The following is a 115,343-nucleotide window of genomic DNA, read 5'->3' as shown; positions in this document are numbered from 1 at the left end:
TAATGCCTTTGAGGAGCTCGTTGAAGTCCTCTTCGTCGTCTTCTTCAATGGATTCACGGTAGGTTTCCACAGTGTCTGAGAGGGACGATACAACGGCTCCCTTAAGGTAGTCCTTAGTTGGGAGTGTGTACCACAGATGAACCCTTGTCATGCTCACACCTCCAGCGAGCAAATAATGAGTCACTATACTGATAAGGCTTCCTCAAGCTCCCTCGTGAGCATGGAGACGGCATCCTCCTTCCTTATGGGGCCGAAGAGCTCCCCATCCCATTCCCTCAACCCCCTTATTATCTCCCTAACAGCATTTGCTGTGGCAGTCTCCGCTTCTTTTTTCTTGACCCCAATGACCGAGCCCGTTTTAGTGTTCACAAAAGCAAGCTCGTTACCTTCATTGAATACAAACACTGTTCCCTGCCACCGGCCCCAAACCAGAGCATGAGGTAATCGGAAACCTTCTCATCGGCAAATAGCAACATTGCCCTTTCAACGATGTCACTATACGGCGTCATGTCGACCTCGCACCTGAGTTCCATCCCCTTAGCGAACTTCAGGAGGTCTATCAGGTCCCCGGCAAAGGCCACGGGCTCGACGAGCCCGCTGAATATCTCCCTCCCGTGGCTTACAACGGCGTAAACCATTGGGAACTTCTCTTTCCCACATTTAACTTCCCCAAGCCACTCAACCTTAATTTCAAACTTTCCCCCAGCAGGAAGCAGACCCTTTCTCCTCGCCATTTCCCCCACAATCTCAAGCTTCCTCATTAATCCCTCATCCGGAAACGCCTCAAGGAAGGAACGGACAAAGTTTAGGGCGGAGCGGATGAAGTCTACACGAAGAACCTCCATAGCCTCCACGTCTTTTCTGTCCTCCCAGCATATTTCAAGCCTGAGGAAGTCACCTCTGATTTTAAAATAGACGTGGGATGTTGTCTCATAAGTACCAAACCCCAGGACAATATTATTGTCCGCACAGTACCTGCCCGGAAATAGCAAAACATCGCATCGCCCGCTCCGGAGGTACAGCTCTTTAACGCCTTCACAAGAACTGGCTGCAAAGGCGATGGCGTCAATAGCATCTCTCACCGCATCTCTGGCGAAGCACAAACCCAGTGGAATGACTTTCTCCCCATGTTTAAGGGCAACCGTCAAGTCATCAACGGAAACCTCACCCTGGAGCACCTCCTCCCAGCCGAGGAAAAAGATGGAAAAGGACACGGTTCACCTCCCGGGCAGCTTTACCCTTTCGAGTTCCCTTTCCGCGTCTCTGATGGCCTCATCAACGGCCTTTAAGAGGACGTCCCTCCGAACTTTAATGACCACGCCGGAATACAGGACGAATGCCAACAAAAATTCATCCTCCCCAGATTTTGCCGCATAGAGAACCTCAAAGGGATCGTAGGTTGAAAGGGTAAAGCGAACGAAGGGGGGAACAGCCCCTGCCGAGAGCTTTTTGAGCCTCCTCAGTTCACGGAGAAGACCCCTATCCTCCGGCTTTTTTAGCCCGCGGGAGGACAGCCTTTTGATTTCACCATTGACATCCCACTTTACCCGCCACCCCTCCGGCGGCAGTTTGCCGTCCGCCACGAAAGCCTTGAGAAGTTTAAGCTCCTCAACGTACCCCTCGAGATTAACGAACGCCTCCAGTATGTACGTGCTCCCGTAAACTTGAACTTCGTACTCGTCCATAACGCCCTCAGGTTCACCGAACATCTCAAGCACTTCAGGTGAAGGCGGCTTTAGCTTGAACCTGAGCCACTCCATCTGCACCGGTTCGCTATTGAGAACCGCCTTCATATTTTGGAGGGAGGTCCGGATTGTCTCGACGAGTTTTTTATGGGTGACCTGTATTTCCCTACCACCCCGAAGGGTCAGGCAAACCCATTCACCTTCAGCCCTTATCTTCAGGCCCCAGAGCTTTTTCGGGAGAACATCCATTGATTGGAGCGCCTTTAGGGAGCTCATGAATTCATCCAGCGCCACCGGGTCTTCACTGATGAAAACCGGCCCATCTCCGAGCACCAGCACGGGGAATCCCCTGTCCCCATCCTGGGGGAAGAAAGAGAAGGTAATCACGCCTCACACCTCAAGCATTCGACGTAGTTCCCTCTTCTATCTGAGGTATTCGTTCCTTAAGCTGTCCGGAACTTCAGTATCAAGCATTCTACGGTCTTAACCCCCGAGCACGTCCTTATACTTGCTCTTCCGCACGAGCTCTTTAACCCTCTCAAGCCCCGTCAGGTAAGCCCTATCTTTAGTCCCTCTCAGGTACTCCTCAAGGAATCCTAAGGCGGCTTTCAAGTACTCCCTGACTTCGACCCTCTCCCTGCCAACCGGCCGGTCGTTTTCGAAGGCTTCAATAAGCAGGTAATCGCCCTCCTTCCTGAACACCACGGGAGAAATCGGCTCGTAAGTGCCGAAACCCACCCTGAGTTTCCCGCCCCTGCAGTTCCTTCTTATCACCCTCCTCTCGTCCTCCTCGAACTTTTCAAGCACGTAGGGGATTTCATCGCATGACGAGACTGCAAAGGTTACTGTGGCGAGGATTGCCGCCAGCGCCTGCACAATGTAGCAGAGCGCTAATACAAACTCTTTTCCGTTAACCTCCACCTCGATCTCAGCCCCAAATCCTTCGGATTCCTCCAGTTCTTCGAGAGTGGAATCAACCGAGAACCTAACCGGCATTAAGACCACCTCCTGACTTTTCTCTTTAAAAAATTTAAAGGTGGCGGGTCAGTCCAAGTACGCTGTGAGGAATTTGTAAATTCCCCGTGCTCTGTCGTACGATAGGATGACTCTAACCTTCCTGCCTACCCACTTGCCCTTGAAATATCCGAACCTCTTTTCGACCACGAACTTGCGGGGAGTGTGCTCGGGGTCACTGCAGTCAATTCTTCCTTTCTTGATTGTTTCTCCGATTAAGGAAAGAATGAAGTCTGCGCTCCAGTCAGAGGGGAAGACTGTCAGTTTTCCTTTTTTGCCCAGCCTCTGTCTTAGAATGTGCCGTTTAATAAAATGAACTGCCCCATATTTATCGTTACCTTTTTCAATGATGACGTCTCCTTCCGGGAAGTAGCTGCCGCAGGCATGCCTCTCTCTGAACTTTACATTAAAGCTCTTGTATTTCTTGTCGAAATCCTTTGCAAGCTTCTTCGCCTTGTTAGCGTCCCAGCCGTTGAGGTATGCTTGGCCTAAGAGTTGTCCGAATTATTTTGGAGTGAAGAGGTCGCTGATCTGATCGAGCTCACTTGTTGTAACGCTGACGATCAGCTTTGACCCGTCATAAATCCTGACACCCTCAAGCTTGGGCAGAGGAATCTTCCATAAGGTCTTCGTCTTCACTTGATACCTAACACGCGGATTCCTTAAGTCGTCTTTCGTGACCTTTATGAAGCCCTCGGCAAACTCTGAAAGCTGTTTCAAGCTAATGGCCCTCAATATTGGATCCGCAATTTTGCCCAGGTACTTCTCAATGGTGTCCTGATGATCCTTGACAACATTATAAAGCCCAACTGCAAATACAGTCCCCACTGAAACCAGGAACTTTAGAAGGAGGGCATCCCCCGCCGCGAACTCAATGACAAGGAACCCCAGCGGAAGTCCCTGAGGCTGAACCTCATCCTCCTGGCCTCTTTTCCGGACTGAACTCTTGAGGAACCGTTACGGTGCCATTCACCGTCGCGTTAACAAAGCTTGCCGTGGCGCTGGCACCACTAACCGTCATTCCCAAAAAGAGCAACACCAGACCAATGGCAAGAAACCGCTTCCACACCATGCAGTCACCTCCAACACTGTTCATACGGACAATAAATCCAAATCTTAAAAAACTTACTGTTTTTAGTATTAACATAGCAGCGGCAATTAAAATCAAATTACTGCATTATGAAGCTCCAAATTACAACCGCCAAAATAGGACAACTAAAGAACCGCCAGAAGCCCGGCGGAACCATAAACACCGGGAAAGTCCCATAGAGGGTATCATGACTGCAAAAACAGTAGAAAAGCCAAGAGAAGTGAAATTAAAAACATTCTCAACCAGTCGCCTTCACCTTCCACCGACTTCCCCCACTATAAAGGGTGAGATTTTCAAAAGAAAAATGTAATCCTCTGCAATCACCAACCACTGCCTCATTCTGACCTCCTCCCAAGGAGGCTCTTAAAAGAAAACGCAGGGCTCACTCAACCTCGCGTCATCATGAAATCAGAAAGGAGAACGCCGATCATCGCCCCAAGGCTTCACAGTTCCTCCTTAACCGTAACGAAGGACACCATGGTCACGGTCTGTCCGACGCCCTTTATCTCTCTAAGCCGGTCCACGACTATCTTCCCAACCTCCTCGGAGCTAGGAGCGCGGACCTTTATGAGGAGGTCCCACTCACCGGCTATTATGTGGACTTCATAGACTCCCTCAAGGGCCGCTATCCTCTCAGCCACTTCCCTCTGGCTTAAACCGGAATCCGGCTCATATCGAGCAAGTATGAACGCGGTGGTTCCAAGGTTGAGCTTCTTGTAGTTGGGTTTAACCGTGAACTTCTCTATCACGCCCTCCTCCACCAGCTTCTTGATGCGGTAGTGGACGGTCGTCCTGGGTATCCCCAGCTTTTTGCTCAGGCTCGCTATGTTCTCCCTGGCGTTCTCTTTGAGCTCCCTCAACAACCTCAAATCTGTGCCATCCAATGAAGCTACCATCGCGACCCCCTTCGTCATTCATCCAATTATAACTATTAACTTTGGAACGATAGCCTTATTTAAGGTTTTCCTTTAGCCACTCAGAGAAAGCCTTAAGGGCGAGTCCCCTATGTGATATGCAGTTCTTCTTCTCCGTTGTCATTTCGGCAAAAGTCTCATCGAATCCAAGAGGTTTGAAGATTGGGTCGAAGCCAAAGCCGCCACTTCCCCTCGGAGAGGCGGTTATCTCACCGTCAACCCTGCCGGTGAAGAGATGGGCCTCGCCGTCCCAGTAGGCGATAACGCTTTTGAAGTGGGCACGCCTGTTCTCGATGCCGTCCATCAGCTTGAGGATTCCGTCTATCCCGAGCGTCCGGTAAACGTAGGCGGAGTAGACACCGGGGAAGCCATCAAAAGCGTCTATGAAGAGGCCGGAGTCGTCCAAGAAGAAGGGCCCTTCAACCTTCCGGCCCAGCCATTCAACGCCGAAGAGGGCCACTTCCTCAAGCGTATCCGCCTGTATCTCGGGGTACTCCACCCTGAGCTGATAAACCTCCACGCCGAGAGGTTCGAAGTACTTCCTCGCCTCCTCAACCTTCCCGGAATTAGAAGTGATAAAAGCCAGCCTCATGGAATCACCGAGGGGAAGTGGAACGGGGAAATAAAAAGGTTTCAGTCAAACAGGTAGCCTATCTTTTCAACGAGTTCCCTGCGCTCCCTCTTGAGTTCCTCATCCTCGATCCTGTTGGCGGCCTTTCCATCAACGACTCCGAGGACGCTCCTCCCCAGTTCGGTCTCGGCCACTATAACCTGGAAGGGGTTTTCGCTGGCTCCGTAGACCATTGCAACGGCCGGATGGTTCTTGACGGCGTTGAGAACGTTTATCGGGAAGGCGTTCTTCATGAGTATCACGAAGACGTGACCGGCACCAATCTTGAGGGCGTTCTTGGCGGCCAGCCTCTCAAGCTCCTCATCGTTGCCCGTGAAGCGCGTCAGCTGCGGTTTGGCCTCGTTCATCGCCACCCCGAACTTTATGCCCGGAACAGTCGTCAGAAGGGTCTTGGCGAGGTCGTCCACGGTGAAGATGGAGAAGTTCCCCTGACCGATTATCACTTCGACTCCCTGCGGCTTTTCGATATCGACAACCTCAATTTTCACCATTCCCACCACCGGAAGAGTTTAATACGTATTGGTGATATAACCTTTTCGTGCGGAGGCATGGTGAGGTGAAATGGACGAACCCCCCAGGGAGGATCTCGAATTCCTCGTTGAAATCCTTGAGAAATACCCCCTCGACAGCCTCAAAAAAATTGCCGAGAAAGAGGGTATAGACTACTATAGACTCAAAAGGCTGTACGATAAGTATTACGGGAAATACCTCACCGTTAACGCGTTCTTCAGCCTCAAACGCCTTGGTTTACACACATACGTCGCATTTCTAACGGTTCCTTCAGACAGACTCATCGAAGTGGGTGTCCGAATGAGTCAGAATCCCTTCGTTGGGTACATGAATCCCGCCTACGGGTTCAAAAATGGCCTTTCTGTCATATTTTATATCCCCGACGACCAGAGGGACAGGATTGAGGACCTCCTCTCACAGTACTCGGATGATTACGAGTACTACGAAGCCAGAGCATACCCCTACGACGGTGATGACGACTTCGGGAACTGGGACCTGAGCTACGACTACGCCATTCTTCTCGACATACTCAAATGGGATTCCCGAACACCGATAACAAGAATAGCACGACAACTGGGGAAGAGCCGGCCCACCATACGATATATGATAAACCGCCTTAGGGAGGAGGGGATAATCATAGGATTTGTGCCCACGATAGACATGAACGTCCACGACAGGGCCGTCATAGGACTCACAAGAGAGCTGGATGAGAAGGTTCTGGAGCGGTTCAACGAGTACGAAATAATGGCGGGCGTCCTTCCAGGATACGGATACATCCTGGAGTGGTTCTTCTCCTCCAAGGACGACCTGGGGAGCAAAGTCCTTGAGTTCAGCGCCCACGTCGAGAAGCTCCTGATAGAGTACTTTGAACCGACCTTCAAGGAGCTTAATGATAGAAACGCCAAGAATAGGTACGCCAGGATGGTTAAAAAGGATGGGAGCGGCTATCGCTCCATGCTTGAATTCTAAAAGGCTATCTGACAGTATTCCAAACCATCTATCTCTCCACTTGCCTGATACTCCAGCGCCCTGCAGTCGTGGCATATGTACTTGAACGGACAGGCCCTACAGGCGCCGACATCGTCCTTTGTCATCTTCCAGAAAGCCTTGAGTTTCTTCCTCCTGAGCACCTTTTTGAGCCCCAGTTCCTTCACGTCCCCAATGACGTAGTTCCTCAGCAGAGGGCACGGAAGGGCATAGCCGTCGGCGGTTATCGCCAGCGTACCCGCGAGACAGTCGTGATACTTCTCAACACTCGGGTTGAGTATCCTCTTAACTTCGATAACGTTGAAGTCCAGCTTTCTCGCCGAGCCCGGGAAGAGCACATCAATGTAAATTTCCCCCGGAAAAGTGGTTTTGATGCTCTTGAATTCATCCAAGTGCGTGCCCTGCACCATCACCAGCGCCCCGTGGAGCCAACTGTAAGCCTCAAGCCGGTGAAAGTTTTCGGGCGAGTACTCAAACTCGGCTATGAACCGAACATCCTCAAACGGTTCGATTGAATCCACGTCTTCGAGCCTAACGACGGCGTAAACCTCGGGAACGCCTATCTCCACCGCGTATGAGGCAACGCTGGTCAGGTATTCAATCCGGTCGTAGTTGGTTAGCCACAGTTCCTTTCCACTCATGCCCTTGAACTCCCTTATCAACTCCTTAACCCGCTCCGGACTCAGGGGCTCGCGGTGAAGCAGAAAGAAGTTGTTCCCTATGCAGCCTATCGAGCGCGGGATTCCGCTCACTTCAGAGAACCTTCCCTTCCCGGCACCGAGCTGAACGATAATGCGTTCAAGCTTACCGCGGTGAACCTGATTACTCCATGGAGGTTTTCCGATGGAAACTATGTTGGGGACGGTTCCCACCTCAACGGTATGAGATGCATCGTAAGCCACCTTCTCCATAAGCCCTCACCGTAGGGAGAAACGCCGGAATCGTATATATACTTTTTCTATTCCGATTTTGCATACCACTACAAGTAGTCTGCAAAAAATGGAAAATCCACTGGGCTTATTTCTCGGGCACCACCTTGTTTCCCTCGATCCAGAAGGTACCCTCTTCGGTGACCTCCCTCTTCCAGACGGGGACACGACGCTTTACCTGATCTATGGCCCAAATACAAGCCTCAAAAGCCTCCTTTCTGTGCTTTCCACTGGCAATAATGAGTATCGTGTCGTCGCCGACCTCAAGCTCACCGTACCGGTGCCATATCAGCATGTCCAAAATGGGAAACTTCTCAAGAGCCTCCTTCCGTATTCGTTCCATCTCCTCCTCGGCCATCTCCTCATAGGCCTCATAGATTAGTTTTCTGACCCGTCTCCCGTGGCTCTCGCTCCTCACCTTTCCCAGGAAAAAGACGTAGCCTCCGGCCTCCGGAACGGCGATGTGCCCCAGCGCCCCGTTCAGGTCAAATGCATTCCTAGTCATCCTAACCTTCATCCCCATCCCCCAAAGAACTACGCCCAACCAAATTAAAACCTGCCGGGTTAACGAAAAGGTTTAAGTGAACTTGATTCCAGGAACTCCGGGTGGTCAAAATGAAAAAATATGGCCTCGTTCTCCTTCTGATTTTGGTCATCGGATTCACGGCGGGCTGCCTCGGGGGCAACGGCTCAACGACAACGTCAAGTCCAACGGCATCACCTCAAATGGAGCACACTTCATCCACAACCACTACCACAAGCGTTCCAGGAACCACAACGACCCATCCACCGACGGAGGGCCCCAGGGGAACTACGACTGAGACTCTCCTCGCGGAGGTTTCGGGGATAAAGCAGTTTACATACACCAGCAGTGCCGAGGTGTCCATGCTTGTAACAGTGAAGCAGGCCAATCTGACGCAGAGGGATAACGTGACGCTCGCGATAACGGAAACCGGTTACATAGACTTTGAATCATGGAGCGCAGGGATGAATATCACCACAAAGATTGCTCCCCATCGACCGCCGGCGGCCTCATCCAGGGTTATCATTAGAAACGTCACGTATATCCGGACGCCAATGGGATGGACAAAAGCCACAGATCCGGCGGCGGCCGGCTTCGTGTGGAGGTACAACCTGGTGAGCCTCGCAAGGAAGTACTTACAGAGAACTCCCAACGAGAGGGAAAACGGCGAAAAACTCGTGCTCAGGTACAGACTCGACGACGGCGATGTGAGGGCACTGGCCACGATGTACCTTACAACGACGGGGAATACCGTGGTCACGGTAAAGGGAGGAATTCTTGAGCTGTACTTTGAGGCTGGGAGGCTCGTCGGCGGACGGTTGAGCTTCTCAGCGACCATCAAAACATCGATAGATGACCCAACGATAGGAAAGATGACGATAACCCAAGACGGCTCGTGGAGCGAGACGGTAACCATAACGTCGGTGAACGAAAAGAGAAAGGTCGAAGAACCCTCTACCTGAGCGCAACGACGTCGAAGGTGTTAAAGGCCAAATCAACTATGAGCAACCTGTTGAGGAGCGGCTCGCCGATTCCGGTGAGCAGCTTCACGACCTCCATCGCCTGAATCGTTCCGATGACTCCAGCGGTTGCTCCGAGTATCGGGAACTTTCCGCCCTTTTCCCTCACATTTGGGAATATCTCCCTCAAACTCTTCGTGAATCCCGGCACCACGGTAGTGACCTGCCCGAAGGTTCCCTCAACCGCACCGTGAACAAGGGGGATTCTGGCCTTTTGGGCGTAATCGTCGAGCAGGAATCTCGTTTCAAAGTTGTCGAGGCAGTCAACGATGACGTCAACGCCGTCAAGAACCTCCCCGATGTTCTCCGCCGTCAACCGGCCAACAAAGGTCTCGATTTTTACGTCACGGTTGAAGTGCTCCAGCTTCCACTTCGCGGAGATGGGCTTCGGATTCTTTCCGATGTCGTCCTCCCAGTGGAGTATCTGCCTGTTGAGGTTGCTCAGCTCAGGCGTTTGCTCGTCCACTAGGAGGATGGTGCCTATCCCCGCCGCGGCTAGATAGTAAGCGACGGGGCTTCCAAGGCCGCCGACACCAACAACGGCCACCTTCGAGGCCTTAAGCTTTTCCTGACCCTCCTTCCCGAAAATCATTATCTGCCTGTCGTAGCGCTCAAGCTCCCTATCGCTCAGCATATCAACCACCACTCACGGGGGGAAACAGGGCCACCACGTCCCCCTCCTGCAGCACATCATCAAAGCCCACGTAGCGGCCGTTTCTGGAGACGTTGACGTCCGCCAGGTCGTCGTCCTCAGCAAAGACCTCCGTCCTGAGCACCGGGTGTCTCTCCTTCAGCAACTCTATGAGCTCCCGGACGGTCGTGCCCCCAGGAACCTCCAGCTCCTCCTCCCCAGTGCCAACGATGGAGCGGAATCTGGCGAAATATCGAACCTTAACCCTCATGCACACCACCGAAAAGAATTGGAGGGGAAGTTAAAAAGGATTGCTGGATAGATTTATCCCGTTCTGGTTATCCGCTACGTTTGGAACTGGATAACCTTCCTCCTTCAGTCTTCATTGGAGGGCTTTCGGGGGGAACGGTTACTCCCCACATCTTCAAAGCTCTCAAACGAATATTCCAACTCCCAACCACATTCCTGTCAGCCTCAAAACCGCAGTTTGAGCACTTCAAAACCCTGCCCCCATTCGGGCTTAACTCACCCCCACATACCGGGCACCACAGGGAAGAAGTATGAGCCGGATTGACAAAAACAACACTAACGCCCCTTAACTTCGCCTTGTATTCGATGATTGACTGAAGCTTCCTAAGACTCCAGCGGTGAAGCCTGCCATTCAGCTCGGCAGAATACCTGATTGACTCCCTGATTTCCGTCAAATCCTCCAAGGCAAAACCACCGTATTTCTGCGCCAACTCGATGATTTTGTTAGCAAGCTTATGATACAAGTCGTTTAGCCTGTTCCCCTCCCTCCACCCCATACTTTTCGAGGAGTTCCTTCCTCTTCTTCCAACCCTGATTTTCTAATGTATTCCCCTCCTCTTCACGAAGTAGCCCGTCCTGACCTCCCGCTCGTGAGTAATAATCTGGACGACCCCCCGTTTGGCTGGATTCCCTAAACTCCGGAAGAACGGCATAAACGACGTAAATTGCCATCAGGGCAATCACCTGCAGTCCAAAAACTACATGGTACACGCCACAATAAGCAATGGTGGAACTAGAATAAGTTTAGCTGAAGCAGTGAATAGGCAGTCGTCGAATAGCAACCCTGTGAAAAATTAAAAAGATTAAAGAAATCAGCCTATGATAGCCGGGACATGTCGGAATGCTCTCTTCATCCCACCACTGCGTTGTTATCGTACTCTTCGGGAAATCCACTGACATCCCATCCAAATATCCACTGGATTTCTGAAATAACTTCCCCTAAGTTAAGAAGATTTGACAGTATTAACACATCCGCCCTACTGGATTGCTACTTTCAGCAACTGTCAAAGCCACTCCTAGATATTGCCTCCAATAGATGCATAATCCACGGCCTTTTCCGCCCCATCGCTCGTGTCCCTGTACGCCACTCTTATCACGTCCGAAACTGGGTAATTCAGCCTAATCAACTTTGCTTCAATTAGGTATGAATGATCAGCGAACTTGTCAATGTACATCCTGTAAATGGGCTTCCCAAAGTAATAGTTCGCCAGCTCATCGTTTATTGTGATCGTTATTGTCAGGTCTTCTTGCATGTCCTCCGCGAGGGGCCACGTCTCGACGTAAATTGTTGGGGTTTAGGATTACAGTCTGCTTGTTAACTTTAACACTACTCGGACTGTTGGCCACACATTCCTACCTCCGAAGCTCCATTCCTTTAAGCTAGATTTTTACTGTGTATGTATTATGTGATGTTTTTTGATGATAGCCCATGCGACACCACAGAATCTCCATGAAATCGATGAATGTAACCTAATTAATTCGCATGTGGTCACCGCAAACAGTCCATAATTATTGCCTCCCATTGGATACTGAGTTTTGTTGTCACTATATGCATTACAATAACATCACTTAACAACAATATAGCAACTTCCAAACGCACACTTAAGGCTAACGTCACAAGATTGCAATATAATATCCCTCCCTATAACTTGTTTCATGTCCAAGTTCATACGTAAAAACGTTGACTAACAAAGAGGCAGTTACAATTATTCCAAAAGATTCCTGAAGTCAAAGTTATCAAAAGGCTTGCAAAAGGAATGAAAAGTAATGCAGTAATAAATGGATAGGGGTCTTTTCTTTCAAGCAATGGACCACCAATTGCAAGGAAAGGTACCGGAAGAAAATCAAATAGTAAAACGACTGGCAAATCAAGTTTTGTATCTGATATCATCAATAATAATACCAAAATGGGAAACAAAGAGAGACAACGCCAAAAAGCCAGTCCTGCTCATTTTGGCCCACATTGTATCATCCCCCATTCACCGAATTTCCAGCATTTTTGGAGAAAACCTCCCAATCCACTTAATATCGTTGAAGTTCATAAAATGCAGTCATAGAATATATCACTTGTTGAAACAAAATTAGTGCCACCACTATCGAAGTGTTTGGAGAGGACAGTGAATGATTTGATGTCTGAATTAAATTGAGGTCCAAAACCGAAACAACTCCCACAACTGCAGAAAGAGCATTAAAACCTACAATCTCGTGCACTAAACCCCGCTTGGATAGTAATACCATTAACGGAAAACCCCCCATAGCCAGCGCTAAAAGTTTCCCATTTTCAGCAAGTGCAGCCACTATCAAGATAGCCAAGAAATACAAAAAGACGCGGTAGTATTGGGTCTTTTTATTTTTATCCTCTCCTAAGACTAGCAAGAGTCCAACTGCCATTGCCAAATACGCCAGATAGACTATATACAACGCTCCCCTCAGAGTAACACTATTCCTAAGTACTGCTAAATAAATTCCCATAGACGGTACCAAGGAGTATACCAGCAGATACCCCCTACCCATCATTCCTCTAAAAGGTGTTAAAACAACAGTAATCACAACAAGGTTAACCAAGGCCGCTGATACCTCCACCGCAAGTGTCATGTCTCGGGGATATGCTAACATAATAAAAAATGTAAAGAAACACCAAGAGAGCACACCAATGACGAGGAGTTTAAGATTACCTCTGCTCATTTTTCACCCTCCCACCACTGCGTTGTTGTCCCCATCACCGGAAATGCCAGTGACGCCTTCATAGAGGGCATATATTTTCCACGAGAGTGAAACAATTGTCCAAGTAGCTGCTGTTCCTATTGCCCATCCTACAACAGCCCCCTTTAACGTCACTTCGGGGTTTCTCGTGATGACTCCTGAAATGACACCACCAAGGATGCCACCTACAATTCCCCCAGCTTTAACAATCAACGGCGCGTTTTGATTTTCAGATGTATCCTTGATAGTTAATATATCGCTAACAACAACGCCGTTGTCAAAGTGGACTGTTATCATGTAAGATTTATGCTCTGCAAATTTGTAAGCAAAGTGGTCATTTCCCCAGAAGTCCTGAGCAAGCACTCTTAGGTCAATCTTCACGTCAATTTCCTTGTCGTCATTGGGAGGCAGAGTTACCTTTATAGGATCGACCTCTATTCCCCTCTGGTAACTTTTTGCCCAAGCGTTATGGACCGTTCCGAGGTCCACTGAGGAAACGGAGACAGAGACAGTTCGAGGTTGAGGGGATGGACTTCCTCTTCCAGCGTTTAGCAACATGACTTTACAAGTTGTCGAACCATCATATGGAATGGCCGAATCCATACACGTCATGTTTGCAATAACATTACTCACAGGCTTCACCCCCACCCTCACCTCGTCCCAGTGCTCATCCCCTTTTCCGTTCGGTTTTTCATTGCGATTATCAACACATCCTCTTATTGCGCACGCTCCAGAGTTTTTCCACATCCTTGTAGAGCCACCAGAGCAGGATCCCATAGGACACTGCGAGAAATGAACGAAAGATAACTGCCACCAATAGTACGGGAAAGCACATGAGGACGATCCTCGTTTTTTCTTGATGACACATCTCGCGAAAACCGTACCACAGGCCAAACCACAGGAGAATTCCAACGGAGGCTATTGCCCCGTACTTTAAGAATAACACTGCAAATACTGGTAAATAGCCAAGGGACATGAAAGAACAAGCCGATTCAACTTCTTTCGCCTTTATTCCCCTGAGAGTCCATGCAAAGCTCAGCAGTGAAAGGGACAGCCAAAGCAGGAATACTGCAATAAATGCCATAATATCGTTGTTTCCGTGACTAACCTTGGCAAGGTACACAAAGGAAGCCAGTAACGCGCCAGTCCCCACCCAGGCATTATGCTTTGAGACAAGAGCCCCTACTCCAATAACAGCCCAGATGAAAATAGAAATAAGGAGGAAAATGTCCACCTTTCATCCCACCACTGCATTGTTATCGTTCTCTTGTGAGGGGCATAATTCCAGTATCCCTAACGATGTATTCATTGGAACTCACCCTTTTACCTTGCTCCACTGCTATTCCCCGATGCTGGCGAAATTGCCTGCTTTTCTGCTTTTTGTTCTTTAAACTCCAATAGCAGTACAGTACAAGCCAAAAATCCCAACAATGCCGCTGTTCCCCCTAGATTCGTGAAAATTAAAAAAGATATTCCCCCAACCACAGCAGGTATCGCTACCATTGCACTCTGCCCCTTACTGGATAGCCCCGTTAGGTGTTGACGAATCAAGTCATAAAAACGACTGACTATTACTATCATGAGAGCGACGATAATAAGCCCTAAAAAGAACACTTTTTCAGAAGAGCTAAAAAAGAAAGTATAGATGAGGATAAAGGACAATAAAGCGGTTGTTAAAATATCAATAAAAATTTCTTCAAAGGTTTTTGGAGTACTTCCAGTCTTTTTTGAAATATCTTTAGTTACTGGGTCGAACCAAGATGCCCAAAATGAAAGGGTAAACAAACCTAACCCCGCCAAGATTTTGTCATGGTTTCTAAATCCAAGATATATAGAAATAAAAGAAAAGAACATTGATAAAATCATTAGAGTGTTTCTTAGAGACTTCAGATAACTGTACTCCCTCATATGATCATCCTCCTACAATGTTGTTCCCGTCATCTCCGGTGTTCGGCGCCGGTGCAAAAAACCAGTCATGGATATCTGCTCCCAAAAGGAGGATGTTTACTATCAACCACCCCCGGGAAACTAGTTTTGGAGCGTTTTTACCAAGTATAATCAAACCCTTTTTGGCAACTCTGGAAGTTCTTGCTGCTTCTGAAACAATAGCCTTAGCATTTTTCCCACCTTCAACAATTTTGTCAAATTCTGCCTGTTTCCTCACACTGAACACGTCGCTGACTGTTATCCCGCCGCTGAAGTCAGCCTTAACCAGGTAGGAATACCCCGCAAACCTGCTCTTGTATGTCTCATGGAACATATACCTATCAACCGGGTCCCAAGGCCTCTCTCCAAAGTAATAGTTCGCCAGCTCATCGTTTATTGTGATCGTTATTGTCAGGTCATCCTTCATGTTCGTCGGAGTTAAGGTTACCGCCTGCTTATTTACCATAACACTGCTCGGACCGTTGGGCCACACATTCTTACCCCCAAAATCCACTCCTATCAAATTAAGCTTTACAGTGTCGGCACTCTCCAACTCAAAGTTCACAGTACAAGTAGTAGAGCCATCAAGGGCAACTACCGCCGGCTCGCATTCCATGCTCGCAATCACGTTGCTCGTCGGCTTCACCTCCACCCTCACCTCGTCCCAGTGCTCATCCCCTTTTCCGTTCGGCTTGCCGTCGTAGTTATCCAGGAAGAGCCTGTAAGTTTAGTTCCCTCTTAGAGTATTCCTCACCTCCCCAAACATTAGGTACCCTCCGAATATCAGTATCACTGAGGCACTCACCTCAATCCAATTGGAGGTGGAAACACCTTCTATGAGTGGGTTTAAGGAAAAGAATCCTAAAAGAAGGATTCCAAAGTATTTAAGCCTTAAATCTGCGTCCTGAGCAACCGGACCTCTGCTTAGACCGTAACGGACTAACAGCACAAAGCCATGAAGAACCAGGAGAACCACTAACAGCAGGGCCGCCCCAACGGCCCCGATGAAGAAAACACTGACAAGTATTACTGCCAAATTAACCAAGAGAAGAATTTTAGCTGGAGTGGGAAGGCCTCCGGCGTTCTTGCGACGTATCATCCACAATATGACAACCCAAACGTAAAGCACTGAAAGGCTCACGCTGGCGAGAGTAAGCGCTACTTTTATGTCAGTAGAAACATAGAGGAGAAAAAGGGAAATAAGGTAAATGACTATACCTGCCCATTTCATCATTCATCCCCCCTAAGGTCTACCCAGGACGCCATGCCATATGACACCATATATAAACCCTAAAGTACCTCCAATTACTGCTCCTGCAACGGCACCTGCTCCAGTTCCAGCGCCGGGCAAGATACTACCAACGATTGCTCCGACAGTAGCTCCTATCACAACCCCTGCCACGGTGTCCGCAACAATGTGTTGGACAATGCTGTTTAATTCCACTGATATTCTAACATATTGAGTTGCACTATAAGCCAATGGCCACGTGTTGCCCCGAGAGTCCACTACGTAGGGTTTGCCATTAGTATACACAGTGAAGTTCACCTGTACGGGGACAACGGTTCCAGCCAAGTCTTTTAGTTCAACCCCAATACCCAAGACTCCACTCTCAGGAAGCGTGTCATGAAAGTTTAGTTCGAATTCTCCAGTACCTTGGGGTGGAATAGTGTGAGTAATTATGTCTTTGGTGTAAGATGGAGTTAAATCTTTCGTATATTTTGTTCTAAGAACATGGGCTTCAACATCAATACGGGTAACCTTCCAGCTAACGTCGGTGGGGTTTGTGAAGTACACCTCACACGTCATGTCCAGCACCAGATTTCCCTTCTTTGCGGAAAGCACCATATTACTGCAATCCATAGACGCTTTTTGAACCTTGAAGGACTTCACCCCCACCCTCACCTCGTCCCAGTGTTCTTTTACTAGTCTATCATTCACTTAAATGGTTCGATATTTTGAGCTCTGCAGTTCCTGAGAAGACTAAGTACCCTCCAAGGAGCACTGGGATCAGTAGGGGTACTATGTTCTTGCCTACTTGAACAATAACATAGTAGTTGAGAGCCCACTGGATTAGCCAGAATACCTTCATGTCCCTGGAGTCATATTTTACCCGCTTCCCACTTCTCTCTATGGTGATTTTTAGATATATCAATATCAAAGCAAACATTACGAGAGTTATGAATAGGAATATAAAACCCATGGCTAAATTCCAGTTTTCGTATATTATCCCCAGGAAGAGTGCAGAGAGTAGAGGTAACACTAGGGTCACACCTATTAATAGGCCAGCAGCTCTCTTAGGGAGCTTGCCGTACCCATTAAGGGTAAGAACCAGCCACGGAAAAAGTACTGTTGAGTTTAATGCAAGGACATATAAACCTCTAACTGAGGAATAAGTAATGGACACTAAGAGGAATGTTATTAAAAAAAGCAAAAATCCAATTGAAATTTTCAATCTACCATCCACTATACTCACCTCCCAGTCAGGGTATCCCCAACCGTTCATGGAGGATATAACTAAGTATTATTCCTGTCACCGCTCCAGCAACAGCCCCAACTACAGCACCAACAGGCCCTCCTACCAAACCTCCGATTACGGCACCAACTGCAGTAGTTGCAGCGACTATTGCTAACTCACTAGAGAGATCCATGGCAATTTTATTCCCCTCAATAGAAATCTCTACCATTTTAATTGCCCTGTACTTTAGGCTCCATATGTTTCCTTGGGAGTCTACAACGTATGTCTTACCGTTGACTTCAAGCGTTAGGTCAACTTCAACTGGAACTGAAACTCCAGCCAAATCTCCTATCTTAACGCTTTTTCCAAGGAATCCACTTGCTGAAAGAGTATCATGGAAGTTTACCTGTAATCTTCCTGTCCCCTTCGCAGGGACTGTGGGAGTAAGTAGAGCGTCACTAAATTCTGGCGTGATTTCCTGAGTGTGCTGACTCTTAAGTATGCGCGCTTCAGTAACCACATCAGTAACCTTCCAGCTAACGTCGGTGGGGTTTGTGAAGTACACCTCACACGTCATGTCCAGCACCAGATTTCCCTTCTTTGCGGAAAGCACCATATTACTGCAATCCATAGACGCTTTTTGAACCTTGAAGGACTTCACCCCCACCCTCACCTCGTCCCAGTGCTCATCCCCTTTTCCGTTCGGCTTGCCGTCGTAGTTATCCAGGAAGAGCCTGTACGTGTGGTTTCCAACCCCGTGAACAACAAGACTGAACGCCGTTACCGTGTAGTTCTGAGCCTTAGCCGGAATGCACCTGTCAATCGTCTTCACGACAGCCCCTTCATCATCCTTAACAAACCCCCTAAGGCAGAGACGCGAACTGTCAAAGTTCCAAGCCTTCACCGTGAAGTACACCGTCCCACCACCATCAAGCTCCACAGGGGAGGCCTTAAGCCTAACAGCAAAACTCCGGGAGGAACTGACCACATTCAAATCTCCGTTCCATGAATCCTCAATGGACTCCCTCCCATCCACAAGCCGGTAAACTTTCACAGTGTAAGAATGCTCACTACCCCGTGCTGTCCACGTTAGCGTAAAGGGCTTCTTCGAATTGCCCTCAATCACCCCATCCGAAGTATCCACCAGATTGCCGTCAACGAACAGCTTAAGCTCAATATTCTGACCCGTCGAGTAGCTGTTCTTAACCATGACACTGAACTCCACAGCCTCACCGTCCTTTGGGGGATCCGGCTTAGGGACGATGCCAACAATCTTGATGCTTCCCTTGCTGGGAGTGGGAGGGGGCTGTGGAGTCCTATGGACGACTATCCTACCACTATCCCTATTTTTATATATCCCATTCGGCCCAAAGGTAAAAGCACCCCAGTATGCGTATGTCCCGGGTTTTATATAGTTGAATGCGGCAACCTCAAAGGTACTGGTTCCCCCAGCAGGAACAGTAACTACACCCCTCTCAGAATTCAATATCGGATTCCCCTCATCATCAGGAACTCCCGCATTGAACGTCCATTTACCTGTTACTGGTTTGGAGTTGCGGTTCGTTATAGAAACTCTGAAGATAACACTGGAGCCCTCCTCAATAGACGTGTCGGAGGGCTCTATTGAAAACGCAACTTTTGCCGGGTCAATGTCGGCTTTTTTTGCCTTTATTGTTTTACTGTACGACGCCGAAACAGTCATCTCCCTTATCTTCCCGTTGAGGGAAGGAACCTCCTCGGGGGATTTGGGAGGGGGTGTTGGATGCGATTTATAGGTTATAACCACATTTCCACGGACAACAGCAGAGTCAGCCCCATCGAAATTAACCGTGAACTGTTCGCTGTCCCAGGTGTAGCTGTCTCCAGGATAGAGCACATTAAGATAGTATGAATCGAGGCCGTTGGAATCGCGAAGCTTTAAATTGATATCCGAGACAAAGTTCTTAACTGCAGTAAATGTAACCGAGACATGATACGTAGCCTCCGTCGACATCACGTGATCAACGATGACGTCCACGCTGGTTATTTTGATATAGCCATAGTTGCTGTCCACGTCCAGGGCAAACTTCTTCAGGAGGTCCCCACCGTTGTTGAAGTTCCTGTTGGAGGCATTTAATGAACCGGACAGCTTGGAAGAGGTGCCACTCAACAGGCACCTTCTACCGATGCAGGGATGAGGCGGGTTGGGATTTGGATTCGGGTTGATACTAGTTTCATCGTGGTAATACACCACGAGTGCATCCTTGAGCTCCGCGACCTTCTGGTTCAAAATTCCATTAAGCTCTGGATTTGTGTTCCCCATGCTCATGGCCTCGACGAGGACGTAAACCTGGCGGGTAAGGTTGTAAGCCTTCAAAGCAGAGGGCCAGTAGTAGGAGTATCCAAGAAGAGAATTTCCAACCCTGTGAACATTTTGTACCATAACCCCACCATCGCTAACAAAAGTAGTGCCTGAGGAATACAGCAAAGGCATTAAAGTATCCTCCATGAGCTCAATAATATCCTCAAGACTCAATTTCATCCCTGAGACGTTGTCCTTGAGGTACGCGGTGTAAAAAGATACCCAATCCCTGGAGATTCCGGGGACGATTTCCCGTGGGTAACCACCATACGATTCCAACGCCTGTTCCTTCGTCTCCTCCGGATGACTCCACTTCCACTTTTCCAGTGCCCAGGTCTCATAACCGGCGTACTTAAACCCAACCCCTACTAACGCCGTGGAGAGGTTCTCAAGGAAAGACTCCATGTCAAAGCCGGTTGTTATGTTGTCAGCATTCCTAACGATGTACTCTTCAAGGGCCCTAATCTCCTCATCTGTCCAGCCCTGAGACTTAAGTTCATTAACAGTGTCTGCAGGAAAACCGTTCTTTTTTATTTCCTCTGCCATCTGCCGGAGTTCCTCAGGGGAGTATTGGAGTTTCACTCCGGACTTCTTGAGCTCCTGGAGGGCAAGCCATATCCGCGCAGATATCTCGGCCGCATTTTCCTCACCAGAGCGCGAGTTGCCGATGAGTTCCTTGGCGGCAGTTACGTTAATGCGGCCGGAATTTATGCTCTTATTAAGCACGTCCGCAAGATAAGCTTCTCGATACAGTATTTCCCAGAACTGCGTGTACACATCCCCTTCCTTCTGGGCGGATGCGGCCGAAACCGTTCCAAGGGATACCGCACCACTTAGTACCATTCCAAGTATCATGCTGACTAATAGTAACGACGCAATACGTCGCACGTGGAATCACCACATACCAATGTTAAAGTACACTATAAAACTCTTTTCTATTCAGATTTTAATAACCACTATAAATAGTTAGCAAAAAATGGAAAGTCACCACGGCACGCTCTTCCAGCCCATCCTGTAGGCGAAGTAGTTGGCCCCCCAGTGGACAAAGGGTGAGACGACCAGGAGGAAGATTATCTGGCCGGAATCGAGGGTTTTAACAGGATACGCGAGGGCCAGGGCCGCTATAAGAAAGCCGAGCTGGTCGAGGCCTATGGCCGGGGCGCCGCGTGGGAGGTTCGCGCGCCTCTTGAAGAAGCTACCGATTAAGTCCCCCAAGAGGGCACCGAACGAGAGCAGAAAAGCGAGCACGAGGGAGGTTTTAAGGGTCCCGTAGAATCCGGGAGTGATGAAGTACTGAATGAGCCCTGTGAGGGTCCCAATAGAAACCCCACCGATGAAGCCGCGCCAGGTCTTTCCATCCCCGAAAATCCTTCGACCGTCCCTCCAGTGCCTGCCGCCGTCTATGGGCCGCCCTCCCCCAACGAGCACGGGAGAGGCATTGGCAACGTAGGCAGGCAGTATGTACCAGAACGCCCACAGGAGAGATGAGAGTGACACCGCCATAATTTCACCCGATTTGATTATCGAAGGCTCGTTTTAAAGCTACCGCTTCCCATCGGATTCGAGGCAGTTAATCAGACTCTCCAGAACCTTTTCATCCTCGTGCTCGATAAGGAACTTCAGAATTCTCTCGGCGAGCGCGTTTCTCCCCATTGCGAAGGTAATGCTCTCGCGTATTGACTCAGCCTCTTCCCCTTCCTCACCTTCGAGCTCCTTCAAGGCCCTCTCAAGGTTGGCCCGGGTCTGCCGTATGTCCTCCATTATCTTCATGTAGTAAGCGGCCTGGCGCCAGTCCTTTAGGAGCTTGGTCGCCCGGTAGTAGGCCTTCTTATCTCCGGGCTTTTTAATCCTCACCACGAGTCCTATGCGCTCCATGAACTTGAGGGCGGTGCTCACGTGGGAGAGCGAATAGCCGGTCGCCTCGGCGATCTCACCCAGGCTCATCGGCTCCCTGGCCAGAAAGAGAACCCCGTATATATAACCGTAAAGCTCGTTGAAGCCGAAGCGTCTCGCAGCCTGTGCAAAATGATTCACGATTATTCTCTTAGCTTCATCCACACCCATGAGCAACACCCCGATTTATACCATCGCTGATCGCCGAAACGGGCTGGACGGATCAGCTGACAAAAGGTTTTTAAAGTTTCGCATATTTAAAACTTTCGGAAGTTTCCGAAAGTTGGGGGAGAAAGCATGAAGCTGCTGAGGGGCGCCGCGAGAGTCATCGTGAGGTACAGGGTAGCCTTTGCGTTGATAGCCCTATTTCTGATGGTCGTTTCGGTGTACGGCATCCAGAATCTCCGTTTTGAGAGCGACCTCCGAACCATGCTGCCCGAGAACCATCCGGCCATAGCGGACTACACGGCCTTGCAGAACGAGTTCCAGAGCGGCGACAGCACGCTGATAGTCGTCAAGGTGGACTCGATAGAGCCCGGCGGCGTCTACGACATCCGCGACCCCAAGGTCATAGAGGCGGTTTACGAGCTTGAGCAGAGGCTCCGGCAAAGGGAGTACGTAACGGACACGGTGAGCATCGCGGATATCTACATGAAGGTCCTCGGGAGGCTCCCGAAGAACGAGGAGGAGGCAAGGTTCGTCCTCGACATGCTCCCGCCGGAGGAGAGGTACGGGCTCGTCAGCAGGGACTACACGACGACGATAATAGCCGTGACGATAAGCAGGGAGAAGAAAACGGAGACCCTGGTGAGGGTGTATCGAGGCATAGAGGAGGACATAAACGACGTCAAGTTCCCGAAGAACGTCGAAGTCATCCAGACGGGGAACATCGGCATAACCTACCGCATACTCGAACTCCTCCAGAGCGACCTCAACAAGACGATGGCCATCTCCTTCATCCTCGTCATAGCCCTGCTCCTGTACTTCTACCGCTCTCCCGTCAAGGCCGCCATTCCGCTCATCCCTCTCATCTTCGGCGTCACGATGACGCTCGGCTTCATGGGGCTGATGGGCATCCCCCTCGACCTTGCCACGACCACAATAGGCGCGATGCTCATTGGAATGGGAATAGACTACGGAATCCACGTGACCAACCGCTATTACGAGGAGAGAAAAAAGGGAAAGAGCATAGAGGAAGCGGCCGAGGAGGCGGTCGCAGAGACCGGAAAAGCCCTCCTTGGCGCGGCGCTTACCACCATAGCGGGCTTCGCCGCGATGTACCTTTCCAGCCTTCCGATGCTCCACCACCTGGCTACCGCGCTGATCCTCGGTTTAAGTTTAGCCGCACTCAACGCCGTCGTGATAACCCCTGCGGTCATAATCCTTGAGGAGGACGTCATGAAGAAACTGAAGGGGCACTACGTGGTTCCGGAGGTTCGCTCGCACTCCGGTCTCGTGGGGCGGGTATTTCACGGGCTCGGTGAGGCCATCAGGAGAAAGCCGGTCGGGTTTCTTGCGGCGGTGTTTCTGATAACCCTCTTTTTCGGCTACGGACTAACCCAGGTGAGCACGGAGGTCAGACTTGAGAAGTTCGTCCCCAAGGGAATGCCCGAAATAGAGGCCCTCATGGACATCAGGAGCGATTTCGGCGGCCAGGATGAGCTGTACGTCCTGGTCAAGGCCAACGACGTCAGAAACCCCGCCATCGTCAGGAGCATCTACCGCTTCGAGAATCAGATAAAGGCGGACTCCTACTACAACGGCGTTTTCGACTCGGAGAGCATAGCCGACGTCGTCCACAGGGAGTACGGGTACATACCAGACGACGAGGGGAAGATAAAAGATGCGCTGGACGAATACCAGGGCGCAAACCTAGTCTCCAGCGACTACTCGATGACCCTCGTCAAGTTCAAGGGGGACTTCGGGGGAGAGAGCATGGACGACTTCAGGAGAATAATGCGCTATTTTGAGGAGGAAACCGCGAGGGCGCAGGAGACTGAGTTTCCGCCGGGTACGAGGCTCTCCCTCACCGGGGACATATACCTGAACTACGTCCTCGACCAGCTCACGAAGATCGAGATAAACCGCATCTCAGCCTACGGAACCGTCTTTGTCGTGTTAATAGTGCTCCTCCTCTTCAGGCGACCCAAGGTTTCTCTGGCGATGATAACCCCGATGTTTCTGGGTGCGCTCTGGACGGTTGGCTTCATGGGGCTCGCGGGCATCCCGTTCACCCAGAGTCTGGCCGGAGTTATCTCAATGATAGTCGGCCTGGGCGTTGACTACGGCATGCACCTCACCCACCGCTTCCTTGAAGAGATGGACGAAGGCAACCCCAGGCCGATAGTCACATCGGTTGAGAGCGTCGGACCGGGAATACTGGCCGGCGCCCTGACGACTGCCGGCGGCTTCCTGGCTTTGCTCGCCGGCGAGCTACCGACTATACACGACTTTGGAACGACGCTCGCCTTTGGAATATTCGCATCCATGCTTGCCGCTTACCTCGTAACCCCCGCGCTGCTGCAGGTCTTTTACGGAAGGAAGATAGGAGGTGATGGAAAATGAAGAGGACCGCGTTCATGATTATCCTGATGCTCATTCTCCCGCTGGGGGGAAGGTTCGCCCTCGCAACGTACGACGCCCTTCTCTTCGATGGGTACATGAACAAGGGGGAGTCGATCCTGGTTGGACCCCTAGTGATAACCCTGATGGACACAACCGTCAACTACACAACGGGGGACGAATACGCGCTGTTCATAGTAACGAAGGACGGCCAGCTGATAGGGGGGAGGTACGTTACCGTATACGTTCCCGACCCGGAAAAGATGAAGCTTCTTTTGGCGGATCCAAAGTTCGTGGTGGCTCTGGCCGAGACGGAAGGCTACGACATAGAGGAGTGCATGGGGTACGTGAACGACACGGCGGCGTTCAACACCTGCCTGCTGGCCAACGCCTACGGGTTCTACCAGTGGCTCAACCACGCACCCCCGGAGGAGATAGCGAAGGCGGTTATGCAGACCATCGACGAACATCCGGAGCTTGGAATAACGAAAGAGGACGTTACAAGGCCGATAACGTACCCAGAATCGATGCCGGTCAAAGAGGGCGATACCGTGGAGTTCATGGTGGACGACAAAACGGTCAAGCTGAGCGTTCCCGAGGTCTACCCCAACGTCGCCAGAGTAATCGTAAACGGACCGTCCGGATGGAAGGGAGCAACTGCCCCCGGAAACATCGTATCGACGGTCAGGGTAACGGAATACGTGTATCCAGGAGACACCGCGACGGTGGAGGTAACGCTGAAGAATGAGGGAGCCACGAAGGCCAGATACGTTAACGTCTTCGTATCCCCCGAGCCGATAGCGTTCAACAACACGCCCTCCCTCGCCAGCGGTCTCTCCGCGATCCTCGCCCAGAGCAAGTTCTCCCAGGAGGTCTTCTATCCAAAGTGGAGCTCGGTTCAGTACGTGGAGTACATCGAACCCAAGGGAAGCACCACGCTGACCTTCAAAATCAGGGTAAACCCCAACGCGGACGTCGGGATATATCCAGTGTACGTGGGCATCATCTACTTCACGGGGGTAGGAGAAAACATGCGCATGGTCCAGTCATACAACGTGGTCGCGCTGAGGATATACCAGAGGCGCAGTGCGTTCGTTGAGATAACCAAGGTTGAGACCGAACCGATGGAGATAAGCCCGGGGGACACCTTCACCGTGCGCTTCACGCTGGAGAACACCGGGGCCGAGCCGGTTAAGGCCCTCAGCCTTAAGATAAGCTCCTACAAGGTGCCGGTCCAGGGGGAGATAAAGAACGTCGACCTCTCGGCTCTCTCTCAGCTTCCTGTTCAGGGGAGCGAGCAACTGAGTCAGAACCTGCAGGATGCCCTCAACCGGATAATGGCCGGGCTCGCCAAGCAGAACGTAGAGGCTTTCCTGCCCATCGGGGAGGACAACGTAAAGTACGTGGCCCAACTTCAGCCGGGGGAGAAGGCCACCCTTGAGTTCAGAATCAAAGCCAACGAGAGGCTGGAGAACGGCATATACCCGCTCAGAATAGAACTGAAGTACCTGACGGAGCCGAACGAGAAGGAGATAACCGACGAGAGGCTGGTCGGGATAGACGTGACAGGAAGGGCGCAACTGATACTCTCAAAGGTCTCAACGTCGCCCGGCAAGATAATCCCCGGAACGGACAACGTGGAGGTTGACTTCCAGGTGGACAACGTCGGAACCGGAACGGCCAGGACGATAATAGTCAAGCCCATGCCCCAGTGGCCCTTCTCGCTCAGCGAGAGCAGCGAGCAGGTCATCGGTCTGGGAAGCCTGGGAAAGGGCGATTCAGCGCAGTCATCCTTCAAGGTAAACGTCGCGGAGAACGCCAGCTCCGGAACCTACGAGATACCCCTGCTCGTGACCTACACCAGCGACATCGGCATAACGAAGAACGTCACGCTTAAGGTTCCAATCATAGTTGGCGCCAAACCGAACGTCGAGGTCGTCGGGGTGCGCTTTGACCCGGAGCCGCTCCAGGGAGAGACCGTCAACGTCTACGTCAAGCTGAAGAACACCGGCGGCGAGAAGGCCACGAGCGTTCTCATCGAGGGCGTCGTGAAGGCTGACCAGCCGTTCACACTGGACAAGAGGACCGACTACGTCGGAGACCTTGCCCCCGGGGCAACCGGTGAGGGCGTAATCGTCCTGAGGATAGACGGGAACGCGATTCCAAAGGACTATAACATCCAGCTGCGCATAAGGGCCGTGGGCGACCCGACCCAGGGTGACGACAACGTCTACGTCTTCGAGAGAACCGTGACCGTTACCGTGGAGAGGAACACAAAGACGAGGACGAACCTCCGGAACCTCGCGGTGGTCATCGGGGCGCTGGTCGTCGTAGCGGTGGTCTACACGTACAGAAAGAGGTCGGGATGAAACCTTTAAACGCACTTCGAAGAATGAAACGTTATGGTGAAAAGAATGAACTGGAAGTCGGTGATACTCGGGGTCGTGCTGATACTCATCGTCTGGATTGGATACGTGGTCTACGCCGCGGTGACGGCCAACCCCACGGTTCACGCCAGCTGGGGCTACGTGGACGAGAAAACGACCGAGGTATGGGTAGAGGCAAGTCTCAGCAAACCCCTGCTCGTTCCAGCGGAGGTAGAGAACCTGAGCCTGAGCTTCATGGGGATACCCGTTGCCAGGGTCGCGAGGTTCGACTACGGGGCAACGAGAACCGACGTAAAGATGGCGATAGTCATAGACAACGGAAATCTGGTGCGCTCCCTCGTGGCCTACCTGGACAACGGACAGACCGGCGATGTCGAACTCAAACTCAAGGGGAGCCTCCTGAAGGTTATTCCAATCAACGCGGACATAAAGCAGGCCATCAGCGAGGACATCCTCGCGTACCTCAACTTCACCGCCGAGAGCAAGGAACTCGCGGGGGGACTCGTCAAGAGCCCGGCACTGGTCGAGACGACCTTCGACTGGGCCGGCGAACGGGACGGAAAGGCCGTCCTGATAGCCCACATGAAGTTCTACAACCCTAACTCATACAGGATTCCGATAGGGAAAGTCAGCTTCGACATGTACGCCAACGATGTGAAAATCGGCCACGGAAAAACCGTCGAGACGGCCCTTCTTCCGCCCAGGGGCTACGCGACGCTGGACGTAGAGACCCTCATAGAGGAGGACGCCCTCCCCGGGGTCTGGGCGATCCACGTAAAGAACGGTGAGGTCAGCAAGGTCAGGGCGGACGTATACCTAGAGGTAACCGTCCTCGGCAGGGAGTACAGCATCAAGCTGGCCAGCTACGAGGAGACCGTGCAGACCGATATCATGGGCGGCATCAACGACATGCTGGAGAACCTCCTCTCCGGATGAAGGTTTTTAAGGCCCCCCTCATTTCCATTTCTGGTGAGAGAAATGAACCTGAGAGAGATTCACGAGTTCCTCAACGAGATGTGGGAGAGCATGTTCACCCTCAACGAGGAGCTTAAGCTTGAGCTCCCAAAGGAGGGCTTCAGGGTAGAGGACGTTGAGGAGGCCTTCGGTGCCTACATCTTCCTGGACGGCGAGTGGAAGCTAATGAAGTACCCGCACCCGGCCTTCGAGATAAAGCCCCAGATAGAGGTTGGGGCCACGCCGGAGAGCTACTACTTCGTGGTTGCGGTTCCAAAGGATAGGATAAGCGAGAACTTCGTAGGCCTGTTCATCGAGCTCTTTCCCAGGAGCTTCATATACGGCGCCCAGGACTTCCTCAGCGATGTGTACAACTGGAGGCGCGACGGAAGGGTCTCTCCAAAGGAGATACTTGAGAAAATCGAAGGCAGCAGTGAAAACCTCTTCCAGTTCGAGGCAAACTTTGGAAGCGTCGAGGCGCTGAAGCGCGGGCTCATGAGGCTCATAGAGACCGGCAAGCGCTTCGAAATCTTTGACCTCTGAGGTGTCCCCATGTACACCGAGGCTTTCCCCGAGGAGCTGAGGGAGTACTACCGGAGGCTCTTCGGGAGTGAGGCTGAGGAGATAATGTCCTCCCTCAGAACGCCGGTGGAGAAGTACTACATCCGCGTGAACACGCTGAAGACAAGCAGGAGGAAGCTCATGGGCATGCTCAGGAGGGAGGGCCTCAGGCCGAAGCGAAGCCCATACCTCAAGGAGGGCATATACTTTGAGCGCGAGGGCCCGAACTTCCCCGACGACTACGAGCCCGGCCTTCCGGTCGTTCGCGCCAACAAGTTCGCGAGCGAGAGCGTCTACCAGGGTGCGATGCTCTACGCCCCCGGCGTCCTCCAGGCGGACAAGAAAATCAAGCCCGGCGACGAGGTGGAGATACGCGACCCGAGGGGGCTTCTCGTCGGAATAGGCGTCGCCAGAATGAGCGCCAAGGAGATGATAGTCTCGACGCGCGGACTGGCGGTTGAGGTGACTTTACCGAAGTTCAAGCTGCCGAGTTTGAGTGAGCTCCAGAGCTTCAGGGAGGGCCTCTTCTACGCCCAGAGCCTGCCCTCAATGGTTGTGGCTCACGTTCTTGAGCCGAGCGAGGAGGAGCTGATAATCGACATGGCCGCCGCCCCCGGCGGAAAGACGAGCCACATAGCCCAGCTGATGGGGAACAGGGGCGAGATAATAGCGATGGACAAGTCCAGAAACAGACTCAAAAAGATGGAGGAGGAACTGAAAAGGCTCGGTGTGAAGAACGTTAAGCCCATTCACATGGACTCGCGGAAGCTTCCCGAGCTGGGAATCGAGGCGGACAAAATTCTCCTCGACGCACCGTGCACCGCCTTAGGAATAAGACCGAAGCTGTGGGAGAGCAGAACGCCGAAGGACATCGAGGCCACCGCGCGCTACCAGAGGCACTTTATCAATGCCGCCATAAAATCCCTCAGAAGGGGCGGCGTTCTCGTCTACTCGACCTGCACGCTGAGTTATGAAGAGAACGAGGCCAACGTGAAGTACATCCTCGATAAAGGCTTAAAGCTGGAGGAGCAGAGCATCTTTATAGGTTCGAGCGGTATGGGCATAGACGAGGTTCAGAGGTTCTACCCCAACAGGCACCTGACCCAGGGCTTCTTCATAGCCAGGTTCAGGAAGGTGTAACCATGGACTGGAAAAGGTACTCCCTCCTGGGCCTCGGTCTGCTCATAATAATCCTCCTGGTCTGGTGGGCCGGCCTAGAGGACGTTATCGAGATACTGAAGGGTGCAAGGCTGGAGTACTTCGCCCTAGCGGTTCTGGCCTACGTCGCGGCCATCATCATGTGGGCGCTGCGCTGGCGCGTTCTTCTCAAGAGCCTCGGCATAGACGCCCCCTTCCGGACCATAGTGGCAGGTCTCTTCGTGGGGGTCTTCATAAACAACGTAACCCCGGGCGCCAGGGGCGGCGGCGAGCCCGTCAGGATGTACTACATCTCCAAGCACACGAAGCAGCCCTACGGCCACGTCTTTGCCACGATAATGATGGACAGGATAATGGACGTCATTCCGGTCGTCGTCATGCTTCTCCTCGCGACAATCTACGTCTACAACCTCGGTTCGTTCTCGCTCACGCTGACGCTCTTCCTCCTCGATATATTCTTCGCCATAATAACCCTCGCCACGGTCGGAATTCTTCTGAGCGAGAAGAAGACGAAGAAAATCCTCTACTGGTTCTACCGCCTCTTCGGGAGGATAATGCCCAAAAAAGCAGCCAAGTACGAGGAGAAGTTCGTCCACGCCGTCGAGGTGAGCGTTCCCCAGTTCCAGGAGAACTTCAAGCTCCTGATGAAGCACAAGGTGGCCTTCACGCTGTCGCTGATTTACTCCTCCGCCTCATGGTTCCTGGTCCTGCTCCGCTCATATTTCATATTCATCAGCATAAACAGCCCCATAAAGCTCCTCGACGTCATGGTCGTCCAGATGATAGGCATCGTCGTTGGAATGTTCATGATAATCCCCGGCGGGGCAGGAATAATCGAGGCCATAAACTCCGCCGTCTACGTGCTCCTGGGCATAGACAGGGAGATAGCCGTGACCGCGACGCTTCTGGAGAGGCTTATCTCATACTGGGCGCCGACGGCGATAGGAGGCAGTATAATGACCCACTTCGGCATCAAGGTGAGCCAGGAGGGAAAGAGGCTGGAAGGGGAGGACGACAAGGATATAAACGATGAGCCCCAACAACGGGTTTGACGGTGTACATCATGGACTGGAAAAAAGGTGTTTTTTTCATCGGGGCGCTCATAGTCATAGGCGCCCTCATCAACTGGGCCGGGGCCCAGGGAATAGCCGAAATCCTCCGGGATTCGGACGTTAAGTACTTTCTCCTCGCCATCCTCGTTTATCTTCTAACCCTCGTCGCCTGGGCGCTACGCTGGAAGGTTCTCCTCAGGGGGCTCGGAATAAAAGCCCCCTTCAGGGCGGTTTTCTCGGCCATATTCGTCGGAATGTTCTTCAACAACATCAGTCCCGGCGCCAAGGGGCTGGGGGAGTTCATAAGGGTCTACTACCTCGCGAAGAGGGTGAAGAGTCCCTACGGGCCGATGACCGCGAGCGTCATGATGGACAGGATTCTTGACCTGACCCCCATCGCCGTGATGATGGTCGCCGCGACCCTCCACGTCTACCGGCTCGGCGAGACCGGTCTTACAATCCTCATAATAGTCCTCGATGCGGTTCTCATAGCCTTTTCTGCCCTCGTAATATGGCTTCTCATGAGCGAGACCAGGGCCCCCGGGGCCGTCTGGTGGATTTACAGGCTCTACCACAGGATATCCGCGGGAAGGGCCGAGAAACGCGAGGACTCCTTCCGGAACACCGCAGAGGTGACCATCCCGAGGCTCCAGTCGGACTTCAAGAGCCTCTCAAAGGATAAGGTATCAACCGCCGTGGCGCTCTTTCACTCCTTCGTTTACTGGGGGCTGACGATACTCCGCTACTACCTCGTTTTCCTCGCAATACGCTATCCGATAGCCCCGATGGACATAACCGTCGTTCTGGTGGTGTCCATGGTCGTCGGGATGTTCGCAATAGTGCCTGGAGGGGCCGGAATAATCGAGGCTGTCAACTCCGCGGTGTTCATCGCCCTGGGGATAAACCCTGAGTACGCGGTCACGGGTGTTCTTCTGGAGAGGCTTATCTCATACTGGGGCCCGACGGTTGTGGGATCCTTCGTGACAGCCGGCTATGAGGCCGAGGTTCCAGAGGAGGAGCTTCCGCTCCCCGCCCCCAACGAGGAAACTCTAAAAAAAGAAATGAAGATGGAGAAAGAGGAAAGGGATGAGTCATGAAGTTCGGGATAGTGGCCAGGCGGGACAGGAAAGCGGCACTCAAGCTCGCCTACCGCGTCTACGATTTCCTCAAGGTCAGCGGATACGACGTATGCGTGGACAGCGAGACCCACAGACATCTGCCCGAGTTTCAGGAGGAGGACGTCCGTCCGCTTGAGGACTTCGATGTTGACTTCATTATCGTCATAGGCGGCGACGGAACCATACTGCGGGTGGAGCACAGAACCAAGAAGGACATACCGATACTGGGAATCAACATGGGCACACTGGGATTTCTCACGGAGGTCGAGCCTCATGAGGCCTTCTTCGCCCTCAGCAAGCTCATAGAGGGGGATTATCACATAGACGAGCGCATAAAGCTGAGGACCTACCTGAACGGCAGAAACGTCGTCCCCGATGCCCTGAACGAGGTTGCGGTTCTGACAGGAATCCCGGGCAAGATAATCCACCTCAAGTACTACATAGACGGCGGCCTAGCCGACGAGATAAGGGCCGACGGGCTGATAGTGTCAACGCCAACGGGCTCCACAGGCTACGCCATGAGTGCGGGCGGGCCCTTCGTTGACCCCAGGCTGGACGTGGTGGTCATAGCCCCCATAGCACCGATAGCCCTCAGTTCGCGGCCGATGATAGTACCGTCGTACAGCAGGATAGACATCAAGAACATCGCCCTCACGAGGGAGATAATCCTCGCCATAGACGGACAGTTCTACACCTTCCTGGAACCTGAGACGGATATCACCATAACCATCTCCCCAAGAAGGACGAAGCTCGTCCGGTTCACCCGCGAGATTTATCCCAAGTACACGATGCGGATAAAGAAACGGTTCTAAAGGGGCTCGAACTCCTTAAGGAGAAGGGAGCGCTCCTGAGGCGAGAGAACGGTGTCGTCCACAAAAACAATGAAGGCGTTCCCAGAGGCCATGATGTAATCCTTGAGAGCCAGCAGGAACTTAACGACGGTTTTAAAATCGTTGTAGAGCAGAAGGTACTCCACACAATCAACCACCACAACTGCGCCCCGCCTCTCCTCAAGGAACTCAACCACCTTTCCCTGAATCACATGCAGTGAGGTCGGCGAAATCCCCGCAGGGAGCTGGGTAATCCAGACCACCTCTGAACTCTCCCCGAAGCTTGAGTAGACATCGGGAAACCTAGTCAGGGCTATAACCGGCAGTTGGGTTGTCTTCAGTATCTCAAGTATGTCCGCCAGCCGGTACTTGGAAAAAATTATGTACGCACCAGAGAGCAGGGAGTTATTCCCCTCCGGCTTCTGCTTCTTTCTAATATCCAGCTTAACGGTAGGAACGTACCTCTTTTCAAAAATAGAGATGTAATGAACTATCGAGTATATTATCCCAACTATGGAAACGAAGTATGCCGTCCATTGAAAGAACCGGAACACATCGAAGCAGCAAAAATCGTCTATGATGTCCGTAATCCGTCCAGCCTCACCAACCACCAAGAAAACGATGGAATACCGTATGAGAACATCAAGTTCGGGGTCGTACTTCCCCAAGCGCCGATACATAAAAAATATGGCATAGGCAATCGCCAGCGCCAGCACCGTATCGCCCAAGAAAACATACCAATCCACAGCTAGCCCCATACAACTTCAACCTCATCGGTGCGGAATTTTTGTCTCACTATCGTGTCCTCCAATTTAAACCTTACGCCGCCGAGGTACATCCTCAGCCCGGTGTAGGCTATCATCGCGCCGTTGTCCCTGCAGAGGTCATAGGGTGGAACGAAGAAGTCTATACCCCTATCCTCGGTCATTATCTGGAGCATCTCCCTGAGTCTGTTATTGGCGGCGACGCCGCCGACGAGAACTACCTCATCCTTGCCCGTGTGAGCCACGGCCCTCTCCGTCACCTCGACCAGGGCGGCAAAGGCGGTCTCCTGGAAGGAATAAGCTAAGTCCTCAACGCGGTACTTCCCGGTTCTGTACTTCCGAACCGCCTCGGTCAGTATTCCGGAGAAGCTCAGATCCATGCCCTTCACTGCATAGGGGAGCTCTATGTAGCGTTCGCCCTTAAGCGCGAGCTTCTCGATCTTCGGACCACCCGGAAAGCCTATGCCGAGTTCCCTCGCGAAGGTGTCTATCGCGTTCCCTATACCTATATCGAGGGTCTCGCCGAAGACGCGGTAGCGGCCGCCTTCAAGTGCCAGAACCTGCGTGTTCCCGCCGCTGACGTATAAACCAACGGGATCCTTAACACCAAACATCTTGGTTATCTCAACGTGGGCGATGCAGTGGTTGACGCCGACTATTGGCTTCCGGTACTTTATCGCGAGAGCTCTTGCCGCCGTTGCCACGACGCGGAGACACGGGCCCAACCCCGGTCCCTGGGAGAACGCTATAACGTCAACATCCCCCATGCCTATTCCAGCCTCACCAAGGGCCTTTCTGAGGAGGGACTTGAGGAGTTTAGAATGATGTTCAGCCGCCTCCTTGGGGTGTATTCCCCCCTTCTCCGTCGTGAGAGTATGGAATACATTGGCCAGAACCTCTCTCTCGGTAACGATGCCTATGCCGAGAGTGTGAGCCGTACCTTCCAGGCCTAGGGCTATCATCGTGATACGCTCAGGGAAGGTGTATAAAAAGTTGCCGGGCTACTTCCCCGGGCGGTGAATCCTTCCCTCGAAGGTCACGAAGTCAGTCCACGATGCGTGGGCGAGGAAGCCGGCCCCGAGCCTGGGACTGTCCCCGCTGAAGGCGTCCTCCCTGCAAGAACTGCCCACGACCTCTCCAACGAACCAAGTGTGGTCCCCGTAGGTTCTCTCATCCACCAGCCTGCACTCAAGGTTGGCCAGGGCGTTTCCTATGCTCGGCGTTTCAATGGCCGTTGAAGGAACCAGTTCTATGGAAGTTTCCCTCAGCTTCGCGGGCCCATGCTTCGTCCCGGCTATCCAGACGTCATCGAGCATATCCAGGCCGGGGACGCTTATCACGAACTCGCGGTACCTCTTGACGAGCTTCCAGGTGTATCTCTGAGGCGCTATGGCAACACCGACCATGAATGGCTCGGCGGAAACTATCGTGACCCAGTCCGCGGCCATGACGTTTGCTTCCTCTCCCCTGCCGGCCACTACGAGATAAGTCCTCATAGGATAGAGGAGCCTGTACGGCCTCATGGCATCACCAAAAATGAATCAGACTTCAGGTTATAAAAAGGGTGAGGCTCAGCGCCTCGCGAGCCAGGCGAGGGCTTTGGCGGCCCTCTCGGGCGTTGAGAAGTTCTTGATTCCATGCATCTCCAGAAGCTTAACCCCCTCACTCACCAGCTCCCCCGCCATGAAGTTGACAATAACGGGTTTGTCGCAGTCGGCCTCGATTATGGCTCTGGCTATCTCCTCGCTGGGCAGGAAGATGGGCGGCACGCAGATGACTAGGAGCGAATCCACGTTTTCATCGCGGCAAACGACTTCAATCGTTTTCTTGTAGCGCTCGTAGTCCGCATCGGCTATCAGGTCAATCGGGTTCCGCACCGAGCACTGGGGCGGAAGGAATGAGCGGAGTTCATCGACCGTTTCATCGCTCAGCTTCGCAATCTCAAGGCCGAGCCTTTCGAGCTTATCCGTCGCGAGAACACCGGGGCCGCCGGAGTTTGTGATTACCGCAACGCGCCTTCCGGCTTTCGGATACATCTCGAAGGCCTTGGCCGCATCGAAGAGCTCCTCCATCTCCTCGACCTCAATCGCGCCGGCCTGTTTGAATGCCGCGCGGTAAATCTCGTAGCTTCCAGCGAGCGAACCGGTGTGGGAAGCGGCCGCTTTAGCACCGCTCGCGCTCTTGCCTGCCTTGAGGATGATGACCGGTTTTCTTCCAGCGGCGTAGCGGAGGGCCTTCAGGAAGCGCCTGCCGTCCTTAACCCCTTCGATGTAGAGCGCTATCGCCCTGGTGTTCTCGTCGTCCGCGAAGTACTCAAGGAAATCGCTCTCGTTCAGGTCGGATGCGTTTCCATAGGAAACGAAGGCCGAGAAGCCTATCCCCTCATCGTTGCCCATAGCCAACGCCGCACCGCCGAAGGCACCGCTCTGGCTGATTAATGCCAGCCCGCCGGGCTTAACGCGAACCTCGAAGGAGCCGAAGAACTTCCCGTGGACGCCGAAGATGCCGGCGCAGTTGGGGCCTATAACGCGAACGCCGTGCTTTTTAGCTTTTTCAACCAGCTCGCGCTCAAGCTCCTCGTTCCCAACCTCGGAGAAGCCGGCGCTTATCACGACCGCACCCCTGATACGGGGGCCGATTTCGTCGATGAGAGCGGGAACGAACTTCGCGGGGATGGCGATTATGGCGCTGTCCACGGGTTCATCGAGCCGCTCACGGATTTCAAAGGTTCTCCCCGCGACCTCAACGCTTCCGCCCTTCGGGTTAACGGAAATTATCTTGCCTTCAAAGCCCCCCTCAACGATGTTCCTTAGGATTTCGTAGGCTATAGCCCCCTTTTTGAACGAGCCGAACACCGCGACGCTTGAAGGGTAAAAGAAGTAATCCACATCACCACCTCCGAAAGAATCTCCGCGGGCAATAAAAAAGCTTATTGGTTCGGTCGCCCAAGGTATCCCCATGAGGAAGAGGTACAGAAAGGTCGTCGTCGGCGGAACCTTCGACAGGCTTCACTTGGGGCACAAGGCCCTGCTGAGGAAGGCCTTCGAGGTGGGGGAGTACGTCTACATCGGCCTCACCTCAGACGAGATGATACGTGAAAAGCCGTACGCGGAAAAGATACTCCCATACGAACTGCGCCTCAGGGATTTAATCAAGTTCTTCGAGGTCAACGGCTACTCCAACTACCGCGTGATTAAGATACACACCGCGATAGGCTTTGCAGACGAGATGAAGGGGCTCGAAGCCATAGTAGTGAGTGAGGAGACCTACAAGGGTGCGCTCATCGTGAACAGAGCTAGGAAGGAGAAAGGCCTGAAGCCCCTCGAAATAGTCACCATCAACCTCGTAAGGAGCCCCCTCGGACCCAAAATCAGCTCATCCCTCATAAGGGCGGGCCTCATAGACCCCTTCGGGAGGCCGCTCTCCAGTGGAAACGAAACCCCCGAGGGAAAGGCGTTTAAGGGAAAAAGGCATAACACCTACGGTGATACCAATGTCGAAGCTGAAGGAGCCGGTTATAGCGATTAATTTCAAGACCTACATTGAGGCGACCGGGAAGAGGGCGCTGGAGATAGCCAAGGCCGCAGAAAAAGTCTGGAAGGAAACCGGCATAACCATAGTCGTCGCACCCCAGCTAGCCGACCTCTACAGAATAGCCCAAGAAGTCGAGATTCCCGTCTTCGCCCAACACATCGACCCAATAACGCCAGGAAGCCACACGGGACACGTTCTCCCAGAAGCCGTCAAGGAGGCCGGAGCGGTAGGAACCCTCCTCAACCACTCCGAGAACAGGATGATTCTTGCAGATCTTGAGGCCAGCATAAGGCGCGCTGAAGAAGTTGGACTCATGACAATGGTCTGCTCAAACAACCCGGCCGTCAGCGCGGCTGTGGCGGCACTCGGGCCGGACTACGTTGCCGTTGAACCGCCCGAACTCATAGGCACCGGCATCCCCGTCAGCAAGGCCAAACCCGAAGTCATCACTAACACGGTTGAACTCGTTAAGAGGGTTAATCCCGAGGTTAAGGTTTTGACTGGTGCGGGAATTTCCACTGGAGAAGACGTGAAGAAGGCTTTGGAACTCGGAAGCGTTGGCGTCCTCCTCGCAAGCGGAGTAACCAAAGCCAAAGACCCGGAGAAGGCGATAAGGGACCTGGTGTCGCTGATCCTCTGAGCCTTTCCCTTTAGTTCTTAAGTACTCCATTGAAACACTCAGTTGATATTTCATTGTTTAGATGTCCTCTAACTATGTGTAAGAACCAAGCGTTATTGCTTGGATTTTAAGATAATAAGGCTCTCAGTTTCGATTCCATTAGGAACTAAGTTATTACGGTTCTTAAAGAGCTTTCTGGCTTTAATAGTATCCACATAAGTTATTTCATGTCTGAAACCAAGATTCTCAAGATGTTCAATGAATATTTCATCATAAGGAGGTTTTATTCCAGCAAAGCTTGCATTACCAACAAAAATTCCCATGTAATCACTTACGTTATCCCCAAGTCTCTCAAAAACACCAAGAACTGATGCAAAATACTTGTCATATACCTTAACAAGATCGGGCCTTATTCTTTCGATATGTTCCCGATATAGTTCATACGTCTCGGATTGGATATCGATAGGGGGAATAGTATTTTCAGGCCGATATGGTATTTCAAGTTTACTAAGCTGTCTAATCTGCTCGTCATCATACCCTAACCATGCAAGCTCTAGCTTAAATGAGCGAATATATTCATGAGCCATCCCATAGGGAGGTGATGTTAATATCGAGCTAACTTGCTCTTTAAGCTTATAATTTACAACATCCACATAGTCGCGTCCATCATTTATCTTACACTGTCCCCCCCTATAAAGACCCATAAAATCAACGCTTGCTTTGTGAATATTCATGAGGGTTTTCTTAAAGAAGTCCAGAATAAACTGCTCGTAATTCGTAGTTCTTTCGAGAATTTTGTTAATCCAAGCTCTTTTTATCTTTGAGCGGAAAGTCTTTGGAATTTGATCATCGGTTAAAGAGAACTTCCTCGATGTCTTAAAAAGCGCGATAAGAACTAATGGATGTGGATTCTCATTATATATCCACCACATTTTCCGGAGTATCCCAAGAAATTCTTGGGGGTACCACTCATCTATACGACTCCACCGTGGCTGAAATTCTTCTGCATTATCCAACTCCTCGTAGATACGTATATTAGGGAATTCATCCTCGAAACGTTCTTTAGGGAGATAAATCTTTGCCTTTATTATATGGGGGGATACTGGGTTTATATCAAGGCATATCGCATTCCTGTTTGTCATAAGAGCTTCGACACATACAGTCCCAGATCCTCCAAAAGGATCTAATATCCAATCACCCTCTTTTGTATATTTGTCGATAAAAAATCGAACAACATGAGGAATAAATCTTGACGGGTAATAGTATATGCCATGTGAAGCATAAGTTGTTTTCCACGGATACTTGTCTCTAAAGCTAATCGGGACTTTTTTGATAGTATGGATTCGAGCTAGAGTTTCTTTTAGGGTCTGAACGATAGTACTCCCCCCCTAATTTAGGTTCGATTGTTGAGGTTTTAAATCTTTTAGTCGGGAGTTGCCCTTAAGAGCTTAGAGAGGCAGTAACTCTTTAATAGCCATTAGTAAGTAACATATCAAAGGTGATAAAAGATGACCGATACTCACTCACAACTAAGAACAGTTTATCACAAAATTATAAAGGCCGAAGTCGATAAGTACAACAACATCAAGAACCTCAAGAACCTCTTCCTTGAAAGAGAGGAAATCGAAAATGTCGCTGGCAATCAGGATATTCTAAATGAGCTTATAAAAAGAGGTTATATCCTGGAGTTCACAGTCGATGGCCGGAAACTCTATCGCTCACTCCACATGGACATAGCATCAAGGGCAGCCTATGGTGTTAAGCCCTACCGGGGTGCAAGTGGAAGGGTAATGGAAAAAGACATTATGTACAAAGAAGAACCTATACTACCGAGAGACTACGTGAAGTTTTTGGACAATGCTAATGAACAATACAAAGAGTTAAGGAAGAAAGTTAAGGATATCCTGAAGGAAGAGAAGCTCGTTGAAGCCTTTTTCAAAGGACTCCACGATTCTGGCATAAGAGGTCTCACCGCCTACCAGTTCGAGAGCATAATGAAGATACTAACGTCGGATAAAAGGTTCTTTCTCGTCTCAGCGCCGACTGGTTTCGGCAAGACCTACGTCTACCTCCTTGTCGTCCTAATAGACGTACTAAAACAGGTCTCAGAGAATAAGAACGGTGTCAAGGCAGTTCTCTTTTATCCTAGAAAGTCCCTAGAAGCAGACCAGATGTCAGACATTATCAAAGTTCTTAACAACGTGAACAAATATCTCGACAAGAGGATAAGGGTCGGGATATATGACGGGAGTACACCAAAAGAAACAAAAGAGGTCACTGAGAGACAGGGATTCCGAGGAATCGCTCTTAACGTCTCTGGAAAACTCGAAAGGCTCTACCTCGGCCCAGAGAACGGAAAAGTCATCGTTGAGTCTGATTCAGGTAGAAAGTTTGATTGGATAATACCCACAAAAAGGGATATGCAGAAGAATCCACCAGATGTACTTATTACCAACCTCTGGAGCTATGCTCATGCCCTCACAAACCCAAAAAGGTGGGAAAAGAAGTACATAAACCCTGAAACCGCTTGGTTCGTCTTCGATGAGGTTCACATTTACCGGGAGAACATGGCTGGCGTCCTGCGCTACCTGCTCAAGATGCTCTCGACCGACGTGAGCCAAAGCGCAAAGTTCATACTTTCCTCGGCCACCATACCAAAGAGCAGGGAGTTCCTAAGAGATCTTGGGGTAAAAGATTATTTGGACTTAACTTTCAGGAAGGAAGAATACAGTAAGTACGCAAACGGCACTAAGCTCAACATCTACCTCATGCTAGCCCTGAGACCAGACTCCTCTTGGGAAACCTTTGCTCACGAGCTAGGCCTCTTCCTCGGAGCGATAGGGACACTGAGAGGCAACTCACCTCAGTCGATAATCTTCGTTGATTCGATCAGAGAGATAGAGCGCATAAGGAACCAGCTCGAAGTCGCAGCGAGAAGAGGGAAAATAAGGAGTCACTTCTTTAACAAGGATGGTATGCAGGTTGAAGAGATTGACCCATACAGCCTAGTTCACTATGCAAAGAGCGCTTTATCACCTTCGAACATCAACATCTTCGAGGATAAAGTCCTTGAAAACATTGACTACCACTATGCAGACAGAGCTGACAGACACAGGGTAGAAGAAAGGCTCAAGAATGGGAATGTTAGTGTCGTCTATGCGACTTCAACGCTCGAGCTCGGTGTTAACTACAATAAGGTCTCAGTTGTCGTTAACCTCGGAATCCCCCGCTCTGTGGAGAGCATCATCCAGAGGATGGGTAGAGCAGGGAGAGATTTGGAGAGCACTCTCAATACTGCCCTTGGCATAGTGATTGTCCGGCCAACACCTATGGAGTACTATTACGCCTATAAAGGGCTTGACTATATCATAAACTTCGAAAATAGCAGAGGCATCCCCATCTCCTATAACAATCATTTCGCCATCCTCTTTTCAGCCCTGCTGCGCACCATGCTCCTTGGAGCCAAAGACGGCAGGGGATACTATGTGAGGCACATGAAATTCGAGGAAGTTCTTGAGCTAGCAAAAAGGATATGGAGAGAATATCTCCAAAACAAAGACGAGATACTTAGAGGACTTGAGCTGCCGGTTGACTCCAAAATGCAGATAGAGGAACTTATAGAAGACCTTATGGAAACTCTCAACAAACTCCCAGTCAAGAGTGTGGAGTCAAGGTGCCTAACCAGCAAGAGACTCTCAGAGCTCTTAGAGGGAATTTCCCGTACCCATGAAAAGGTTGAAAACTTAGAAGAGCTCCTTGACGAGTTAGGAGGGCTCATTGAGAAGATACTAGAAGAAAACCCAGAGCTAGATAATAGTAAGGCTTACAAAGAAACTATCGATGAGTTCCGGAGAACCCTCAAAGAAGCGAGAAAAACCATCGATGAGTGGAAGAAACTCCAAAAGGAAATAGACGAAGAGAGGGTTGACCTCATAAGTGCGTCGGAAAAGGCAAACGAGCTGTTGACGGAACGTCTTGAACCTGTCCTCACCAATCTAAGAAACTATGCCAATAGATTACGCAAAGCTGCAGAGAATCTAAAAGGAAGAAACTATGAGAGAGCTAAGAAACTTAAAGAGCAGAGATCCGAATTGGACGAACTAAAGGAGTATCTCAACAAGCTCAGACGAGAAAGGATAGAAAAGGTTCTCGATGAGCTGAGCGGAACTCAAGAGGAGCCCATAGCACCATTTGTCTGCGAGGCAATGAAGTATCTACGAGATCTTGCCACAGATTCAAACGTCGTTACTGGTCTCAATGTTGTAGAGGTTCTTCTGGGCATAAAGTTCCTCGGAAATGAGTTCCTTGATAAGAAGATCAATACCGGAATCTGGATTCCAGGAGAGCCTACAATGGGCCACGATGGAAGGCTTAAGTACAAGTACAAAAACTTGAAGGAGTACTCGTTTTCTTCGGTGGTCTATAGAGTACCGCCCTTCGAGCTAGGTACAATACCCTGGGAACCACCAGAACAGAAGGAAATAACTGACATTATCGGCGGGAGATATGTGTGGCTACTTTACCCTGAGGACGGAATAACAATAATCAGTAAAATGGGCAAACACATTAGGGATCTAATGAAAACATATCGCTTGGGGGTAGGAACCTCAGAGCACTTCGGCAGCTTCTACGACGTGAGCCGGATAGACTTCATAGACTTGCTCACTTTAAGTTCTCCATTACTCATCAAGATTCCTATTCCAGATGAGAGAAAGGAGCTATACATAAAGTACGGCTCGTGGAAAGTAGGAGATGTCAGGGGAAGTAACACATCCATAAACAAGCTCGTTAGATCGCTCTACGAGGAAAATAACGCCAAGAAGCAAGGCACCAAAAATGCAGTGATGGCCAGGCTAAACAGCCTCAAGACATTTTATTCTCAGAAACAACCAAACGATGGTGCCGGAATAAAGTTCAACTATATTCGCTACTGCGAATTAGGAAGAGTTATTTCGACTGATCCCTTCGACTTTGACTGTCCTGTAAGAAGGCTAAGCGGGCAGACGTGTCCATACGAGAGAGTAGACAATAACGGCAAGTGCCGCTACTGGATAACCAACAAGAGGAGAACTTTCCCGAAGGTCTATCTTAAAAGGCACGTAAAGCTTCCAAAGACACTTGAGAATCAGGTTGGTTCAATGCTAAATGGAATCGTCTCAATGATTCCAGTAGCATACTATGAGCTCTCGGAGACCCCAGCACACTTTGTCTATGATACTGTCTCCATCTACGTACCGATCAGTCCAATTGAGTCCGTAGAGAGAAGTTTTAGGGTGTATCCAATAGGCTACGACGCTATCACATCAATGATAGTCCTCGGATTTAACCCCAAGTTCTTAGAGACTATAATTCGCTGGATCTATGCGAACGACCAAGAGACACTGGAAGTTATGGCCTACAAGTACTATCTCCATAGGGTCGTCAAGCAAAAAGGCATATTTGGCATCGACGTATCATCTCTTGGAGACATCAAAGATATGAAGGATAAACTTAAAAAGGTTAAGTGGTGGGACTTCAATGAAAACGGGGAAGAAATCAGAAAGTTCCTCCAGTTCTCACTTAAAGTCCTACTCCACTCGCTTGCCCACAGGTTCATCATTTATCTCACCAACACATACGGCTTCGACGAGAGTAAACTTACCTACTCAGTAAACGAGAATGAGGGAAGAGTCTACATCGTCGAGAACTCAAAAAATGATGGTATCGGCATAGTAGAGACCTTCTCAAGCGAAATAAGGACACGTGGCGAAGCCATAGTCTTCGTTGAATTCCTAAGGGACATGGTCAAGTTCTTCAAGAGACACAACGAGAGAGTTAGGAGAGAGATGCTGACTTTCTCAATCGAGGCAGAGAAAGAGATACTCAGTAGCCCAGAGAGTCAGGAGCTCTTGAGAAAAGTCGAAGAAAAGCTCAACAAGGGACTAAAAGATAACGAGATAGACCCCAAGCGGATGGACTACATAACATATAGGTTCCTGCTCAAGGATGTCCTCAACGAGCGAGAAGGAGAGCTCATAGGGAACGTGCTCGATTACACTCAAACGCCCCACATATGCTACGATGGATGCAACCTCTGTCTCTACTTCGGCAGGGACTGTACTGAGGCGACCACGCAACAGTATACCCTCTCCAAGCGCCTCCTCGTTAGGTTTGCCGAGGCTATCCTCGGGGGATGCATAACGTTTGACACCATAAGGGGATTCGAACATCTCCTGAAGGGTTTCACCGAAGGGGCGAAAACTGTATACATGAACGTCGCCTTTGTGGATGAGGAAGGAATCAGGCTCCTGAAGGGAATCCAGTCAAGCGGCGCCAATGTTAGGATAAACACCAGAGGTAATGACAGAAAACCACAAATAATCAAGGAGCTGAAGAAAGAGCTTGGGAATGAGAACGTGAATAAAATCAAAGTGCCCGACCACAAGAAAGTTTACCAGATTGAATATAAAGGAGGCATAATACAGAGCCTCATAATATCCGGCTCACCAAACCTCCTACGGAGTAGCCTCAGGGAGAACCGGGAGAACGTGACAATAGTATTCCACTTAGGGGATGAAAAGGAATGAAATTGCCAAAGGCCCAGCTCTTGACTGTTCCGCTTGTTTTTCCATTTACACTCTTTGAGAAGCTTAAGACAGTGGTTTTAAGGAAAGGTAAGATTCCAAAGCCAATAGTTACTGGACTGAACTCCTACTTCGTCTATCTGCCAGAAATAGGCGTCGGACTCGCCCTTGACGTCAAGTCAGAGAATCTAAACAGAAAACTGTTCAATTATTTTGTCAACTACTCTGGACTAAGGTACGCTAGAGATTCCGAAAACATCCCCCTTATGAAGATGGTTCCTCACCATTATAACCAGAACGAACACAGGATAGTCAGCTACGGTGTGCTTGACTTCGTTAACATCCCAAGAAAGGAGTATATTCGCTTCTTCAATGTTCTCTACGAAGATATGACAATGTCCCCATCACACATAGTAGGGGATAGAATCGACCATCCCACGAGGTGGGCAAGGTTCGAGATCAATGTTCCCGGAATGCAGCTTGAATACAAATTTGTTATGAACTCTGGGATTGTGTACATCGATGATATCAACGAAGAACTCCAGTATGAGCCATTGACAAGAAGAGAGTTATACAGGTTCAAGGCTACGTTTGTAAGTCCTATACCAACTGGAAGGGTCTGGGTGAATGAAATCATCCTGTACACCAAAAACGAGCCGGAGAAGGTCATCGGCGATATGATTCCAGGCTACCTGAACGCAGTAATCCCCAGTTTTACTGAGATAAACTACAAGGGAAAAAAGAGACACAACGTCAATCTCTTAGACGAATCTATGGTGACTCCCTTAGAGACCTCGGATGTTTTACGGCAACTCGTACATTATTATACCGAGAATGTCAGGGCACCTATAATGAGAGCCAAAATACCTAATCAAGTCGTAGAAAGGATTCTCGAAAAGTTCAGCCGATACATGGGTAGAAGGTTTACCGTTGAGACTCCGGCTTTTTCGGAGCTCGGAATGAGGGTAACAAAGACAAGTCGGGATGTTCTTGTGGAGCTGCTGAACCCAACCTATTACTATCTCCTTATCAAAGAGATCCCCGAGACTGTGATAAGTCTCGATGACCTCTATCTCACAGTTGAGGAAGTGGCCTCAAACCCATCCCATCATGTTGAGATAACGCAGGCCATTGGGAAGAACAGCACTGTGACTCATGCCAAAGAAGTCAACGTCAAATGGGCCCTCAAAGCACACAAGCCACAAAAATTGTAGGCCTTAAAGCATCTCAAAGGTGAGACCCACAGTTGGACACTCCCCTTTCTTCACCTACCATTAGTAATCAACTTTCCCATCAAAAAAGACTTCCAAGGGGCCTGTAAAGTGTCCTTGTCACCACGCTGCCCTTGATGTAGCATGAGAACGTTCCATTAAACTGGTCGAAGAGGCTATCGCTCAAGGAATCCATGCAACATTGACTTTGTTCAGCAAAGTTTCACTAAACTTTATAAGCCTCTTCTCGGCTTTTTCTATCGGGCAGCCCCGTGGTGTAGCGGCCAAGCATGCGGGACTTTGGATCCCGCGACCCGGGTTCGAATCCCGGCGGGGCTACCACAACGAAAGACAAGGGGGCTCTGCCCCCTTATCTCTCTGTACTCTCAAACCCCCGGAGTGGGGCTTCGCCCCACAACCCCGTTCTTCTCTAAACCTCCGGGGGGGCTACGCCCCCACACCCCCAAACAGCCTTGATTTTGGGGTTTACGCTCAGACGTGCTCTTCTGTGAGTGTTTCACTCTACAAACGGCGTCCGAAGGACGCCAATAACAAAGTTGAAACTACTTGAAGGCTTCATTTAGTGTTAAACCCCCAGTCAAAGTTGCACTTGACTAGTGCACGACTGATTTTTCTGCCAGTTTGATGAGAAGGGCAATCTTTTCGCCAGCCTTTCTTAAAGGCTGTTGGTGAAGCTTTTTCCAAAAGCTTCAAAACGCAAACTCCTCCACGCTGAACTCCTCGACAACCCTCTCGAAATCCGTCTCCGGAGCGTAGGTGAAGCCGCACGTGGTGCACTTCAAAACTCCCTTCTCCTCAGCGAGCGGGGAAAAGCAGACTGGACAGCGGTACTCCTCGCGGCTCAGAGCGTCGTAAACCTCGTCCTTCATGACGAGCAGGTTGAGCTCGACTTCCCAGTCCTCGTGGAGCATTCCCCAGTAGGGGGTCTCGACGGGGTAGAAGTCCTCAATGATCAGGGCGTTTATTCCGATGCCCCTGATCCCGTGCGGGAGCTTGCCGGTCGGCTCTATGCTCACCACGTACTGGTCGTAGAACTCTATATGCTCCGCCCTGACGGTTAAGCCCCGGGACAGGCGGGAGCGAAGGGGGATTACCTGAAGAAAGAGGCTTTCCCTCTCAACGTCCCAGCTCGCGCTTATTGAAACGCTCCCCTTCGTGAAGAACTGGGTGATGTAACTGTCATCCATCTCCTCTCCGGCGAGGTGAAAACCCAGCTTACCCATGGCCCTCCCAAGGAAGTTCGGCCTCGGAAGCCGCCGATAGTTCACCAGATACTCACCTATCCAGCCTGCCAGGGGCATAGAATAGCCTATGAAAGCCTGCTTTTGAACCCGCAGGTAGGCCACGCTGGGGAGCAATTTGAACCCTGAGTTCATTCCCATCAAAGAAAGAGCGGCATAATGGTATATATGATTAACGGAAAAACTAAGAGCCGAAGAACTCGTCGAGGCTTATGCCCTTCTTTTTCTTCTTCATGGCCGCCTTTTCCTTCTTGACCGCCTTCTCCAGCCCCTGCGATGGCTTTATCTTCTTCTCAGAGCGCTTGGAGGCCTTTTTGGATTCCTTCTTTTTCTCCCCTTTGGACTTCTGCTTGAGCCTTCCGTTCGCCCTCAGCTCATCGAGGTAGCCGTTTTTGCCGTTGGATTTGCCAGTCCTCGCCTTTATCATCTTCTCACAGACATCAGCGGAAAAGCCCATCAGCGTCCTCTGCCTCTCCGGGAAGACATTCTCGAAGAGCGATTTTATGTCCTTCTCGGTTATGCATATCCTCTGCCTCGTGTAGTCGAGCACGTTGTACTTCGTGACCAGCATCTTGGCCGTCGGGAGGTACTTCTCTATGGCGCCCTTGCTGACGGTAAGAACGATTTTCCCGCCGCATTTCGGACATTTCCCGGTCAGCGGCGGCCTTCTGTACTTGGTGTTGCACTTCACACAGCGGAACTCCTGGCGGGTGAAGCTCCTCAGGTTGCCCCTCAGGTCAGGAACGAGGTGGGAGTTGATTATCGTCTCGGCCACGTGGTGCTCGTCAACCGCGCGGATGCGCTCCGCAAGGGCGAGCTGTCTTTCGACCTTCTCGACCATATCGCCGAGCTGTTTGTACAGACTCATCTTCGGGCCGAGGCCGATGTCATCTGTATCGTGGGTGAACTTAAGGCCCTCGTACATCTCGGGCTTGCCAAGCCTGTCCTCGACGCGCTCAATGAACTTAATCTCCTTCGGGGACTTCATCTCGTAGGTGGCGCCGTAGAATTCCAGGGGATAATACCTAACGACGTCCATGTTGTGGACCTCGCTGTCAACCTCACGGGGGTCAAGCCTTGTCGTAACGACCAGCGGAGCGTCCATCTTGCCGCCGCGCTTCTCGGGGAGGTAGTACTTGCTGAAGTTGAGCAGGGCGTCGAGGAGGAGCATCACAGCGTCTTCGTCGCCGTCGCATTGGTGTGTCACGATATTTTCATTTATCAAAACGTTATGGTAGTTTTTGGCGTTTAATGAGAACACAAAGTCATCATTGGGCTTGAGATATTCGACGCGCTTAACTTTGACAATCCAGCCCATCTCGTGTGAGTACCTGTCCCTGTTGTTAGTTTTGACCGAATGAAGCGGATAGATAGAATTCTTGCGCTTACTGATGAATCCTATTTCTCTAAAGAACGCGTGGTAGTGCTCACCTGCAATGTTCAACGCATAGACCGTGGAGACAGGAGCTTCGTTTCCACGTTCGACGTGATAGAGCCTGCCGCGAGCGTTCCCTCTGTTGGCGTTCTTATCGACGGTGTAGTAACCTCTGATTCCGAACTTTGAGAGCAGTAGTGTTTCAATATCCTCAAGGAGAGCCTTGTTAACGCTGTAGGCCACCACCCTCGGGACTGTACTGAGTGCACTTCCATCGCCCTCAAAGTACGCTCTAATCATCTCAGCAACGACGTCTTTCGGCAGTGTGTAAACCAGATGGGGAACGCGCTTTGTGTGGGCGTTCTTCCCTGCGCCGAGAACCTCAGTAAAGAGCAGATAGAGAACGCGAGAACCAACGGTCACCTTTTCTCCGCGCTCGTAGATTCCAAAGCCATCGCCAAAGGCCTCTCTCAGTGCTCTCTTGAGGTCCCCGCGTACTTCTTCATCGGCTATCGAGAAGCTTATCTGATAAACGCTGTCGCTCTTCCTCGCGTAGCCTTCAGAGAGGTAATAGCCAAGGACGCGCATCAGCGGTTTTATAGGAGCGAATCTCTGTATCTTGACCTTGTCTCGCTTGAAAGCCAGCCAGCAGTCAGGAACGTCTTCGAACGAAAGTCCATTATCGTCCATGATTCTCAAAAGCTCCCTCAGCGGCAGGGAGTCTCTGCGGAGGTAATCTCCATTAACTTTCACTCCAAGAGAGGACAGCCACTCGGAGAGCCCACGAACCATTATGATATCCCACATATCCTCAAACCGCTTATCTGAAAAGGCCTTGAGCAAGTCAAAGTGTTCAATATCAACCTCTTCAAACTCAAGCTTGGGAACGAGTATTCTGTCACCCTCCTTTACATCAAAGGCCCTCTTTTCCACGAACTTTCCGTCCTCATATACCAACACTGGATGGTCCACGGTCGTTTCGAAGCCCCTTCCAAGTTCAAGCTCAAAGCGAATCAGGTGGTCGGTGCTCGGGGCCTTTATCACGTCCTCGATGTTCGTGAGGACTACCTTGCCACTTTCTGAATCAAAAGAGTACACCTTGATGTCTCTCTTTGGCCTCTTCCTTACGTAAACCATGTTCTCGTAGCTTTCCCCTTCAAACAGCTCGTAAAGCTCACGGAGAGTAATCCTTGCTGGTTTGCCATCAATCTGGACTAAAATTCTCGTGTCTCCAGGGAAGCAGTTCCTCCTCTTCGCAGCATGATAATACGGATGTGCATAGCCCACGAGGACGTCGGAGAAGCCTATTATCCTGCCTATGATTCCAGCCGAAGTGTGTGGGGCCAAGCCTATGACGAGGTGCCCGACGAGGTCCTCCATCTTCTCGGCGTTGTAGAACCTCGGCAGGCCGTAGAACTTCTCCAGGAGGTCGTCTATGAAGCGAGCCACCTTGAGGAGGTACCTTCCGGCCTCGTAGGGCAGTATGACGTCCTGAACGCGGAGTTCGAGTATCTGGTCGTCCCGCTCCAGGGGCTTGCCCTCGAAGTCGTGGGTGTAGCCGAGTTCGCGGAGCTTTTCAACGCTCGTGCCTATTTCTTTTGGCTTGAAGTGGGTTATCGGGGCGTCGGTGGCATCGAAACGAATGGTGCCGTCTTTAAAGACGTAGACGTCGTTTTTAGCCCTCAGAAGGCCCTTCTCAAGCGGTTCGGCCATCTTGTAGCCCGAGGTCATACCCTGGACGCCCTTGAGCTTGTCGATGCCGTAGACCTTGACGTTCTCCATGGCGGCGCGGAGAAGCTCAGATGGCTTTATGGTTCTCCTCGCGTAGGGCTTCAGCTCCACGCCGCACTTGGGACAGCGGAAGTCGAAGTTCTCTGCCTCGCTCTGCGAGTAATCAACGTTGCACTTGGCGCAGTGCCAGAGGAGTTCCTTCCTCGTTCCACAGCGCGGGCAGATGTGTTCCGGCCCGGTGTGGCCGCACTCAGGGCACTTGAAGAAGGCTATCTCCACGCTCGTTACCTTTCCTTCCTCGGCGGCCTTCTTGATGTCCCTGCTGGAGCCACCGGCGAGGCCGATGGGGAAGAGAACCTGCACCGGCGGCTTCATCTTCCGCTCCTTGGCCTTCTCGGGCCTGCCCATTCTGGCTCCAATCCAGCTTATTCCCCTATCCCTGAGCTTTATCCGGTCCTTCTCGTTGATGATGTCTATGACTGTGAAGAAGGGCTTAGCCCTGAACTCCCATTCCAGGTTCCCGAGGGGCGTAAGGAGCGCGGCGCTCCAGGGGTAATCGATTACTATGACCTTTTTCCGATCCTCCGTCCTCTCAAGCCTGTGCGGGAGGCCGAGGAGTTCAAGGTAGCGCTTGATTTTGGGGTCGTTCTCCAGAACCACCTTCCTCGCGAACTTGTTCTTCATGTGCTCGTCCCACTCGATTTGAGCACCCAGCAAAGCCCTCTGGAGCTCCTCGACTTCCTCGGGTTTGAGCGTGTTCCAGTAGAGGGTGTAGTACGGATGGAAAGGTATATCCAGAACCTTGGACAGGTGTACCGCAACCTCAACGTTCGGCCTCACGCGGAGGGGGTCTTTCAGCAGGTCTTCGAGAAAGTCCGGGTCGAGTTCGATGTACTCGGCCGCCTCCTCGATGGCCTCGCGCGGGTTGTCGGAGAACGGCTTAAGCTCGACCTCATAAGTCTCGGCTACAGCCGCCACCAGCTCCTGAATCCACCACTCCTCGACGTAGTTGGCAGGCAAAAGCGTCTGGTTGTTCTCAACGAAATCGCCGAAGTTCACCAGCGCGTCTCCAACGTAGAGTATCTCCTCAATTTTATCCCTGATTCTGAGGGCGGTCTCGTAGTCGTCCACGCGTATGACGCTCCCGTCCTTGAGCTTGACTATCGGCCCCTCGACCGTCGTTGCCGGCGTCACGATACAGCCCTTGCCGGGCCGCTCAGTCTTCATCTGGGTCCCAATCGCTATGAACTCGTCGAGGAGGAGCATGGTGGCGGGATTGACGCTCCAGGTCGCGAAACCGCTGACGCGGGAGCGGCCGTAGCGCAGACGGAAACCGCCGTTCTCGGAAGGCTCGGCGAAAAGCGGCCTTCCACCGATTATCTCCTTCGTGTACTTCTTGTTGGGGGCGATGTTGGCCTTAAAGCGCTCGTAGAGCTCGTAGTAGAAGCCTTTCTCAACTTTTTCGGCAACTTCCTCTCTGGCGCCGGAATCCTCGGCTTTGGATTCGGAAGATTTGGAATCATCCGCCTTCTTGCCCTTCTCTTTGGCATCGACGAACTCCTTTATCCAGTCCCAGCCGTCAACTCCCATCTTGTCTATGTACTTGACGAGCTTCTTCGCCTTCTGGAGGACACCCTCAGCCAAAACCAGAATCGCACCGCCGCGCAGGTGGTTGGTCTCAACGCCGGGAACGTCGCGGTGGGAAACCTCGACTTTATCCGTTTCTTCACCGGTGATCTCGATGGGGATGTTCTTCATGGCGAGCCTTACCTCATCCGCCTCAGGGTGGTACTGCAGGCGCGTGACGGCGCGGTGGTAGAGGTCTATCTCCTCGACCATTCTTTCTATGTGCTTCTCGCTCGGCTTGAAGCGGTCGAGGCCGAGCTTTTTGCGAACGTAATCTCCAACGAGGACGCTCAATGCCTGTGCGGTTCCACCCGAACTCCTTATCGGGCCGGCGTAGTAGAGGGCGAGGTATTCGCTGTTGTCAGACCACTCGTTTCGTTTTATTTTAACGTCGGCTATTCCCTCCAGGGGGGCGGAGACGATGCCCTCGGTGAGGATGGCAAGGGCGGTTCTAACGGCCTGCTCCGCGTAGCGCTCCTTGCTCCCAAGGTCGCCAAACTTCCCGTCTATAATCTCATCAACGACCTTTAGGGCGGCCAGCTCTTTGCCATACTCCTTGACGAGGACACGTATCCTCTCAGCGACGCCCTTCGGACCGACGAGGCTCTCAACACGGCCGGCCATGTCTGTCGCTTGAGGAACTTCGACCTCCAAACTGGGGTCCTTTCCCTGTTCGCGGGCCTTTCTCGCTATCTCGTAGGCCCTGTCTATCTCGCGCTGGAGGGATTCAAAGTAAGCCTTCATTTCGGGGGAATATATCTCGCCCATCTCAGACACCCTCACAGTACTGGTCGAACCTTATGACCGCCCTCAGCCGGGCCGTTTCAACATCTATTATCGGAACCCTCGCCGGAGTCGGGACTATGTTCACCATCTTCTGGAACTCAGTCTGGGCCTGCCAGGTGCCGGTGTTTATCAGGAAAACGCCGTTGTACATCTTGTACTCCATAACGTGGACGTGGCCCGCCTGGAAGAGGTCGGGAACGGACTCTATGACAAGGGTATCCTCAGAGTCCGGGGCGATTGGGACCTTCTCACCGAACGTCGGTGCGAGGTGCCTCAGCTTCAGCAGGTCGAGCATCGCCTCGGCCGGCCTGTGGTGACTCCTGTTCGGGATGAAGTTGACGACGTCCTCGATACCGCGCCCGTGGGCGATGAGGAAATCCCTGCCGTGAAGCCTCACAACGGCAGGGTTGCTTATTATAACCGCGTTCTTGAGCTTGAGGAGCGGCCGGGCGTACTCCTCGTAGAAGCCCGGCTGGGGAATGGCGGTTCTGGCGGCATCGTGGTTGCCGGGACCGATGAACATGGTTATGTGATCCGGCACGTTGCTCAGCAGGTTCGCGAGCGCCTCGTACTGGTCGAAGATGTCCGGAATCTCCAGCTCGTTGTATTGGCCGGGATAGATGCCTATGCCGTCGACCACGTCGCCGGCGATTATCATGTACTTTATCCTGCTCACGAACTCCTCCTCGGCCCTGTTGTTGACATCGCCGTTGAGCCACTCAAGGAAGCGCATGAATGCCTCCTCGCAGAACTTGTTTGAGCCGACGTGAATGTCGCTGAGAAGAACTGCGTAGACCTTCTCCTCAAGGGGCGGTTTCTCGCGCTTGAACTTGGGAACATCGGGAAGGAAAATCTTGTTGGCGAAGAATATGCCCCTGCCGGAGTAGCGTCCGCGGAAGGCTATAACCGCGTCGGGCATTATCTGGAAGAACTTCTTGCTCTCCTCGTTGTTGCGGTTTATGAAGACCTTGATGACGCCCGTGTTGTCCTCCACCTCGAACATGTAGCCCTTCGCGGTCTCGCGCTTGCTGTTCACGAGGCCGATGATGGTCACCTCGTCCTCGTCCCGCACGTAGCCCAGCTTGGCTATGTCTATCACACCGCCAATCTCGGGGTTCTCGCGGAGGATTCTGCGCATCTTCCTGAGCCTGCTCCTGAAGTAGTCGGAGTAGACCTTGATTATGACGTCGCCCTCTTTGCCGGCGGCGTTCTTGGCCTTGGGAAGGGCAAACTTAACGTTCTTCACATCGAACGTTACCTCGTAGTCGTCGGGAATCTCCTTTGCCCGGTAGTGGAAGCCCTCCCTGGGGGAGAGCTTGAAATCGGCGTAAACGGAGTAGCTCTTCCCCTCTTCGGGGACTTCTTCGCCCACGTACGCTATGGGAACACCGTAATCGCCGTACACTATCTTAGGCTTGACTCCGTTTCCGTTCTCTTCCCCGTCCACGTAGCCGTTATCGTAGCCGTTGCCGTTTTCAGCCGTTTCTTCAACGGTGGCCCCGCTTTCCACGGGGAGGACTCCATCCGAAGCCTCGGAGGAAGCGGCTCCATCAACCGCGGTTTCAGATTCAAAGCCCCCGACGGCGGTGGGGGTCTCCGCATCTCCAGTGGAAACAGAACTCTCCCCCCCAGAAAAACTGCCCTCTTCTCCCCCCAATGCCACGATTTCAGATGTTTCCTCGCCGCTTTCAGCAGGGATTCCAGTGGAAATAGACGTACGGGAAGCATCGTCCAGAGAAGGAACCACTTCAGCAGTTTGGGTCGTTGAGGCAATTAAAGCGCTGGATTCACCTGAAACAGGCATTTCTGAAGAGATTTCATCATCAGGGGAGGCCCCCGCAGAGAGTGATTCTTCAACGATGGACGATTCCACGGCAGAGGGATCGGCGGGGCTTTCCATTGGAGCACCCTTCCGCGACAGGAAATCCTTCGCCAGTGCGGAGTCTATCACGAATGTTCCCCTGGACTTTGCAAACTTTATGAGCTCCGCGAGCGTGAAGTCTCTCTTATATGCGTCAACGAGAAGGTAGTAAGCCGAAGGGGTGATTAGATAGTTATTGGACATCAAATCCTCGATCAAACCCATCAGAGCAGCCTCCTCTGGCGGGACATGCTCACCGTGAGCACGGTCTGAAGCTGGTGGTCATGGCGGTATATGTTCTTGACCTTATAAGGGGTTACGTTCAGGCGAATCTCCTTGGTTCTTCCGTACCTGCCCTTGCTGACGACCTTGGCGTTGATGATGCCGAGCATGTCAAGCTCGTTTATAAGGTCGCTCACGCGCCTCTGGGTGAGGGGTTCGAGGTCGATGTGGTCGCAGAGGGACTTGTACACAGAGTAAACGTCGCCGGTGTTGGCCGGAAGCTCGCCGTTCTCGTCGAGGAGAACGATGGCGTAGAGGAGAACCTTCGAGTGGAGCGGAAGGGTCTTTATAACCTCTTCCATGGTGTCCTGCTCTATCTTCTCCTGCGCCTTCCAGACGTGCCTCTCGGTGACCTTGCTCGCCCCCTCGCGCTCGGCTATTTCTCCAGCGACGCGGAGAAGGTCAAGGGCGCGCCTCGCATCGCCGTGCTCCCTCGCGGCAAGGGCGGCACAGAGGGGAACGACTCCATCGTCCAGAACGCCTTCATTGAACGCGTTCTCTGCACGCTGCATGAGTATGTCCCTGAGCTGATTGGCGTCGTATGGCGGGAAAACGACCTCTTCCTCGCTCAGACTTGAGAGAACGCGCGCATCGAGGTACTCCTTGAACTTAAGGTCGTTGGAGATGCCTATTATGCTCACCTTGGCAAGGTGAAGCTCCGTGTTTATCCTCGTGAGGGAATACAGGATATCGTCGCCGCTCTTCTTGATGAGCTTGTCTATCTCGTCCAGAACTATTATGACGAAGCGTTCCTTGGCGTCTATAACTTCCTTGAGCTTGGCGTAGACCTCATCAGTCGGCCATCCAACGAGAGGAACCTCAACGCCGCTCTCAAGCTTGAAGTAGTTCACAATATTGGCCAGAACACGGTACTGAGTATCAACTATCTCACAGTTAACGTAGATGACATCGACGGGGACGTTGTACTTCCGGGATATCCTCTTGAGCTCTTCAGTGACGAACTTTATCGTAACGGTCTTACCAGTCCCAGTCTTCCCATAGACAAAGACGTTGGAGGGGGTCTCGCCGCGAAGAACTGGAACCAAGATATGGGCGAGGTTCTCAATCTGCTCACGCCTGTGAGGGAGCTCCTTGGGCGTGTAGCTGTGCCTGAGGACCTCCTTATTCTTGAATATCTTTTTGGCGTGAAGGTACTTCTCAAAGATTGAATCGAGGTAATTGTCGTCCATAGGAACCACCCATTCCACTGGAAATCCAGCCCGGTTGCTGATTTTTATTCATGGAATTTGCTATTTTGTTGGATATATGACAATTTTAGGCCCCATAATCACCAGCCAATCAACTCTATTAAAGAGATATTGAACATCAAACATGTGCTCCAGAGGAAGCACCGGATGCAGAGGAAAGCATAGATAATCGAGCCGAGGGGTTTATATGCCTTGTTGAACAGGAGGATGTAAAAAGCCAAGCGGAAGATAGGAGCAATAATCAAAGGAAGAAAGCGAAATTACTCTCCCCCACCTTCGAACCTGCCCCCATGAAAACCAAAAATGGAGGATCAGAAATATCCAACATCCTTTCCCTGCTCGTCTATTTCTTTCTTAGCTGCGAACACCTCGTTGAGCAGGTTCTTGGCGTCCTCAACGCTCATGCCGACCTTAACGGTAAGGAACCTCATGAGCTCATCCCTGCTGGCACCGCGTTCGACCCGCTCCAAGACCATTCCCACGATGCGGTCGAATATCTCCTTTGCAAAAGCCTCCTCCAAGCCCAAGGCCGAAACAGCAGACATCAAACCCACGAGCAGTGCCGCCAATGCATCGTTGAACTCATCCTTACCTAGGGTCTTTTTGTCCAAATCGACTCGGAGGTAAACGTCGTCGTCCATTCCAGAGAGCGTGAACTTCATGAGGTTCACCTGGTCGTTGAGGCGAAGGAGGGTGTGGTACACTTTGAGTTTCTCGTCCTTCGCCATGGAAAACGTTTCAAGGCCCAGCGGGACGAGCAGATGAATGAACTCCTCTGAAAATGTCACCAGCAATGAGAACGGCATTCTTGGGTGTTCCGCCACGTATATGTCGAGCCCCACCTTTCGGATAGACCACGGGAGGTCAACTATATCCTCGGCCTTATCGTTGCCGGTTTTAAGCCATTCAAGAACCCGGGTTTCAATATCCCTCATGTAAACCACCAATAGAACTTTGGACAAAGGGGTTAATAACATTACATTTTTCTTTTGGAAGCCTCGCCGTTCGCGGCGGGGGTGCAGTGAACAACCCAGCGAGCAATCACCCAGGAAAGCGAACTATATTTTAAAGCCCAAGAACCATATCCTACTTTTAAAATGAAGCGAACGGTAGCACTAAAACTCCAGCACTCAAAAACTCAAGAAAAACGCCTTCTAGTTAGTCCAAGGAAAGAACACACCTGAGGGCAATCGAAACGAGCAGAAAACTCGGGGGACTGCATGAGGGGGCTAAACTTCAGGTGAAACACTTCATTAACACTGTGATGAGACAAACGATCAGGAAGCTTTACGATTTGGGGTGTTTCGAGGATTATCGTGGTTATCCCAAGGGCACAGCGAAGAACCCGTTCTAAAGGATTCCATAACGAGGACCCCTCAAACCTCCCTGCCGTTGGTGAGGGTTAACCAGTTGGAACCTGACTAATGTGGAGAAGAAGTCAGACACGAAACGGATTTCCACAGGAAGCGAAGGGGTTTTCAGCACAGTTATGTACATAAAAAGTTTCCATTTGTAAACGAACAAATGAATCCATTCGTTCACTTCCACTGAAAGGAGAATGAACAAAAATGGACATCAAAAGATATACACCACAGTCCAAGGACGGACATCTTAGGAAAACACTAGTGTTAACATTTGGGGAAAAAGTTAACGAAAATCACCCCCCAGGGAGTTTCATTTCCTGTGGAACCCGGTTTTGGCTACTCCCAGTTTTTTCTTCTGAAAAGGTGAAAACTCTCCCGCTTTTTTTTCAATTTCTGGTATTTATAGATTCTTATGAACAATGTTCATAAAAATCCGAGAATCTTGGGTAGTAATGAACATAAATCCATATCAACTCCCAATTGGTTTAAAACATGATGATCTCACATTTGTAATGTGGTTTATAAGCTCATCTTTTCGTAATTCCGGCCGGGAAAACCGTCCATCTCCAAAACTGGGTTCCAGTGGAAATGAAACTCTGGGGGGTCTTTCAGATGGCCATCGAAAAAGACCTCTGTTTCCACTGGAAAAAATGCTCCATCTATGGACTTCCAAGGGCAGTGATGATAGCTTTTTAAAACCTCCCCCCTTTAGCTTATACCATGATACCGGTACCGCTCGTGCGAAGACTTCTCAGGATGAAGGTCAAGGTCAGCAGGAACAGACTCCTCCAGATAGCGGCGCTTGTACTTCTGCTTGCGGTTATCTTCGCGTTCCTGTTCATGTATTTCGAGAACGTGGATTTCTACATGGCTTTTTACTGGGCAGTTATAACGATGGCCACAATCGGCTATGGGGATATAACGCCCCAGACCGAGGCCGGCCGCGCCGTGGCGATGGTGGCTGCCGTTGCCGGAATCTCGACTTTTACGGCCCTCGTTTCAATTCTGGCCGAATACTTCATTTCATCGTCTCTGAGGAGGATGATGGGCATGCACAGCGTTAGATATTCCGGACACTACGTGATAATCGGCCGCGGGAGCAGCATACCCAGCTGCGTGGGTGAGCTGATGTCCGCGATTTCCAGTGGAGAGATAGAGATGCGGCCCATAGTGGTGGTCTTTCCCGACGAGGGCGAGCGGAAGAAGGTTGAGCTTCCAGAGGAAGTGGAGGTCCTCATAGGCGACCCCACGAATCCAGAGACCCTTGAACGCGCCCACGTGAGGGAGGCATCCTACGTCATCCTCGCCCTTGAGGACGACTCGAAGTCCGTCTTCACGACCCTCATGGTGAAGCGCATGTCCAAAGCGAAGGTCTTCGTTGAGGCCCTCCGCGGGGAGAGCCTGGAGCTCCTCAAGGGGGCCGGGGCCGACAGGGTGATACTCAGCAGGAGCCTCGCGGGAAGACTTCTCGCAAGCTCCGTTTTCGAGCCGGAGGTTGTGGACGTCATAGACGACCTCACCACTGCCTCAGGCGGCTACGACATCTCCGTTCTGGAGCGGAGGGACCTGTGGGGCGTCCCCTACGTCGATGCCATGAAGCGCCTCCACGATGAGGGCTACTTCCTCCTCGGTTATTACAGGGAAAAGCCCGTCCTCAACCCTGCACTGGACGAGAAGATTCCAGAAGGGTCCAAACTGATCGTCATAAAGCCCGGCTCTTCCAGTGGAAAAAGGTAATGACGCTACCTTACTCCGCTGGCGGTCTGGAGATGCATTCGACTTTCGCTAAAACAGTAGGGGGAGGGCGCGAATTCGCGATATCTGCTGATACTGGGCATTTTTATCTTCCGCTCCACTGGAAAGAAAAGTATATAACCCTTCGGCTTTTTACCCCTATGAAAGGTAGGTGTAGTGGGTGAGTGAGATGCCGAGGAAGAAAAAGGCTGACGATGAAATAAAAGAGCTCGAAGAGTTTGAGGAGCTCGATGTCGTTGAGGAGTCCCCGTCAAGCTCAACCAAGAAAAAGAAGGAAAAGGAGATAAAGACCCTTGAAGACCTCCCCGGTGTCGGTCCGGCAACCGCTGAGAAGCTTCGCGAGGCCGGCTACGACAGCATCGAGGCCATAGCCGTTGCCTCTCCAATGGAGCTCAAGGAGATAGCGGGAATCAGCGAGGGGGCTGCACTAAAGATAATCCAGGCCGCCAGAGAGGCCGCCAACATAGGAACCTTCATGCGCGCCGACGAGTACATGGAGAAGCGCAGAACCATAGGCAGGATTTCCACTGGAAGCAAGAGCCTCGACAAGCTCGTTGGCGGCGGAGTCGAGACGCAGGCGATAACCGAGGTCTTCGGTGAGTTCGGAAGCGGTAAGTGTTTTGCCAAAGATACAAAAGTTTACTACGAGAACGATACTCTCGTTCACTTTGAGACCATTGAGGAAATGTACGAAAAGTACAGGGCTTTGAGCGGGGAAGTTCCCTTCGACACTGGCTTTGCGGTTCCACTGGAAACCGTTAGCGTCTACACCTTTGACCCTGCGACAGGGGAAATAAAGCGCACTAAGGCCTCTTATCTGTACCGCGAGCGGGTCAGGAAGATACTCCAGCTTAACCTCTCTAGGGGACGGAAGCTCAGGATAACCGCAGTTCATCCTGTCCTTGTCTTTAGAAACGGTCTCAAATGGGTTCGTGCAGGGGAGCTCAGGGAAGGCGACATAATCATTGGTGTTCGCAAAGTTCCCGCAAATTCTACACGCGTGCCCGACAACCGGGCTTATTTCCTTGGTCTCTTCGTTGCCGAGGGGACTTCCAACCCGTTCTCAATAACGACGTCCTCAAAGGAGCTTAAGGACTTCATCGTCGGGTTCATACGGGAGCACGATGGATACGAGCCGGCTGTTGAAATCCGGAGGGGTCTTTATAGGATACTCCTCCGTAAGAAAACTTCAGAGTGGATGGGAGCTCTTTCAGAATCAACCGCCGGGAGCAAGGCTGTTCCGGATGAAATCCTTAACGGAGATGAGAAAACCATAATTAGCTTCCTTGCGGGCTACCTCGACGGTGACGGCCACGTTGCCGAGTCTCATGTGGAATTCGTTACGAAGAGCAGGAACCTTGCAGACGGCCTAGTCTTCCTGCTGAAGCGTATTGGCATGTCTCCAACAGTCTCCGAGAAGGCCATAAACGGAGAAACATATTATAGGATTTTCATAACAGGAGAGGACAGGGCTTCCTTCAGCTCAGTCCTTGAGGTTTCCCTCCTCAAGAACTCGGAGCTACCCGAAGGCGGCGTTGGTCGGTATCCTCCTGCCGTTGCCAGGTATCTCTCCGCCCTTTACGCTGAATTCAGGTTGCCAAAGAGGGACGGTGAAACTGCCTATCACATCCTGACACGCAGTAAGAACGTCTGGTTCACCGAGAGGACCCTCGAAAGAATCTCGGACTACTTCAGGGATGTCCTCACAAGACTGGAACTCGCAAAGAGGGCAATTGAAAGCGGGGAGAAACCAGAGCTTCCGTTCCCGTGGACGGTTCTCAGGGAGTACGGCTTTGCCGATAGGCAGATTTCGAACTATCGCACGAGGGGACTTCCAAAGCGCGAACCCGTTAGGAGCAGAGTAGTCTTGGCTCTCCTGCGTGAGATTGAAGAGCACGAGAAGATTGCCAGAAAAGCCCTCGAATTCATTGAACTTGTTAAACAACTGGAGTTTTACGAGGTAAAGTCCGTTGAGCTCATCGACTACAACGACTGGGTCTACGACCTCGTTGTTCCAGAGACCCACAACTTCATAGCGCCGAACGGCCTCGTCCTTCATAACACCCAGCTTGCCCACACCCTCGCCGTCATGGTTCAGCTCCCGGAGGAGGAAGGAGGCCTCCACGGCTCTGTGGTCTGGATAGACACCGAGAACACCTTCAGGCCGGAGAGAATAAGGCAGATCGCCGAGAACCGCGGCCTTGACCCCGACGAGACGCTCAAGAACATCTACGTCGCGCGCGCCTTCAACAGCAACCATCAGATGCTTCTGGTCGAGAGGGCCGAGGAGATAATCAAGGAGAAGGCCGAGACCGACAGGCCGGTTAAGCTGCTCGTCGTCGATTCACTCATGGCCCACTTCAGGAGCGAGTACGTCGGCAGGGGAACCCTGGCGGAGAGGCAGCAGAAGCTGGCCAAGCACCTCGCCGACCTCCACAGGATAGCGGACCTCTACGACATAGCGGTCTTCGTAACCAACCAGGTGCAGGCCAAGCCCGATGCCTTCTTCGGCGACCCGACGAGGCCGGTGGGCGGCCACATACTGGCACACAGCGCGACCCTGAGAATCTACCTGCGGAAGGGCAAGGCCGGCAAGCGCGTAGCCAGGCTCATAGACAGCCCCCATCTCCCCGAGGGTGAGGCAATCTTCAGGATAACCGACAAGGGCGTTGAGGACTGAGTTAGCTTTTTAACCCCTCTTCTTTACCCCATTTCATGTCAAAAGTTGAGGCAGTTCAGAACCCCTCCCGCGATGAACTCATGAGGATAGTTGATTCCGCCCTGTCCTCCGAGGCAATGCTGACAATATTTGCCCGCTGCAGGGTGCACTACGATGGAAGGGCCAAGAGCGAGCTCGGCTCCGGCGACAGGGTGATAATAATCAAACCGGATGGTGCTTTTCTCATCCACCAGAGCAAGAAGAGGGAACCCGTTAACTGGCAGCCGCCCGGGAGCTTCGTGACGGTTGAGGAGCGCGGTGGCGTAATTATCCTCCGCTCCGTGAGGAGGAAGCCAAAGGAGATACTAGAGGTCGAGCTTGAGGAGGTCTATCTGGTCTCCCTGTTCAAGGCCGAGGACTACGAGGAGCTTGCTTTGACCGGCAGCGAGGCCGAGATGGCGGAGATGATATTCCAGAATCCCGAACTCATCGAGCCTGGCTTTAAACCTCTCTTCCGGGAAAAGCAGATTGGCCACGGCATAGTGGACATCCTCGGGCGCGATAGGGACGGCAACCTCGTCGTCCTTGAGCTGAAGCGCAGGAAGGCCGACCTGCATGCCGTCAGCCAGCTTAAGCGCTACGTTGAAGGCCTGAGCAGGGAGCACGAGAATGTTAGGGGAATACTGGTCGCACCGTCCCTGACATCCGGCGCAAAGAGACTCCTCGAAAAGGAAGGCCTTGAGTTCAGAAAGGTTCAGCCGCCGAAGAGGGAAAAGCTCGGAAAAGGCAGGCAGAAAACCCTGTTTTAGCCTATGTCCATCTCCTGCGGCAACATCTCGCGAACCCTGACCACCAGCACCGTGTTCCTCTTCCTCACCTCGACTATTCTGCCGAGGCCGAGGAGCCTTACCTGCGCCCTGCACACGGTCACTTCCCTCTCGTCGCTCTCCTCCCATGGAATCCTCTGCTCCATGCTCTCCAGGCGGAGTATCTCCGCGAGAAGCCCCTCCGTGCCCACCGTGACATCCTGGAAAGTCTCGTAGGTGAGGAAGAGCCTCCCGAGCTCTTGAGCTTTTTCGAGTGCAATAACGTTCCTCGCGCCCCTTATCTCCAGGGTCTTGTACGGGCCCCTCATCAGCTCATCCAGGACGCGTCTCGCTATCCCCGCAAGGAGGACTGCCTCCATGCTCCCACCTCACAGGTATATACTTTCATACTGCTTTTCGGCCTTTCTCCTAGCCTGCTCCATCTGCTCGTGCATCTTCCTCAGCTGGGACTCTATAATCTCCGCCTCCTTGAGCAGGGGCTCCGTTGAGACCTCTACCGGCGTCAGCTTCTTCAGAACCTCTATGACGTTCGCAGCGGCCCTCGGATCGGGTCTGTCCCCGAAGGTCTCTCCCAACAGCACGTAGGCGTCGAGTTTTTCCTTGCTCGCCTCCCAGAGGAGCTTCCCGCTCATTCCCATTATCGAACCGTACTGAAGGATTTTCACGCCCAGATTCTCAAGCTCCCTGTTCAGCTCTTCCTTGGCCCCAACCCCCCAGACGTCCATCTTCTCCTTGAAGAGGCCTATGCCTATGCCGCCGAGGGATATGATTTTCTCCGCCCCCATGTCATTGAGGTACCTCACGAGCTCCCGGGCTATCTCGCTCACCAGGGTGGGCGGGACGTAGATGTCGGCTATCGCCAGTATTATGTTGTCCTTCCCGTAGAACCTGAGCGGGGGGTTGGGCTTTCCGTCGAGGATCAGCGCCATGGGCGGGATGAACGGGCTCTCCACGTAGCCTATCATCTCCATTCCAAGCTCCCTGGCCAGGAAGTTGGCCGCTATGTGGCCGACCAGGCCTATCCCGGGATAGCCCTCTATCAGTATTGGGTTCCTTATCTCCGGGAGCACTATCTTGACGGGACTCCCGTTTTCCACTGTACCACCCCCGGAGAAATTTAGTTTCAAAAGGTTATTAAATTTTCGGATTCTTTCATTTCCGGGGAGATTATTGGAACTAGAGTCGATGTTACCTGCTTCGGAAGGCTATTAGATCCTTCAAGGGGATTCAATGTGGAGTAACTGGGTTTGGACAGGATGCACAGTTGGGCTGATTTGTCCGGTACCAGCGGAAGAAATATTACGACGGGACATTTGAAATCCCTTAAAATGTTCATATTTTTATTTCCAATTTTGTGTTTCTAACAACTATCCGTAGAAAACTATATATAGGTCTAATGCCTAAATGCCATGGCGATGTCCTTGAAATGGGCAAGACTCCTGGCAGGAGTGCTGGTGTTTGTTTTTGTTTTTTCGGGCTTTGTTAGTGCCAAGCCCCAAGCAGATGTAAGCGGATGGATAGCGATTGACATGTTCGTCCGCTACCGGATTGACATGAACAAGGCCAAGGGAATCTCAGAAGACCCGTACTTTGTGGACAGGCTTACGAACCTCGTTCTTCAGAGGTTTGACAAGGAGCTTGACGCTGAGATTGCACCCTACGCTGGAAACCTAACTCCAGAGCAGAGGAAGCAGTTGAAGTACCTTCTCCTCAGCGACTACATATCCTATCTCTACCAGAAGAGCTTTTATCCCAAGAATGCAAAAACTCTCGTGGTGAGGCCCATTAAAGTTGCCTCAATAGCAAAAGAAGGGAAAATCTACGATTACTACTACGCTCCGATGAGCTCATCGATTCCCTATCCAATCCACTGGTGGGTGCAAGTTAGAGTTGATATTGACGGAGGAACTGGAACTGACAGCAGTGGACACCACTATGACGTAGATGGCCACAATGACCTTTTTAAAATAGTTGTTTACTATGACTCAACGAGTGTAAAGTACGAGCTTCATTTCTACGATGAGGATCACCCGGACCCTTCACTTGATGCCGTGTACGACAAGATTCGCTGTAAACGGTATCCCGGAAGGGATAGCCGCTATGGCTGTGAAGACATTGAAAGCATCGAAGTCAAAGATGACTCTATAATATTCCCAACAACTTTTAGTACCTACACAGAATGTGGATATTTGATTTGTCACGAAGTGAGCCAGACATATGCAACGCCAGCACCTACTCATGGTTATGGAATTCGGTCGTATTCCCCTTCCATTAAAGTTTATGTTAGCAACACATGGAACCATCTCATGGACACAGTAGATACTAATCCTGATATGGCTAAGGTCTGGCACTATTATTCATGGAGGTAGTGGAATATGAGGTACTCCCTTCGCTTTCTCCTCTTTTTGAGGCTTTTTCTAAGGGTTTTTGCCTTCTCTTACCCGCTATTTCTAACGGTTATGTACAACTTTTGGATTTTTGAAAAATTGCCAACCGTTGCGTGGTGGGGTTACATAGCTCTCATGGCTATCTTGGAAATCATCATTGCCAGTGGCCGATTGCCCCTAAAACCTCTCCTAACGGCCTACATGGTCATTGCCGCCCCCTTGGAACTCCCAAGCGTTTTCTTGGGTGGTGTTTACATTCACACGGCACTTGTCTTCCTTCCCTGGGTCGCCCTTTGGTACGGGTCTCTACTGCTGTTGATTGCTCTTAATTTCCCCAAGACATGTCAGGGATAAAAGGAGCTAATCATCGTGGGGAGTTTCATTTCCACTGGAAAGGCAATCCTTATATGAGTGGAGCGAGCATTTAAGGCGGTGATGACCATGCCGAGGATAGGTATCATAGGTGGTTCGGGCGTTTACGGCGTTTTTGAGCCTAAGGAGAGCGTCAAGGTTCACACTCCCTACGGCAGGCCTTCGGCCCCAGTGGAAATAGGCGAAATCGAGGGCATTGAGGTCGCCTTCATACCGAGGCACGGCAAGCACCACGAGTTCCCGCCGCACGAGGTTCCATACCGCGCGAACATCTGGGCGCTCAGGGAGCTTGGTGTCGAGAGGGTCATAGGCGTTACCGCCGTCGGCTCGCTCCGCGAGGAGTACAAGCCCGGCGACATAGTCATAACCGACCAGTTCATAGACTTCACGAAGAAGCGCGACTACACCTTCTACAACGGGCCGCGCGTGGCCCACGTTTCCATGGCCGACCCGTTCTGCCCGGAGATGAGGAAGGTATTCTACGAGACTGCCAAAGAGCTCGGCTTCCCGGTCCACGAGAAGGGCACCTATGTCTGCATCGAAGGCCCGAGGTTCTCAACTCGCGCTGAGAGCTTCATGTTCCGTCAGTATGCCCACATAATCGGCATGACCCTAGTTCCGGAGATAAACCTCGCGCGCGAGCTTGGAATGTGCTATGCCAACATCGCAACGGTTACCGACTACGACGTCTGGGCGGACAAGCCGGTTGACGCGCAGGAGGTGCTCAAGGTCATGGCCGAGAACAACCACAAGGTCCAGGAGCTTCTCAAAAAGGCCATCCCCCGCATTCCGGTGGAGAGGAAGTGCGGTTGCGCCGATGTGCTGAAGACGATGTTCGTGTGAATTTGGTGTTTTTGCTTCCCTTGGCTTCTTTATTTAGTTTAGAAGTTTGGTAGTACTCTTGCAAGGAATAACTCTTAAATATGAACTTGCCTCTATAACATAGCACGCTGTCCAGCTTGAACCTTGTGGGGGTTGCCCTTGAGTCTTCAAAGTCTGGGCTACAGGGCACTGCTGAAGAACGGCAACGTTAAGGCCTTACTCCCAGCTTACTCTCTAAACATTTTCGCGGTGTCTTATCTCATTGGCTACTACCTGAACATAACTCTTGCTTCAATCGGCGGCCCGGCTCTCGTGGGACTCTTCGCGACAGTCAGCAACGTCTTCGCCGGCTTCCTGCCCCTCGTTGCCGGCGCCTTCGCCGATTCACACGGGAGAAGGTATGTGATTCTCGCGTCTGCTGTTTTTGAGGTGCTGGCGTTACTTTCCCTCGCCCTTGTGTCAGGCTCTGGAGGTAGATTAATCGTCCTGCCGGCGGTAATGCTCAGCGCCTCTTTTACAGCCTCCTCCCCGGCGCTGTTCTCCCTTATGGGCGAGTCCGTACCACAAGACGGCATGGGAAAGGGCATGTCGCTTCTCCTCATGGCGAGCAGTGCTTCCGGAATCCTGAGCTACATCGTCTTTGGCTCCATGATTGGAAGGATTAGCAACCCCCACCTTTTCGCCCTCTCGGCCCTGTTTGTTCTGATTTCCATTCTTTTCTACCTCCGCGTTTCTGAAACTGTGGAAAGAAGAGCTGGCAGAACCTTTGAGAGGTTTAGGGAAGCCCTTGAAGGAGTAACCCTGCTTAAAGAGCCCCCATTGAAACTTTTTATGGCCTACCTCTGCTTTGAGCTGTTCGTCAGTTCGATAGCGTCTCCCTTTGTTCCGGTGTTCCTTCAGAAAGTTTACTCACTCAGCGTTTCCCAGATTTCTTGGCTTTACTCCGCCATAGGCTTCGCAACCCTCATGGGGGCGTTTATCGCCGGCTACGTTGTAGACAGAATCGGCAGTTTGAACTCCCTAATGCTGAAGGACTCCCTTTCCATTCCCCTGCTGGTTCTCTTCGCGCTCGCCCCGTTTTCGGGCGCCTTCCTGTCCCTGGCAGTTCTCGCCTTCATCGAGCAGCTCAACGTCGCCTCCAACAGATACGTGGTCGAGAACACCAAGAGGGAGCACAGGGGCCTTATTCTCGGCTTTAAGTCATCGCTGGCAAAGCTCTCCGCGGTTCCGGGACCGGTTGTGGGAACCTTTCTCTGGGGCATCGGTCCGGGGGCGGCCTTCATAGTGCCGGCACTGCTAACGCCAATCGGAATCGGGCTTCTCTTCCTGCTTAGGTCTGCTCAGAAAGGTGGGTAATCCTAAGGGTTTGGTTGTTTTAAATTCTGTTCTCCGACACCTTTTTAACTTCCACCGGAAACACACCTTCTTAAAAGGTGATGCTCATGAGCATTCTCATCAAAAACGGGCGCGTTATCTACGGCGAGAACTTTGAGGTCGTCGAGGCCGACGTTCTCATCGAAGAAAACCGCATCGTTAATGTGGCCAAAAACATTACCGAGGCCGCGGATACCGTCATAGATGCAACAGGAAAGGTCGTTTCTCCGGGTTTCGTCAACCTGCACACCCACTCGCCGATGGGCCTTCTTCGCGGTCTCGCCGACGATCTGCCGCTGATGGAGTGGCTTGAAAAGCACATCTGGCCGAGGGAAGCGAAGCTCACGAGGGAGTACATCAAGGTCGGCGCCTACCTCGGTGCGCTGGAGATGATAAAGACCGGGACGACGGCCTTTCTCGACATGTACTTCCACATGGACGCCGTTGCGGAGGTTGTCGAGGAGTCCGGCCTCAGGGGCTACCTTTCCTATGGCATGATAGACCTCGGCGACCCCGAGCGGACCGAGAAGGAGCTCAACGAAGCCATTCGCGAGATGGAGGCGATAGAAAAGCTAAACTCCGACAGGGTTCACTTCGTCTTCGGCCCCCATGCACCCTACACCTGCTCTTTGGCTCTGCTGAAAGAAGTTAGAAAGCTCGCGGACGAGCACGGGAAGCTCATAACTATTCATGTGGCCGAGACGATGGCCGAGCTCGGAAAGATTCAGGAGAGGTATGGAAAGAGTCCCGTGCTTCTGCTCGACGAGATTGGCTTCCTGGGGAGGGACGTCATCATAGCCCACGGCGTCTGGCTCGACAGCAGGGACATAGCGATTCTCGCGAGGAACGGCGTTACGGTAGCGCACAACCCCGGGAGCAACATGAAGCTCGCGAGCGGGGTGATGCCCCTTCAGAGGCTCATCAACGCCGGTGTAAACATAGGCCTCGGCACCGACGGCTCTGCCAGCAACAACAACCTCGACATGGTCGAGGAGATGAAGCTGGCGGCACTCCTCCACAAGGTTCACAACCTCGACCCGACGGTGGCGGACGCTGGAACGGTCTTCAGGATGGCGACGGTCAACGGTGCCAGAGCTTTGGGTCTCAACGCAGGCGTTATAAAGGAGGGCTACCTGGCGGATATTGTCGTCGTTGACTTCAACAGGCCCCACCTCCGGCCGTTGAACAACGTGATAAGCCACCTCGTCTACTCGGCCAACGGAAACGACGTCGAGACGACGATAGTCGATGGAAAAATCCTCATGCTCGACCGCGAGGTTCTCACGCTCGATGAGGAGAAAATCCTCGACCGGGTGGAAGCTGTTAGGGGGGAACTGGCCTGAAGTCCGGTGGTCGTGCTTTTTCCAACAAGTTCAACCCGGCGGAAAGGTTTTAATGCCCGGCGAGATATTGACCTTAACGGGCGGGGAAAACATCGACGGTGAGCTGAAATGATGGAGCTGATTTTCGGGTCTGCCTTCCTTATCTCGTACGTCCTGCTTTTCTACAACTATCACCTTACGGGGAGGAAGGCGCTCGTTTACTACGCACTGGCATGGTTCAGTCTCTCGATACACTTCTTCATTCCAAGAAAGTCTATATACGCGGTTGGCCTCGCTTTTTTTGCCTTTTTGATATGGCTCGGAAACATACGGGCCTCCGAGGAGCTTCTGTGCGCCACCAAGTACTCCCGTGAGCTCAGATACTTTTCCGCCGTGCCACTCGCGGGTCTGATATTTCTCTTCCCCGAGAACCTTACCGCTTCGTTTGCGGTGCTCTCGGCGAGCATCATGTTCTCAGGGGTTTACCTGGTATCTACTGGAAACCGTGACCTCAGACTTATGGGACTTCTTGAGGGTATCTTCGCCGTCACTTCGTTCCTCAGGGGCTACTACTTTTCCAGCCAGTACATTGCGCTGGTTGAGGCTCTCCTGGCCTTTCTCCTGGCCTACGTTTCAATAAAGACGTTCCTCGACAGCTCTTTCATCGGCGAGTTTGAGGTGATGGATGTAAAGACCGAGCTGAAGTCCGGGCTGCGGATGATGGGTTCCGTTCCCCCGGAGGTTCTTGAGGGTGCGCTGGTGTTCTCAAGACAGAAAAGAGACCTCCCCAACTGGTTCTGGGTGACCAAGGTGTCAGACGAGGGCATATCTCCGACGAACCTCCCCAAGATACTCGACATTACCGTTAAGTTCATGAAAAAAGCCAGCGAGCGTGGAAAGCACGCGGTTATCGTTATCGACGGCCTTGAATATCTGGTACTTGAGAACGGTTTTTCATCGGTTATCAAGTTCCTCGCAACCATGCGCGATTACGCTCTGCTCCACAATGCGACCATCGTTATAATGGGGGACGATTCATTTCTGGATGAGCGGGGGAGGAAGATACTCCGCAAGCTCCTCGATTAGCCTGTCGGGCAAATCTCTTAAGTTCTGAAGGTGATTGGATGAGCGGTGAGTCCGATGGTCTCATTTGAGATTGTCCGTGGGGACATAACCCGCTTTCCGGCCGAGGCGATTGTGAACGCCGCCAATAGATACCTTGAACACGGCGGTGGCGTCGCCTACGCCATAGCGAAGGCCGCCGCTGGAAACGCCCGCGAGTACATCAGGATAAGCAAGGAGGCGATGAGGGAGCAGCTCGGGAAGGGCCAGATAGAGCACGGGGAGGTTGTTGTGACTCCTGCGATGAGGCTCAAAAGGCACGGAATCAGGTACGTCATCCACACGGTTGGGCCTTATTGTGGTGGAAAATGGGATGAAGATAAGAAGGAGAAGCTCAGACGGGCAATTCTCGGCGCGCTGAGGAAGGCGGACGAGCTGGGCGTCAAAACCATAGCCTTCCCGGCGGTAAGCGCGGGCATCTATGGCTGTCAGCTTGAGGAGGTAGTGAGAACGTTCAAGGAGACGGTTGAGGAGTTCTCACGCGAAGCAAGGAGCGTGGAGAGGGTTTACCTCGTGCTTTACTCGGAGGATGCATACAGGCGAGCGCTAGATGTTCTTTAAGTAGTCAGGGTGGAAAACTTGGAACAACATCTTCGTCTTCTCCTCTTTTTGAGGCTCTTTATGAGGTCCTTTGCATTTGCTTACCCGCTCTTTCTAACGGTCATGTACAACTTCTGGATTTTTGGAAAATTGCCTGGCTTTGCTTGGGTGGGCTACGTAGTTGTTATGGCCGTGTGGGAGCTTCTGATGGGCATTGCTGGTGACCGTTTACCCCTAAAGTCCCTTTTAGTTGCCTATTTTGTTCTAGCGCTTCCCCTGGAGCTTCCAACTGTTCTATTTGATGGTGCTTACTTTGATACAGTGCTCGTTTTTCTGCCCTGGGTCATCTTTTGGTATGGCTCCCTCCTGATTCTGAGCCTTTTCTTGATTAAACAACAACCTGAAAACAATTTAATACATTAGGCCCAACAATCAACGGTGATCCCCATGCGCATCGAGGACGTTTACATCTGGGACATAAACGCTAAGTGGCTCGGCATAACCCCTTACCAGCTCATGGAGAACGCCGGCGCAGGGGTTGCGAGAACCATCGAGGAGCGCTTTGGAAAGGGCCTCAGGATAGCCGTCTTCTCCGGCACAGGAAACAACGGCGGCGATGGCTTCGTCGCTGCCAGACACCTCAGCTTCGAGAACGATGTCACGCTCTTCCTCGTGGGGGATGAGGCGAAGATAAGGAGCGAGGAAGCCAGGCACAACTGGGAGATACTCAAGGGCCTCGACTTCGTGAAAATCAAGGTTCTCAAGGATTCCGCCTACATAAGGTTCCTCGACCTGAGCGGCTACGACGTCATCGTCGATGCCCTTCTCGGGGCCGGCACAAGGGGCGAGCCGCGCGAACCGATACGCTCGGCCGTCGAGAAAATCAACGAGTATGCCGGAAAGGCAAAAATCGTCAGCGTCGACCTGCCGAGCGGCTATCCGAGCGACGTCCGCGTTAAAGCGGACTTCGCGGTGACCTTCCAGTGGGACAAGGAAGAGTACGACGGCTTTGAGAGGGTGATAGTCAAAATCGGCTATCCGAAGGAGCTATACCACCTCGTTGGACCCGGCGATGCAAAGTTCGCGCTCAGGAAGAAGGGCGAGCACAAGGGTCAGAACGGCAGACTGCTCGTTATCGGCGGCAGCGGAGACTACTACGGCGCCCCCTACCTTGCCTCCAAGGCCGCGAGCTATCTCGTTGACCTCGTTTACCTGGCGATGCCCTCCGAACCGGCAATGAGGATAAGCGACCCCGATTTAATCCTCAGGACTATTGGGGGAAGGAACTTCTCGCCTGAGCATGTCCATGAACTCATGGGTATGGCTGAAAAGGCCGACGCCGTCGTCATCGGCCCGGGAATCGGACTCACTGAGGAGACGAAGGAATTCGTGAGGGAATTTGTAAAGCGCTGCGAAAAGCCGATGGTCATAGACGCCGACGGTCTCAAGGCGGTGGCCGAGGATTTGAGCGTTCTCAATGGGAAGACCTTTGTCTTAACCCCCCATGCCGGCGAGTTCGCGGTTCTCTTCGGCGTGAAGCCCGAGGGTTCGCTCGTGGAGAGGGCCGGGGTGGTGAGGGAGAAGGCCGGCGAGGTCGGCGGCGTTGTCCTGCTCAAGGGGGCCTACGACGTCATCAGCGACGGAAAAGCCTGGAAGTACAACAGAACCGGGAACAGGGGCATGACCACCGGTGGTACCGGGGACGTTTTGGCCGGTCTCGTTGGAGCCCTGCTCGCGCTCGGCAACGAACCGCTGAGGGCCGCTTCCGCCGGGGCGTTCCTCAACGGCCTCGCCGGGGACATGGTGAAGGAGGAACTCGGCGAAAACTTCACCGCTTTGGAGGTTGCGAAGAAGGTGCCGCACGCGGTTAGGTGGGTTTTAGAGTTTTGAAGAATTTGGTCCGGTTATGTTTATTGATTTCTTTAGTTTTTTAGTGGTAATGTCCGAAGGATTGTAATGAACGCTCTTTTACTCTTGCTCCTTTTCGTCAATCGGATTCAAAAGCAAGCAGTTAAAATTTTTTTTCTTAGTTTTTAATTTACAACTATAGAGAAAAAGTTTTAAAGGTCGAATGATTATATCCAAGTGAAAACTCTTGGAGTGAACTGCTTGAAGTGGCGTCCTTTGGTGGCAGTCCTTATTGGACTGCCTATGGTTGGAGTGACGGCAGGGAGTGCGATGGCGGCGCCAGTACACAATCAGCCCCGTCCACAAAACCAAGTTGGACTTGGAAGCGTTGTAATGACCCGTCTTGACAGTGCGAGTGGTGCTATCTTGGAGAAGCACCGCCAGTACATCGGGACAGGAGCTGGTTACGCATGGTATTACAAAGTCAAGCACAACGGTAGAGGCTATGTTGATGTCTCTGTATCTAAATGGGTGCCTCTTGGGGGATACATCACAATAACAATAATGCCCGACATGACTACATACTCCTTCAATGGGCACAACTTTAAACTATACTCAATGAAGTCGTTTGGAGTTGGTAATTACAGGTATAAAGTGGTTGTTGCAAATTATGATAGTTGGGTTAGTTTGGGTGGATGGTGGACAATGGATGTAAAATTTGATGCCGGGTATGGAACTCATGGGATTATAACCCTTGGAATGACAGAGTGGCCAATCTTAGACACCATACTGGAAAAATTGGGAATTAAAGGCAAACTTACAAACAAAGGTAAGAAGCTGCTTGAATTCGTTACTAAAGGTAGTACTAATGCGTTAGTTGATACAATCAATTTGCTTTTAAGTGGTTATAATGTAGATGTTGCAATATTCAAGGAGGTGTAAAAATGATTGCGTTCCTTCTTTCTTTTTTATGTGGTGTTTTAGTCTCGGCGACATTGCTAACAGCATTAGTGGGTATATTCCTTATAAAACTTGTAGATTTGAGATACCATGTGTTCTCTACATTCCGCGGAAATATGCTTTTCTTGGTGGGGGAATTATTTGGTGCGGGATTATGGTTGTTCATTTATGGTAATTCTTACTTTGAACAGTGGCATACCATGTGGTGGGTTCCAGTGTTCTTATTCGTTGCATTTTTGGTTAATGCCGTGAGAACATTTTCTAGGAATTACAAAAAATCTTCGGAGGGAGCTTGATGAAAAGTCCCCGTCTATTATTACTCTGGTTCATATCTCTGTTTCTGTGGGGTATCGTTGTTTACTCTTATCAGATTGTGGGATTTTATTGGATGATTGTTGTCCTGAATGGTGAGCTTTCGCGAATATGGTTGGCTGTGTTGGTGGCGGGATTAAGGTTTGTTATTCAATCTGCGCTCCTTTTGGGGATACTTAGACTAATCCTGAAGGCTCTACCTGGCTTGGAAACCTACTTGAAATCAACAGTACCCCTTGCATTAGCCGGCATGACTGGGTCAATATTAAGGTTTTTCTACAATGGTTGGTTGCCTTTTAGGATAATCGTGGAGCAGATAGCTCTAATGTTGGGGTTAATCCTTGCTATGCTACTGCTGGGCAAACGAATTGGCGCCGAGAGAAAATCCTATATATTGTCCAGTTTGTCCTGTACTCTGGTTGGGTTTTTGGTGTTTTTGATCCTTATCCCTATACCCCTTTGACCCTACAAATTAGACGGTGGTGAAAATGAAGCTCTACGGAACTGAAGTTCCCTCTATTTTATTTTTACGCTGGTGGATCGCAGAGCTGGTCTTGGCACTCCTAGGTGGTTACTTCGGGAGCAATGGGTTTCATCCCGTGGCCCTTCTTATCACTGGTTCTTTCTGGCTAATTTTTTCGGCTCTGATGTGGCTCGTATGCTCGGCCTACAGGGATTCAGAGTACTGCATGAGGGAGGGTAAACTGTGGTTCGTCTACTCGGCTGTAGTTCCGGCGTCGAATGTTTTTACATGGATTTTCAAGTTTTACCCATATTCCACCATCGTAATCTCGCTCCTATGGGCGCTGTTGTTGTTCAGAGTTTCCTCTCCATGCAACGTTTTTGTGAATGAATGTCCTAAGCATGACAATGGAATGTAAACCAAAAAAGCAGATGACGACTGCGAGAAGGAAAAGCTTATAAAGGCAAGTTGTTCAGATGGTAATCCAAAAACTTGGGGGAAGTGAACTGAGTGAAGTGGAAACCATTGATGGCAGTCCTCCTGGGACTGCTGATGGTTGGAGTGACAGCCGGGAGTGCAATAGCAATGCCAATCCAGAAGGAACCCATAAAACCCCGACACAACATTGGCCTAGGAAGCGTCCTCATGTCTTGGCTCGTGAGCTATGACAACGCTATAATCTCAAAAAACAGGGAGTATCATGGCAGACTTGGATATGTGTGGCATTACAAAGTGAGACATGGAAAGAGGGGGCGGCTGAGTATATCAGTGTTTAAGTACGTTCCCCTATTTGGCTATAGTACTTATACAATACTACCTGACATGACAATATACAAAGATACATTCGGTGGCAAGAACTTCAAGTTGAAGTCCATTAAGAGCCACAGAGTTCCCGGCACAGGGATTAGATTTAAGACGATAGAAACAAGCTACTCATCATGGCTCAGTGCTGGAGGATGGTGGGAGATAGGCCTGAAGTTTGATGCTGGATACGGCAGGCATGGCATCGTCACCTTTGGAATGAGCAACCTCGACAACTTTATTATAGCGTTCTTGGGTAAACTGGGGGCGGGGAAGTGGGCCGATAAGATCATTGATTTTGTATCCAAGGGCAGTCTATCCTCGTTAGCAGATGCACTGTCAGCGATCATGCTCTTTGCCTCGGGAATAAATATAGACGCAGTGTATTTTACGGAGGTGTGAAAGTTGTCTCTCCTTTATTTTCTTTTTGGGTTTTTACTGGCTTTTAGTCCATTCACAGGGATACTGGCCATACTACTTGGCATATTGTTCGTTAAAATCGATACTAAGTCCAAGCTTGTATATTCACTTGTGGGATTTTTAGCGGGAACTATAGCTGGAATATTCGTGTGGGGAAACTCATGGATTTTTGAGCAACTTAAGTGGGGATATCAAGAACATGGGCTGTGGGGGTTTGTGGGGGGCACGCTGGTTATCCTAGTACTATCCATTATTTTGGCTTGGGCTTTTCGCATGGATCATGGGGGGAACGTAACATGAGACTACACAAGCTTGCTGTTTTGGATTTTATATCAATAGTATTGCTCTATGGAGTAATCGCGTACTCTAATCAAATTCTGGGTTTTTATGCTATGCTCCAAATCATGGGTGCTTCCATTTGGAAAATATGGGTTGCTGTGATTGGAGTGGGAATTAGATTTCTGTTGCAAGTTTCGATAATTGGACTCTTTATATGGGTGACGCTTGGATATAGGATTGGGGCTGGTGAAGTTAAATCTGCATTTGTTCCATTACTCGCGGCTGGAGTTTTCTGTACTATTATGAGATTTATCGGGTATTTTGTTCTGATCAATGTGTATTTCGTTCCGTTAAGAAGTATCCTAGAAAGCATTTCTATGACTGCAGGGTGGTTTTTGTCACTCTATCTACTTGGAAAAGAAATATCGTTGGACCCTTCTACGATAACAAAGAAGTATGCAATAGTATTTGGTATTGGACTACTCGTTTATTTTGTCTTTCCACCGGTTTGATTTTATGTAATGAAATAAATCATTCAAGGTACATGATGTTAACCGGGTATGGAGGCTTCAGGATGAAAGTGAACGAATCGAACTTTATGGGGATCCTATTCGTGGACAATTGGGTTAGGGGATTTGTGGCATCTGTGGGTCTTAGCTTTCTCTTTGGTGCGTTCGCAGTCGCAGGCTCCTTCTGGAGGGTGGTTAAGTTCGTCTTGGTTCTTTTTCCACTTCTCTCGGTGCTAATTTACTTCGCACTTTACCGTTCGGTGATCGGCAAAGGGCTCAGGGAAGAGGGCAAAACTTCTGAGGTTGTGACTAGAGAGGCCGATGCCTACGCCGGCAGGGCGGCTGTTGTGGTGCTCTTTCTGTTCCTCATGGCCTCTATCCTTGGAGCGCGGTTCTTTTCTGAATTCAGCGTATCAATTGCAGTCCTCCTTATCCTTCTGAGCGCAGCAATCTTGGCTTACCTTCACGCAAAGTTCATAACACCCGTCGACATTCCGAGAGAACCGTGGAGAATATCAAAACGCATTTCACGATATGTTCGTGATTTAAAAGGTAAAACTTCTAGATAAAACTTCAGATTCGGGGGAGCATCATGAGGGAGTACATTCACAACAGAAAGTTCGTCCGTAATTTTCTTACACGGTTGGTTGCGGCGGAGGTATTGATGGTGCTCTTTGGAAAGTATGCCCCAGAGGCCGGTGTTAAGTATGGCATCTTATGGTTGCTTGCGATGACCCTATCATTTTATATCTTTACCGTGACGAGTGGCAAACGCTGTCGAGGGTGTATCCTCCAAGAGATGCCGACAGAATAGCCAACAATCTCCTGACGGCGCGCTATATGATAGGGTTCATACCAATAACCGCCGCAATACTGGGAAGATGGTTCGATGGAAACCTCATACTCCTTGGCTCGGCAGGCTTTCTCTTTGCACTGCTGGCGGCAAAGCTCCTCACCGATGCCGATTATCCCCTCAGTAAAGAGGAAAAAGAGAGGATATTCAAGGTGAATCTAGCTAACAGTGCTAACGGTGGTGAAAATGAAGCTCTACGGAACTGAGGTTCCTTCCATCTTATTTTTACGCTGGTGGATTGCCGAGCTGGCCCTGGCACTTCTCGGCGGATACTTCGGAAGCAATGGGTTTTATCCGGAGGCCCTTCTTATCACTGGTTTCTTCTGGTTGGCTTCTTCAACTTTAGAATGGCTCATGTGCTCCGCCTACAGGGATTCGGAGTACTGCTCGCTGGAGAGCAGGGCATGGTTCGTGTTCTCTGCCGTTGTCCCTGCCTCTAACATCTTCGTGTGGGTTTTCGGGTTTTACCCATACTCCACTGCGGTAATCTCGCTCCTCTGGACGCTCCTGCTGTTCAGGGTTGGGCTGGCGTTGGGGGCTGGAAAAACACTCGGCCTTGTGGATTGTGGATAAGTGGATAAGTGGTGCGGGTTAAGCTGAGGACGCATTTGGGTTCTTTCTTACTCAATCCTCTTTCGTCAAATGAAGTCGTTTTGTGGTGGTTGAAGTCCTTTTTTCATGTTTGTTGTAAATTACTATTTGAAGAGAAAAACTTTTAAGGACTTAGATTTTATGTCAATTGAAAACCCTTGGAGGTGAACCTCTTGAAGTGGCGTCCGTTGATGGCAGTCCTCCTTGGACTGCTCCTGCTTGGAGTGACGGCAGGGAGCGCAAGCGCGTCACAGTTTCAAGTGACAACTCGGCCCCAATAACTCCCCAGAACTTCGGAGATAAAGATCAGCTGAGCATATACTTCTCAAAATACGATTCGTATGTCTACGGTGGCAGAATCTGGTTGGCGTTCGTCTGGAGCTGGAGGGGATATACAGAGGCAGGTGATGGCACCAAAGATCCGATAAGGATTGCGATACCCTGGATAATTGAGTATCAGGATGGTACAACTGAGCGCATATTTAAGAGCGATCCTTGGGTTTATGTGAAAGTCAATGAGTTCTACTACAATCCAAAGACAGACGTTGAAATAAAACGCGCGGAGTGGCTGGAGAAGTGGGTGAACTTTAGATTCCCTGATGGTCACGTAGAAAAAGTTAAAATCCACTACAAAGTTATTAGAGTTGATGTGGATGACGACATTGGGTACGGAATAGTCTACGTGGGAGTGCAGCCCAATGATAGGTGGTTGGGTTCAGAGTTCAACATGCCAATGTTTTACCTCCATACTTGGAACCAGTGGGGATTGATTTCCTTGGGCGTGAGTATAGCGGTTAGTGTAGTGATCCATACTCCTCCAGGTATAGGTTGGGGAATACTTTCCGGAACAGTGAGTTGGGGCATCAGCGAACTTTTCCATGACTTCCTTGAAAGTCGTGGATGGGGCATTGGTGCATGGAGAGAACCTAAATATACCAACCCACTGGTAAAGCTCTCTTACAGTGCGTATCCTTACAAGCGCTACTATCCACCGTTTCCACCGTGTAAGAACGGAGTCTGTCCTACCTCATGGGGTGAAGATAATGAAGCTTTACGGAACTGAGGTTCCTTTCATCTTATTTTTACGCTGGTGGATCGCAGAGCTGGTCTTGGCACTCCTAGGTGGTTACTTCGGAAGCAATGGGTTTCATCCCGAGTCCCTTCTTATTACTGGTTTCTTCTGGTTGGCCTTTTCGGCTCTGGCATGGCTCGTATGCTCCGCCTACCGGGATTCTGAGTATTGCTCGCTGGAGGGCAGGATGGGTTTCGTGTTCTCTGCTGTGGTTCCTGCCTCTAACATCTTCGTGTGGGTTTTCGAGTTTTACCCATACTCCACTGCGGTAATCTCGCTCCTCTGGACGCTCCTGCTGTTCAGGGTTGGGCTAGCGTTGGGGGCTGAAAAAACGCTTGGCCTTGTGGACAATAGATAGGACGGGTCACGAATACTAAAAAACAAAACAACGGGTGATGAAAATGGCCTCCGAAAACGCGGTTCGGGTGCTCATGTCGGTTCCAGCCGTTATCCTTGCAGTCGCTGTCCTCGCGGTTAGAGGGTTTTCTCCTGAGACAATGCTCGTTCTGGTCCTTCTCTGGGTTGCGGGTGTCCTCCTCCCCCGCGCCTGGGAGTTCCGGAACGGGAAACTGGAGGGGGCCTTTTTACTCCGGAACGTCCTTCTGTATGCTGCTTTGGTGGTTCTCTGTGGGGCGGAGTACCTGCTCCTTGAGGGGACTGTTTACGGCATCTCGAAGGAGATGGCGATGTTCCTCACGGCCTGGCTTCTCAGTGGGATTTTTGAGTTCCTCTGGCCCGGATTCGCGAGACGGGGAGCCAATCAAGTGTCGTCGTAAACAGAAAACAAGAAGAATGAAAATGAATGAAAACAACTGGAGTGGAGACTTCAGCCCACCCCGCAGTAGCTCCAAACGGAGTAGCCGTACTGGCCGTTGGCCGGGTCGTAGGCGGGGGCCTCAAGGTAGACCCGACCGCTTGAGTCAACCCACTTGTCAATCCAACCGCCGAGGTTGCCAGTGTACTCGTGTATGCACGAGCCTGCGAACTTCGGAACGTAGACCCACCTTCCGGCTTTGCTTGAGCCGAGGTTGATGTAGGTTATCAGTCCCGGCTTGTCCCCGTAGCCGTTTCTCACGAAGATAAGCTCGTCGCTGTCGTAGTAGATGATGTCTGTGCTTCCTCCCGCGAGGTGGTCGTGTATCCAGATGAGGTTCCTGAGCCTGTCCTTGTTGAGCCACTCCTCGTAGTCGCGGTAGAATATTGCCGGCTGTCCCTCATAGGTGAGGATGAAGGCGTAGGCCGGATACTTGTTCCAGATTATGTTGGTATCGTGGTTGGCAACGAAGGTCACGGCTTTGAACGGGTCGCGGCTGACGACCGTGCCTCCGTTCTTGAGGGCGTCCACGAGGGCGGGGATGTTGTTGTTATCGAAGGCCTCGTCCATCTTGTAGTAGAGCGGGAAGTCGAAGACTTTAGCACCGCTGTCGTAGGCCCAGCTCAGGAGTGCATCGACGTTGGTGTCCCAGTACTCTCCAACCGCCCAGCCGCCCCACCGGTTCAGCCAGTCCTTAACGACCCAGGGAGCGTAGCCCTTGACGTAGTCGAAGCGCCAGGCGTCGATGCCGATGCTCCGGAGGTAGGCGGCGTAGCTTTCGTTGCTGGCCCAGAGCCAGTGCTGGTCCCAGCTCTTGTCGTGGCATATGTCGGGATAGCCTCCAAATGTTCCGGAATCGCCCGCGTGAAGCTCGTTCGGGTGGAAGTCGAGGTAGTTGGCCGTGTACTTGCCCGACGCGACCTTCGAGAAATCGGTCCAGGTGTAGCTGTTGGTGAAAGGATTCCACTCCAGGTCGCCGCCGGCGCGGTGGTTGATGACTATGTCCGCTATGACCTTCATGTTGTGAGCGTGGGCGGTGTTTATCATGTTTATGAGTTCCTGCTTTGAGCCGAAGCGGGTCTCGACGGTTCCTTTCTGGTAGTACTCGCCGAGGTCGAAGTAGTCGTAGGGGTCGTAGCCCATCGAATAGCCGCCGCTCATGCCCTTGCTCGCGGGAGGAATCCATATTGCCGAAATCCCGGCGCTCGCCCAGTCGGGTATCTTCTGGGCTATGGTGTCCCACCAGATTCCTCCACCTGGGACGTCCCAGTAGAAGGCCTGCATTATGACGCCGCCGTTCTCAAGGGTTTCCGCCTTCGCAGGAACTGCCGAGACGCTGAGAACTACTAGAAATACGAGAAGTGCAACCAACACCTTTCTGGCCATGGCAGTCACCACCGGATGGTCAGAATATATCACCGATGGTGAAATATTTAAGTTTTGTCTTTAATGTGCATTGGGGAGCGTGATTGTCCACCATGGCGGGCCAGAAACGGGACATCATGTTTCATATGTAGGGATGACCGCCTAGAATCCGACCAGTTTCTTTATCTTTTTTGCCTTCTCGCACAGCTCACAGCTCTGCATGAAAACCAGCATGTTGAGGACGTGGAACAGTTCTATCTCCGTCAGGTCAACTTCCGCCTGCGATATCCTCTTTATTACGGATTGGGAGTTGATCTCAATCTCGTTCAGAACCTCCTTCACGAGTTCTTTCAGCTTTTCTCTGTCTTTTATCTCTATTCCCGCCTTTTCAAGGATTCCCACGAGTCTCTCGGCTTCGACCTGGAGGTAGGCCTGCCTGAATTCCTCGACGCTCTCGTCGGGGTCGGCCTTTATGAGGAACAGTCTGGCGCTTCTTGCGTAAACCCGCTCGTTTCCCCTGACTTCGAGCTCCTCCACGAGTCCGGCGCTCTCTAAAATTTTTACGTGCCTGTATATCGTCGTCCTCTCCTTCCCTATGGCGTCGCTGAGCTCGTTGATGGTCATAGGGTGCTCCCTGAGCAGTTGAAGAATTTTAAAGCGGGTTTCATCAGAGAGCACCCTTACCCTTTCAGGATCGGTTATTATGAGGACTTCCCTCACTCAGTACTCCTCCAGCTTGTCTTGAGGAGTCTCCCCCTCTTCGACGATCTTCTTGCCGGCCGCGACCATGTCTATGCTGTGCACCACGCCGCCGAACTCCTCTATCGTCCTGACTATCTCGTCGTAGTCGAGGTTGTCGCCGACCATCGTTATCTTGACGTTCTCCGTTTCCTTGTCTATCTCCACCAGCGTTATGTTGACGCCGTCAACGCCTTCCAGCTCGCTGAGTCCAAGCGCCAGCTCCGTCACCATCGGCTGGTGCGGCTTAAGCACGTCCAGAACCAGTAACCTTATTCCCTTCGCCATATCCCATCGCTTCTCCTTTCGGCGTCATTTTTTAAGTATTTCCCCCAGCGTTTTCAGGAGTGCCAGGGTCTCCTCGTCGCGGCCCATCCTGGCCATGGCCAGCCACTCGATGGCGTGGATTATGTCCTCGTTGGAGAAGTCCTTGAGGGCCTCTTCGTTGGCCTCGATCTCCTTCGATATCTCCATCTTGTACTCGTGCTCCTTCTTGAGGAGTTCGTCCATAGTGTTCAGGAGTTCATCCTCGTCGAACTCATAGCCAAGGGCTTTGAATATCTCCAGCTTTATCTTGAGCCTTGAGCGGGCGAAGTAGCGGAGCTCCTCGTCTCCGAGGTACATGTTGATATAGAACGCATCGGCCGTTCTTCCGTAGTACTTCTCCACCAGGTTGCCCTTCATCTCGGTCCTCTTGACCTCGACTAAGCCGGCTTCCTTGAGCTTCTCGATGTGGTGGTATATCGTCTGCGGCGTCTTCCCCAGTATCTCGCTCAGCTGGGAGATGGTCATCTCCTTGTTGCGGAGCAGTCCGAGGATCTTTCTCCTCGTGTCCTCAAGCATCAGCTTTATAACTTCCGGGTCCGTTATGACCTTCACTTTTGCCATTTCCACCACCCAATTTAAACGTTCTAATGCTTCTTTTAACGTTATGGCATATAACCCTTTTGCTTTCCCCGGTAGCTTTATATATGTAAAGGTTATGGTTCATTAGGGCTGCAGCTGGACAAAATATCCAGCTCCCCGGATGTACCCATCTGGGGAGGAAGGCTTAAATATGGGCTCCCGAAAAACCTTCGGAGGTGGACAAGATGGAGGCTCCAAGGCTCGATTTCCTGTTTTATCCAAAGAGCGTCGCGGTCATCGGGGCGTCAAACGTCCCTGGGAAGATAGGGAACTCGATAATGCGCTCCATAACGCTCAATTTCGATGGAAAAGTCTACGCCGTCAACGTCAAGGGCGGAGAGGTTGAAGTCAACGGAAAGAAGTTCCAGGTTTACAGGAGCATTAAGGAGATACCCGATGATGTCGACGTCGCCGTCATAGCGGTTCCCGCGAAGTTCGTCCCCGATGTCATAGACGAGTGCGGCGAGAAGGGGGTTAAGAGCGCCGTTGTCATCTCCGCCGGTTTCAAGGAGGCCGGAAGGGCCGAGCTTGAGGAGGAGCTTGTTAAGCGCGCCAGAAAGTGGGGAATAAGGCTCGTTGGTCCGAACTGTCTCGGCGTCACCAACCTCGAAAACGGCTTCGACTGCAACTTCAACCCGCCGGAGAGGCAGGCCAGGCCGCCCTTCGGAAAGGTCGCCTTCATGAGCCAGAGCGGTGCCTTTGGAGCGGCTATCCTCGACTGGGCGGCCAGGGAGAGAATAGGGATGAGCAAGTTCATCAGTCTCGGAAACATGGCCGACCTCGATGAGAGCGACTTCATGGCTTACCTCGGCGACGACCCGAAGACCGGGGTCATCACCGGCTACATCGAGGGCGTCAAGGACGGAAGGAAGTTCTTCAATACAGCCAAGGAGGTCACGCTCAAGAAGCCCGTCGTCATACTCAAGAGCGGTAGAACCGAGGCCGGCGCCAAGGCCGCCGCAAGCCACACCGGTTCGCTCGCAGGTTCATTCAAGATATACGAGGCCGCCTTTGAGCAGACCGGCGTTCTGAGCGCCAAGAGCATGCGCCAGCTCTTCAACTACGCGAAGGTTCTCGCAATGCAGAAGCCTGCGAAGGGGAACCGCGTGGCAATAGTCACCAACGGCGGCGGTGCCGGAGTCATGATGAGCGACGGCCTGCTTGAGAAGGGAATGAAGCTCGCCGAGCTGAGCGATGAGACCAACAGGAAGTTCAGGGAGGCCATAAAGAGGGGTGAGCTTCCGGAGCACATGAGCTACAAGAACCCCATCGACATTATCGGCGACGCCCCGTCGAGCCGCTATGAGATAGCGATGCGCTACGCGCTGGAGGATGAGAACGTTGACGTCCTCGTCGTCATAGCCCTCTTCCAGAGCCCGGCCCTCGATGAGGGAATCGTCGAGGCGATGGCCAGGATGCGGGAGTACGGCAAGCCGATAGTTTTCGTGGCCCCCGGTGGAGACTACCCGCACAAGATGGCCAGGAACATCGAGCTCAAGGGCGTTCCCGTCTACGAGACCGTCGAGGACGGCGTCGATGCGGTCTATGCCCTCGTCAAGTACGGCGAGTGGCTGAGGGAGAACGGGAAGCTCTGACGGGCTTTTCAGACTTTTTCCACAATTTTCATAGTTTTTACTCGTTTAAAGTCGTCATCGAAGGTCGCTATTTTATCTATCCCGTAAAATTCGCAGGTCGATATCTCCAGCATGTTGAAGAGCGAGAAGAGTTCAAATATTGGCTCTAAATCGATGTTGGCCAAAGCTGCTGGGTTTCTTTTAATTTCATAGGATTTCATGCCGGTTTTGGCTTTTATATAGAAGAACATGACCTCCGAAGCAACTATTGGATTAATAAATCCCTTAATCTCGCCGGTTTCCACACTTTCGATGAGGGGCTTGGCCTTTGCTATGCCGCCGAGGTGGTATATGAGAACGTTCGAGTCGAAGAAAACGTTCTCTTTACCACTCATCTTCGATCTCCTCAATTATTGCGTCAATCTTTTCCTTTTCCATTCTCACTACCCCGAAGGTTCTATCCGATATCCTCTGGGGCAGTATCTTGAGGGTAACCTCGCTCCCCTCCGGAACCTTGAGCCTCTTCTTCGGCTTCAGGACGCCGTTTTCATAAACGGCCTCAACTATGACCTCCATGCTCTCACCAGTTTAACTTTTTCATAGATTGCTTTGACCTTTTCTTCTCCAAAAACTTTAAATCCTCTTCCTCCCTTTCTCTTCCCATGCCCGGTGATTGCTTTTGGCCTTGGTGAAGCCCCCCTCTTCTGCCCCGGCTTAGCCTTGAGTTTCGTTTCCACTGGAAATGGAGGTGTTTTGAATGGACGATGAGTTTAAGGTCACCCCATGGGACGTCGAGGGAATGGTGGACTACGCGAAGCTGATAGAGGAGTTCGGAACCAGCCCGCTGACGGACGAACTTCTTGAAAAAACTGCAAGGCTCACGAAGAGCGAGCTGCCAATATTCTTCAGGAGGAGGTTCTTCTTCTCCCACAGGGACTACGATAAAGTCCTGGCCGACTACGAGAGCGGGAGGGGCTTCTTCCTCTACACGGGAAGGGGTCCGAGCGGCCCGATGCACATAGGCCACATAATTCCGTTCTACGCGACCAAATGGCTCCAGGAGAAGTTCGGCGTCAACCTCTACGTCCAGATAACCGACGACGAGAAGTTCCTCTTCAAGGAGAAGCTCACCTTCGACGACACGAAGAGATGGGCCTACGACAACATCCTCGACATCATAGCGGTCGGCTTCGACCCGGACAAGACCTTCATCTTCCAGGACAGCGAGTTCACCAAGATTTACGAGATGGCGATACCGATAGCGAAGAAGATAAACTTCTCGATGGCAAAGGCGGTTTTCGGCTTCACCGAGCAGAGCAAGATTGGAATGATCTTCTACCCGGCGATTCAGGCAGCCCCGACATTCTTCGAGAGGAAGCGCTGTTTAATCCCAGCGGCAATTGATCAGGACCCCTACTGGAGGCTCCAGAGGGACTTCGCCGAGAGTCTCGGCTACTACAAGACGGCGGCGATTCACTCCAAGTTCGTGCCCGGTCTGATGGGCCTTGAGGGCAAGATGAGCGCGAGCAAGCCGGAGACGGCCGTCTACCTAACTGACGACCCGGAGGAGGCCGGCAAGAAGATATGGAAGTACGCCCTTACCGGCGGAAGGGCCACCGCGAAGGAGCAGCGCGAGAAGGGCGGCGAACCGGAGAAGTGCGTCGTCTTCAAGTGGTTCGAGATATTCTTCGAGCCGGACGACAAGAAGCTCATGGAGCGCTACCACGCATGCAAGAGCGGCGAGCTGCTCTGCGGCCAGTGCAAGCGCGAGCTGATCGAGCGCGTTCAGGCCTTCCTGAAGGAGCACCAGAAGAAGCGCAAGGAGGCGGAGAAGAAGGTCGAGAAGTTCAAGTACACCGGCGAGCTGGCGATGGAGCAGTGGGATAAGTCCATTCCGGAGCCGCTGAGGGGCTGAGCTGGATTTTTAGTTCGTTCCCTCAAAACTTTTTTATACTTCCAGATGTTAACTTTTACCGGTGGGTTAAAGGTGAGGAATGCACTTCTCGCCGCCCTGCTTGCCCTCGTGATTTTGATGAGCGGCTGCCTCGGTGGCACCTCCCAGACGAGCACGTCATCCCCGAATCCATCAACGACAGAAACTCCAATGAAATTCCGGGATTTCTCTATCCTCTACCCCGAAAACCCGGTCATAGAAAACCTGAGCGTGGATGAAAGCGGCCCGCTCCTGGAGAACTTTTACTCTCCCACCGCGGTCCAATGGGGGAACCTCACCATCGAGTACGACGGAAGCAGGATCAAGGGCCGCTACGACTTCCTTCTCTCAAACGTCTCGGAGAACGTCATCTATCTCGCCCTCACCGGCGTTCCCGACGACCCCGATGTTCTGAGGCTCAACCTGACGATTGAGGGCGTTCCCGTTGACCTCTCCCGCCTCAGCGGGGGCAGGATTCTCTTTGAAGAGGCTCTTGGCCGCCCTATAACGCGGAGCTATCTGACGGTTTATGAGATACGCTTCAACTCATCGAGGAAAAACCTCCGTGGGGAGATAACGTACTCTCTGAAATACCCGGTCTTCCTCGACATGCCCGAACAGTACGCGGGATCGCCCCTCACATGGTGGGAGATGGGGGCCGAGCCGGTGGGCCTCAACATGACCTACTCCCTGCCCGAGGGCTACACCCTCGTGGTGCCCGGCTTTGGGGCTTTCAACGGTTCCGGGACGCTGAACGGTGAAAAGCTCCTTCCACTTCTCTTGGAATCCTTCATAAACGACGGTCCGGTGGTCGTTAAGAACGTCCCCGCGGCGGGCATCAACGTGACGGTTTATATCCCTCGGAAGCAATACGATCCGCTCTACTGGGCGGACTTGGAGCGGATCGTGAAATTATCCGTTGAAACCTACGTCAATACCACCGGGCTCAGGCCCTTTAACGACATACATCTGGCGGTTAACCCCGACTTCACGGGCTCCTTTATGATCGACGGCACCAACTCGGCCGTCATAGGTGAAAGGCGTGGCATCGAGCTCATCGTCCGCAGGAGAACCGGCTCCATACCGCACGAGCTCGCCCACATCTGGTTTGCCGGCTACGCGGATTTCAAGTATTTCAACGAAGGTTTTGCCACCTGCCTGCAGTCCCTCGCCCTGAAGCGTATCGTACCAGCTCGCTTTAATGCCTACCTGGAGCTGAATGAAAAGTCCATCGTCGAATACGGGAGGTCGATCTCGATTCACGATGCCATGTCGGAGAACCTGCTGGACCTGAGGAAGCTCAACGTATCCACTGTGCTGTACACTAAGGGGGCATTCACCCTCCGTTCCCTTCAGTTCGTCCTCGGAGACGAAACGTTCTACAGGGGACTCCACGAGGCCTTGGTACGGTGTCACGGGGCGGAGTGCGGCTTGGCCGACATTGAGGGGATTTTTGAGGACGTTTCGGGGGAGGACCTCGACTGGTTCTTCGGCGAGTGGTTCAACTCAACGCTGCTGCCGGACTACACCGTCGAGAACCTTACCGTGACCAACGAGAGCGGTTCGTACAGGCTTGTCTTTACACTCGTTGACGGGAGCAACTTCACAATGCCCGTTCAGGTTAGGGTTGTCACGGAGAATGCCAGATTCGTCGATGGGACAGTTCGGGTGGAGAACGGCCTTGGGAGCGTTAACATGACCCTGGAGGCGAAGCCGACGATGATAGTGATTGATCCCGGCGAATGGATGGCGAACATAAACCGGAAGTTCGAGGTTGAGGGGATGGAGGTGGATGTGAATTGAAGCGGGCTCTCGTGTTCCTTTTCCTCCTTATTCTCTTTGTCCCTGCCGTTTCGGCCCGTTACTACGTTGTTCTCGATGAAAGGCTCGCAGGGCTGTACCCCTATGCCAGTGAGGTGGCAACTCTCCACAACGGGACGGTGGTTGTTTCCAACTTCTCGGATTTCGGCTTTCTCGGACCGGATGATTACGTTCTTTTTGTCGTGAACTCCTCCCGGTTCGACAGGGATTTTGTGTATTCCATCTATCGCCGGCTCGACCGCAATGGAGATGGCATTTACGACCCGGTAGTTGGATTTTATCCCGTTGAGAGGGAAGGGGATTTTATCTATTGGACAAAAGCTCTTAGGAGTTTTAGGCCCGGGAAAGCGCTCTTCGTGGAGGCAGGACGCATTGAATACGGGGACTACGTGGGGGCCGCTGAAAACGCCTCCCTTGTGTGGGTTGGGGGCCACGGAAGCCCTTCGGGAGTGGATATGGTACTGTGGAGGTTCGACGAGGAGCACATGGGCAATCCTGCTGGAAAGGCGTTTGTCTTTGAGTCATGCGATGTTGGGGAGGTGTGGAAGTCCAATGCCTCCCTCGTCCTTGCCCTTCTCCGGAGGGGCTCGCCGGCCGTTGTAGCATCGGTGGAGATGGGTGGCGTTTCCTATCTCTCCAGCGGGTTCTGGGCCTCAGGTTATCCGTTGGGAAAGCTCGTCCAGATCAGCAACTCATACTTCCGGAAGGTTGGAATACACCCCAAGGCCGTTCTCTTTGGAGACCCGGCACTCCTTCCGGTGAGCTCTCCCGAGTACTCTGTTTCCAAAAAGCCGGCATCGGGTATTTATGCCATGATGTTCCCTCCAGTGAACGGGGATGTTTACATGCCCGGCGGTTCTTTGCCCGTTTCTCTGTTCAGGGCCTACGGGCATATATTTAACCCCCTGGACCTCTGGAAGAGCCTCGTGACGCTTGGGGGAGTGGGCCCCATCATCCCCATATTGGGGGCTGTCTTGCTCTTACGGCAGAAAAAACCCGCCCGGGAGGAAGCCTTCTGGGCGGTTGCGTCTTCAGTGATACTCCTCCTGTTCCTCGGCATTCTCTGGGGATACCCCTCGGTAGGCGCGTCGCTGCTTGTGCTCTTGACGTGGGCCGTGGCTCTGCTCCTCTCACGTCTCAACCTGAAGCGGGGGTTTCTCTTTCTGTTTCTGCCGCCCTCGTTGGTTGTCTCCCTGGCACTCTTGGCTGGCTATGCAACCTTATCATACTGGGCCTTCACGCTCTTTGTGTCTCTCCTGACATCTTTGTTCCTATTGGGCCTCCTTCTGGGCACGTATAGGGCGTTTCAGAGGGTATCCGCAGCCTTCAGGTGAACCCCCACTCCTCCTCGAACTCCCTTCCTTTCTCGATTTCTTCCCCCTTCAACTCGACCCTGAAGGTCTCCTCAGCTCGCACGTCCGGCCTCAGCCTTATGTCCAGAACGCCCCGGATTATGAACTCACCGTGCCCGAGGATGACGGTTCCGCCGCCGAGGGACTCCGCCACCATCTTCGGCGTTATCGTGCCGTAGGAGCCGACCATGATGACCCTCTCCCCTGGGAGCATCCTCTCCCTGAACTCGAAGCTCCGACCCTTGCCGACGATCTTTTCGTACTCGAATCCTTCGGCGCTTATGGCGACCTTAACGGTCCTAGCCTTGGTGAGGGTCGAGTAAACAGTCCCCATGATAAACTTCCCGTCTCCTCTGAAGTTTATTTGGGCGGAATCGCTTTCAGTGGCAACGGTTACAGTGCCACTCCCTCTAACGTCCCCGTCATCGGTGAAGAAGAGCACCACGATGTTTTTGTATAGTTCATCGGTTATCCTAACAGCAGGAGCTTTTACGAAGCCCGTTCCGTCTGAAGAAACGGCCACCTTGAACGGTGAGTCCGTGAAGGGAACCCGTGAGGCCCTCTTTTTCTCCCCTGGGATAAACTTTCTCTCCACGTGATAGCTCCGGTTCTTTCCGCTCCCGACCCAGTAGCCCCTCATCTCAAGCGTTCCGGTCTCGAATTCAAGCTCCTCCGGAAACGTTACCCCCGAGTCGGAGAAGCCCACCAGGCTCGCGAAGTTCTCGGCGCGCCGGTATTCCCTACGCCTTCTGAACAGGGAGTAGGCACCGAGGGACATCATCAGCAGGAAGAAGATGAAGAAGCCCAGTATGAACAGCCTCCCCTCTGGAACGTTGATGAGCATGTATACCAGCGGCAGAGTGAAGAGCACTATGAAGACCACCAGGAAAACGAAGACGAGTGTGCTTCCCCTCTCCTTGAGGACGACGAGCTTCATGGGTTTCACCAGTGAGGATTTGGGTGAAGTGGTTTATTATCCTTCCCGCGAGCGGTTTATAACCGAATCCCGATACTATTCTTGGGTGTCCAAGATGGTTCGCCTTCCATTTCGCGACGGCTTTTATAATCTGAGGCCGAGCAAGATAATCTGCCTCGGCAGAAACTACGCGGAGCATGCAAGGGAACTCGGCAATGAGGTTCCGAAGGAGCCGGTAATTTTCCTTAAACCTCCAAGCTCTCTAGTAGGTCCAAAACAGGCAATAATTCTTCCAAGGGGGAGCGGAGAGGTCCACCACGAGGTCGAGCTGGCGGTGATAATGGGCAAACGCGGGAGGAGGATTCCAAGGGAAAAGGCCATGGACTACGTCCTCGGCTACACGGTTCTGCTGGACATAACGGCGAGAGACCTGCAGAGAGAGGCTATGCGGAAGGGCCTTCCGTGGACCGTTGCCAAGGGCTTCGACACCTTCGCCCCCGTTGGCCCTAGGGTGGTTGACAAACGCGAGCTGGCGGTGGATGACCTGGAGATAGGTCTGAAGGTTAACGGCGAAATAAGGCAGCTCGCAAGGACGAGCGAGATGATATTCAAAATCCCGGAGATAATCGAGTACGTTTCAGGCGTAATGACCCTCGAACCGGGCGATATGATAGCCACGGGAACCCCTGCGGGAGTCGGCCCCCTGCGGCACGGGGACAGGGTTGAGGCGTGGATCGAAGGAATAGGGACGCTGGAGGAAGACGTTCTGGCCGAGGGTTCGATACTCTGCTGAGAAAACTTTTTTAGGTTTTCCCTGTTTGACTATACCTGGTGGTGCCATGCGCTGGATACGTCCTGTCATCATCCTCCTCGCCATCTCGGTTGCGGTGGCCGGCTGCCTGGACAACAACTTCGTTTATGTCAAGGGAAAGAGCGTTCCAGCGGGTGAAGCCAGGGAGTGGCCCTTCAGGGGCCCTGCCAATCTGACCGTAAAGGTGACCTCAAGCGTTCCTGTAGAGGTGAGGGTGGTCTCGGCTGACGGGGGGATTTTGAAGGATTTCGGAACCGTTGGGGAAGTAAACGCGGTCGTTGAGCTCCCTGAGGGCAGGTGGAAGGTCGTGGTGAGGAACCCCGGCAACGAAACCGCGGTCATCAACGTGACCCTGAAGACGTGAGCCTTCGTTTTTCTCTCCACCGCGCCTAAATCGTTTCGGCCTTTTTAGATTTCAACTAATCATCGTTCGGTGAATTAAACGGGCCATTAGCACCCTTCGAGGCCTCTAATGTCGTAATGTGCGTTAGTGTCCATTTGTTCATCTCCTTGATGAATTCTTATTCATGCTGAGACTGAAAACGGCATAAACGCCTGTTTTAACCCGTTTCTGGTTTTAAATTTGCTTTCCTGGCATTTACGGGGCTGAAAAACTTTATATTCTGGAATAAACTAATCTCCCAGGAATGCGCATCCCCACTTGGTGTGGACATGAATGCTCATAGCTGTACAGGAGGTTGGGAGATGGCGGACGCCAACTGGAAGGTTGGAGAAGCGAGCTGGAAGCGTAAGGATTCGGACGATACATACCGCGAAGTGACGCCCGCCGCTATAATACTGGGTGTCATCTGGGGCGCCTTCATGGCGGCCAGCTTCACCTACGCGGGAATGATAATGGGCTTCACCTCCGGCGGTTCGGCGATAGCTGCCATCGTCGGCTGGGGAGTCCTCAGGGGAATCCTCAAGAAGGGAACCGTCGTCGAGAACAACATCGTCCAGACCATAGCCTCTGCAGTCAACATCTCCGTTTCGGGAGTCATCTTCACCATCCCTGCGCTCTACATCATGGGTCTGCACCAGGAGATAAGCACGACCTACTTCTTCCTCGCCACTGCGGCCGGAGCGATACTGGGAATCACCTTCATAATCCCGCTGAGGAAGCAGATGATTGAGATAGACCGCCTCCGCTTCCCGACCGGAACTGCCGTTGCTACCGTCCTCAAGACCCCGGGAAGCGGAATCGAGAAGGCTAGGCTGCTCTTCCTCGGCATGGCTGTCAGCGCTATCGTCTACCTCGTCCAGCAGTTCCCGGTGCTCGGCCTCCCTGAGATAATCCCCGAGTACATCGACCTCGGTGCCATACTCCACCTCCCCGAGTGGGTCAGCCTTGCCATGGCCCTCTCGCTGATGGTCTTCGGAATGGGCCTCATCACCGGAAGGAACGGCCTCATAGTCCTCGCCGGTGGAATACTCTCCTACTACATCATCACGCCCATAGTTAAGGCCCTCGGCTGGCTCCCGAGCGACGTCACCGGCGGAGCGATCAGCGGCTTCGTCTACTCCAACATGACCAGGCCGCTCGGTATCGGAATGCTCCTCGGCGGCTCGATAGCGGGCCTCATACTCTCGATGCCCGTCATCATAGTCGCCCTCAAGAGCATAGCCAACGCGAGCAAGCTCGGAACCGGCAGGAACGAGGAGCTCCCGATAAAGTACCTCTACGCCGGAATAACCCTCGCGTTCCTCCTCCTGCTGATAACCACCTACAAGCTGGGTAACCTCGGCATCGGCAGGAGCCTGCTCACGGCCCTCGTCGGCGTCGCCTGGATATTCGTGGCGGCCCTGCTCGTCGCCATGTCCACCGGAATGACCGACTGGAGCCCAGTTTCCGGTCTCTCCCTCGTGTCGGTCATGATACTCCTCTACCTCACCGGCAAGCAGGTTCCGCTCACCATACTCCTCGGAGCCACCGTCGGTGTCGCCATCTCCGGCGCCGCCGACATGATGCAGGACCTCAAGACCGGCCACCTCGTCGGTGGTATTCCCTCCAGGCAGCAGAAGGTTGAACTCCTCACCGCCTGGATAGGCCCGATAATAGCCCTCACCGTCGTCGGCCTCATCTGGAAGGCCTACGGCATCGGAAACGAGATGGTCCCGGCGCCGCAGGCCATGGCCCTCAAGTCCATGGTCGATGCGATCCTCGGCGGCAACGTCCCGGTGGACAAGTTCATCGCGGGAGGAATCCTCGGCTTCGCCCTCTCCATGAGCGGAATACCGGGACTTGGCGTCCTAGTCGGCCTGTCGATGTACCTGCCAATGCTCTACATCCTGCCCTACGGACTCGGCTGTATCGTCCACGAGATAGCCAAGAGGAAGAAGGGCAACGAGTTCATAACCGAGAAGGTGCTCCCGGTCGCGGCCGGACTGATGGTCGGAGAGGCGGCGATGACGCTCCTCTTCGCGGTCCTGACCGTCATGGGAGTGCTCCACCCGTGAGGTGATGGAAATGAAGAAGCTCGTTGGAAACGTCCTGCTCACGGTAGGCCTCGTTGCCGGCGCGATAACCGCCGCCAGGATACCGCCCATGTGGAGTGGTTTAGCCGCTTCCCTGGCCGTCATGGGGGCGGGCATCTTCCTCAGGCGTCAGGGTGCGAAGGAGGAGCTCCACAGGGCGGCCCAGAGCGGAACCGGCGGCGTTAAGGAGCTTGAGAGGCTCCTCTCCGATGCCATCGGCAGGATTGAGAAGATAATGGACGCCCCGCGCGAGAAAGCCGTTGAGGAGCTCACCGGAATCCTGGAGGAACTCAATGAGTTCGCCGAGAAGGCGCAGCCCCTCAGGATAGAGGGCCTCATGACCTACGGAACCATCATGAGCGTCTTCAGCAGGGGCGAGAGGGCCCTCAACAGGGCCTGGAGCGCCTTCGCGGACGGCTATGAGAACGAGGGAAGGAGATACCTCCGCTACGGCTACGACGACCTCAAGGAGACCCTCAGCGCGGTCAAGGCGCTGAAGGTCTGAGCCCCTTTCTTTTCTTCCCTGGTTATTCTATCACGTAGGTGTGCACCATGAGCCCGCCGTGGCCGATGAGGCGGTGGTGCTTGGTATCGAAGCCGTTCTCCTCTATGGCTTTCTCTATCGCCCTCTTATCCGTCGTTATGAACACACCGCGCTTTTCGAGAACTTTGGCGAGTTCGCTGAAAAAGTCCATGTAGAGCCTCGGAATGGCGCTCTTCCTTCCTATCTTCAACCCGTAGGGCAGGTTGCTGACGGCAAAGTCGACACTATCGACGTACTCGCTCAGCCTGGTGGCGTCGCCGAGTATGAATTCTATCCGCTCCAGAACTCCCGCGGAGAGGGCGTTCATCTCGGCCCCGCGCAGGTGTTTTCTATACTTCTCCAGGCCGATTATCCTTCCACCGTAGCCCCTCAGGGCCAGCTCAATTGGAATCGTACCGCTTCCGCAGAATGGGTCGATGAACGAACCGCCGTCCGGTTTTGCCAGCTCAATCAGTGCGTTGGCTATGCTGGCCTTGAGGTGGGCCGGGTGGTCGTAAACGCGCCAGGGCCTCTTGTGGAGCGAGCTGTCGCCGGTCGTGTCTATCCCGAGGAAGAAAACATCTCCAACCAGCTCCGCCCGGAATATGACCGCCGGATGGTCGAGGTTGACCCGCGGAGTTCCGAAGTGCTCAAGCCTCTCAAATATCGCCTTGCCGACGGTTTTGGATATGTCGATGCTCGTTATCCTGTGTTCGCCCTTCCGAAAGCTCCTCACGGCGAAGCTCTCGCTGGTTTTGACGTATCTCTCCACAGGAAGCCCCGAGACGAATTCCTCCAACCTTTTCAACGCCCTTTCGGGGTCTTCTTCACCTATCCCCTCGAACCTCTCACTGGCTATTTCAACTATTACGCGGTGAAGAAGCCGCGAGCGCTCGTTCAGATATGCTGAAACGCTCAGCTCCCTCTTCCGCCCCTTTTCGTCGGTGTAAAACGCTTTATCGACCTCGGCAAGAACCCTTCCCTCGACGCCGAGCGGCTTCTCCTCCACCCGAAACAGGATTCCAAGGTTTGAGAGCAGGCTCTCAAGTTCGGCCCTTGCAAGGTCCTCGATTCCCTTGGAAGTTGTCAGTAAAAGCCTCATGTGGTCACGTTGTTCGCCCAGTTTAAAAAACCTGCTCCGTCCTTCCGTGCTTTTGAAGTTTTTATATTTAACTCTTCCCGATAGTTTTATATATAATTTGGAGTCAAAATAATCTGCCATGAGACTCCCGATCAGGACCCTCGCCCGGCTAGTGGCGGTTTACCTTGGCGTCCTCCTAGTGATCGTTCTGGTAGCCGGCGCCAGCTCGAACAAACTGGCCTGGGAGTACACCCACGAGGCTGTTCTTAATATCCGCGGGTCCAACCCGGCCTTTTACGCGGAGCTTGAGCGCAACGCCACCCGTGAGGGGATGACGGTTGATGAATACTACTACCAGATACTCAGCAAGGCGGGGGGAATCAGAACCGACAACCTGCTCATCACGGGGATAGACCTCCTCAGGAAGAGCTTTGACTACTACCGCACTAACCCGAAGTATAACTTCGTCTACACAATAGGAATTACCCTCCTTGTCATGTCAGTAGCCACGATCCTAACGGTTTTCCTTGCCCTTTTCCTGGGCTTTAAGCTGGCCAACAGCCGGTTTCTCGGCACGATCGAGGGTCTGGCGCGCTTTTTCACCGGTTTGCCCTCTTGGTGGATAGGGGCGGTTCTGATAGCGGTTTTCGCCGTCGAGCTGGGCGTTTTTCCGGTAGCCGGTCTGAGGAGCACACCGCCAAAGGAGGGCTTTGCGGATTTCCTTGACGTCCTCTGGCACCTAGTCCTTCCCGTTTTCACGCTGGTCTTCGTCTACGTCTGGGAGTTCGTAGTCACGGTGGCCCACGAGGTGAGGAACGAGCTTGGAAAGCCCTACGTTCCAGCAGAGAGGGCCAAGGGTCTGCCCGAGGGGCTGATATACAGGAAGCACGTCCTCAGAAACGTTTCCATCGTCCTGAGTTCTTTTACCGTCCAGAAGTTCGTGGAGATGTTCACTGATTACATAGTCATCGACGTCCTCTTCGGCCTCGGCGGTCTTGGAACGCTCCTCAAGGTCAGCTTCGTCAGAACCATAGTCCCGGCCATAGGAGTGGTGGTGCGATTCGACTACCGCCTCTTCTTCGTCGTAACGCTGTCGATAGCCACAATAACGTTCCTCTTCTCCCTGCTACTTGAGCTGACCAAGGGACTGCTCGATCCGAGGGTGAGCTGAAATGGGACGGAAAGCTGGAGTGGCGATACTCGTAATCTTCGCGCTCTTCGTGGTCTTCTCCAACACCAGTGTGAGCGACGAGGACATGGCCAACTGGGAGAACCTGAACTACTGGAAGGACAATCCGCGAATGGCCTACCCCTCGTGGTTCTCCCTATTCGGCGACAGAACTCCCACGGTCTTCCTGGAACCGTCGCTCGTTGAGGAGAACGGTTCCTCGGTTTACAGGTTTTCCTACGAACATGCCTACCACGACAAACCGAGCGACGTTAGGTTCTACGGCCTCCCCTACGGTGAGGAGGTTGAGATAAGCGTTCTGAGGCCGGACGGGATTAGAGTGCCCCTTTACAGAGGCATCGCGACGTCGAGCAACCTCAGCCTCAACACGAACATGCGCGCTGGCGTCATCTCATCGCTTTCCAACGTTCTTAACCTGAGTGAAGCGGGGTACGTCCTCCTCACGGCTACCCAAATGTTGTTCTCCCGCGACGGGAGTATGGAAACCCTCAACGGAGAGTACGTCTTTGAGGTTCGCTTAGCGGGAAATGCCACACCCTCGGTTGAAATCCTCGGAACCTGCTACGGTCTCCTCGGCACGGACTCCTACGGCAGGGACATGTGGGTGGGCTTCGTCAAGGGAATGAACAACACCCTCTACCTGGCCTTCTTCACCACCGTCATAATAGTGGCCCTGGGGGTTCTAATAGGTCTCATTTCGGGCTACGTTGGCGGTGCCCTAGGGGAGTTCATAACGTTCCTCCTGGAGGTTCTCGTCGCTTTGCCGATGCTCCCAATCCTCGTCGTCCTCGTCTGGCTCTTCTCCACCCAGGGCTACGGCCAGCAGGTCAGGATAAACCCCGTCCTCTTCATGTTCCTCGTTGCCCTCCTCACCCTCGGGAAGTTCGCCAAGACGGTTAGAATGATGGCGATAAGGGAGAAGGTGAACGAGTACGTCAAAGCCGCGGTGAGCATGGGCGCCGGCACGCTCTGGGTCCTGAGGAGGCACATACTCCCGCCGGTCGGGGAGTTCTCCCTCAGGTACTCCACCATACTCCTGGCCAGGATAGTGGCGCTGGTTTCGGTTTTTGGGTTCTTCGGCCTGATTCCGGGCACCAACTGGGGGTCGTTCATGATAGAGGCCATGAACCAGGGGGCGCTCTACGGGGGCTACTGGTGGTGGATAGTGGCTCCAGGCCTCGCCATGGCGGTTCTGAGCGCCGGTCTGGCCTTTGTATCCTCTGGCTCCGGTTAGCTACTCCAGTATCGCAACCACTCCCTTCCACTTTTTTCCGAAGCACTCGCTCGCCAGGACGTGCTTGCCGGTGAGCTTTTCGAGGAGCTTTATTCCCCCGTCGCACTTCTTGAAGCCCGTCGCTATTCCCACCGTGAAGCCCTCTATCTCACGTATTCCGACGCGCTTCCTGTTGTCGAGCCTCTCCCTTAGTTCGTCCCCGTACTTCCAGAGGATTCTTCTCGGGTCGAGGAGGAGGTCCCTCTCAACTCCATCGAGGATTTCCTCGAAGTCCCGGATAAATTCCTCCTCTCCCCGTTCCTCTTTTCCAAAGAGCGTAAAGCGACCCGTCTGCCACTCTCTCAGGAACCATCTTGCCGTCTCCTCGATGTCGACCTCTCCGCCCGCCTTTATCAGCCCCCTCCTCTCGCCTATCCTTCTTAGAATCTCTTCCTCGCTCTCGAATTCATCTATCCCGAACTTCTCGGTGAGGGCTTCCTTTCTGGTCTCCAGAATTCTGCCTATGAGCTTTAACGCGGGCTTGACGGGTTCGTCTATCTTGTCTGCCGGGAAGCCTCCTTTGATAACCAGCTCGTCGAAATCGTCTATCGGAACAACGCCCGGCGAATCCAGGAGCCATATCTTCTTGCTGAGTCTTATAAGCTGCTTCCCCTTCGTGTAGCCCGGGATGGGGGCGGTGCCAACGGCCTTTTTGCCCTTCAGCGTGTTGATTATCGTGCTCTTGCCGACGTTGGGGTAGCCTATGAGTGCGACCTTAACCCTCTCACTCTCGTCCAGCAGGGGTTTTGCGAGCTTTCTTATTTCCCTCCGCAGGATTCCAGTCCCTTTCCGCTCTCTCGCGCTTATGAAGACGACAGGAAGGTCGCTCCTCCTCTTGTACTCCTCGGCCCACTCCTTCGGCACCAAATCCGCCTTGTTCATCACTATGAGGAGCGGTTTGCCCTCCTCCCGAACGAGTCTCTCAAGCTTTCTGTTCCTCGTTCCGATTGGGTCCCTCGCGTCAACTACCTCGACGATGAGGTCGGCCTCCTCAACTACCTCCCTCACTATCCTCCACGCCTTCCTCTGCTTCATCTCTCACCACCGTTATCTCGAAGATTACGGTTCCACCGTTTGTGTACGGCGGGCCGGGGTCGAGGCACTGAACGTACGCTTTTTCTCCCCTGCCAAGGCCTAGTTCGCTTGGCTTAATACCCTTTCGCAGGGCGACTATGTATGGTAGCAGGGATGCAAAGGCGTGGGTGCAAATCGCATCGGTCTCATCGAGTTTGACATTTTTCTTTTCACAAGCCTCGCCCTTTAGGGCGGGGTAGAGTATTCTGTAAATTAGCCGTTAAACGGGAAAGCAATCTTTTTTAAAGCCCAAAAACCGTACCATACTTTGAAATGAAGCGGACAGTAACGGTTAAACTTCAACCATCAAGAGAACAGGAGAAAATCCTCTTCGAGTTAGCCTACGCTACAGCAGTAATCTGGAACAAACTTAACTACGAGAGACTCAAACAATTCAAAGAATTCGGCAAAATCGACTTCTCAACAACTGAAAAAGAGGCCTACCACGAGTTCAAAAACTGGATTGGCGGCTCAACAGTCCAACAATTAGCTCGAAAGAACGCCGAAGCGTGGCGTTCTTTCTTCACCCTCAACAGAAAGAAAAAGAATGGTGAACTTCCCGAGTGGTTCAAGCCAAGACCACCGAAATTCATTAGGGAAAAGAACGGTAGAAAACTCTTCATAATCCTCCTCAGGAACGACCAGTATCGGATTAATGGAAACGTTATCGAATTGAGACGACTCGGTAAGTTCGGAAAACTCAAACTCCAGTTCAAGGGGAAAATACACCTGAAGGGCAAGCAAGGGAGGTTAGAAATCACTTACGACGAAGTAAAGCGAAAATGGTATGCTCACTTGAGTTTCACCGTTGAGGAAAAACTTGAGGGTGAGAATTGGATTAAACTTCCAAGAACTCCAAGGGGAAGCCTTTCGGCAGGAATTGATTTGGGAGTGAACAATCTGATGGCCGTTTACGTGGAGAATGGGGAGAGTTTTCTGGTCAATGGGAGGCCATTGAAGAGCATTGATTTCTACTGGAGGCGGAAAATTGCAGACTATCAGTCAAAACTCAATAAATCTGGTGCTAAGGCAAGTAGGAAACTCAAAAGAATGCACGAAAAGGCCAAACTCCAAGCAAAGCACTACATTAATACTGCCGTAAGGCAGACTGTCAGGAGGCTTTACGATTTAGGCGTCTCAAGAATAGTCGTTGGTTACCCAAAGGGAATCGCCAGAAACTCCGAGAGAGGAGCAAAACAAAATTTCCTCCTCTCCCACGTGTGGCGGTTTAATTACGTTATCAAACGCTTGACTGAGGTTGCGGAAGAGTATGGTATTGTCGTTGAAGTCGTGAATGAGGCTTTCACTTCTCAAACTTGCCCTCTCTGTGGCCAATGCCATTCTAATGGAAGAATCTTTAGGGGTTTATTCAAGTGCCACAGGGAGGGCGTTGTTATGAATGCTGACCTTGTTGGAGCGTTTAATATTTTAAAGAAGGTGGTGAAAACCATAACCCCGAACTTGGGCGGTTTGTATGCCCAAGGGAGGGGTAACCGGGGCAAGACCGTCCCAGAGGGGTTCGAAGAACCCTTTTCCAGGGTTACCCTGATGAGAACCCCTCAAACTTCCCTGCCGTTGGTGAGGGGTTAACTCGCTGGAACCCCCGCCCTTCAGGACGGGGAGGAGGTCAGGCTGGCCCCCTCTATCACGATTCTGTCCCCCGGGCTAAAAACGGGACATTTTCCCCGGATTTCTATTACGGCAATCTCTAACCGCTCCATACTTCTCACCGAAACCTAAATAAAGATTGAAGTTCAAAAAACTATTCGACATAAGAAGCTGGTTATGATAACGATTGATGGTGGTGCTCAACGTGTCCGAGGATATTGAGGCGAAAATCCGCCGTCTTCGAGAGCTGGGGAAGGCGGGCATGGAGAGCGAGCCGGCCCCCGTCTCGAAACCAACCCCTTCAAAAAAACCCGCTAAAAGGCCCCGCACGATAGGCAGCATCCGGGCGAAAGAACGCAGGAAACGCGTGATGATTGGGGCGTCAATAGTGATTATTATCATACTCCTGGCCTCGATTGGTGCGTACATGTACTTTCAGAACAGGGCTGAAAAAGCTCTAATAAACGCCCGTACCAAAAAGCTTGCAGAGGTTAACATGTACTTTAAGCCGGAGTTCTTCAACAATACAAACTGTACGGGAGACGTAAACTCCATCAAGGCTCAGCTTGTCAATCAGATTACCCACGCCAAAAGCGTCGACGAGCTAAACGCGATAGATGTGAAGGGCAGATACGACTTGGCCCTCCAGAAGTACAACGAATGTGTGCAGGAGATTAAACAGAAGGAAATGGAGAAGCAACTGAACATTGCGAAGGAGCAGAGAATAAAGGCAGTCGAGCTGGAGTTCCAGTCCCTGCTCTCAATGCCTCTTCCCGATGAAATAAAGAACAAAGCCGTCAGTTATATGAACGATATTGAAGGCAGGATTAAGGCTGCGGGAAGTGTTGGGGAGGTTAATTCGATAAAGGCCGACCCGTACCTTCTTGAACTCTGGAGAGATTACTATTACTGGCGCATTAATTATCTGACGGAGCAGGGATACAAGGACGTCATACTCGAATACTCAGGATCCAAGAGGATGGTCTCTGCATCTGAGGCCAAGGCGATACTGGGGGGAATAATGGACTATCGCGAGCTAATGAAATACAAGGTGCTTAAGGTTGAGTGGGTGGAGCTTTCCCTCGTTCTTCCAAAGAAGAACATAAACGGCGCTTTCATCCTGCCCGGGGACAGGATTAAGATTTTCATCCAGGGCAAGAACGACACGGCCTTTGATGGTTACTTTGAGCTGGTGCTCCTTCCGACTCAGGGCGGCTCAATCTCCGTCAGTGAATCTCAGAGTCAGTCCAGCTCGTCTTCAACGTCTTCCTCAACCTCGTATTCCGAGAGCCATTCATCCTCCGCATCACCCGGCGGCGCGTCAATTTCCGACAGCTCCTCTGCGAGTGATTCCTACTCCAACGCACAGTCATCGAGCCAGAGTTCATCCGCGAGCTATTCCTACAACGTCAATCTCGCCGAGATCCTGAAGGCCATAGCGGCGGGCAAGATACAGGCCAGCGAGGAGGTCAAGAAGCAGCTAACAGCTTACGGCTGGAAGGTCCTCGACCTTGAGAAGGGCACCTCCCTGGAGGCCATAGACCACAACACCCAGCTCCTAGTGATAGTCAAAGTCCCCTCCATATTCGTTCCTGATATCCTGGACAACCAAAAGGCCCTTTACATAACAAGGGTCTCAACATGAGGTGGTAACATGGGGAGGATTTACCCCATTATTTTAATTGTGGTAGTCCTAGCCTGTTCCCTGTTCAGTGTTCCTTCCGTGAGTCCTGCCTCCGGCGGAAGCTTGAACGGCATCGTGATGATTGATGTTAACGTGACCGTTGTTAACACCGCCCCGTTTCCAAAATTCCTAGTCCTGAATCCAAATTATGACTTCAGGGTGTACAGACTTGGCGGCAACGAAACTTCCACGGGTTTCGTTGCTGGCTCCAAAACCCAGCTTAATTATAACCCCGGGATATGGCTGATGCCCTACGAGACGGTGGTCATAAACTTCAACATAACAAAGACAGAATCCTACGGGCTCCCCCAGGTGTCGTGTACGGGGGGAGATGGAACGCACCTTGCCTGTGGGGTCGTGGTTCCTCAGCTTATCAACTCTCCGTCCCAGCTCTCCGCCAAGAGCATGTTCCCAATCATGGATGATCACATCAAGGTGCTCTCCTACGAAGGTGCCGTTAGATTCGTTGTTTCCTCACCGCCGGATAACTCCATCAAGTACTTTGCCCTAACGGTTCCGGTGGTTTTCGTGGATGGGAAGATGTACAACATCAGGCCCAACTACACGATGACGTATGAAGAGTACAAGCGGAGTCTCCATGAATACGTGGGTTCTTCATCTTCGTTACGTGCTGGGAATCGGGGACAGGTGACGCCAGCCGAGAACAACATGTTCCAGCTGAGCGACACTCTCCTCACGGGGGTTAAAACTTCTCAGCCGCAGGTTCATGTTCCCAAGGTCGAGGGCTATGAGGATCTTCCAGTATGGTTTGTGATGACGTCCAGCGGGGTAGAAATTGAATACCGGGTAGAGTGGCGCGGGGGGAGATAGAACTTGGTCGACAGGGGAGAGAAAAAGAAAAAGAAGGAGCTGTCATGGATAGATGAGATACTGAGCGGGGAAGAGGACACCCTTGGAAGCTTTCTAAAAGGGTCCGAGGATGTGGATAAAACACACACTGAGGAGCCCCGCGCTCCGGCCCGGAATAAACCCCGTGGAGGGACTGAAAAAACCTCGGAGGAGCTCCCCCTCTTTAGCGGGGGCGGGGTGGATCTGCAGGAGATATTAAACAAACCAACAACCCCAGAGGAGGTTGTCAAACAGCGCCCTACCGGTGCGGATCTTTTGGGGGACATATTCTCCAAATCCTCTACCGCGGAGTCCGTTGGAGATGTTCCCCCGAGGAGAGAGCGTCCCAAGCAGGTTTCGGCCCTTCAGGATATTCTTGGCTCTGCCTCTCGGCAGGAAGAGGCCGAGTATGCTGGTAAGGCAGAGGTTCTCGACGCTTACGGGTCTGTCAGAATTTTGAGGGTAAAAGGTGAACCCGTTCCTTTGTACGAAATACGCTTTCCAAAGCTGAGCAAGGAGGAGGCGGCCCTTCTTTCCCGCATTCGGGAAAAGGCCATCACTGAACTCCAGCTTGATCCTACCCTGTTTGCCAATCCCGAGGAGCGCAGGCGCGTCTTCATGAACGCGGTCAAGAAGATGATACGTGAGGAGGCTCCAAACTTCTCGGAAGGCAGGATCGAGGTTCTGGCGGACATCATCGTGCAGGGGATGATAGGCTACGGCAAGCTCGATCCGCTCGTCCGCGACGACAACCTTGAGGAGATTATGGTCATCGGGACGAATAGGCCCGTCTACGTCTGGCACAGGCGCTTCAACATGTGCAAGACCAACATAATCTTTCCGGAGGAGAAGGAGATACTGAACATCATCGAGCGCATAGCCAGGGAAGTGGGTAGGAGGATAGACCAGCAGAGTCCGCTCCTGGACGCCCGTTTGCCCGATGGAAGCCGTGTCAACGCGACCATTCCGCCCATCAGCCTCGACGGCCCCACCATAACCATACGTAAGTTCAAGAAGGACCCGCTCACGATAATCGACCTCATCAAGTACGGAACCATGAACACGGAGATAGCGGCCCTCCTCTGGATATTCGTGGACGGTCTGGGGGTTAAACCCGCCAACATCCTGGTCGCCGGCGGAACCGGTTCCGGCAAGACCACCACTCTGAACTCCCTCGCCATGTTCATCCCGCCGAGCGAGCGCGTCATAAGCATAGAGGACACGGCGGAGCTTCAACTGCCCGTGGAGCACTGGGTGAGGCTTGAGACCAGGCCGCCCAACGTCGAGGGCAAGGGTGAAATCACGATGGACGACCTCGTCAAGAACACCCTCCGTATGCGTCCCGACAGAATCATCGTCGGTGAGGTTCGTGGCCCAGAAGCGAGAACGATGTTCACTGCAATGAACACGGGCCATAATGGGGCCCTCTACGACTTCTCGGTTATCCAGCTCTCTGACGGGCGCTTCGTCCTCATAGGCGACCTGCTTGAGGAGCTCTTCAAGAAGTACTCCGAGAGAATCGAGACGTACAGGGATTTGGAGTACGTAGTCCTCGACGAAGGGGACAGGTTTGAGGTCGTGAGCGTAGGCCCTGACCTCAAGGCAGGGAAGCACGTCGTTTCAAGGGTCTGGAGGAGGAAGGTGAGGCCGGGCGAGAAGCTCATCCGCGTGAGGACGAGGACGGGCAACGAGGTGATACTCACGAAGACCCACCCGTTCTTCGTCTTCTCCGACGGGGACGTGGTTAGGAAAGAGGCCGAGAAGCTCAAGCCCGGCGACAGGGTGGCGGTAATGAGAAAACCGCCCAGGCCGCCGCAGAGGAAGGCCATCGTAGACCCCAAAGTTTACGCTGGAATAAGCGACTACTACCTCGTTCCCAACGGAAACGGCCTCGTGAAGGTCCCGAACGACGGCATTCCGCCGGAGATGGCCCAATATTTCCTCTCCCTCAACTCTAAGCCCGTCAGGATTGTCCGCGAGGTGAACGAAAGCCTCTCCTACGCCGTTGGAGTTCTCCTTGGAGACGGTTACATCTCCTCGGACGGCTACTACCTCTCCGCCACCTTCGACGATGAATCCTACATGAACGCCTTTACTTCAGCAATGGCGGAGTTCCTCCCTGAGAGCGAGCCGCAGGTCAAGCGCGAATCTGCCTACACAGTGGTAACCTACGGCTCAAAGCCCTTCGCTGAGTTCCTCCACAGGGCCTTTGGAATACCCAAGGGACGCAAGGAGCGCATTGACGTTCCCGATTTAGTTCTGTCAAACGATGATCTGCTGAGGCACTTCATAGCGGGCCTCTTCGATGCAGATGCCTACATAGACGAGAACGGTCCGGCGGTTGTTCTAACAACCAGGAGCGAGAACCTCGCGAGAAAGGTCTGGTACGCCCTCCAGAGGCTTGGGATAATAAGCACGGTCTCCCGCGTGAAGAACAGGGGTTGCAAGGAGGGTATAATCTTCAGGGTCACCGTGAGGGGAGTTGATGACCTTATTAGATTCCACCGCTCCATACCGCTCAGACACTCAAAGAAAAAGGAGAAGCTTGAGGAGCTGATACGCAAATACAAACCTCACCGCGGAAAGAGAACCGACCGCGTGCCGATTTCACCCGCGATGCTCGAACCGCTCAGGAGACGGCTTAACCTCACGGTTTCCGAGCTTTCAAAGCTCGCCTCAAGCTACGCAGGTGAGAAGGTCTCGGAGAGCCTCATAAGGCACGTTGAGAAGGGCAGGATGAAGGAAATCAGGCGCTCCGCGCTTGGAGGAATAGCGCTCGCCCTCCAGCGGGTCGCGAACGACCTAAACGATGGTGATGCTTGGGTTCAGGCTAAGAGGCTTGAGCTCATAGCCGATGGAGACGTCTACTGGGACGAGGTTGTGAGCGTTGAGGAAGTCGAGCCGGGGGAGCTTGGCATAGAGTACCTCTACGACCTTACGGTGGAGGAGGACCACAACTACGTGGCCAATGGAATCCTAGTGTCGAACTGCATGGGCACCATCCATTCAAACAGTGCCCGCGAGACGATAGTCAGGCTTGAGAGTCCGCCGATGAGCGTTCCGAGGATAATGATACCCGCGCTGGACATCATTATAATGCAGGTCAGGTTCCACAGCAGGAAGAAGGGAACCATAAGACGCATCACCGAGATCGCGGAGGTTTCGGGTATCGAAGCCGAGAGCGTTCAGCTCAACAAGCTCTACAAATACGACCCCGCCAAGGATGAGCTGATTCCAACTGGCGTTCCCAGCAGGACGCTGAACACCTTGGCCCACCACACTGGCATGAGCGTATCCGAACTCGAACTGGAGAAGGAGAAGAGGAAGATAATCCTTGACTGGATGATAGAGAAGGGAATCAGGAGCATCGAAAAGGTTGGGTACTATATCAGACAGTTCTACATTGACGAGGAGAGTCTGCTGAAACGGATAGAGACCGAGGGGAGCACGGAGGTAAGTAAGCAGGTTAGGATGATCCTTTGAGGTGGTACGATGGTGGACGTAGTCGGCAGCATCATTCATTTTCTGGAGAGGCTCGGTGGGAAAACTGTTGAGGTTGTGGAGAGACCTGCCAAGAAAATCCCCAGCGGAAAGAGCGTTCAAGAAAGGCTCAAGGCCCTTAAGGAGATTCAAATGGAAATTGAGCGGGAGAAGGAAGAGAAGCACGAACAGGAGCTGGAGGAGATAATAGAATGGAGAAAGCGGGAGATTCAGGCTTCATTCTCGGATAGAATTGCGGAGGTCATACTCCACTACTTTAAAGGGCCTGTGCTGGCCATTACGAACTCTCTGAAGGGGCTGGATAAGGATCTGTACCGAGCGAACATGATGATTTCGAAGGAGAAGTACGTGGCGACGATGCTCATTGTGTCGATATTTTCGGCCATTTTTCTGATGTTGTTCTCGTATCTGATATATCTTCCTTCCGATATAGTAATCCTGACCGGGTTACTTGGATTCATGGGTGGGTTCCTGTACATGCGGTATTACCCTAAGATGGTCTGGAAGCGCAGGGTTACTGAGGTTGAGAGGGCGCTCCCCTACGCACTCAGACACATGGCGTCCTTGATAAGCGCCGGTGTCGGCATAGCTGAGGCCATGCTATCAGTCTCTAGGGCGGACTACGGGCCGATTTCGGAGGAATTTGAACTCATTCTCAGGGACATGAGAACGGGCTCGTCCTTTGAAGATGCCCTCACCAAGTTCGAGCAGAAGATGGCCTCGGAGAGCGTTAGCAGGGTCGTTAAACAGATACTGCGTGCCGTCAAATTCGGTGGTAACCTCTCGGAAATCCTCTATAAGATGGCGGAGGATTTTTCCTTCGAGTACAGAATGAAGCTCGTGGAGTATGTTCAGAAGGTCAACGGAATCTCTTTCATATACATGTTCCTCACGATAGTCATGCCCACCATGTTCGTCGTGGGAATCCTCGCCGGATCCATAATGAACCAGAGGCTGGTGATGCAGCCCGAGGCTCTGGCTGTGATACTTCTGTTCGCGTTTCCGGGGGTATCGTTCATAATCATAAACATGATAAAGAAGGGAGAGCCCAGGTGATAATAAATGGCGGGAATATCATCCGGGATGGTTAATCTCGTTCAAAGACTCCTCCCAGCAAGATGGATGAAACGATACGAGCTCTTCATTTACGCTTCCGGCATCAACTTCCTCGCGGCAGAGTATCTGGTCGTATCCTTCTTGATGGGCCTCATATCTGCCCTCCTCGTCGAGTTTGTGAGTCAGGCCCTCTACGCTCTGGTCGTCTTCCTCGCCGTATTCCTCGGAATGGCCCTTGGCTACCCCTACTGGAGGGTCAGCAAGCGCATCGATGAGATGGAAAAAATGCTTCCCGATGCCTTCTTTTACCTTGCCAGCTCCCTCCGTGCGGGTATATCTTTCTCCGAGGCTCTGGAGGAACTCACCACCGCGAAGTTTGGGGCGCTGACCGACGAGTTCAAGAAGACAGTCGCCGAAATAAAGAAGGGCAGGCCAACGGTGGATGCGCTCAAGGCCTTTGCGATAAGAAACAAGAGATCCTCTGTCATCTATCGCTCGATGATGATCATCATCGAGGCCCTTGAGAGGGGCGCCCCGATGAGCGACGTTCTGGTCTACGTTGGAAACGACGTCAGGGAGATACTCAGAATCAAACAGGAAAGGAAGGCCTCCACTGGAATGCAGATGATGTTCTTCATTATAACCAGCGGCTTCATCGGCCCACTGATCCTTGGGGTGGTGTGTCAGGTGATGGAGAGCGTTGGCTCCGGCTTTATAGTCCTCCCCGTGGACACGATACGGCTTATACTCCTTGCCTTTGTTTCCATCCAGGCCCTTATCTCGGGTCTCGGAATAGGAGTTATAAGAGAAGGAAAATACTCCGCAGGCCTCAAGTACAGCCTGCTCCTTGTCGTGATGGGCGTTGGGATATTCCAGACGGTCTCAACCCTGAACATCCAGGGCGGATTCGGCCTCTGATTTTTCCTTTTGAATCTCCACTATCTCTACCTCGAAGACCAGGGTCTTTCCGGCCAGCGGGTGGTTGAAGTCGAGGGTAACTTTCTCCTCGCCGACTTTGGCTATCTTGGCGATTCCCGAGTCGGTCATGATGTACATACCTTCAATGGGCTCTATGCCGACGTTTGAGAACTCCGTCTTTGCCACGTCGATGACGAGCTCCGGGTTGGGCATGCCGTAGGCCTTTTCCGGCGGTATCGTGACCGTCTTCTTCTCTCCAAGCTCCATGCCAATCAGAGCCTCGTCGAGGCCCGGGATAATCTCACCAACACCAACGTTGACGCCAAGGGGGCCGTACTCCCTCTCTTCCACGTATATCCCGTTCTCCTTGGCAATGTCCTCGTAACTTGTATCGAAAACTTCGCCGTTCTCGAATCTTCCAACGTAGTGAAATGCCACAAAATCTCCAGCTTCAATCTTCATTTCCGTCAACTCCAAAATTGCTTCAGGGGGAGTTGGCCCGCCGGTTTATAAAGGTTTGTACAAAGGGAAGGGATGCTCATTCCTCGGGGAGTATGTAGTAAACGTAGTGCGGCCTGTTGGTCACCTCGTCTATGAACACGACCGTTCCGGTTTTCGGCGGTTTGAGGTAGTGAACTTCCCCCTTCCTGGTCGTTATCGCCGCAAAGGCATCGCCGGTCCGCACCCTGTTTCCAACGTTGGCTATCAGAGTTTTCGTGTATCCCTCGACGGGGAGAACGAGCAGTTCGTCGTCCTTCCTCAGGTATATCCTCGTCCGTCCATCCGGGAGGACGAGAACCGCATCCGCAAGCATTTTGCCCTCCATCCGGTCGACGTAGAGGTAAAAGCGGTCGTAGACTTCCTTCGCCAGGAATTTGGCCTCTTCAATGTCGATGAAGTCCGGTACGGTCTCGCCTTTCCTCAACCAAACCTCAACGTTCCCGCCCATGACCAGGCAGTCTTTTGTGACCTTTCTTCCCTCAAGGCACTCCCCGGGGGGAGCCTCAACGTAAAGCTTCGGAACCCTCTCCACTTCCATCACCCACCTTTACCTTGGGGTAAAAGTTTTTAAACCTGCCCTCTCTAAAACCACTGATAAAGATGTCCACCAGGGTAAAATTATTGGCCCTCTCTGGACTGCTGTTTTCACTGATGGCGCTGATGATTAACTACAGCGCGGCCACCTCGGAGAGTTCAAGGGCCAGTCAGGCCCAGTGGGCGGGCGTTCTCTTGATGATTCTCGCGATAGTCGGTCTGTTCGTTATCGTCGGTATATTTCTGGGATGGAGAGACCCGTTTCGGAGACTTGATTCGGACGGTCTCACCCTTTTCGTCCGATCTCTTATGCTGGCCGTGGGGCTGTCCGGCTTCACCCTCGTGTGGTATCTGATTCGGGAGAATGCCGCTGTAAAAATCCCCTCCAACAACAGCACCGCCTTAAACGCCTCCGTGAACGGCTCCGCGCCCGTTCCGTCCCCCTCCTATCACAACGGCACCCCGCTGAGTCCGACCAGGCAGCCCCTGCCCTCGCAGTACCTTCTCTATGCCCTTCTCCTGGTTGCCATAGCTGTTTTTGGGTACCTCGCCGCGATTCAGTACCGGACGTATCTGCGGAAGAAGGAACGCAGGGAAATGAGGCTCCGGGCCGAGCTCTTTGACAGGAAACTCGACGAACTCGGCCTTGAGATGTTCGAGAACCCGAGGGAGGCCATCGTGGGTATATACAAGAACGCCGTCCTCTGGCTTGAGTACCTCGGGATGCCGTACCAGGAGAGCTGGACGCACTGGGAGCATGCGGGGCACGTTAAATACATGCACGATGCCTTCGTCGAGCTGACGCGGCTCTTCGAAAAGGCCAAATACGCCCCCGAGAAAATAACGTGGGACGACGCCAGGAGGGCCCTTGAGGTTTACCGCGAGATGAGGAGGGGTGTGAATGAGGCTTAATTACGCCCTTGCGATAGCCGCGGTTCCGCTGCTCATCGCCGTAATCGCCGGCTCGTACATGATCAGGTGGCTCGCGGTTCTGGCGCTGGGCGGCCTTCTGGCCTTTTTCCTCTTCGGATTCGAGATACGCGTGCCCCTTCCCGGAAGGGAGAAGCCGGAACGGGTCGAGCGGAAAACCGACGTTGAGAGGGTTGCAACGCTCATAGAGCGCGCCAAGGGTGGGAAGGTCGCCCGCTCCCTCCTTGAGGAGAAGATAGCGGAGATATACGCCACCCTCTCCGAGGATTACACTCGAACGTTTCACGCGCTCATTTCCGAGCCCAACGAGGCCCTCAGGGCCCTCCGTTCGGAGGGGGACTTTCTCGATAACCTTGAGAGGGCATTAAAAATCGTGGAGGAGGATCTGAATGAAGATAGAGGAGGTAAGCTCCAAGGGTAACGCCGTTCTTGGGGAGGTCAAGAAGGCGATAGTCGGAAAGGACGAGGTGCTGAGGCTCATACTGACAACGATTTTGGCGGACGGCCACGTGCTCCTGGAAGACCTGCCTGGACTGGCCAAGACGCTCATGGCGAAGAGCTTCGCCACGGCCATGGGTGTGAGGTTTAAGCGCGTTCAGTTCACGCCGGACCTTCTCCCCAGCGACATACTCGGCGTCAGCATCTTCAATCAGAAAACGCTTGAGTTTGAGTTCAAAAAGGGCCCCGTCTTCACGAACATCCTCCTTGCGGACGAGATAAACCGCGCCCCACCCAAGACCCAGAGCGCTCTCCTGGAGGCCATGCAGGAGAGGCAGGTCACCATCGAGGGCAACACGTACGAACTTGAGAAGCCGTTCATAGTCTTTGCCACCCAGAACCCGATAGAGCAGGAGGGCACCTACCCCCTTCCCGAGGCCCAGCTGGACAGGTTCCTCGTCAGGCTTCGCGTCGGTTACCCGAGCAGGGGCGAGGAGATAGAGATACTCCGCAGGAGGATGGCCCGGAAGAGGGAGGAGGTTGACATAACGCCAATTCTGACCCCTGACGAGGTTGTTGAGATGCAAAAGGCTGTGGAGGACGTCTACGTCAGCGACGCGATCCTGGAGTACATAACCGATATAGTCCTGGCGACGAGGGAGGACCGGAAGGAGATAGAGGTTGGGGCCTCGCCCAGGGGAAGCCTCGCCCTTCTCAAGCTCTCCAGAGCCTATGCCGCCCTGGAAGGCAGGGACTACGTCATCCCTGACGACGTTAAAGCGGTCGCCGTTCCGGCGCTGAGCCACAGGCTCATCCTCAAGAGGGAACTCTGGTACACGAAGGTCAGCCAGGAGAGTATAATGGCGAAACTCCTTGAACGCGTCCCGGTTCCCAAGTTTGAGTGAGGTGAAAAGGTGCAGGCCCAACCCCCGCTCTACGGTCACTCCGTTCCGGTTGGGGAGAAGGAAGAACCTGCGGGAAAAATGCACCCGACGGAGAGGGCAGAGGAGATACTCCTGGCCCTCTGGCTGATCATCATGATGGCCTTCCTCCTCCTGCGGTGGGAACTCGTGTACCTGACGCTTCCGATAATATGGCTCCTCTTCGTGGCGGTGTTCTTCTTCAAACCGTCACTGAACGTTGAGATAGAGCGTGTACTCCCCCACAACCGCTTCCTTGAGGGGACCGAGCTGGAGATAGTCCTTAGAATCAAATCACACGAAAGGATACCCACCCTGAAGGTCACGGAGGACCTCCCGCCCGGTCTGGAGCTCGTGGAAGGACAGAAAGAGCACGTTCTGTCGCTTAAGCCCGGCGAGGAAAGGGAGATAAGGTACAGGGTTCGTGTTAAGAGGGGAATCCACGAGTTCAACTGGGTGAGGCTGAGCTACCGCGACCCCTTCGGCTTCTTCAAGGTTGACAAGGCGGTGGAGGTTTACAGCGAGATAGTGGGCGTTCCGATAATCACCGACGTTCCCACGCCGTACTCCACCAAGGGAACGAAGATAACCGTCGGCCCGCTCCCGTCGCCGAGGGTGGGGGAGGGGGTTGAGTTCCACGCCGTCAGGGAGTACCAGCCGGGCGACCCGCTCAAGATAATCAACTGGAAGGCCACCGCCAGAACCGGCAGGATAATGGCCAACGAGTACGAGAGCGAGCGCAAGGTCGACGTCGTTTTCATAGTGGACGCCTCCTACACCGGGAGTCTCGTCTTCGACCATCTCGTCCGCGCCGCGGCTTCCCTCATGCTCAACGCTCTCAACAACGGCACGAGCTTTGGACTCCTGCTGTCCGAGGAGGTTCCGCTCTGGATTCGCGTTGACTACGGTAAGAGGCACTTCTTCAAATGCATCGACTTTCTGAGCACCGCCAGACCGGACAAAAACAACATGATAGCCTACCAGGTCGAGCACCTCATAAAGGCGCGCTTCCCGGCCAGAGCCCAGCTGCTGTACTTCTCCCCCCTCCTGACCGAGGAGAGCAGGGACGCCCTCAGGATAATGGCTCAGTACGGATACAACGTCGTCGTCATAAGCCCCAACCCGTACACGGCGGTTGAGCCCAAGAGCAGAGAGGAGGAGCTTGCGCTGAAGCTGCTGACGCTCCAGAGGCGCGCGATGCTCATGAGGATGTCCGCCTACGGCATCATCGTTGACTGGGACGTCAGAAAACCCCTGAAGGCCGCGATAGCGGAGGTGATGGGTCTATGAAGGTAAAGAGAAGGCTCTACTCCCTCGTACCGCTGGTTCCACTCTTCATCCTCCTCGGAACCGTCGATTCCAGAACCCTCCTCCTAATCCCGCTGGCCCTCATGGCGATCCAGTGGTATTTCATCGGCACGCTCTTTCTCCTGGCGACGGCGGCTTTCCTCATCTACACGAGGACGGGGGGGCTCTACGGCCTCGTGGTGATGGCGCTTGCCCTCCTTGCCCTTGAGATGGGCTACCTCGACAGGGAGCGTGCCCCGAGGGAGCACTACCTCATCCTCCTCGCGGCGGTTGCGATGTCCTTCCCGACCTACCTGCTGATGTCGACGCTCTCCCCCGCGCTTCCGAGGCTGGAGGTGACCGCACTGGCCGCGCTGCTTCTGGTTGTGCTCTACCTCTTCGCCAGGCTCGCGACCTCTTAAACGCTCCAGCTTCCTGTTTTTTTCAGAACTTCCCTTGCGCGCCCAAGGCCGAGACTCACGCACTCCCCGAGGGGCATCCCCTTCGCGAACCCTGCCAGGAATCCCCCGGCAAAGGCGTCCCCCGCACCGGTGGGGTCGACTATCTCGTGGGGAGATATCGGAAGCGCCGGGAACTCCCTGAAATCACCGTCGTAGACGAGAACGCCCCTCTCGCCGCGCGTTATCACCACCAGCTTCGCCCCCCATTCGTACAGTACTTCCGCGGCCCCTTTAACGTCCCGGGCCCCGGTTATCGTTAGGGCCTCCCTCTCGTTTGGAAAGAGAACCTCAACCCGCGATACTATCTCCCTCATCAGCCCGGTTCTCCTGGCGTAGTCCTCGATGTAGGTCGGGTTGAAGTCCAGGCTTACCCTTTTGCCCTCCAGCCTTTTCAGGGCCTTGAGCTGCTCCTCGGGTGGAATTGGGGCTATGTGGAAGATTTCAGCGTTCAGGTACTCCTCCGGAATCGGGGTCTCCCCCATGTTGCGGGCAACTCCCATGTCAACCGGAGCGTCAACACTTCCATCCTCATGGTAAATCATGTATATGTGAATCGTCCTGCCGGGCAGGATTTGAACGCCCTTAACGTCCAGGACGGAGGCGAGCTTTTCGAGCCATTCCCCGGGAAAGTCCTCTCCAACTTTGGTTACCAGGCCAACCCTCGCGCCGGCCAGGGCCGCCGAAGTGGCCACGGCCGCGGCCGCACCGCCGGGGTAGAGTATCTCATCCCTCCCCGGAAACCGGATGTGGTCTATCGAGACGTGGCCCAGTACAGCCAGGTCGAGTTCCATGGTCATCACCGGCACTAGTTCTTTCACGGACATACGCTTCCCCCTTTAAGCCGTTTCCGGTTGAAGTAATAGATTTCTACCCCTCCGTTTAGATGGCCATCGAAAAGATTAAAAGAACTGCCCTCGAAAATTCTTCAAAGTGATACGGGGTGGTTTCCATGGAAAGCGTCTTCCAAAACGAGACCGTCAGGGAGATACTCATGAGGTACAGGCGCATCTGGGCAATAGGCCATGCCCAGAGCGTTCTCGGCTGGGACATGGAGGTCAACATGCCAAGGGAGGGCATCCTTGAGCGCTCGGTCGCCCAGGGTGAGCTTTCCGTTCTCAGCCAGGAGTTCCTCCTCAAGCCGGAGTTCATCGAGCTCGTCGAAAAGGCCAAGGGGCTTGAGCTCAACGAGTACGAGCGCGGTGTCGTTCGCGTTCTGGACAGGAACATACGGATAAGCCGCTCATTCCCGCCCGAGTTTCTCAGGGAGATGAGCGAGGTCACCAGCCAGGCAACGAAGGCCTGGGAGGAGGCCAAGAAGAGCGACGACTACTCCAAGTTCGAACCCTGGCTCGACAGAATCATAGACCTCGCAAAGCGCGCCGCCGACTACCTCGGCTACGAGAACGAGCCGTACGACGCTTTACTTGACCTATTCGAGGAGGGAACCACGACAAAGGACGTCACAAGGATGTTCGACAAGCTTGAGAAGGAGCTCAAGCCGCTCCTCGAAAAGATAATGGAAGAAGGAAAGGTTCCCCAGAGCCACCCGCTTGAGAAGGAGACCTACGAGCAGGCCCGGATGGAGAAGGTGAACCGCTGGATACTCGAAAAGTTCGGCTTCCCGCTCGGCGTTCGCTCAAGGCTCGACGTTTCGGCTCATCCCTTCACAACCGAGTTCGGCATAAGGGACGTCAGGATAACCACGCGCTACGAGGGCTACGACTTCAGGATGACCGTCCTCAGCACCGTCCACGAGTTCGGTCACGCCCTTTACGAACTCCAGCAGGACGAGCGCTTCACCTTCACCCCCATAGCCGGCGGCGTTTCCCTCGGAATCCACGAGAGCCAGAGCCGCTTCTGGGAGAACATAGTCGGCCGCTCAAGGGAGTTCGCCGGGCTAATCTACCCGACCCTTCGTGAGAACCTGCCCTTCATGTCCAAGTACACGCCGGAGGACGTCTACCTCTACTTCAACATGGTGCGCCCGGACTTCATACGAACCGAGGCCGACGTCGTCACCTACAACTTCCACATACTCCTCCGCTTCAAGCTGGAGAGGATGATGCTCAACGAGGGTGTTAAAGCCAGAGACCTCCCAGAGCTCTGGAACGACGAGATGGAGAACCTCCTCGGCATAAGGCCGAAGACCTACCGCGAGGGAATACTCCAGGACATCCACTGGGCGCACGGAACGATAGGCTACTTCCCGACCTACAGCATAGGAACGCTCCTCTCGGCCCAGCTCTACTACCATATGAAGAAGGACATCCCGGACTTCGAGGAGAAGGTTGCAAGGGCCGAGTTCGAGCCAATCAAGGCCTGGCTGAGGGAGAAGATACACCTCTGGGGAAGCATCTACCCGCCGAAGGAGCTCCTCAGGAAGGCCATCGGCGAGGAGCTGAACCCGGACTACTTCATCAGGTGGGTGAAGGAGAGGTATCTGTGATTTTTACATTTTTTGAAATTTTTAGAGGAGATGGTGATGTACGAGGGTCTGATTGAGATTACCGTCAATTGGGCGCGGGCATATCTCCGTCGTTATCCCGACAAAGAAGACCGGGTTATTAAAAGCTCTTTGAACTGGGTTAGGGGATATTACAAAGCATTGACTGGTGAAGATATTCCTCCAGAACTGCTGGAAACAATAGAAAAGAGGCTTCGTGAAGAATTTGGCTGATTTTTTGGGGGCCATAGAACGGAACCGTGTTAAATGATCGCCAGTATATCCTCTTCGTTAGCTGGTAGCTTTCAAGAAGCTCCAGCCGTTGGCGAGGAGTTCAAGGATAAAGTACACTGGATCCTCGTTCCCTTTATTACAGGCATCTCAATTCTGTCGTCAATCATCATGTCCCCATCTTCAAGACTGACCTTAACATGACATGCTTTTCCGCAACTCCCTTAAACCCCAACTTCCATTCTTCCGTGGGTGAGGGGGTTTGAAGGATAACGCATGGGTCCTCGAAAAAATCCGTGGAATCCTGAGTGAGGAGGAGTACAGGGCTGTCTTGAGGGCTCTTGAATATATTGAAAAGGAGTTTGAGGAGTGGGGGTCCAACTTGGTCGGCCATTCCTTTAGTCCCTAACTCTTTCTTCTGGCCGCAAAGCCAATGAGCGCCCCAATCAAAAGCCCTATCCCAAAAATCGCCGGCAGCCT

General features: G+C 52.5%; 114 protein-coding genes, 1 tRNA gene and 3 pseudogenes (2 of these 118 running past the window's edge). 63 read left to right on the top strand and 55 right to left on the bottom strand.

Features of this window, described 5'->3' with window-relative positions; translation table 11 throughout:
* From E3E51_RS09305 to E3E51_RS09260, 10 genes are all read right to left on the bottom strand, one after another.
* A protein-coding gene (locus E3E51_RS09305) for a hypothetical protein (protein ID WP_167912825.1) crosses the window boundary here: on the bottom strand, window positions 1–151 show its beginning. The gene continues 509 nt to the left of window position 1, outside the view; the window shows 151 of its 660 coding nt (coding positions 1–151); it begins with the start codon at window positions 149–151; its stop codon lies beyond the left edge, outside the window.
* A 32-nt stretch (window positions 152–183) separates the two neighbouring features.
* Window positions 184–369, bottom strand: a complete 186-nt coding sequence (locus tag E3E51_RS09300; RefSeq protein WP_167912824.1) for a hypothetical protein — start codon at window positions 367–369, stop codon at window positions 184–186.
* Complete coding sequence (locus tag E3E51_RS09295) at window positions 366–1,214, bottom strand: hypothetical protein (protein WP_167912823.1); 849 nt, start codon at window positions 1,212–1,214, stop codon at window positions 366–368. Before E3E51_RS09295 ends, E3E51_RS09300 begins: the two co-directional genes overlap by 4 nt.
* A gap of 3 nt (window positions 1,215–1,217) precedes the next feature.
* A complete protein-coding gene (locus E3E51_RS09290; protein WP_167912822.1) occupies window positions 1,218–2,072 on the bottom strand; it encodes a hypothetical protein in 855 nt (284 codons plus the stop codon).
* A 96-nt stretch (window positions 2,073–2,168) separates the two neighbouring features.
* The gene (locus E3E51_RS09285) at window positions 2,169–2,681 is read right to left on the bottom strand and encodes a hypothetical protein (protein WP_167912821.1); all 513 of its coding nucleotides are present in this window, start codon (window positions 2,679–2,681) and stop codon (window positions 2,169–2,171) included.
* 522 nt (window positions 2,682–3,203) lie between these two features.
* A complete protein-coding gene (locus tag E3E51_RS09280; protein WP_167912820.1) occupies window positions 3,204–3,527 on the bottom strand; it encodes a hypothetical protein in 324 nt (107 codons plus the stop codon).
* 85 nt (window positions 3,528–3,612) lie between these two features.
* Entirely contained in the window at window positions 3,613–3,795 is a 183-nt protein-coding gene (locus E3E51_RS09275) for a hypothetical protein (RefSeq protein ID WP_167912819.1), read from the bottom strand.
* A gap of 437 nt (window positions 3,796–4,232) precedes the next feature.
* A complete protein-coding gene (locus E3E51_RS09270; protein ID WP_088181277.1) occupies window positions 4,233–4,685 on the bottom strand; it encodes an Lrp/AsnC family transcriptional regulator in 453 nt (150 codons plus the stop codon).
* A gap of 55 nt (window positions 4,686–4,740) precedes the next feature.
* Window positions 4,741–5,295: an XTP/dITP diphosphatase gene (locus tag E3E51_RS09265; RefSeq protein ID WP_167912818.1), complete on the bottom strand. Its 555-nt coding sequence runs from the start codon at window positions 5,293–5,295 to the stop codon at window positions 4,741–4,743.
* Between the two features lie 41 nt (window positions 5,296–5,336).
* A complete protein-coding gene (locus E3E51_RS09260) occupies window positions 5,337–5,825 on the bottom strand; it encodes an adenosine-specific kinase (protein WP_167912932.1) in 489 nt (162 codons plus the stop codon).
* Window positions 5,826–5,895: 70 nt separating this feature from the next.
* On the opposite strand from E3E51_RS09260, the gene E3E51_RS09255 reads away from it, so the two are divergent.
* Entirely contained in the window at window positions 5,896–6,813 is a 918-nt protein-coding gene (locus E3E51_RS09255; RefSeq protein ID WP_167912817.1) for an Lrp/AsnC family transcriptional regulator, read from the top strand.
* Here E3E51_RS09255 and E3E51_RS09250 read toward each other — a convergent pair.
* Complete coding sequence (locus tag E3E51_RS09250) at window positions 6,810–7,742, bottom strand: SPASM domain-containing protein (RefSeq protein WP_167912816.1); 933 nt, start codon at window positions 7,740–7,742, stop codon at window positions 6,810–6,812. The genes E3E51_RS09255 and E3E51_RS09250 overlap by 4 nt on opposite strands.
* Window positions 7,743–7,848: 106 nt before the next feature.
* Window positions 7,849–8,277 (bottom strand): molybdenum cofactor biosynthesis protein MoaE, encoded by a 429-nt coding sequence (locus tag E3E51_RS09245; RefSeq protein ID WP_167912931.1) that lies wholly within the window; start codon window positions 8,275–8,277, stop codon window positions 7,849–7,851.
* 98 nt (window positions 8,278–8,375) lie between these two features.
* Here E3E51_RS09245 and E3E51_RS09240 point away from each other — a divergent pair, with 98 nt between their 5' ends.
* Complete coding sequence (locus E3E51_RS09240; protein ID WP_167912930.1) at window positions 8,376–9,245, top strand: hypothetical protein; 870 nt, start codon at window positions 8,376–8,378, stop codon at window positions 9,243–9,245.
* Here the strand turns inward: E3E51_RS09240 and E3E51_RS09235 are convergent.
* The 15 genes and pseudogenes from E3E51_RS09235 to E3E51_RS09165 form a co-directional block, all read right to left on the bottom strand.
* The gene (locus E3E51_RS09235; RefSeq protein WP_167912815.1) at window positions 9,238–9,936 is read right to left on the bottom strand and encodes a ThiF family adenylyltransferase; all 699 of its coding nucleotides are present in this window, start codon (window positions 9,934–9,936) and stop codon (window positions 9,238–9,240) included. The two genes, E3E51_RS09240 and E3E51_RS09235, sit on opposite strands and share 8 nt — an antisense overlap.
* Before the next feature lies 1 nt (window position 9,937).
* Window positions 9,938–10,204 carry a ubiquitin-like small modifier protein 1 gene (locus E3E51_RS09230; protein ID WP_167912929.1) on the bottom strand — a complete coding sequence of 89 codons (267 nt, stop codon included), beginning with the start codon at window positions 10,202–10,204 and terminating at the stop codon, window positions 9,938–9,940.
* A gap of 67 nt (window positions 10,205–10,271) precedes the next feature.
* A pseudogene (locus tag E3E51_RS09225) lies at window positions 10,272–10,850 on the bottom strand (transposase); the annotation flags it as partial.
* 408 nt (window positions 10,851–11,258) lie between these two features.
* Window positions 11,259–11,495 (bottom strand): hypothetical protein, encoded by a 237-nt coding sequence (locus tag E3E51_RS09220; RefSeq protein ID WP_167912814.1) that lies wholly within the window; start codon window positions 11,493–11,495, stop codon window positions 11,259–11,261.
* A gap of 769 nt (window positions 11,496–12,264) precedes the next feature.
* Window positions 12,265–12,837, bottom strand: coding sequence for a hypothetical protein (locus E3E51_RS09215; protein ID WP_167912813.1), 573 nt, complete (start codon window positions 12,835–12,837; stop codon window positions 12,265–12,267).
* Between the two features lie 93 nt (window positions 12,838–12,930).
* The gene (locus tag E3E51_RS09210; RefSeq protein ID WP_167912812.1) at window positions 12,931–13,578 is read right to left on the bottom strand and encodes a hypothetical protein; all 648 of its coding nucleotides are present in this window, start codon (window positions 13,576–13,578) and stop codon (window positions 12,931–12,933) included.
* 70 nt (window positions 13,579–13,648) lie between these two features.
* Window positions 13,649–14,179, bottom strand: coding sequence for a hypothetical protein (locus E3E51_RS09205; RefSeq protein ID WP_167912811.1), 531 nt, complete (start codon window positions 14,177–14,179; stop codon window positions 13,649–13,651).
* A gap of 89 nt (window positions 14,180–14,268) precedes the next feature.
* Window positions 14,269–14,853 (bottom strand): hypothetical protein, encoded by a 585-nt coding sequence (locus E3E51_RS09200; RefSeq protein WP_167912810.1) that lies wholly within the window; start codon window positions 14,851–14,853, stop codon window positions 14,269–14,271.
* Between the two features lie 4 nt (window positions 14,854–14,857).
* A complete protein-coding gene (locus E3E51_RS09195) occupies window positions 14,858–15,523 on the bottom strand; it encodes a hypothetical protein (RefSeq protein WP_206204539.1) in 666 nt (221 codons plus the stop codon).
* A gap of 75 nt (window positions 15,524–15,598) precedes the next feature.
* Entirely contained in the window at window positions 15,599–16,105 is a 507-nt protein-coding gene (locus tag E3E51_RS09190) for a hypothetical protein (protein ID WP_167912808.1), read from the bottom strand.
* Window positions 16,106–16,114: 9 nt separating this feature from the next.
* Window positions 16,115–16,762, bottom strand: a complete 648-nt coding sequence (locus E3E51_RS09185; RefSeq protein ID WP_167912700.1) for a hypothetical protein — start codon at window positions 16,760–16,762, stop codon at window positions 16,115–16,117.
* Window positions 16,763–16,802: 40 nt separating this feature from the next.
* Window positions 16,803–17,336, bottom strand: a complete 534-nt coding sequence (locus E3E51_RS09180) for a hypothetical protein (RefSeq protein WP_167912807.1) — start codon at window positions 17,334–17,336, stop codon at window positions 16,803–16,805.
* A gap of 16 nt (window positions 17,337–17,352) precedes the next feature.
* The gene (locus tag E3E51_RS09175) at window positions 17,353–20,556 is read right to left on the bottom strand and encodes a hypothetical protein (protein WP_167912699.1); all 3,204 of its coding nucleotides are present in this window, start codon (window positions 20,554–20,556) and stop codon (window positions 17,353–17,355) included.
* Between the two features lie 96 nt (window positions 20,557–20,652).
* Window positions 20,653–21,171, bottom strand: a complete 519-nt coding sequence (locus tag E3E51_RS09170) for a CDP-2,3-bis-(O-geranylgeranyl)-sn-glycerol synthase (protein WP_167912806.1) — start codon at window positions 21,169–21,171, stop codon at window positions 20,653–20,655.
* Window positions 21,172–21,210: 39 nt separating this feature from the next.
* The gene (locus tag E3E51_RS09165) at window positions 21,211–21,732 is read right to left on the bottom strand and encodes a MarR family transcriptional regulator (protein ID WP_167912805.1); all 522 of its coding nucleotides are present in this window, start codon (window positions 21,730–21,732) and stop codon (window positions 21,211–21,213) included.
* A gap of 126 nt (window positions 21,733–21,858) precedes the next feature.
* Between E3E51_RS09165 and E3E51_RS09160 the strand changes: the two genes are divergently transcribed.
* The 8 genes from E3E51_RS09160 to E3E51_RS09125 are packed head-to-tail and all read left to right on the top strand — an operon-like array spanning window position 21,859 to window position 32,165.
* Window positions 21,859–24,126: a hydrophobe/amphiphile efflux-3 (HAE3) family transporter gene (locus E3E51_RS09160; RefSeq protein ID WP_206204538.1), complete on the top strand. Its 2,268-nt coding sequence runs from the start codon at window positions 21,859–21,861 to the stop codon at window positions 24,124–24,126.
* A complete protein-coding gene (locus E3E51_RS09155) occupies window positions 24,123–26,492 on the top strand; it encodes a COG1361 S-layer family protein (RefSeq protein WP_167912804.1) in 2,370 nt (789 codons plus the stop codon). Before E3E51_RS09160 ends, E3E51_RS09155 begins: the two co-directional genes overlap by 4 nt.
* Before the next feature lie 33 nt (window positions 26,493–26,525).
* Window positions 26,526–27,446: an LEA type 2 family protein gene (locus E3E51_RS09150; protein WP_240924305.1), complete on the top strand. Its 921-nt coding sequence runs from the start codon at window positions 26,526–26,528 to the stop codon at window positions 27,444–27,446.
* Between the two features lie 42 nt (window positions 27,447–27,488).
* The gene (locus E3E51_RS09145; protein ID WP_167912926.1) at window positions 27,489–28,007 is read left to right on the top strand and encodes a DUF3201 domain-containing protein; all 519 of its coding nucleotides are present in this window, start codon (window positions 27,489–27,491) and stop codon (window positions 28,005–28,007) included.
* Between the two features lie 9 nt (window positions 28,008–28,016).
* Window positions 28,017–29,165 (top strand): RsmB/NOP family class I SAM-dependent RNA methyltransferase, encoded by a 1,149-nt coding sequence (locus tag E3E51_RS09140; RefSeq protein WP_167912803.1) that lies wholly within the window; start codon window positions 28,017–28,019, stop codon window positions 29,163–29,165.
* Window positions 29,166–29,167: 2 nt separating this feature from the next.
* Window positions 29,168–30,235, top strand: a complete 1,068-nt coding sequence (locus E3E51_RS09135; RefSeq protein WP_167912802.1) for a lysylphosphatidylglycerol synthase transmembrane domain-containing protein — start codon at window positions 29,168–29,170, stop codon at window positions 30,233–30,235.
* A gap of 11 nt (window positions 30,236–30,246) precedes the next feature.
* Window positions 30,247–31,332, top strand: coding sequence for a lysylphosphatidylglycerol synthase transmembrane domain-containing protein (locus tag E3E51_RS09130; RefSeq protein ID WP_167912801.1), 1,086 nt, complete (start codon window positions 30,247–30,249; stop codon window positions 31,330–31,332).
* Window positions 31,329–32,165: an NAD(+) kinase gene (locus E3E51_RS09125; RefSeq protein WP_167912800.1), complete on the top strand. Its 837-nt coding sequence runs from the start codon at window positions 31,329–31,331 to the stop codon at window positions 32,163–32,165. The genes E3E51_RS09130 and E3E51_RS09125 overlap by 4 nt, the downstream gene beginning before the upstream one ends.
* Here the strand turns inward: E3E51_RS09125 and E3E51_RS09120 are convergent.
* From E3E51_RS09120 to E3E51_RS09105, 4 genes are read right to left on the bottom strand one after another with little or no spacing between them, the layout of a single operon-like run.
* On the bottom strand, window positions 32,162–32,929 hold the full coding sequence (locus tag E3E51_RS09120) for a DUF835 domain-containing protein (RefSeq protein WP_167912799.1): 768 nt from the start codon (window positions 32,927–32,929) through the stop codon (window positions 32,162–32,164). The two genes, E3E51_RS09125 and E3E51_RS09120, sit on opposite strands and share 4 nt — an antisense overlap.
* A 2-nt stretch (window positions 32,930–32,931) precedes the next feature.
* Entirely contained in the window at window positions 32,932–33,909 is a 978-nt protein-coding gene (locus tag E3E51_RS09115) for a bifunctional N(6)-L-threonylcarbamoyladenine synthase/serine/threonine protein kinase (protein WP_167912798.1), read from the bottom strand.
* Between the two features lie 39 nt (window positions 33,910–33,948).
* Complete coding sequence (locus E3E51_RS09110; protein ID WP_167912797.1) at window positions 33,949–34,470, bottom strand: flavin reductase family protein; 522 nt, start codon at window positions 34,468–34,470, stop codon at window positions 33,949–33,951.
* A gap of 48 nt (window positions 34,471–34,518) precedes the next feature.
* Window positions 34,519–35,835 (bottom strand): acetate--CoA ligase family protein, encoded by a 1,317-nt coding sequence (locus E3E51_RS09105; RefSeq protein WP_167912796.1) that lies wholly within the window; start codon window positions 35,833–35,835, stop codon window positions 34,519–34,521.
* Window positions 35,836–35,905: 70 nt separating this feature from the next.
* Here E3E51_RS09105 and coaD point away from each other — a divergent pair.
* A pseudogene (gene coaD / locus E3E51_RS09100) lies at window positions 35,906–36,370 on the top strand (phosphopantetheine adenylyltransferase); the annotation flags it as partial.
* 70 nt (window positions 36,371–36,440) lie between these two features.
* Complete coding sequence (gene tpiA / locus E3E51_RS09095; RefSeq protein WP_167912925.1) at window positions 36,441–37,121, top strand: triose-phosphate isomerase; 681 nt, start codon at window positions 36,441–36,443, stop codon at window positions 37,119–37,121.
* 92 nt (window positions 37,122–37,213) lie between these two features.
* On the opposite strand, the gene E3E51_RS09090 is transcribed toward tpiA, so the two are convergent.
* Window positions 37,214–38,368: a DNA methyltransferase gene (locus E3E51_RS09090; RefSeq protein WP_346765965.1), complete on the bottom strand. Its 1,155-nt coding sequence runs from the start codon at window positions 38,366–38,368 to the stop codon at window positions 37,214–37,216.
* Window positions 38,369–38,608: 240 nt separating this feature from the next.
* On the opposite strand from E3E51_RS09090, the gene E3E51_RS09085 reads away from it, so the two are divergent.
* From E3E51_RS09085 to E3E51_RS09075, 3 genes are all read left to right on the top strand, one after another.
* Complete coding sequence (locus E3E51_RS09085) at window positions 38,609–43,666, top strand: DEAD/DEAH box helicase (protein WP_167912794.1); 5,058 nt, start codon at window positions 38,609–38,611, stop codon at window positions 43,664–43,666.
* A complete protein-coding gene (locus E3E51_RS09080) occupies window positions 43,663–44,877 on the top strand; it encodes a hypothetical protein (protein ID WP_167912793.1) in 1,215 nt (404 codons plus the stop codon). Before E3E51_RS09085 ends, E3E51_RS09080 begins: the two co-directional genes overlap by 4 nt.
* A gap of 263 nt (window positions 44,878–45,140) precedes the next feature.
* A tRNA-Gln gene (locus E3E51_RS09075) sits at window positions 45,141–45,216 on the top strand.
* A 368-nt stretch (window positions 45,217–45,584) separates the two neighbouring features.
* On the opposite strand, the gene E3E51_RS09070 is transcribed toward E3E51_RS09075, so the two are convergent.
* From E3E51_RS09070 to E3E51_RS09050, 5 genes are all read right to left on the bottom strand, one after another.
* Window positions 45,585–46,271: a hypothetical protein gene (locus E3E51_RS09070; protein ID WP_167912923.1), complete on the bottom strand. Its 687-nt coding sequence runs from the start codon at window positions 46,269–46,271 to the stop codon at window positions 45,585–45,587.
* A 49-nt stretch (window positions 46,272–46,320) separates the two neighbouring features.
* Window positions 46,321–51,636 (bottom strand): DNA-directed DNA polymerase II large subunit, encoded by a 5,316-nt coding sequence (locus E3E51_RS09065; protein ID WP_167912792.1) that lies wholly within the window; start codon window positions 51,634–51,636, stop codon window positions 46,321–46,323.
* Between the two features lies 1 nt (window position 51,637).
* The gene (locus E3E51_RS09060; protein WP_167912791.1) at window positions 51,638–53,740 is read right to left on the bottom strand and encodes a DNA-directed DNA polymerase II small subunit; all 2,103 of its coding nucleotides are present in this window, start codon (window positions 53,738–53,740) and stop codon (window positions 51,638–51,640) included.
* On the bottom strand, window positions 53,740–54,987 hold the full coding sequence (locus E3E51_RS09055; protein ID WP_167912790.1) for an ORC1-type DNA replication protein: 1,248 nt from the start codon (window positions 54,985–54,987) through the stop codon (window positions 53,740–53,742). Before E3E51_RS09055 ends, E3E51_RS09060 begins: the two co-directional genes overlap by 1 nt.
* A gap of 329 nt (window positions 54,988–55,316) precedes the next feature.
* Window positions 55,317–55,940: a YbjN domain-containing protein gene (locus E3E51_RS09050; RefSeq protein WP_167912922.1), complete on the bottom strand. Its 624-nt coding sequence runs from the start codon at window positions 55,938–55,940 to the stop codon at window positions 55,317–55,319.
* Window positions 55,941–57,089: 1,149 nt separating this feature from the next.
* On the opposite strand from E3E51_RS09050, the gene E3E51_RS09045 reads away from it, so the two are divergent.
* From E3E51_RS09045 to nucS, 3 genes are all read left to right on the top strand, one after another.
* The gene (locus E3E51_RS09045; protein WP_167912789.1) at window positions 57,090–58,106 is read left to right on the top strand and encodes an ion channel; all 1,017 of its coding nucleotides are present in this window, start codon (window positions 57,090–57,092) and stop codon (window positions 58,104–58,106) included.
* Between the two features lie 187 nt (window positions 58,107–58,293).
* Window positions 58,294–60,804 (top strand): DNA repair and recombination protein RadA, encoded by a 2,511-nt coding sequence (gene radA, locus E3E51_RS09040; protein WP_167912788.1) that lies wholly within the window; start codon window positions 58,294–58,296, stop codon window positions 60,802–60,804.
* A gap of 35 nt (window positions 60,805–60,839) precedes the next feature.
* Window positions 60,840–61,592 (top strand): endonuclease NucS, encoded by a 753-nt coding sequence (nucS, locus tag E3E51_RS09035; protein WP_167912787.1) that lies wholly within the window; start codon window positions 60,840–60,842, stop codon window positions 61,590–61,592.
* Here the strand turns inward: nucS and E3E51_RS09030 are convergent.
* Window positions 61,589–61,969 carry a DUF473 domain-containing protein gene (locus E3E51_RS09030; RefSeq protein WP_167912786.1) on the bottom strand — a complete coding sequence of 127 codons (381 nt, stop codon included), beginning with the start codon at window positions 61,967–61,969 and terminating at the stop codon, window positions 61,589–61,591. The genes nucS and E3E51_RS09030 overlap by 4 nt on opposite strands.
* A gap of 9 nt (window positions 61,970–61,978) precedes the next feature.
* The gene (locus E3E51_RS09025; RefSeq protein ID WP_167912785.1) at window positions 61,979–62,707 is read right to left on the bottom strand and encodes a proteasome assembly chaperone family protein; all 729 of its coding nucleotides are present in this window, start codon (window positions 62,705–62,707) and stop codon (window positions 61,979–61,981) included.
* Window positions 62,708–63,019: 312 nt separating this feature from the next.
* Between E3E51_RS09025 and E3E51_RS09020 the strand changes: the two genes are divergently transcribed.
* The 21 genes from E3E51_RS09020 to E3E51_RS08920 all read left to right on the top strand — a co-directional run bounded on the left by E3E51_RS09020 (window position 63,020) and on the right by E3E51_RS08920 (window position 78,433).
* Entirely contained in the window at window positions 63,020–63,979 is a 960-nt protein-coding gene (locus E3E51_RS09020) for a hypothetical protein (protein ID WP_167912784.1), read from the top strand.
* 6 nt (window positions 63,980–63,985) lie between these two features.
* Window positions 63,986–64,351 carry a hypothetical protein gene (locus E3E51_RS09015; RefSeq protein WP_167912783.1) on the top strand — a complete coding sequence of 122 codons (366 nt, stop codon included), beginning with the start codon at window positions 63,986–63,988 and terminating at the stop codon, window positions 64,349–64,351.
* A gap of 87 nt (window positions 64,352–64,438) precedes the next feature.
* A complete protein-coding gene (locus E3E51_RS09010; protein ID WP_167912921.1) occupies window positions 64,439–65,212 on the top strand; it encodes an S-methyl-5'-thioadenosine phosphorylase in 774 nt (257 codons plus the stop codon).
* A gap of 138 nt (window positions 65,213–65,350) precedes the next feature.
* Window positions 65,351–66,547, top strand: coding sequence for an MFS transporter (locus E3E51_RS09005; RefSeq protein ID WP_167912782.1), 1,197 nt, complete (start codon window positions 65,351–65,353; stop codon window positions 66,545–66,547).
* A gap of 86 nt (window positions 66,548–66,633) precedes the next feature.
* Window positions 66,634–67,908, top strand: coding sequence for an amidohydrolase family protein (locus tag E3E51_RS09000; RefSeq protein ID WP_167912920.1), 1,275 nt, complete (start codon window positions 66,634–66,636; stop codon window positions 67,906–67,908).
* Between the two features lie 108 nt (window positions 67,909–68,016).
* Entirely contained in the window at window positions 68,017–68,973 is a 957-nt protein-coding gene (locus E3E51_RS08995) for a DUF835 domain-containing protein (RefSeq protein ID WP_167912781.1), read from the top strand.
* 54 nt (window positions 68,974–69,027) lie between these two features.
* Window positions 69,028–69,570 (top strand): [protein ADP-ribosylglutamate] hydrolase, encoded by a 543-nt coding sequence (locus E3E51_RS08990; protein ID WP_167912919.1) that lies wholly within the window; start codon window positions 69,028–69,030, stop codon window positions 69,568–69,570.
* An 18-nt stretch (window positions 69,571–69,588) separates the two neighbouring features.
* Complete coding sequence (locus E3E51_RS08985; RefSeq protein WP_167912780.1) at window positions 69,589–69,972, top strand: hypothetical protein; 384 nt, start codon at window positions 69,589–69,591, stop codon at window positions 69,970–69,972.
* A gap of 24 nt (window positions 69,973–69,996) precedes the next feature.
* On the top strand, window positions 69,997–71,439 hold the full coding sequence (locus E3E51_RS08980) for an NAD(P)H-hydrate dehydratase (protein WP_167912918.1): 1,443 nt from the start codon (window positions 69,997–69,999) through the stop codon (window positions 71,437–71,439).
* A 237-nt stretch (window positions 71,440–71,676) separates the two neighbouring features.
* Window positions 71,677–72,339: a hypothetical protein gene (locus E3E51_RS08975; protein ID WP_167912779.1), complete on the top strand. Its 663-nt coding sequence runs from the start codon at window positions 71,677–71,679 to the stop codon at window positions 72,337–72,339.
* A 2-nt stretch (window positions 72,340–72,341) separates the two neighbouring features.
* The gene (locus E3E51_RS08970) at window positions 72,342–72,653 is read left to right on the top strand and encodes a hypothetical protein (protein WP_167912778.1); all 312 of its coding nucleotides are present in this window, start codon (window positions 72,342–72,344) and stop codon (window positions 72,651–72,653) included.
* Window positions 72,654–72,745: 92 nt separating this feature from the next.
* Window positions 72,746–73,132 carry a hypothetical protein gene (locus E3E51_RS08965; RefSeq protein WP_167912777.1) on the top strand — a complete coding sequence of 129 codons (387 nt, stop codon included), beginning with the start codon at window positions 72,746–72,748 and terminating at the stop codon, window positions 73,130–73,132.
* Between the two features lie 25 nt (window positions 73,133–73,157).
* The gene (locus E3E51_RS08960) at window positions 73,158–73,550 is read left to right on the top strand and encodes a hypothetical protein (RefSeq protein WP_167912776.1); all 393 of its coding nucleotides are present in this window, start codon (window positions 73,158–73,160) and stop codon (window positions 73,548–73,550) included.
* Window positions 73,551–73,642: 92 nt separating this feature from the next.
* Window positions 73,643–74,335 carry a hypothetical protein gene (locus E3E51_RS08955; RefSeq protein WP_167912775.1) on the top strand — a complete coding sequence of 231 codons (693 nt, stop codon included), beginning with the start codon at window positions 73,643–73,645 and terminating at the stop codon, window positions 74,333–74,335.
* 314 nt (window positions 74,336–74,649) lie between these two features.
* Complete coding sequence (locus E3E51_RS08950; RefSeq protein ID WP_167912774.1) at window positions 74,650–75,144, top strand: hypothetical protein; 495 nt, start codon at window positions 74,650–74,652, stop codon at window positions 75,142–75,144.
* A 62-nt stretch (window positions 75,145–75,206) separates the two neighbouring features.
* Window positions 75,207–75,710, top strand: a complete 504-nt coding sequence (locus E3E51_RS08945; protein WP_167912773.1) for a hypothetical protein — start codon at window positions 75,207–75,209, stop codon at window positions 75,708–75,710.
* 214 nt (window positions 75,711–75,924) lie between these two features.
* Window positions 75,925–76,200, top strand: a complete 276-nt coding sequence (locus tag E3E51_RS13175; RefSeq protein WP_240924303.1) for a hypothetical protein — start codon at window positions 75,925–75,927, stop codon at window positions 76,198–76,200.
* Window positions 76,181–76,567, top strand: coding sequence for a hypothetical protein (locus E3E51_RS08935; RefSeq protein ID WP_167912772.1), 387 nt, complete (start codon window positions 76,181–76,183; stop codon window positions 76,565–76,567). The genes E3E51_RS13175 and E3E51_RS08935 overlap by 20 nt, the downstream gene beginning before the upstream one ends.
* 166 nt (window positions 76,568–76,733) lie before the next feature.
* Entirely contained in the window at window positions 76,734–77,648 is a 915-nt protein-coding gene (locus E3E51_RS08930; protein WP_167912771.1) for a hypothetical protein, read from the top strand.
* A complete protein-coding gene (locus E3E51_RS08925) occupies window positions 77,629–78,015 on the top strand; it encodes a hypothetical protein (protein ID WP_167912770.1) in 387 nt (128 codons plus the stop codon). The genes E3E51_RS08930 and E3E51_RS08925 overlap by 20 nt, the downstream gene beginning before the upstream one ends.
* 37 nt (window positions 78,016–78,052) lie before the next feature.
* Window positions 78,053–78,433, top strand: a complete 381-nt coding sequence (locus tag E3E51_RS08920) for a hypothetical protein (protein WP_167912769.1) — start codon at window positions 78,053–78,055, stop codon at window positions 78,431–78,433.
* A gap of 50 nt (window positions 78,434–78,483) precedes the next feature.
* On the opposite strand, the gene E3E51_RS08915 is transcribed toward E3E51_RS08920, so the two are convergent.
* From E3E51_RS08915 to E3E51_RS08900, 4 genes are all read right to left on the bottom strand, one after another.
* Window positions 78,484–79,857 (bottom strand): alpha-amylase, encoded by a 1,374-nt coding sequence (locus E3E51_RS08915; RefSeq protein WP_167912768.1) that lies wholly within the window; start codon window positions 79,855–79,857, stop codon window positions 78,484–78,486.
* 141 nt (window positions 79,858–79,998) lie between these two features.
* Window positions 79,999–80,556, bottom strand: coding sequence for a winged helix-turn-helix domain-containing protein (locus tag E3E51_RS08910; RefSeq protein WP_167912767.1), 558 nt, complete (start codon window positions 80,554–80,556; stop codon window positions 79,999–80,001).
* A complete protein-coding gene (locus E3E51_RS08905) occupies window positions 80,557–80,862 on the bottom strand; it encodes a DUF211 domain-containing protein (protein ID WP_014788876.1) in 306 nt (101 codons plus the stop codon). It lies immediately after the preceding gene.
* 24 nt (window positions 80,863–80,886) lie between these two features.
* Window positions 80,887–81,462: a winged helix-turn-helix domain-containing protein gene (locus E3E51_RS08900; RefSeq protein WP_167912766.1), complete on the bottom strand. Its 576-nt coding sequence runs from the start codon at window positions 81,460–81,462 to the stop codon at window positions 80,887–80,889.
* 203 nt (window positions 81,463–81,665) lie between these two features.
* On the opposite strand from E3E51_RS08900, the gene E3E51_RS08895 reads away from it, so the two are divergent.
* Entirely contained in the window at window positions 81,666–83,075 is a 1,410-nt protein-coding gene (locus E3E51_RS08895; protein WP_167912917.1) for an acetate--CoA ligase family protein, read from the top strand.
* An 8-nt stretch (window positions 83,076–83,083) separates the two neighbouring features.
* Here E3E51_RS08895 and E3E51_RS08890 read toward each other — a convergent pair whose 3' ends face one another.
* From E3E51_RS08890 to E3E51_RS08880, 3 genes are read right to left on the bottom strand one after another with little or no spacing between them, the layout of a single operon-like run.
* On the bottom strand, window positions 83,084–83,449 hold the full coding sequence (locus tag E3E51_RS08890; protein ID WP_167912765.1) for a PIN domain-containing protein: 366 nt from the start codon (window positions 83,447–83,449) through the stop codon (window positions 83,084–83,086).
* Window positions 83,439–83,630, bottom strand: coding sequence for an antitoxin family protein (locus E3E51_RS08885; protein ID WP_167912764.1), 192 nt, complete (start codon window positions 83,628–83,630; stop codon window positions 83,439–83,441). The genes E3E51_RS08890 and E3E51_RS08885 overlap by 11 nt, the downstream gene beginning before the upstream one ends.
* Window positions 83,618–83,791 carry a hypothetical protein gene (locus E3E51_RS08880; RefSeq protein ID WP_167912763.1) on the bottom strand — a complete coding sequence of 58 codons (174 nt, stop codon included), beginning with the start codon at window positions 83,789–83,791 and terminating at the stop codon, window positions 83,618–83,620. The genes E3E51_RS08885 and E3E51_RS08880 overlap by 13 nt, the downstream gene beginning before the upstream one ends.
* 20 nt (window positions 83,792–83,811) lie before the next feature.
* On the opposite strand from E3E51_RS08880, the gene E3E51_RS08875 reads away from it, so the two are divergent.
* The 3 genes from E3E51_RS08875 (at window position 83,812) to E3E51_RS08865 (ending at window position 88,142) form a co-directional block, all read left to right on the top strand.
* The gene (locus E3E51_RS08875) at window positions 83,812–84,969 is read left to right on the top strand and encodes a tryptophan--tRNA ligase (RefSeq protein ID WP_167912762.1); all 1,158 of its coding nucleotides are present in this window, start codon (window positions 83,812–83,814) and stop codon (window positions 84,967–84,969) included.
* Window positions 84,970–85,041: 72 nt separating this feature from the next.
* Entirely contained in the window at window positions 85,042–86,790 is a 1,749-nt protein-coding gene (locus E3E51_RS13320; protein ID WP_167912761.1) for a M1 family metallopeptidase, read from the top strand.
* Window positions 86,787–88,142, top strand: coding sequence for a hypothetical protein (locus E3E51_RS08865; protein ID WP_167912760.1), 1,356 nt, complete (start codon window positions 86,787–86,789; stop codon window positions 88,140–88,142). Before E3E51_RS13320 ends, E3E51_RS08865 begins: the two co-directional genes overlap by 4 nt.
* Here E3E51_RS08865 and E3E51_RS08860 read toward each other — a convergent pair.
* Window positions 88,135–89,097, bottom strand: coding sequence for a hypothetical protein (locus E3E51_RS08860; RefSeq protein ID WP_167912916.1), 963 nt, complete (start codon window positions 89,095–89,097; stop codon window positions 88,135–88,137). The two genes, E3E51_RS08865 and E3E51_RS08860, sit on opposite strands and share 8 nt — an antisense overlap.
* A 94-nt stretch (window positions 89,098–89,191) precedes the next feature.
* Between E3E51_RS08860 and E3E51_RS08855 the strand changes: the two genes are divergently transcribed.
* The 4 genes from E3E51_RS08855 to E3E51_RS08840 all read left to right on the top strand — a co-directional run bounded on the left by E3E51_RS08855 (window position 89,192) and on the right by E3E51_RS08840 (window position 92,867).
* Window positions 89,192–89,869 (top strand): fumarylacetoacetate hydrolase family protein, encoded by a 678-nt coding sequence (locus E3E51_RS08855; protein ID WP_167912915.1) that lies wholly within the window; start codon window positions 89,192–89,194, stop codon window positions 89,867–89,869.
* 46 nt (window positions 89,870–89,915) lie between these two features.
* A complete protein-coding gene (locus tag E3E51_RS08850; protein WP_167912759.1) occupies window positions 89,916–90,251 on the top strand; it encodes a hypothetical protein in 336 nt (111 codons plus the stop codon).
* A gap of 341 nt (window positions 90,252–90,592) precedes the next feature.
* Window positions 90,593–92,344: an OPT/YSL family transporter gene (locus E3E51_RS08845; protein WP_167912758.1), complete on the top strand. Its 1,752-nt coding sequence runs from the start codon at window positions 90,593–90,595 to the stop codon at window positions 92,342–92,344.
* A 4-nt stretch (window positions 92,345–92,348) separates the two neighbouring features.
* Window positions 92,349–92,867: a cell division protein gene (locus E3E51_RS08840; RefSeq protein ID WP_240924302.1), complete on the top strand. Its 519-nt coding sequence runs from the start codon at window positions 92,349–92,351 to the stop codon at window positions 92,865–92,867.
* A gap of 22 nt (window positions 92,868–92,889) precedes the next feature.
* On the opposite strand, the gene trm14 is transcribed toward E3E51_RS08840, so the two are convergent.
* Entirely contained in the window at window positions 92,890–93,987 is a 1,098-nt protein-coding gene (gene trm14 / locus E3E51_RS08835) for a tRNA (guanine(6)-N2)-methyltransferase (RefSeq protein ID WP_167912757.1), read from the bottom strand.
* 118 nt (window positions 93,988–94,105) lie between these two features.
* Here trm14 and E3E51_RS08830 point away from each other — a divergent pair, with 118 nt between their 5' ends.
* Together E3E51_RS08830 and E3E51_RS08825 are read left to right on the top strand one after the other, a co-directional pair.
* The gene (locus tag E3E51_RS08830) at window positions 94,106–95,137 is read left to right on the top strand and encodes an ABC transporter permease (protein ID WP_167912756.1); all 1,032 of its coding nucleotides are present in this window, start codon (window positions 94,106–94,108) and stop codon (window positions 95,135–95,137) included.
* A 1-nt stretch (window position 95,138) separates the two neighbouring features.
* Window positions 95,139–96,389 (top strand): ABC transporter permease, encoded by a 1,251-nt coding sequence (locus E3E51_RS08825; RefSeq protein ID WP_167912755.1) that lies wholly within the window; start codon window positions 95,139–95,141, stop codon window positions 96,387–96,389.
* Here the strand turns inward: E3E51_RS08825 and E3E51_RS08820 are convergent, their stop codons facing one another.
* Window positions 96,390–97,463: a GTPase gene (locus E3E51_RS08820; protein ID WP_167912754.1), complete on the bottom strand. Its 1,074-nt coding sequence runs from the start codon at window positions 97,461–97,463 to the stop codon at window positions 96,390–96,392.
* Window positions 97,420–97,707: a TIGR04076 family protein gene (locus tag E3E51_RS08815; RefSeq protein WP_167912913.1), complete on the bottom strand. Its 288-nt coding sequence runs from the start codon at window positions 97,705–97,707 to the stop codon at window positions 97,420–97,422. The genes E3E51_RS08820 and E3E51_RS08815 overlap by 44 nt, the downstream gene beginning before the upstream one ends.
* Window positions 97,708–97,775: 68 nt before the next feature.
* On the opposite strand from E3E51_RS08815, the gene E3E51_RS08810 reads away from it, so the two are divergent.
* Window positions 97,776–99,092 carry an RNA-guided endonuclease TnpB family protein gene (locus E3E51_RS08810; RefSeq protein ID WP_167912753.1) on the top strand — a complete coding sequence of 439 codons (1,317 nt, stop codon included), beginning with the start codon at window positions 97,776–97,778 and terminating at the stop codon, window positions 99,090–99,092.
* 47 nt (window positions 99,093–99,139) lie between these two features.
* On the opposite strand, the pseudogene E3E51_RS13165 reads toward E3E51_RS08810, so the two are convergent.
* Window positions 99,140–99,223: pseudogene (locus tag E3E51_RS13165) on the bottom strand (TIGR04076 family protein); the annotation flags it as partial.
* A 77-nt stretch (window positions 99,224–99,300) separates the two neighbouring features.
* Here E3E51_RS13165 and E3E51_RS08805 point away from each other — a divergent pair.
* From E3E51_RS08805 to E3E51_RS08785, 5 genes are read left to right on the top strand one after another with little or no spacing between them, the layout of a single operon-like run.
* A complete protein-coding gene (locus tag E3E51_RS08805; RefSeq protein WP_206204536.1) occupies window positions 99,301–100,755 on the top strand; it encodes a DUF515 domain-containing protein in 1,455 nt (484 codons plus the stop codon).
* A 9-nt stretch (window positions 100,756–100,764) separates the two neighbouring features.
* Window positions 100,765–101,625, top strand: a complete 861-nt coding sequence (locus E3E51_RS08800) for a hypothetical protein (protein ID WP_167912752.1) — start codon at window positions 100,765–100,767, stop codon at window positions 101,623–101,625.
* A gap of 3 nt (window positions 101,626–101,628) precedes the next feature.
* Window positions 101,629–105,126 carry an ATPase, T2SS/T4P/T4SS family gene (locus tag E3E51_RS08795; protein WP_240924301.1) on the top strand — a complete coding sequence of 1,166 codons (3,498 nt, stop codon included), beginning with the start codon at window positions 101,629–101,631 and terminating at the stop codon, window positions 105,124–105,126.
* 12 nt (window positions 105,127–105,138) lie between these two features.
* Window positions 105,139–106,200 carry a type II secretion system F family protein gene (locus E3E51_RS08790; RefSeq protein WP_167912910.1) on the top strand — a complete coding sequence of 354 codons (1,062 nt, stop codon included), beginning with the start codon at window positions 105,139–105,141 and terminating at the stop codon, window positions 106,198–106,200.
* Window positions 106,201–106,206: 6 nt separating this feature from the next.
* The gene (locus tag E3E51_RS08785) at window positions 106,207–107,118 is read left to right on the top strand and encodes a type II secretion system F family protein (protein ID WP_167912751.1); all 912 of its coding nucleotides are present in this window, start codon (window positions 106,207–106,209) and stop codon (window positions 107,116–107,118) included.
* Here the strand turns inward: E3E51_RS08785 and E3E51_RS08780 are convergent.
* Entirely contained in the window at window positions 107,083–107,580 is a 498-nt protein-coding gene (locus E3E51_RS08780; protein WP_167912750.1) for a peptidylprolyl isomerase, read from the bottom strand. The two genes, E3E51_RS08785 and E3E51_RS08780, sit on opposite strands and share 36 nt — an antisense overlap.
* Before the next feature lie 76 nt (window positions 107,581–107,656).
* Window positions 107,657–108,151, bottom strand: a complete 495-nt coding sequence (locus E3E51_RS08775) for a DUF2118 domain-containing protein (RefSeq protein WP_167912909.1) — start codon at window positions 108,149–108,151, stop codon at window positions 107,657–107,659.
* 68 nt (window positions 108,152–108,219) lie between these two features.
* Between E3E51_RS08775 and E3E51_RS08770 the strand changes: the two genes are divergently transcribed.
* The 5 genes from E3E51_RS08770 (at window position 108,220) to E3E51_RS08750 (ending at window position 112,150) form a co-directional block, all read left to right on the top strand.
* Window positions 108,220–109,065, top strand: a complete 846-nt coding sequence (locus E3E51_RS08770) for a DUF4129 domain-containing protein (RefSeq protein WP_167912749.1) — start codon at window positions 108,220–108,222, stop codon at window positions 109,063–109,065.
* The gene (locus tag E3E51_RS08765; protein ID WP_167912748.1) at window positions 109,055–109,504 is read left to right on the top strand and encodes a hypothetical protein; all 450 of its coding nucleotides are present in this window, start codon (window positions 109,055–109,057) and stop codon (window positions 109,502–109,504) included. The genes E3E51_RS08770 and E3E51_RS08765 overlap by 11 nt, the downstream gene beginning before the upstream one ends.
* The gene (locus E3E51_RS08760; RefSeq protein ID WP_167912747.1) at window positions 109,473–110,426 is read left to right on the top strand and encodes a MoxR family ATPase; all 954 of its coding nucleotides are present in this window, start codon (window positions 109,473–109,475) and stop codon (window positions 110,424–110,426) included. Before E3E51_RS08765 ends, E3E51_RS08760 begins: the two co-directional genes overlap by 32 nt.
* A 78-nt stretch (window positions 110,427–110,504) precedes the next feature.
* Window positions 110,505–111,731, top strand: a complete 1,227-nt coding sequence (locus E3E51_RS08755; protein WP_167912908.1) for a DUF58 domain-containing protein — start codon at window positions 110,505–110,507, stop codon at window positions 111,729–111,731.
* Window positions 111,728–112,150: a hypothetical protein gene (locus E3E51_RS08750; protein WP_167912746.1), complete on the top strand. Its 423-nt coding sequence runs from the start codon at window positions 111,728–111,730 to the stop codon at window positions 112,148–112,150. Before E3E51_RS08755 ends, E3E51_RS08750 begins: the two co-directional genes overlap by 4 nt.
* Here E3E51_RS08750 and E3E51_RS08745 read toward each other — a convergent pair.
* The gene (locus E3E51_RS08745; RefSeq protein ID WP_167912907.1) at window positions 112,147–112,980 is read right to left on the bottom strand and encodes a carbohydrate kinase family protein; all 834 of its coding nucleotides are present in this window, start codon (window positions 112,978–112,980) and stop codon (window positions 112,147–112,149) included. The genes E3E51_RS08750 and E3E51_RS08745 overlap by 4 nt on opposite strands.
* 158 nt (window positions 112,981–113,138) lie before the next feature.
* Here E3E51_RS08745 and E3E51_RS08740 point away from each other — a divergent pair, with 158 nt between their 5' ends.
* The 3 genes from E3E51_RS08740 (at window position 113,139) to E3E51_RS08730 (ending at window position 115,272) form a co-directional block, all read left to right on the top strand.
* A complete protein-coding gene (locus E3E51_RS08740) occupies window positions 113,139–114,635 on the top strand; it encodes a carboxypeptidase M32 (protein ID WP_167912745.1) in 1,497 nt (498 codons plus the stop codon).
* Between the two features lie 30 nt (window positions 114,636–114,665).
* On the top strand, window positions 114,666–114,866 hold the full coding sequence (locus tag E3E51_RS08735; protein ID WP_167912744.1) for a hypothetical protein: 201 nt from the start codon (window positions 114,666–114,668) through the stop codon (window positions 114,864–114,866).
* A 259-nt stretch (window positions 114,867–115,125) separates the two neighbouring features.
* Window positions 115,126–115,272: a hypothetical protein gene (locus tag E3E51_RS08730; protein WP_167912743.1), complete on the top strand. Its 147-nt coding sequence runs from the start codon at window positions 115,126–115,128 to the stop codon at window positions 115,270–115,272.
* On the opposite strand, the gene E3E51_RS08725 is transcribed toward E3E51_RS08730, so the two are convergent.
* A protein-coding gene (locus E3E51_RS08725) for a prenyltransferase/squalene oxidase repeat-containing protein (protein ID WP_206204534.1) crosses the window boundary here: on the bottom strand, window positions 115,269–115,343 show its 3' end. The gene runs 1,431 nt beyond the window's last position; the window shows 75 of its 1,506 coding nt (coding positions 1,432–1,506); the start codon falls outside the window, past its right edge; its stop codon occupies window positions 115,269–115,271. The genes E3E51_RS08730 and E3E51_RS08725 overlap by 4 nt on opposite strands.

This window comes from Thermococcus sp. 21S7, assembly GCF_012027615.1.
GTDB lineage: Archaea > Methanobacteriota_B > Thermococci > Thermococcales > Thermococcaceae > Thermococcus.
Note: the sequence above shows the minus strand (reverse complement) of the source record. Positions and strands in the feature narration are given on the sequence as shown.

Bases quoted from the DNA above. Each gene is read 5' to 3' on its own strand.
- E3E51_RS09285 (WP_167912821.1), bottom strand. From the start codon at position 2,681: ATGCCGGTTAGGTTCTCGGTTGATTCCACTCTCGAAGAACTGGAGGAA.
- E3E51_RS09275 (WP_167912819.1), bottom strand. From the start codon at position 3,795: ATGAACAGTGTTGGAGGTGACTGCATGGTGTGGAAGCGGTTTCTTGCC.
- E3E51_RS09270 (WP_088181277.1), bottom strand. From the start codon at position 4,685: ATGGTAGCTTCATTGGATGGCACAGATTTGAGGTTGTTGAGGGAGCTC.
- E3E51_RS09265 (WP_167912818.1), bottom strand. From the start codon at position 5,295: ATGAGGCTGGCTTTTATCACTTCTAATTCCGGGAAGGTTGAGGAGGCG.
- E3E51_RS09260 (WP_167912932.1), bottom strand. From the start codon at position 5,825: ATGGTGAAAATTGAGGTTGTCGATATCGAAAAGCCGCAGGGAGTCGAA.
- E3E51_RS09255 (WP_167912817.1), top strand. From the start codon at position 5,896: ATGGACGAACCCCCCAGGGAGGATCTCGAATTCCTCGTTGAAATCCTT.
- E3E51_RS09250 (WP_167912816.1), bottom strand. From the start codon at position 7,742: ATGGAGAAGGTGGCTTACGATGCATCTCATACCGTTGAGGTGGGAACC.
- E3E51_RS09245 (WP_167912931.1), bottom strand. From the start codon at position 8,277: ATGAAGGTTAGGATGACTAGGAATGCATTTGACCTGAACGGGGCGCTG.
- E3E51_RS09240 (WP_167912930.1), top strand. From the start codon at position 8,376: ATGAAAAAATATGGCCTCGTTCTCCTTCTGATTTTGGTCATCGGATTC.
- E3E51_RS09235 (WP_167912815.1), bottom strand. From the start codon at position 9,936: ATGCTGAGCGATAGGGAGCTTGAGCGCTACGACAGGCAGATAATGATT.
- E3E51_RS09230 (WP_167912929.1), bottom strand. From the start codon at position 10,204: ATGAGGGTTAAGGTTCGATATTTCGCCAGATTCCGCTCCATCGTTGGC.
- E3E51_RS09220 (WP_167912814.1), bottom strand. From the start codon at position 11,495: ATGCAAGAAGACCTGACAATAACGATCACAATAAACGATGAGCTGGCG.
- E3E51_RS09215 (WP_167912813.1), bottom strand. From the start codon at position 12,837: ATGACACTTGCGGTGGAGGTATCAGCGGCCTTGGTTAACCTTGTTGTG.
- E3E51_RS09200 (WP_167912810.1), bottom strand. From the start codon at position 14,853: ATGAGGGAGTACAGTTATCTGAAGTCTCTAAGAAACACTCTAATGATT.
- E3E51_RS09190 (WP_167912808.1), bottom strand. From the start codon at position 16,105: ATGATGAAATGGGCAGGTATAGTCATTTACCTTATTTCCCTTTTTCTC.
- E3E51_RS09170 (WP_167912806.1), bottom strand. From the start codon at position 21,171: ATGGCGGTGTCACTCTCATCTCTCCTGTGGGCGTTCTGGTACATACTG.
- E3E51_RS09165 (WP_167912805.1), bottom strand. From the start codon at position 21,732: ATGGGTGTGGATGAAGCTAAGAGAATAATCGTGAATCATTTTGCACAG.
- E3E51_RS09160 (WP_206204538.1), top strand. From the start codon at position 21,859: ATGAAGCTGCTGAGGGGCGCCGCGAGAGTCATCGTGAGGTACAGGGTA.
- E3E51_RS09155 (WP_167912804.1), top strand. From the start codon at position 24,123: ATGAAGAGGACCGCGTTCATGATTATCCTGATGCTCATTCTCCCGCTG.
- E3E51_RS09150 (WP_240924305.1), top strand. From the start codon at position 26,526: ATGGTGAAAAGAATGAACTGGAAGTCGGTGATACTCGGGGTCGTGCTG.
- E3E51_RS09145 (WP_167912926.1), top strand. From the start codon at position 27,489: ATGAACCTGAGAGAGATTCACGAGTTCCTCAACGAGATGTGGGAGAGC.
- E3E51_RS09140 (WP_167912803.1), top strand. From the start codon at position 28,017: ATGTACACCGAGGCTTTCCCCGAGGAGCTGAGGGAGTACTACCGGAGG.
- E3E51_RS09135 (WP_167912802.1), top strand. From the start codon at position 29,168: ATGGACTGGAAAAGGTACTCCCTCCTGGGCCTCGGTCTGCTCATAATA.
- E3E51_RS09130 (WP_167912801.1), top strand. From the start codon at position 30,247: ATGGACTGGAAAAAAGGTGTTTTTTTCATCGGGGCGCTCATAGTCATA.
- E3E51_RS09125 (WP_167912800.1), top strand. From the start codon at position 31,329: ATGAAGTTCGGGATAGTGGCCAGGCGGGACAGGAAAGCGGCACTCAAG.
- E3E51_RS09115 (WP_167912798.1), bottom strand. From the start codon at position 33,909: ATGATAGCCCTAGGCCTGGAAGGTACGGCTCACACTCTCGGCATAGGC.
- E3E51_RS09110 (WP_167912797.1), bottom strand. From the start codon at position 34,470: ATGAGGCCGTACAGGCTCCTCTATCCTATGAGGACTTATCTCGTAGTG.
- tpiA (WP_167912925.1), top strand. From the start codon at position 36,441: ATGTCGAAGCTGAAGGAGCCGGTTATAGCGATTAATTTCAAGACCTAC.
- E3E51_RS09085 (WP_167912794.1), top strand. From the start codon at position 38,609: ATGACCGATACTCACTCACAACTAAGAACAGTTTATCACAAAATTATA.
- E3E51_RS09080 (WP_167912793.1), top strand. From the start codon at position 43,663: ATGAAATTGCCAAAGGCCCAGCTCTTGACTGTTCCGCTTGTTTTTCCA.
- E3E51_RS09070 (WP_167912923.1), bottom strand. From the start codon at position 46,271: ATGAACTCAGGGTTCAAATTGCTCCCCAGCGTGGCCTACCTGCGGGTT.
- E3E51_RS09065 (WP_167912792.1), bottom strand. From the start codon at position 51,636: ATGGGCGAGATATATTCCCCCGAAATGAAGGCTTACTTTGAATCCCTC.
- E3E51_RS09060 (WP_167912791.1), bottom strand. From the start codon at position 53,740: ATGGGTTTGATCGAGGATTTGATGTCCAATAACTATCTAATCACCCCT.
- E3E51_RS09055 (WP_167912790.1), bottom strand. From the start codon at position 54,987: ATGGACGACAATTACCTCGATTCAATCTTTGAGAAGTACCTTCACGCC.
- E3E51_RS09050 (WP_167912922.1), bottom strand. From the start codon at position 55,940: ATGAGGGATATTGAAACCCGGGTTCTTGAATGGCTTAAAACCGGCAAC.
- E3E51_RS09045 (WP_167912789.1), top strand. From the start codon at position 57,090: ATGATACCGGTACCGCTCGTGCGAAGACTTCTCAGGATGAAGGTCAAG.
- radA (WP_167912788.1), top strand. From the start codon at position 58,294: ATGCCGAGGAAGAAAAAGGCTGACGATGAAATAAAAGAGCTCGAAGAG.
- nucS (WP_167912787.1), top strand. From the start codon at position 60,840: ATGTCAAAAGTTGAGGCAGTTCAGAACCCCTCCCGCGATGAACTCATG.
- E3E51_RS09030 (WP_167912786.1), bottom strand. From the start codon at position 61,969: ATGGAGGCAGTCCTCCTTGCGGGGATAGCGAGACGCGTCCTGGATGAG.
- E3E51_RS09020 (WP_167912784.1), top strand. From the start codon at position 63,020: ATGGCGATGTCCTTGAAATGGGCAAGACTCCTGGCAGGAGTGCTGGTG.
- E3E51_RS09015 (WP_167912783.1), top strand. From the start codon at position 63,986: ATGAGGTACTCCCTTCGCTTTCTCCTCTTTTTGAGGCTTTTTCTAAGG.
- E3E51_RS09010 (WP_167912921.1), top strand. From the start codon at position 64,439: ATGCCGAGGATAGGTATCATAGGTGGTTCGGGCGTTTACGGCGTTTTT.
- E3E51_RS09000 (WP_167912920.1), top strand. From the start codon at position 66,634: ATGAGCATTCTCATCAAAAACGGGCGCGTTATCTACGGCGAGAACTTT.
- E3E51_RS08995 (WP_167912781.1), top strand. From the start codon at position 68,017: ATGATGGAGCTGATTTTCGGGTCTGCCTTCCTTATCTCGTACGTCCTG.
- E3E51_RS08990 (WP_167912919.1), top strand. From the start codon at position 69,028: ATGGTCTCATTTGAGATTGTCCGTGGGGACATAACCCGCTTTCCGGCC.
- E3E51_RS08980 (WP_167912918.1), top strand. From the start codon at position 69,997: ATGCGCATCGAGGACGTTTACATCTGGGACATAAACGCTAAGTGGCTC.
- E3E51_RS08970 (WP_167912778.1), top strand. From the start codon at position 72,342: ATGATTGCGTTCCTTCTTTCTTTTTTATGTGGTGTTTTAGTCTCGGCG.
- E3E51_RS08965 (WP_167912777.1), top strand. From the start codon at position 72,746: ATGATTGTTGTCCTGAATGGTGAGCTTTCGCGAATATGGTTGGCTGTG.
- E3E51_RS08960 (WP_167912776.1), top strand. From the start codon at position 73,158: ATGAAGCTCTACGGAACTGAAGTTCCCTCTATTTTATTTTTACGCTGG.
- E3E51_RS08950 (WP_167912774.1), top strand. From the start codon at position 74,650: ATGAGACTACACAAGCTTGCTGTTTTGGATTTTATATCAATAGTATTG.
- E3E51_RS08945 (WP_167912773.1), top strand. From the start codon at position 75,207: ATGAAAGTGAACGAATCGAACTTTATGGGGATCCTATTCGTGGACAAT.
- E3E51_RS08935 (WP_167912772.1), top strand. From the start codon at position 76,181: ATGAAGCTCTACGGAACTGAGGTTCCTTCCATCTTATTTTTACGCTGG.
- E3E51_RS08925 (WP_167912770.1), top strand. From the start codon at position 77,629: ATGAAGCTTTACGGAACTGAGGTTCCTTTCATCTTATTTTTACGCTGG.
- E3E51_RS08920 (WP_167912769.1), top strand. From the start codon at position 78,053: ATGAAAATGGCCTCCGAAAACGCGGTTCGGGTGCTCATGTCGGTTCCA.
- E3E51_RS08915 (WP_167912768.1), bottom strand. From the start codon at position 79,857: ATGGCCAGAAAGGTGTTGGTTGCACTTCTCGTATTTCTAGTAGTTCTC.
- E3E51_RS08905 (WP_014788876.1), bottom strand. From the start codon at position 80,862: ATGGCGAAGGGAATAAGGTTACTGGTTCTGGACGTGCTTAAGCCGCAC.
- E3E51_RS08900 (WP_167912766.1), bottom strand. From the start codon at position 81,462: ATGGCAAAAGTGAAGGTCATAACGGACCCGGAAGTTATAAAGCTGATG.
- E3E51_RS08895 (WP_167912917.1), top strand. From the start codon at position 81,666: ATGGAGGCTCCAAGGCTCGATTTCCTGTTTTATCCAAAGAGCGTCGCG.
- E3E51_RS08890 (WP_167912765.1), bottom strand. From the start codon at position 83,449: ATGAGTGGTAAAGAGAACGTTTTCTTCGACTCGAACGTTCTCATATAC.
- E3E51_RS08885 (WP_167912764.1), bottom strand. From the start codon at position 83,630: ATGGAGGTCATAGTTGAGGCCGTTTATGAAAACGGCGTCCTGAAGCCG.
- E3E51_RS08875 (WP_167912762.1), top strand. From the start codon at position 83,812: ATGGACGATGAGTTTAAGGTCACCCCATGGGACGTCGAGGGAATGGTG.
- E3E51_RS08860 (WP_167912916.1), bottom strand. From the start codon at position 89,097: ATGAAGCTCGTCGTCCTCAAGGAGAGGGGAAGCACACTCGTCTTCGTT.
- E3E51_RS08855 (WP_167912915.1), top strand. From the start codon at position 89,192: ATGGTTCGCCTTCCATTTCGCGACGGCTTTTATAATCTGAGGCCGAGC.
- E3E51_RS08850 (WP_167912759.1), top strand. From the start codon at position 89,916: ATGCGCTGGATACGTCCTGTCATCATCCTCCTCGCCATCTCGGTTGCG.
- E3E51_RS08845 (WP_167912758.1), top strand. From the start codon at position 90,593: ATGGCGGACGCCAACTGGAAGGTTGGAGAAGCGAGCTGGAAGCGTAAG.
- E3E51_RS08840 (WP_240924302.1), top strand. From the start codon at position 92,349: ATGGAAATGAAGAAGCTCGTTGGAAACGTCCTGCTCACGGTAGGCCTC.
- trm14 (WP_167912757.1), bottom strand. From the start codon at position 93,987: ATGAGGCTTTTACTGACAACTTCCAAGGGAATCGAGGACCTTGCAAGG.
- E3E51_RS08830 (WP_167912756.1), top strand. From the start codon at position 94,106: ATGAGACTCCCGATCAGGACCCTCGCCCGGCTAGTGGCGGTTTACCTT.
- E3E51_RS08825 (WP_167912755.1), top strand. From the start codon at position 95,139: ATGGGACGGAAAGCTGGAGTGGCGATACTCGTAATCTTCGCGCTCTTC.
- E3E51_RS08820 (WP_167912754.1), bottom strand. From the start codon at position 97,463: ATGAAGCAGAGGAAGGCGTGGAGGATAGTGAGGGAGGTAGTTGAGGAG.
- E3E51_RS08810 (WP_167912753.1), top strand. From the start codon at position 97,776: ATGAAGCGGACAGTAACGGTTAAACTTCAACCATCAAGAGAACAGGAG.
- E3E51_RS08805 (WP_206204536.1), top strand. From the start codon at position 99,301: ATGGTGGTGCTCAACGTGTCCGAGGATATTGAGGCGAAAATCCGCCGT.
- E3E51_RS08800 (WP_167912752.1), top strand. From the start codon at position 100,765: ATGGGGAGGATTTACCCCATTATTTTAATTGTGGTAGTCCTAGCCTGT.
- E3E51_RS08785 (WP_167912751.1), top strand. From the start codon at position 106,207: ATGGCGGGAATATCATCCGGGATGGTTAATCTCGTTCAAAGACTCCTC.
- E3E51_RS08780 (WP_167912750.1), bottom strand. From the start codon at position 107,580: ATGAAGATTGAAGCTGGAGATTTTGTGGCATTTCACTACGTTGGAAGA.
- E3E51_RS08770 (WP_167912749.1), top strand. From the start codon at position 108,220: ATGTCCACCAGGGTAAAATTATTGGCCCTCTCTGGACTGCTGTTTTCA.
- E3E51_RS08765 (WP_167912748.1), top strand. From the start codon at position 109,055: ATGAGGCTTAATTACGCCCTTGCGATAGCCGCGGTTCCGCTGCTCATC.
- E3E51_RS08760 (WP_167912747.1), top strand. From the start codon at position 109,473: ATGAAGATAGAGGAGGTAAGCTCCAAGGGTAACGCCGTTCTTGGGGAG.
- E3E51_RS08755 (WP_167912908.1), top strand. From the start codon at position 110,505: ATGCACCCGACGGAGAGGGCAGAGGAGATACTCCTGGCCCTCTGGCTG.
- E3E51_RS08750 (WP_167912746.1), top strand. From the start codon at position 111,728: ATGAAGGTAAAGAGAAGGCTCTACTCCCTCGTACCGCTGGTTCCACTC.
- E3E51_RS08745 (WP_167912907.1), bottom strand. From the start codon at position 112,980: ATGGAACTCGACCTGGCTGTACTGGGCCACGTCTCGATAGACCACATC.
- E3E51_RS08740 (WP_167912745.1), top strand. From the start codon at position 113,139: ATGGAAAGCGTCTTCCAAAACGAGACCGTCAGGGAGATACTCATGAGG.
- E3E51_RS08735 (WP_167912744.1), top strand. From the start codon at position 114,666: ATGGTGATGTACGAGGGTCTGATTGAGATTACCGTCAATTGGGCGCGG.